Genomic DNA, 115,343 nt, shown 5'->3' on the forward strand with positions numbered 1-115,343 from the left:
GGCGAGAAGATTTTTAGTTGATTTATTCTCGAATTATACCGTTTTGTTCGTTGGATATAGCCATAATGATCCAGTAATGAAATATTTAGCAACTGGTTTACCACCAAGTACAAGGCGTTATGCATTTGTCGCACAAGGAGAAAATACATATCATTGGGAGCATTTAGGAATACGGCCGATTGTATATCCGAATAAAGGTAATAATCATCAGTCGCTCGTTAAAGCAGTAAAACGATGGGCGGAGTTAATGGGTGATAATTATATTACAAAACGAATGCGCATTCGTGACATAGTAACAGTTCCACCTTCTGTAGAGCAGGAACAATTATCATACATAAAACAATCTATTAAAAAAATTGAAACAGTCCGCTACTTCGTTGAATTTGCTCATGATTATGAGTGGGTGGAATGGCTTGAAGCGGAAGGGAAATTACAAAATTTATTTTTAATTACATCAAATTATAACGAGGTAGATGAATTACTTGCAAAATGGTTAGTGGAACAATTTCTTTTTAGTCACCAAAAAGAATTATTTCAATTAATTTTTAAAAATCAATCTAAACTATCTCCGTTATTATGGAGAACAATTTGTAGTTACTTAAGTGAGACGAAAATCGAGATGGACCCATTGTTGTTTGCACGGTGGACACTGCTTTTATTAGAAACAGCTGAAAAAGATAGTAAATCGATCGAAACAATTTCTTACTTACTGCAAAAATGTTCTTTTCCTGAGCATAAAGAAATCGCTTTATTGTTATTAACGTTTATTTTGGACGGAAAACTTAAATTGAAGCGTGAAAGAAAGTGGGGAAATGATAATACGCAAGAATCAATAGAACTTGAGGAGTCGAGTCGTTTACCCGTGTCTACATTTTCTTATGTGGAGAAAATTTGGAATGAAAAGATGAAACCGCATATTTCTTATTACGCCGTTCCAATTATGATGATGGGAATAGAGAAGTTGCGGATGTTATCACTAAGGCAAACGGCACTGAAAAAAAGGGATAAGGAAAATGTGGAAAAAGAGTTTCAGCAAAATGATCTTGCGTTTTTAATTCAAATTGTAAAAGAGTGTTTAGCCTATTTATGTGAAAACAATGAGAAAAAAGCAAATTATTATATTACTGAAATGATAGAAGCAAGCAGCATACTTCAAAATCGAATTGCCATTGATGCGATGAATAAAAATATATTTGTAAGCGCCGATGAGAAGATGAAATGGTTGTTACAGGAAGAAATTCTTTTAGATGTCACGTATAAACAAGAAGTTTTTCAACTTATAAAAAATCATTACGCACTCTCTTTAGAAAAAACAAAGGAAGAAGTCATTCAAATTGTATTAAAGAACCTTGCAGAGGAGAGGGCATTTGATGTTTGTTTACTGTTAGATTTATTATTCACGTGTGATTCGAATAGCCCATCTACAGCAAAAGGTTATGAGTTAATGAAGCAAAAACATCCACACTTTCATTCTGATCGATACAGTGTAAAAAAGAGAGAGACGACAGAACAAAGTATTACTTGTAATGTAACTGCTGATGGATTATTACAGCTGAAAGATGAAGAAATTATGAAACAAGTTCGCCAATTCTCTCAAGATGGTGTGTTTGAACAACGTCATTTTTTAGAGATGTTATCGAAAGCATGTAAATTGAATACAGAATGGAGTATTTCATTTGCTTATCAATTAGTAGGTATGCACGAAATAAGTAATGAAGTTTGGTTTGTTTGTATTAGAGAGTGGCGAAATAACCGAGGACTGACAAATGAACAAATACAAAAAGTTATTCCTCTGTTGCAGAAATTCGTTAGAAATACTGCATTTCATTGGTTAATTAGTAGCTTTCTATATGAAATTAGCAATCGGTTAGAAGAGTTAGAGGAAAATAGTATACGCAATGTAAAACGGTTTGCTTTTTCAGTATTCCCTCAAGTAATGAAAAGTGACACGGATTTTAAGCTTGGAAAACAAGATTTTTACAATGAATCGATTCAGCATCCTGTTGGGAAAATGACAGCTGTATTATTAAAACTGTTATCATATGATCATTTATACGATCGTAATGTGTATGAATATTTATTTTTATTTGAAGAACAAGTAAGAATTAGTACAGAACGGACAAATTTTATGTTAGCGCGTTTAGTAGCGGATATTACATTTCTTTATCATATTGAGAAACAATGGTGCCGAAAATATTTGTTACCGTACTTAGAGTTAAAGAAGGAAAATGAGATTACGAAATATGCATGGGCCGGCTTATGTTACACGCAAATAAATTTACCTTTATTTACAGAAATGAAGCGATTTATTAAGTATGCAGTAGAACATTTAGAAGTATTACATCCGCATACGAGGGAAGCTTTCTTAAAATGGCTCAGTTTTGTATTTATTAAATGTGTACTGTATTGGGAACAAAAAACAGACTGGTTATACCCTTTACTTATACGAGAAAATGAAGAAAATAAAATTAAGTTTATGCAGTTTTTATGCTATTACGTCAAAACGTTAAGCGCAAAAGAGCAACAAAAATTTTGGGCAGCTTGGCTCAGTATATTTTTGCGAGAACGACCGAAAATGGGTGAAATCACAGCTAGAGAATATGTAATGCTTTTACGTATTATTTTATTTATGGATGAAATAGTAGAAAGAGGGTTATCGATAATTTGTAAATCATTTTCGGACGTAGGTGGAAAGGGAAATCAAACGGAGTTAAAACAGTTATTCAATGAAATACTTGAGAAGACAGAGAGTATAAAAATGTATAAAGAGTTGTATGCAAACGTATTTTTTACTTTACTGCAAACGCTTCAGGAAGCGGATTTACTTGAAACGGAAATCATTCAAATAAAAGAATTATTAATCGGGTATAAAGTAGAAAAATGTGTAATAAATGCAATAGATAATGAGATAATTCGCATCGGAATTGTTATGGAGAATTTACAAGAAGAAATGTAGGGCGAAAGTGGAATTTTAAAAAATATATAAAAAGTTGTTGACAGTGTTTTGAAAAGCGTTCTATAATACGAATCATACTTATTCAATTTCAAAAAACATTTGAATAAACAAAGTGCAATGAAGAGATCACAGTAGTGGTTAGTCTTACTGTAACAGAGAGCTGGTGGTTGGTGTGAACCAGTACAGGGATAATCATGAATTACAGTCTTGGAGCATCTTTTTCGTAGTAAAGATAGTATTGTCTTTATGAAGAAAAAGCGGTCAATTGATCGTTAACAGTGAAGAGAGGTAGACGGAAAGATAGTCTACAACTAGGGTGGTACCGCGATAAATATCGTCCCTACTGATTTATTCAGTAGGGACTTTTTGTATTTTAGTGGCCCAACTTGAAAATTAAATATGTATGCGTTGAAAGGAAAAGCAGTAGTTGTTGTTTCCCTGTAACAGAGAGCTGGTGGTTGGTGTGAACCAGTACAAAAACAAGAGCGAATTACAGTCCTAGAGCATCTTTTTCGTAGTAAAGATAGCATTGTCTTTATGAAGGGAAAGACGGTCAGATGATCGTTAACAATGAAGAGAGGTAGACGAAAGAAGTCTACAACTAGGGTGGTACCGCGATAAATATCGTCCCTACTGATTGAATCAGTAGGGATTTTTTGTACAAAAAAGTGGGTTTTTAATTAGTAGATAGTGTCTTTGTACTAATTATTAGTTTAAAATAAGAAGAGGGATCGATTCCACTTTAAATTTGTATAATTGACCAGTTCAGAAAATAGAGAATTTTTCATTCTCTCACTATAACTTTTAAAACATTAGAGGAGGATTTCCAAATGGCAAATCATGAATTAGATCAATTACGTAAACAGGTAGATGAAATTAACTTACAACTATTACACCTTTTAAACAAACGTGGTGAAATCGTTCAAAAAATTGGGGAGCAAAAGCAAGTACAAGGTACGAAACGTTTTGATCCAGTACGTGAGCGTGAAGTACTTGATATGATCGCAGAGAATAACGAAGGACCATTCGAAACATCAACGGTTCAACATATTTTCAAAACAATCTTCAAAGCTAGCTTAGAATTACAAGAAGATGATAACCGTAAAGCATTACTAGTATCACGTAAAAAGAAACAAGAAAACACAATTGTTGACGTAAAAGGTGAATTGATTGGTAACGGAACACAAACGTTCATTATGGGACCTTGTGCGGTAGAAAGCTTAGAGCAAGTTCGCCAAGTAGGGCAAGCGATGAAAGACCAAGGCTTAAAATTAATGCGCGGTGGTGCTTTCAAACCGAGAACATCTCCATACGATTTCCAAGGTTTAGGAGTAGAAGGATTACAAATCTTACGCCAAGTAGCAGATGAGTTCGACTTAGCGATTATTAGTGAAATTTTAAATCCGAACGATGTTGAAATGGCATTAGACTACGTTGATGTAATTCAAGTTGGTGCACGTAACATGCAAAACTTCGATTTACTACGAGCTGTAGGTAAAGTTAACAAGCCAGTATTATTAAAACGTGGATTAGCAGCAACAATTGATGAGTTCATTAATGCAGCGGAATACATCATTGCACAAGGTAACGACCAAATTATTCTTTGTGAGCGCGGTATCCGCACATACGAAAGAGCGACACGTAACACATTAGACATTTCAGCAGTACCGATTTTAAAGAAAGAAACACATTTACCAGTTGTTGTTGACGTAACGCATTCAACTGGACGTAGAGATTTATTATTACCAACAGCAAAAGCAGCACTTGCAATTGGCGCAGATGCAGTAATGGCTGAAGTACACCCAGACCCAGCAGTTGCATTATCAGATTCTGCACAACAAATGGATATTCCAGAATTCCATAAATTCATGGAAGAGTTAAAAGGATTCAAAAATAAATTATCTTAATTCCATATCATATATGCGCTGAAGAGGAAACAGTAGTGCTTATCTCCCTGTTAAAGAGAGCTGATGGTCGGTGTGAATCAGTACAAAGGTAAGCATGAATTACAGCCTTGGAGCATCTTTTTCGCCAAATTTTGGAGGAAAAGACGGTCTTACGATCGTTAAAGAAGAGAGGTAGACGAAAGAAGTCTATAACTAGGGTGGTACCGCGATAAACATCGTCCCTACTGAGCGCTCAGTAGGGACTTTTTTGTACAAAAAAATAGTAAAGGGGCAAGAGAAATGAGATACATTACAGCTGGAGAATCACATGGACCGCAGTTAACAGTTATTTTAGAAGGTGTACCAGCAGGTTTAACGCTGGCGGCGGAACATATAAATAAAGAATTATTAAGAAGGCAAAAAGGGCACGGACGCGGAAGACGTATGCAAATTGAAACGGATACAGTTGAAATTGTAAGTGGTGTTCGTCATGGGATGACACTTGGCTCACCAATTACGTTAATCGTAAAAAATGATGATTTCAAACATTGGACGAAAGTAATGGGGGCAGAGCCAATTTCGGAAAAAGAAAGTAAAGACATGAAACGTACAATTACGAAGCCACGTCCAGGACATGCGGATTTAAATGGAGCAATTAAATACGGTCACCGTGATATAAGAAACGTACTAGAGCGCTCGTCTGCAAGAGAAACGACAGTAAGGGTTGCAGCTGGAGCAGTTGCGAAACAAATTTTAAAAGAATTAGGCGTAGAAATTGCAGGGCATGTACTTGAAATCGGTGGAGTAAAAGCAAAACATATTTCTAACTTGTCAATTGAAGAAATTCAAACGATTACTGAAAACTCACCAGTTCGATGTTTAGATAAAGAAGTAGAACAAGAGATGATGAATGCAATTGATCATGCAAAAAGTAGCGGAGATTCAATAGGAGGCATTGTAGAAGTCATTGCAGAAGGAATGCCGATTGGCGTTGGTAGTTACGTTCATTACGATCGTAAATTAGATGCAAAACTTGCTGGTGCAATTATGAGCATTAATGCATTTAAAGGTGCTGAAATTGGCGTTGGTTTTGAAGCAGCAAGACATCCAGGAAGTAAAGTGCACGATGAAATTTTATGGGATGAAGAACAAGGATACACGAGAAAAACGAATAATGCCGGTGGTTTAGAAGGCGGTATGACAACGGGAATGCCAATTGTCGTAAGAGGTGTAATGAAACCAATACCTACATTATACAAACCGTTAGCAAGTGTTGATATTGATACGAAAGAAGCATTTCAAGCGAGTATTGAAAGGTCTGATAGCTGTGCAGTACCAGCAGCAGGTGTAGTAGCTGAATCCGTTGTAGCATGGGAACTTGCACATGCTCTAGTCGAACAATTCGGAAAAGATCGTATGGAGTTAATTCAACAAAACATTACGCAACATAATAAATACGCAAAAGAATTTTAATAAAAAGGTGGTTTTAACATGCAAGTAAAAGATCAACTATCATCATTACAACCATATAAACCAGGTAAATCACCTGAACAAATGAAAGAAGTGTACGGAGATCATGCATTTGTGAAATTAGCATCGAATGAAAATCCATTCGGCTGTTCACCACGTGTTTTAGATGAGTTGCAAAAATCGTGGTTGGATCATGCTTTATATCCTGACGGAGGTGCGACAACGCTCCGTCAAACAATTGCAAATAAATTACAAGTACAAATGGAACAAGTACTTTGCGGTAGTGGTTTAGATGAAGTCATTCAAATCATAAGTCGTGCAGCACTTAAAGCAGGAGATAACATCGTAACGGCAGGTGCAACATTCCCGCAGTACCGTCATCATGCGATTATTGAAGGCTGTGAAGTGAAAGAAGTTCCACTAAATAACGGTGTATACGATTTAGACGAAATTTCGTCAGCGGTAAATAATAATACGAAAATCGTATGGATTTGTAATCCAAATAATCCGACAGGCACATATGTGAATGACCGAAAATTGACTCAATTCATTGAAGGGATTAGTGAAAATACGTTAATTGTCATTGATGAAGCGTACTATGAATACGTAACAGCAAAAGATTTCCCAGAGACATTACCGCTTTTAGAAAAGCATAAAAATATTCTTGTGCTTAGAACATTTTCCAAAGCGTACGGATTAGCTTCTTTCCGCGTAGGATATGCGATTGGACAGGAAGAGTTAATTGAGAAATTAAATGTCGTACGTTTGCCATTTAACGTATCTTCATTAGCGCAAAAAGCAGCGACGATTGCTTTTGGTGATGACGAGTTTATTGAAGAAATAGTTCGTGTAAATACAGAAGGATTACAACAATACGAGAGCTTTTGTAAGGAAAATGATATTCCATTTTATCCATCGCAAACAAATTTCATCTTCTTACCAGTTGAGAATACTGGAGAGATTTATGAAGCTTGTGCACATGCAGGATTTATTATTCGGCCGTTCCCAAATGGTGTCCGTATTACAGTCGGAACAAGGGAGCAAAATGAAGGAGTGATTTCAGTGTTAAAACAACACTTTGAAAATAAAAAAAGAAAGTCTCGAGATGAGGCAAATGCGTAAGAAGGTAGTATTAATTGGAACTGGTTTAATCGGAGGCTCTCTCGCATTAGCAATTAAGAAAGAGCACGATGTAACGATAACAGGTTATGATATATTTCAAGAACAAGTAGAGCGTGCAAAAGAATTACACGTAGTAGATGAAATAGCAGTAAATTTACAACATGCATGTGAAGAGGCACATCTAATTATTTTTGCTTCTCCAGTTGAAGAAACGAAGAAGTTATTACACAAATTAGCGTCATTTCGTTTACGAGAAGATGTTATCGTAACCGATGTTGGTAGTACAAAAGGAACAATTATGAATGAAGCGGAAGCTTTGTTTTCAAAGGAAATTTCTTTCATTGGTGGACATCCGATGGCAGGTTCTCATAAAACGGGCGTTGAAAGTGCAAAAGCGCATTTATTTGAAAATGCATTTTACATTTTAACACCGATGCATCACGTGCCAAATGAAGATGTGGAAGAGTTGAAAGATTGGTTAAAAGGAACAGGGTCACATTTCCTTGTTTTAAACACAGAAGAACACGATTATGTAACAGGAATTGTAAGTCATTTCCCGCATCTTATTGCAGCTGGATTAGTAAAGCAAGTGGAGAAACATGCAGGAGATAATCCGCTCATTCATCAGCTAGCTGCTGGAGGTTTCAAAGACATTACACGTATCGCATCTAGTAGTCCGAAAATGTGGAGTGATATTGTTAAGCAAAATCGAGAGCATTTAATGGTATTATTAAAAGAGTGGATCTCTGAAATGGAAGATTTATATGATACAGTTTCTAGCGGAGATGCAGGCGAGATTCAAAGCTATTTTGCAGACGCGAAAGAATACCGTGACTCTTTACCGGTAAGAAAGAGAGGGGCGATTCCTGCCTATCACGACTTATACGTCGATGTTTTAGATAAAGTAGGGGCATTGGCTCACATTACAAGTATTTTAGCGCGCGAAGAAATTAGTATTACGAACTTGCAAATATTAGAAGCGCGTGAAGGATTACTTGGAGTATTACGTATTAGCTTCCAAAGAGAAGAAGATCGTATGCAAGCGAAACTCGCACTTGGAGAAGAAAAATACCAAACTTATGAAACAATTTAAATGAGAAGGTGAAAACGTGAAGGAAAGAACAATTCAACCTGTTACTAACGGATTAAATGGCAACATTACAATTCCAGGAGATAAATCAATTTCTCACCGTGCTGTCATGTTCGGTGCGATTGCAGAAGGAAAAACAACAATTAAAGGTTTCTTGCCCGGTGCAGATTGTTTAAGTACAATTTCTTGTTTTAAAGAAATGGGAGTAGACATCGTGCAAAACGGTGATGAAGTCACTGTAGTTGGTAAAGGATTAGAAGGTTTACAAGAACCGAAAGCTGTATTAGATGTTGGTAATTCGGGTACAACTATACGTTTAATGTCAGGAATTTTGGCAAATACACCATTTTTCTCTTGCGTACAAGGTGATGCATCTATTGCAAAAAGACCGATGAAACGTGTAACAAATCCATTAAAACAAATGGGTGCGAACATTGATGGGCGCGAAGAAGGAACGTTTACACCGCTAACAATACGTGGTGGAGATTTAAAAGCAATTGAATACACTTCGCCGGTAGCAAGCGCACAAGTAAAGTCAGCTATTTTACTTGCAGGACTTCGTGCAGAAGGTGTAACAGCTGTTACAGAACCACATATTTCACGCGATCATACGGAAAGAATGCTCGAAGCATTTGGCGTTAAAGTAACTCGCGAAGGAAAGACAGTGAAACTAGCAGGTGGACAAAAGTTAACAGCGACAGATGTTCAAGTACCAGGTGACGTATCATCAGCTGCATTTTTCTTAGTAGCAGGTGCAATTATTCCAAATAGTAAACTAGTATTACAAAATGTAGGAATGAATCCAACTCGTACAGGTATTATTGATGTTTTAGAGAAAATGGGTGCTACGTTCACTGTAGAGCCAATTAACGAAGGAGCATCAGAACCAGCTGCAAACATTACAATTGAAACATCTTCATTAAAAGGAATCGAAATCGGCGGAGATATTATCCCTAGATTAATTGATGAAATTCCTGTTATCGCTTTAGCGGCAACGCAAGCAGAAGGAATTACAGTAATTAAAGATGCACACGAATTAAAAGTAAAAGAAACGAACCGTATTGATACAGTCGTAGCGGAATTAACAAAACTTGGTGCTCGCATAGAGGCAACTGACGACGGGATGATTATTTACGGGAAATCAGCTCTAAAAGGTAATACAGTTAATAGCTATGGTGATCACCGCATCGGAATGATGCTTGCGATTGCGGGATGTATTGCAAAAGGAAAAACAACAATTGAAGATGCAGAAGCAGTTGGTGTATCATACCCTACATTCTTCGAAGAACTTCAAAAGTTAGCTAAATAAAGTGATGAGAAGCAGATACGAGATGTATCTGCTTTTTCATATTGGATGTTTGTTAATAAGCTAGTATAATTTCATTCACCGAACTGTAACGTTTAGAATTATGGTACAATTCAAATAAAGGAGGGAGGAGAAATATATGAATGTTATACGATTAACAGAAGATAAATTTAGAGAAGCATTACGCTTATCAGAATACGCTTTTCAATATAAAGTTGAAGAGGATCGATTGCAGCAGCAACTTACAAGAATGAAGGAAAGTCATGAAGTGTACGGTATTATGGAAGGTAATGACTTAGCGGCAAAACTACACCTTATTCCGTTTCATATATACATAGGAAAAGAAAAATTTAAAATGGGTGGCGTTGCAGGGGTAGCAACGTATCCAGAGTATAGAAGAAGCGGATATGTGAAAGAATTACTTCAACATTCACTTCAAACGATGAAAAAAGACGGATATACAGTATCGATGTTACATCCATTTGCTGTTGCATTTTACCGTAAATATGGCTGGGAACTTTGTGCGAATCTTCTTGTATGTCATATGACAAAGAGTGATTTAGTTATGAAAAAACAAGTGAATGGTACTGTGAAACGTTTCAATAAAGAAAATCACTCAGAAGAAGTCGAGAAGCTTTATGAAACATTTGCAGAACGTTTTTCTGGTATGCTAGTTCGCAATGAAAAATGGTGGTTACAAGCAGTTTATGATGATTTAACATTAGCAATTTACTACGATGAAAATAAAACTGCAGCAGGTTACATGTTATATAAAATAGAAAAATCTAAAATGACTGTAGAAGAATTCGTACCACTGCATAATGAAGCACGAAATGGTCTATGGAACTTTATTTGCCAACATGATTCTATGATTAAAGAACTTGAAATGACAGTAAGTGAAAACGAACAGTTGTTATATACATTGCAAGAACCACGTGTGAAAACAGAAATAAAACCATATTTTATGGGAAGAATTGTAGATGTAGAGCAGTTCTTAAAACAGTATGAGTTAAACTGGAACAATATACAACAAGAAATAATTTTACATATTACAGATTCATTTGCACCGTGGAATAATGTATCGGTGAGACTTGCAAATTATGAAATAACAATTATAGAAGAACCAATGGATAAAGGGATCAAGCTAGATATAAATGCACTATCTACAATATTGCTTGGATACAAACGCCCATTAGAACTAAATGAACTTGAATTAATTAACGGAAGCGAAGAGGAAATACGAGCGTTTGAGAAAATAGTTCCGGTACGAGAAGCCTTTATTTATGATTTCTTTTAAAAAATAGGGCTGTCCAAAATCAAATTTTGGGACAGCTTTCTCTTTGGGTGTTGGTTTTTGTCGGTAAGTTGATATATCCTGAAAATCGCTGATATAATTTTATTCACAAATAAGGGAATAAAATTACAACTATACGTAGTCACACACTTGACTTTTATTTTCTGTAATTTATAATTAAAAACGGAATGAATTTTCATTCCTGAAAATAGAGGTGGAAAAAATGGCTAAAAACAAACAAGAGGATATTTTTGATGCTGCCATGCAACTTTTTGCGGAGCGTGGTTACGATGGTACGACAATTCCAATGATCGCTGAAAAGGCAAAAGTCGGTGCGGGTACTATTTATCGCTATTTTGAAAATAAAGAGGCGCTTGTTAACTCATTATTTTCAAAAAGTATGTTACAGCTTTCTGAAATGATAAAAACGGATTTTCCTGTTGAAGCAAATATTCGTGAACAGTTTAGTCATACGTATAACCGTTTATTTGAATTTGCGAGAAATAATGTGGATGCTTTTCTGTTTACAAATTCTCACTGTGATAGTTATTTTCTTGATGAACAAAGCAAGAAAATATTTGATGATTTTATAGGCTTCTTTATGAATATTATAGAAGATGGGATTGTAAAAGGCTTACTCCGTCCGTTACCTCCAGTTGCTTTAATTATTATTGTATATCAACCGTTAGAAAAATTAATTAAAGTAATTGCAACAGGGCAATTAGAGTACTCAAAAGAATTAGTAAAAGAATTGGAAGAAAGCTCTTGGAACGCTATAAGAATCATTTGATTCTATAGCTTTATAAGGACAGGAATGAATATTCATTCCTGAATAGAATTAAAAAATGAGAGTAGGAGAGGGTATTTGTGTAACTAAAGGAATGAACATTCATTCCGAAAAAGTAGTTTAATAGAGTTTATAAAACAATGTAATAGAGTAATAGGAATGAACGTTCATTCCGAAATGGCATTTTAAAATGGCAGGAATGAATATTCATTCCGCAACTAACATGAAATTTTAATCGCGGGAGATGATGCAAATGAGCAAGCTGAAAAATTGGAGAAGTTTATCTTTTCTATTGTGGATAGTTATTACTATTACAATGATCGTTACGATGCCTAATATGGATAAATTAGTGAAAGAAAAAGGGCACATTACGATTCCTAATACAGAACAAAGTAGTATTGCTGACAAAATGATAAAAGAAATGAATAAAGACGGGACAGAAAAGTATGAGATTATAGCAGTTTTTAATAGTGGTAGTAACACAGCTTTAACGACTGAACAAAAAGAGGAAATAACAAAAACAATCAACGTTTTGCAAAATGAAAAAGAACAATTAGGAATTAAAGAAATTGTTTCACATTTAGATAATAAAGACTTAGAGAAACAATTAGTTTCTAAAGATAAAACGACTATTTTAACGCAAATATCGATAGATAAAAAGCATGGTGAAATATCGAAAGTTACAAATAATCTTCATAATAAAGTGAAAACGAAAGAGGTAACAACGTACTTAACAGGAAGTGACTTAATCGCGGGTGATTTTCTTACATCCTCTCAAGAGGGAGTGAAAAAGACTGAAGTTATTTCAATTATTTTCATTCTTGTAATATTAATCATTGTATTCCGTTCACCTATTGTTCCAATCGTTTCTCTTCTTACTGTTGGGGTATCATATTTAGTTTCAATGGGGATTATTGCCCATTTAGTAGATCAATTTAATTTTCCGTTTTCTAACTTTACGCAAGTGTTTGTCGTTGTTGTCCTGTTTGGGGTTGGAACAGACTATAATATTTTATTATTTACAAGATTTAAAGAAGAATTAAGTAAACAAGAAAACGCATTTTTGGCTACGAAAGAAACATTTAAATCGGCAGGGAAAACCGTTTTATATAGCGGGATAGCAGTGCTAATTGGTTTTGCATCTCTTGCTTTAGCGAGTTTTAAATTATATCAATCTACTTCAGCGGTAGCAATCGGTGTCGCAGTTTTATTACTAGTATTAACTACGTTAAATCCGTTTTTCATGGTGCTTTTAGGAAAAGGGATGTTTTATCCCGTTAAAACATTTAAAGGTCATGAAGACAGTCGTCTATGGGGATTCTTTGCGAAAAACTCAGTAGTAAGACCATTTGTAGCTTTAATTATTGTATTTGTGATATCGATTCCTTTCATATTAAAGTATTCTAATACACTTAATTACAATGATTTATTTGAAGTAGACAATAAATATGAGTCGAAAATGGGGATTAACGTAATAGAAGAACATTTTCCACCTGGTTTTTCTTCACCAAGTACGTTAGTCATTCAATCGAATAACAAGTTAGATGAGGCGAGTTCACTTCAAACTTTAGATGAACTAACTGATAAGATTTTGAAAGTGAAAGGTGTTTCAGAAGTATATGCACCGACACGTCCAACTGGTGATAGGATTAAAGAACTATATATAAATAAACAAGCTGGTGAACTAAATACAGGTTTAGGAGATGCCAATGGTGGTATAAAGGAAATTAATGATGGATTAACTACTGCGAAAGATAAGATGGGTAATAAGGACTCAAATAGTCTTGCAAACGTTCAAAAGTTAATTGATGGAACAAATGAAGCGAAGAATGGTGTATCGGCATTAGGAACAGCTTTAAATCAACTATCTAATGGCATAAATGATGGAGCAAAAGGTGCGCAGCAAATTGAGAGTGGGTTAACTTCAGTAAATGAAAATATAAGTATATTATCTCATGCAGCTTCACAACTTCATGCTGGCTATACGCAGTTAGAAAAAGGTTTAAGTTCTTACGATCAATATTTCGGAAGTATTTCTCAAGCGATTGACGGTGCGAAGAAAGGTTATGAACAAATTGAAATGTTAATGACCAATTTCATTCAAACGAAACCAGAATTAGCAAATGACTCTAACATTCTGCAGACGATAGGAATTGCTAAAGAGGCTCAAAAGCAATTAGGTGGGCTTTCAAATGAATTAAATCAATTAGCAACGCAACACAATGCGGCGATGGGATCATTTAAAGAAGCGAATCAATCGTTATTGAAAGTGGATAATGGCTTAAAAGAAATGAGCAACGGAGTTACTAAGTTACAAAAAGGAGCAGCTGATCTTAAAAATGGATTAAATGAAGGTGCTTCAGGTTCAAAACAAATTGTGAACAAGTCATCTGAATTACAAACCGGATTAACGAAAATAAACGATGGGCAAGGCCAGCTATTAACCGGACTGAAAGACTTGCAAGAACAGATGGGGCAATTACAATCAGGACTATCTAAAAGTACAGAAGGCCTTGAAAAGGTAAGTAACGGCCTAGGGGATGCTCAGAAATATTTAGGAGAACTAAATGAATCAAAAAGCTCTGAGAAATTCTATATTCCAAAAGAAGTTTTGGAGGGAGAAGATTTCCAAAAAGCTTTGAATACGTACATGTCACATGATAGAAAGACTGCTAAAATGACAATCATTTTAGACGTAAATCCGTATTCAAAAGAAGCGATGCCAGTTATTCAAGAAATCAATAAAACGATAGATGGTACTTTGAAGGGGACGGAATTAAATCATGCGAAAACAGCAATTGGAGGAACGACAGCTAGAAACGTTGATTTAAAAGAAGTAACAGGGCAAGACTTCTTACGTACAGCTACAATTATGTTAATTGGAATCGCGATTGTATTAATGATGATTACACGTTCATTATTAAATACCATCTTTATTATTGGATCGTTACTATTAGCGTACTTTGCATCATTAGGGATAAGTGAACAAATTAGTACGCATGTTTTACATGTAGATTCATTAAGCTGGAATGTTCCGTTCTTTAGTTTCATAATGATAGTCGCTTTAGGAGTGGATTATAGTATTTTTGTAATGATGAGATACAATGAGTTAGAAGGGGACCCAGCGACGAAAATTGTAACTGCTTCTCGTCATATTGGAGGAGTCGTATTATCAGCAGCACTTATTTTAGGAGGTACATTTGCTGCATTAATCCCTTCAGGTGTATTAACGCTTATACAAGTAGCATCCGTTGTTGGTGTTGCACTGTTACTATTAGCTATTATTGTGATGCCAATATTGTTACCTGCTTTAATAGGATTAACGAGTAAAATGAAGAATTATGCAAAGAAATTAAGTGAAAGGAAATAAAAGAATCCACTTTTAAAAGTAACTGGTTCCGTTATAGGAGAGAAAATATAAAATAACACACAAATTAGGGATGCTAAATCACATATGATTTAGCATCCTTTTTTATATAGTTCACTCAAATAATGGTGTACTATCTTTTTTAAAAGGTAAATGGAAAATTTATGTTAAAATAATGATAGAGATTGTGAAAAAATGTTCTTAAGTTAACGGTCAGGTTACTTTAAGAAGGATTTTTCAAAGGAAATGTTGAATATCGTATTTTGAAGGAGTGATTGCAGTGGAGTAAGTAATTTTTTAAATCTTGGTTAAATACTTTGAAGGAAGGGATTTATAAATATGAATACAAAACTAATAATAGTAGAAGGTTTACCTGGATTCGGAAAATCGACCACTGCAAAGCTAATAAATGAAATTCTAAACCAAAATAAAATTGAAGTTGAACTATTTTTAGAGGGGAATTTGAACCACCCAGCCGACTATGATGGTGTATCTTGTTTTAATAAATTTGAATTCGATAGATTAGTATCTAACAGTGGAGATTTTAAAGAAGTTCTTCTTAAAAGAGTTTTAAAAAAAGGAAGCAATTATTTATTACCATACAGAAAGATAAAAAATGAGTTTGGTGACCAGTTTTCGGACGAATTATGTAACGATATTTCAAGAAACGATATATATGAATTACCATTCGATAAAAATATCGAATTAATTGCTGACAAATGGAATGACTTTGCTGAAATTGCTCTAGAAGATAATAAGGTTTATATTTTTGAATGTTGTTTCATACAAAATCCATTAACAATTGGGATGATTAAATACGGTGAACAAAAAGAAAAAATAATAAATTATGTAATGAAAATTGCAAAAATCATAGAGAATTTAAATCCAATGTTATTCTATGTAGAACAAGATGATCTTGAATTTTCATTTAGGAAGGCATTAAAAGAAAGAAATCCAGAATGGTCCAAAGGAATTGTCGACTATTACACGAACCAAGGCTATGGGAAAGAACATAATCATTCAGGTGTAGAAGGAACGATAAAAGTTCTTGAGGCTAGAAGGGATTTAGAGTTAGAAATATTCGATATGTTAAAAATGAAAAAAGAAAAAATCAATAATACAAAATATGAAATTGACTCATATAGTTCAATGCTAAAAGATAAGTTAACAATCCAAATGGTGAAATAGCTTTTTACACTAACGGGTGCTTTAATTGAAGAAGGAAATAAAAACGCTCAGAATATTTTCTGAGCGTTTTAACTTGCTAGTTATAATGCGAAATGCATTCAAATGATTATATTATTTCTAATGGTTATTAGTATTTTTTCTCTCTAAACTGAATCCGTTATTTCAAGTGGGGATTTTTCTTATTTAATAAACCTGTCCATCACATCTTTATATTTTGCAAACTCTTCATCTTTCATATCGCCATTCATTTGTAGAAGAAAATTTCCTTTTGCATGTGTATGAGAGAATAACATAGGAGCAGAATTTCCTAATTCATCGTAATATTTTTTTACTTTTTCTAGGTCTTCTTTCTTTGTAATTTCGAATAATCGACCGCCTTTATCTTCACCAAGAGCAGGTACGACAATACGTTTTCCTTCTTTTCGAAGGTTACCAAATTCTTTTTGCGGAAGGTCGGTTGGATTTTCTGCTTGGAGACCAGCGTTTTTAAATTCAGTGATAATTGAATCGACAGTTATTTTTGTTTCTTTTTTCTCTTGTTTTGATTCAGTAGGTGTTTTTGTATTGTTACTACTACATGCGGTTAAGGAAGCAATTGATAAACATAATGCTCCAATTATAAATATTTTTTTCAAAATGAATCCTCCTTAAAGTGTGTATGTAACTTTAATATAATTAAAAACAAAGGTTTTATTCAAGTTTGTAAAGAAAGGAATAGCAATCAACCGTTGCTATTCATCCAGCTTCTACTATATAATAGCTATAGTCTACAATAATTGAGTCGTAATATGCGATTTTTTAAGACAATCGGTGAGAAAACGCTGAAATAAGCGGTATTAGTAGGAGGACACAAATGATTACAGTAAGTAACGTTAGTTTGCGTTTCGCGGATCGCAAATTGTTTGAAGATGTTAACATAAAATTCACGCCAGGTAACTGCTACGGCTTAATCGGAGCAAACGGTGCTGGTAAATCAACGTTTCTAAAGATTTTATCTGGAGAAATCGAACCATCAACAGGTGACATACATATTACGCCAGGCGAGCGTCTAGCAGTATTAAAACAGAACCACTTTGAATATGAAGAGTTTCCAGTATTAGAAACTGTAATTATGGGTCATACTCGTCTTTACAAAGTAATGCAAGAGAAAAATGCCATTTACATGAAAGAAGACTTTAGTGATGAAGATGGAATGCGTGCTGCAGAACTTGAAGGTGAGTTTGCTGAGCTTAACGGTTGGGAAGCTGAGTCAGAAGCTGCAATCCTTCTTAAAGGTTTAGGTATTGGTGAAGACCTTCATGATAAGAAAATGTCTGAGTTAACTGGTGCAGAGAAAGTAAAAGTATTACTTGCTCAAGCTTTATTCGGTCAGCCTGATATTCTATTACTAGATGAGCCTACGAACCACTTGGACTTAAAAGCGATCCAATGGTTAGAAAACTTCTTAATGAACTTTGAAAATACAGTAATCGTTGTATCCCATGACCGTCACTTCTTAAATAAAGTATGTACACACATGGCTGATCTTGATTTCGGTAAAATTCAACTTTATGTTGGTAACTATGACTTCTGGTATGAGTCAAGCCAATTAGCTTTAAAATTAACGCAAGATGCTAATAAGAAAAAAGAAGAGAAAGTAAAAGAGTTACAAAACTTCATTGCACGTTTTAGCTCAAACGCATCTAAAGCGAAACAAGCAACTTCTCGTAAAAAATTATTAGATAAAATTACATTAGATGATATTAAGCCATCATCTCGTCGTTATCCATTTGTTGGCTTCACACCAGAGCGTGAAGTAGGAAATGACTTATTAACTGTTGAAGGTCTTTCTAAAACGATTGATGGTGAAAAAGTGTTAGATAATGTGTACTTCACTTTAAATAAAGGTGATAAAGTTGCATTTATCGGTCGTAACGATATTGCAATGACGACATTATTTAAAATCCTTATGGGTGAAATGGAGCCAGATAGTGGTTCATTTAAATGGGGCGTTACAACATCTCAATCGTACTTCCCAAGAGATAACTCTAAGTACTTTGAGAACAGTGACTACAACTTAGTTGAATGGTTACGTCAATTCTCTCCACAAGATGAGTCAGAAAGCTTCTTACGTGGTTTCTTAGGCCGTATGTTATTCTCAGGCGAAGAAGTTAAGAAGAACGTTTCTGTATTATCTGGAGGCGAAAAAGTTCGTTGTATGTTATCTAAAATGATGTTAAGTGGTGCAAACGTAATTACACTTGACGATCCAACGAACCACTTAGACCTTGAGTCTATCACTGCATTAAACAATGGTTTAATCGCATTTAAAGGTACAATTTTATTCACATCTCATGACCATCAGTTCGTACAAACAATTGCAAACCGCATTATCGAAGTAACGCCAAACGGTGTAATCGATAAAGAGGCTACTTACGATGAGTTCTTAGAAAATGAAGAACTTCAAAAACAAGTAGATGCAATGTACAAAGGTCAATAATAAATGATGAAAACCCTCGCTTTCGTTTTGAGAGCGAGGGTTTTTATAATCATTATTTTTATGGATTGTGAATAATTATTCAAGAATAATTTTATTAGAGGAAAGAGATTTGGATTTTGCACATAGAAGAATGGCTGAAGCATAAATAACTGAATGAAGAAATAATATATATCGAAAAATTAAATGCTATCTATTGTGAATTTCATTATATTACATTAATGTTCCAGAACTGGAGACATATTTATTTGCGAAGTAGTGAATAAAGGTTTATAGTATGTGATGTCATAATTAGTGGATGAATCTTGGGAGAAAACAGGAAATGTTACAAATTTATTTTGTTAAATAGAAACCAAGGTCAAAATGTCTAAAAAGAAATAGTTGAATAAATACTAGCTTCAAATTATAATTACTAGTATTCTTCATATAGTTAAATATATAAAATCTATTTGAAGATAAAAAATTGAATAGAGAGACAGACTTATAAAAAAATAAGCCTTGGATGATCAAAAGAGGTGGAGAAATGAAACAATTCTTATTAAAGAGCAAAAGTGTGTTAAGCAATCATTTTGGATTCTTTCTGTTTGCCGTTATTTTATTTTGGCTCAAAACATATGCAGCTTATGTAACGGAATTTAATTTAGGAATTTCAAACACAATCCAAAAATTCTTGCTGTTTTTCAACCCACTTAGTTCAGCAGTTCTATTTTTAGGACTTGCATTATTTGCAAAAGGGAAACGATCTTATATTTGGTTAATTGTTATCAACTTGTTATTGTCGATTCTTTTATACGCAAACGTCGTATACTATCGCTTTTTCAGTGACTTTATTACGTTCCCGACATTAACACAAACGAATAACTTTGGAGATTTAGGTGGTAGTATTGTTGCGTTGTTACATCTTTATGATCCGCTATACTTCTTAGATACAATTATTTTAATTGTGTTAGTAGCAACGAAATTTGCAAATCCAAAACCAATTCGTGTTGCGAAACATAAATTATCTTTAGTATTTGTAGCAGGTATTTTATTATTCAGTGTTAACTTAGGACTTGCAGAATCTGACCGTCCTGAATTATTAACAAGAACATTCGATCGTAATTATATTGTGAAATATTTAGGGGCATATAACTATACAATTTATGATGGAATTCAAAGTGCGAAAGCATCAACAGAACGAGCATTAGCTGATGGAGATAATATGACAGAAGTAAGAAATTATTTGACATCAACTTACGCTAGTCCAAACCCTGAGTATTTCGGTAAAGGAAAGGGAATGAACGTAATCTATATTCATTTAGAGTCATTCCAAAACTTCTTAATTGACTATAAATTAAATGGTCAAGAAGTAACGCCGTTCTTAAACTCATTTACAAAAGATGCGAATACGCTTTACTTTGATAACTTCTTCCATCAAACAGGGCAAGGGAAAACGTCTGATGCGGAGTTTATGTTAGAGAATTCTATGTTTGGTTTACCACAAGGATCTGTATTTACAACGAAATCTCATAATACGTATCAATCAGCACCAGCTATTTTAGGGCAACAAGGATACACATCAGCAGTATTCCACGGTAACTATAAAACATTCTGGAACCGTGACGATATTTATAAATCATTTGGTTTTAATAAATTCTTTGATGCTTCATACTATGATATGAACGAAAAAGATGTAGTAAACTATGGATTAAAAGATAAACCATTCTTTAATGAATCCATTCCGTTATTAGAAACATTGAAACAACCGTTCTATACGAAGTTTATTACGTTATCGAATCACTTCCCGTATCCAATTGATAAAGAGGAAGCGACAATTGAACCAGCGAACACAGGTGACTCGTCTGTAGATACGTATTTCCAAACAGCACGTTATTTAGACGAATCTGTAAAAGGTTTCATCGATTACTTGAAACAATCTGGTTTATACGATAATTCTATTATCGTTATGTACGGAGACCATTACGGTATTTCAGATAATCATAACGCAGCAATGTCAAAAGTAATGGGTAAAGAAATTAACTCGTTTGAAAATGCACAGTTACAGCGTGTACCTTTAATCGTTCGTGTACCAGGTGTGAAAGGTGGCGTACAACATCAATACGGTGGTGAAATTGATGTTCTTCCAACTCTTTTACACTTACTTGGAACAGATACAAAAGATTATGTTCAATTTGGTTCAGATTTATTATCACCAGATCATAAACAAGTCGTTGCGTTCCGTAATGGTAACTACGTAAGTCCAACAGTTACTGCATTAAACGGCAAATACTATGATACAACGACTGGAAAACCAGTAGAATTTACAGATGAAATAAAACAAAATGAACAAATGGTTCAAAAATCGTTAAAATACTCTGACCAAGTCGTGAATGGTGACTTATTACGATTCTACACACCGGAAGGATTTACACCGGTTGATCGTTCAAAGTACAACTATAACCATCGTGATAAAAATAAAACGAAGGTAAAGACGACTGAAGATGGGGAAACGAAATAAATATTAAAAAGCGCTACTCATATGAGTGGCGCTTTTGTTTATAAATAGAACGTTGTTATTATATAGAAACATCTTTAGTCTTTTGTTTCATCTTTCCAAAGAACACTACACCAGCAATGACAATAATGATGAATGCCCATTTAATGAAAGGGTTACTTTCGAAAAATGCAGTGAACCACTTTTCATCCACAATCATTTTCGCGGCAGTATAAGCTAAAACAGCTGCTCCAATTGTAATAATGATAGGATAACGGTCGACCCATTTTAAAATTAATGTACTGCCCCAAACTACTACTGGAATTGAAACCAATAGCCCAATGATTACTAAAGAAAAGTTGCCATGCGCAGCTCCAGCAACAGCGAGGACATTATCAATGCCCATTAATGCATCAGCAATGATAATGGTTTTAATAGCAGACCAAAAACCTTCTTCTGCTTTAATATCATGATCTTTGCCTTCAGCAATTAATTTGTAAGCGATCCATATAAGAAGTACACCACCAATTAGAAGTAACCCTGGTATTTTTAACAACCAAACGACAACTAAAGTAGCGAGAGCTCTAATCGCGATTGCCCCGATAGTTCCCCATATAATTACTTTCTTTTGTTGATCTTTCGGTAATCGTCTTGCTGCTAATCCAATTACAATGGCATTATCACCCGCTAAAACTAAATCAATTACAATAATGGCAAGCAAGGCTGACAAATATTCAGCTGAAAGAAAATCCATATACATATCACTCCTTAAGAGTAATATGTGCTAAGCTACTATACAGTATTAAAAATTCTGAGGGGTAATATTCATGTTTTGTTGAAAAGGAACAGAAAGGGGAATAATAGCATTAAACACAGGCATAAGAAATTTTCAAAGCACAATCTTTGCACTGCAGAAAAACAAAAATTTGGACTTATATTTAGAAGCAATAATAGATATTATATTAATAGAAAGCGATTTCAAAAAATCTAATTTTGCAAAGTTAGTATCTATACTTGCAAGTCAATTAGTGAACAAGTATAGAAAGGGTGTACACCAAATATGATATTAGATACTCGAAGTATAAATATTTTGCAACAAATTATTCAAGCAGAAGGTTATGTGCCTATAAATCAACTAATTGATGTAATTCAAGTTTCTAAACGAACGCTTTATTATGATATTAAGAAGATTGACGATTGGTTACAAGAGGAAGGATTACATTCTATTGAATATATACGACACTTAGGTTATTGCTTAAATAAAGAAACGAAACAAATGATAGTAAAAAAATTAAATGAGTGTGTGATTAATCAATATGAATATTCTCCGAAAGAAAGAAAAATATGGTTAATATTATATTTGCTAATACAGGAAAAAAGAATTTTATTGGAAGACTTAATAAACCTTTTGCAGGTAAGTCGTAATACTGTACTTGCAGATTTGAAAAAGCTAAAAGTAGAGTTAAATAAGTATAACTTATCTTTACATTTTGGTCGTAAGGAAGGATATCAAATCGTTGGAAATGAACAGAGTAAACGAAATTTATTAATTTTAAGCCTCTCTCAAATTATTTGCCAACATAGCTGGGAGTATTTAATATCACAAGTAAATTATATTATGTGTGATATGGGAAGTGAAACAGATACTCTTGCACGAGAAACATTATACACTATAAAAAAAATTCTTGCGAATTGTGAAGAGTTTTTAGGTGTCCAATATACAGATGAGGTACTAGAAAATTTAAGCGTTTACATGTATTTGTTCCATAGACGTATTCTAAAAGGTAAGTGCGTCGAGATGGAAGAAGCTGAAAAAAATGTTCTGCAAGATTCAAAGCAATTTGAAGCTGCAAAATATATAGCAAAGCAGTTTGAACGAGCGTTTATTGTTAAATTTCCAATAGATGAAATCTATTATATTACGACTCATTTGTTAGGTGCAAAAGTAAATTATCAGGAAAATATTTATGAGAAAAATAATATGGATGAAATACATTCAATTGTTGACCGCATGATTAAAGATTTTCAACACTATGCTTGTGTTTTATTTCAAGACTTTAATGGGTTGTTTACTGATCTATACTTGCATATGAAACCTGCATTTTATCGTGTGAAGTATGGAATAGAAATTGAAAACCCATTACGAAATACAATTCAAGAAAACTATGAAGAGGTATATTTTCTTACGAAAAAGGTAATTCATCATTTTGAAGAATATGTGAAAAAATCTGTTTCCGATGATGAAATTGTGTATGTTACTATGCATTTTGGAGCTTGGATGAGGAAAGAGGGAATCGTTCCCAATCCACGAAAAACGGCATTACTTGTTTGTCCAAATGGTATTGGTACATCACGTATGTTGCAGTATCAATTAGAGAAGTTATTTTCAAATATAGATATATTAAATGCAATTTCAAAACGGGAATATGAATCAAATATATTTGATGTAGATTGTATAATTACGACTACTGAAATTGAAAAAGGGAATGTGCCGGTTTTTAAGGTTAACCCAATTTTATCGGATTCTGAAAAAGCAGCTCTATTAAGAAAAGTGAATGGAGTATTGTATGGAGAAAACCAAAAAGATTCTGTGGATTTAGTGATGGGAATAATTCAAAAATATGCTGACGTAGTGGATGAGAAATCTTTAAAAAGAGAACTGATTGAATTTATGAGTGGTCCTGCGTATTTTGAGAAGGAGGAGAAATATAAACCAATGTTAAACGAACTTTTAACTAGAGAATTTATTCATCTTGAAGATCGTGTTGATAATTGGAAAGATGCGATCAGGCTAGCGGCTGATCCGTTATTACAAAACCAATACATCTTTGAAGAATATATCAATGAAATGATTGTAAATGTAGAAAAATTAGGTCCTTATATTGTTATTGCACCTAAAATTGCAATACCTCATGCTCGCCCAGAAGCGGGGGTCAAAAAGTTAGGGATGAGTTTATTACAACTAAAAGAAAGTGTTCTATTTTCAGAAAAACAAGAGCATGCCGCAAATTTAATTATTGTATTGGCAGCGATTGATAATGAGACACACTTGAAAGCATTAGCACAATTAAGTGAGATGTTATCGGATCCGAAAAATGTGGAAATGTTAATTCATTCAAATTCAATAGACGAAATGCTAAAAATGATAGCTAAATATTCTAATTAAAGGGGAGATTGAAATGAAAAAAGTATTAGTTGTATGTGGAAATGGATTAGGGAGTAGTTTTATTGTAGAAATGAATGTGAAGAAAATTTTAAATGAATTAGGATTACAAGCAGAAGTATCACACACAGATTTAGCATCAAGTAAATCAGAACAAGCAGATTTATATTTAGGTGCGAAAGATATTATTTGTAACCTTGAAGATGGTAATCGAACAGTTGCTGGATTAACGAATATTTTAGATTTAAATGAAATTAAAGAAGCATTACAAAAACACCTAATGTAGTAACAATGAAGGGGGAGTAGTGCTATGTTTGATATAATTATGAAGGATATTTTAGGACAACCCGCAATATTAGTCGGATTATTTGCTATGTGTGGTTTACTACTGCAAAAGAAAAATTTTGCAGATACGGTTTCAGGAACCTTAAAAACAATTATGGGCTTCGTCGTTTTAGGAGGTGGAGCCACTATATTAATTGGAGCTTTAGATGTTTTTGGTAAAATATTTGATAAAGCATTCCATATTAAAGGGATTATACCAAATAATGAAGCTGTAGTTGCAATAGCACAGCAAACATTAGGAAAAGAAACAGCGTTAATTATGGTATTTGGTATGATTGCGAATTTACTAATTGCACGTTTTACAAAATTTAAATATGTGTTTTTAACTGGTCATCATACCTTATTCATGGCATGTTTAATTTCAGCGGTATTTTCAACTACCGGGATGAAAGGTGCTACATTAGTGATTGTTGGATCAATCATTTTAGGGGCACTCATGGTGATTTTTCCAGCATTATTACAACCATACGTTAGAAAAATTACAGGAATGGATGATATCGCAATCGGCCATTTTGGATCAGTTGGATACTTAGCGGCAGGGTTTGTTGGGAGTAAATTTGGAAATAAGGATAAATCAACAGAACAAATTAAAGTGCCTAAGTCACTAGGTTTTTTACGTGATACATCAGTTTCTATGTCATTAACGATGGCTGTATTATTCTTTATTGTTGCACCATTTGCGGGTAAGGAGTTTATCGAAACGGAATTAAGTAACGGACAAAATTACCTTGTGTATTCTTTCATGCAAGCAATTACATTTGCAGCAGGAGTATATATTATTTTAGCGGGTGTCCGCATGTTAATTGCAGAAATAATACCTGCATTTAAAGGGATTGCAGATAAACTTGTACCAAATGCAAAACCAGCGTTAGATTGCCCAACAATCTTCCCGTTTGCACCAAATGCAGTTATTATTGGCTTCTTAACAAGTTTTATTGCCGGATTACTATCCATGTTTATACTTTCATTTATTGGTTTGAGTGTAATAGTGCCAGGGTTAATTCCTCACTTCTTCACAGGAGCAACAGCAGCCGTATTCGGTAATGCAACAGGAGGAAGACGAGGCGCAATACTAGGAGCTTTTGTAAATGGATTACTAATTTCATTCCTACCAGCAATATTATTACCGATATTAGGCGGATTAGGATTTGAGAATACAACATTTGGTGATTCTGATTTTGCAGTTGTAGGTATTTTAATTAGTGAAATTGTGAAGTTAGTAGGATATATTTTTTAATAGATAAGATGAAAAAGACTTGGATTCTTGTAATGAATGCAAGTCTTTTTTATTATTTCATTAATGCATTTAAAAATTATGATAAAATAATTTAAAAAGCATTATTAAATATTAATTGGATAGTCTCTATACTTGAAGATAAAGCTACTTGAATAATAAGGAGGTAATTTATGATTTTTCAAAATGAAATTGTATCATTACATTTTGAAGCTGTAAAATACGAGTTTAACAATGCATTTGATACATTTGATCGTAATTGGCTAATAATAAAAGTGAAACTTTCAGAGGGAAATAAAGTTTTTGAAACGATGGATCCTTTTTTACAAACTAGCGAATTACAACACATGAAAGAATGGTTTCAAACATTACCAAATCCTACATATACCCGACTAGACTTCATAGAACCTAATCTGTCGTTTGAATTTATAGGAGAAAAAGAAGAGACATTTCAAATTATAGTTCGTTTATCTATAGAACTAAATCCTTCATGGTGTAAAGAAGAAGAGTACGAATTTTGTATTACTATTACGCAAGAAGATAGAAAAAATATTATTCGTTTCATTGAAGAACAACATATAAAATTTCCAAAACGATAAAAAAGACTTGATATCCTAAAGGAAATCAAGTCTTTTTCATTACATACGATTATCATGCCAGAAGTTTAATGGGAAGTGTTCGTTCTCACTATAGGCTTCTAATTCATATCCTTTTTCTTTCAGTCCTTTAATAATACCAGGTACTGCTTTTACGGATTGTGGGTGAATATCGTGCATAAGGATAACTTCTGTTGGCTTGTTAGCGCCATTTAGAACGTTTTCTACAATTTTAGCTGATGCAGCATCAACCTGCATTTTGTTATACTTCCAGTCTAAAGAATCGATTGTCCAATCCCAAACTTTTAAGCCATTCTCAACAACTTTGTTGCGAAGAGCCTCATTTAATCCTGGCATTGATCCGTAAGACGGACGAGTTAATACTGGTGATTTGCCTAAAACGCCAGCGATTAAGCCTTGATCTTCCTTCATCTCATCTACATAATGACCTTCTGTGTAAAGTTTCTTGTAGTTATGAGTCATACTGTGCATCCCAACGTAGTGGCCTTCAGCATCTTCACGTTTTACAAGATCAGGGAAAGCTTTTACATTTGAACCAATAAGGAAGAATGTTGCTTTTGCATTTTCTCTCTTTAACATATCTAAAAGCTCAGCTGTGTATTTTCCAGGACCATCATCAAATGTTAAGTAAGCTACTTTTCTAACTTGCCCATTATATTGTTTTGGAGCTTCTTTCGGTGCAAGAGATGATTGAATTTCACTTACAAGTTGAACAGATTTTGCTTCATCCTCTGTACTCGCTAGAGCAGTATGTGCTGATCCTAAGGCCGCTTCGTATGTAAATAATACCCCCGCGCAAATCAACATAGCCCTTTTCACTAAAGTTGTCATTCGAATTCCATTGTGCATAATTTTCCTTCTCTCTATAAAAGTTCTACTCTACTATATTAGCAATTATAGGGAGGTAATTGCAAAAAAACTTTTTTACAAGAGCAAAAAAGTTTGTCCAAAAGTATGCAAGATTTCAATATTTTGCTGGTTTACTAAAATGAAACAAGGATGGAATGAAAATGCATGTAGTTTGTTGCTATATATAATAAACCCAATGAGTGAGTTATACAGAGAATGCTGACGAAGAGTGTGCCTGTTGCATTAAAACGCATCTACAAAATTTCACATACCGTATTTTGAAAAATAAATATAGGAAAACCAAAAAATAATGTAGAATATATCGTACATACATATATGAAGTCAACAGAAAAGATAAAGAGGTGGGCATATGTTACTTGAAGAAGTAATGCAGCAACTAGAGGAATACGGAACAGAACAGAATCGTAAAACGTATAAAAACCACGGAGCGAAAGAGCCACTATTCGGAGTTAGTTTTGCTAATTTAAAATTGTTAAAAAAGAAAATAAAAAAAGATCATGATTTAGCAATTTTATTATGGGAAACAAAAAATACGGATGCAATGACATTAGCAACAATGATTTTAGATCCAAAGAAAGTTACGACAGAACTGCTAAATAAATGGGTACAGGAAGTTGATTATTATTGTTTAATGGATGTTTTAATGACGGCTATTTGTACGTCGCCAATCGCGATAGAAAAAATGGAAGAATGGACAAAGTGTGATGATGAATGGATTGGAAGAGCAGGCTGGTCTTTATTAGCAAATATAGCGATGAAAAATAAAACGTTACAAGACGATTTCTTCTCTCCGTATTTAGAAGAAATTAAAGTAAATATACATAATGAAAAAAATAGAAAAAAAGAAGCGATGAATCGTGCTTTAATCGCGATAGGAATTCGTAATGAAGACTTAGAGCAAGCAGCGATTGAAATTGCACGTGAAATTGGAAAAGTACACGTTGATCACGGGGCAACGTCATGCAAAACACCAGACGCAGAGCCGTATATAAAAAAAGCGAGAGAAAGAGCTGAAAAAAAGAAAGTGAAATAAGAAAAGGGGAACGGTTATGAAAGCAATGGAAGCGGCACAAAGCATCATTACATCACAATTTCCGAATTGTGATGTAGCTTTACTTGGAGGAAGTGTTGCAAGAGGAGAAGCGACAAAAACATCTGATTTGGACATTGTAATAGTTGATCAAAGTTTAACGTCTTGTTATCGAGAATCTTTCTATAGTAATGGGTGGCCAGTTGAGGTATTTGTACATAATTTTGAAACGTTAAAAACCTTCTTTAAAATAGATTGTGACCGCGGAAGACCTTCGTTACCACAATTAGTTGCAGAAGGTATTGTATTAAAAGGGGAAAATGAAATTGTTGAGAAATTAAAAAGCGAAGCGAATGAGTTACTAAATAAAGGGCCAGCTAAATGGACGGAAGAAATGATGGAGCAGAAGCGTTATTTTATTACAGATACTTTGGATGATTTTATTGGTGCATCAAAAAGAGAAGAAGAGTTGTTTATCGCGAATTTATTAGCTGATTTATTACATGAATATGTATTAAGAGTAAATGGTAAATGGCTTGGAAGTTCAAAATGGTTTATAAGGGTACTTAGAAGATATGATGAACAATACGCAGATCAATTTGTAACAGCATTCGATCATTTTTATAAAACAGGAGAGAAAAGAAAATTAATTACTTTTGTAGAAAAAACGTTAGAACAGTATGGAGGAAGAATGTTCGAAGGGTTTTCTATAGGAAAGTAAAAGGGGGATCATACAATGAATATACCATTCGTTCAATTAAGAGAACTGACACTAGATGATGTAGAAGACCGATATCAATGGTCATTAGATACAAAAGTAACAAAACATTTAGTTGTACCAGATCAATATCCACCGTTCACTCGTGAAGATACAAAAAAATGGATTGAAGCATGTATAAATCGAAAAAATGGTTATGAACAAAGAGCAATCACTACAGAGAACGGCATACATATTGGATGGGTAGATCTTAAAAACTTTGATAAAACAAATGAAAATGCAGAACTGGGAATCGCGATTGGTAATAAAGAATACTGGGGTAAAGGGTATGGAATAGCAGCCTTATATAGTATGTTACATGTAGCATTCTTTGAATTTGAATTAGAAAAAGTATGGCTACGTGTAGATGAAGATAATTTTCAAGCTAGAAAGAGCTATGAAAAGGCTGGTTTTGTATGCGAAGGATTAATGAGAAATGATCGATTACGTAGAGGTCAGTTCATTCATCGCTATCGTTATAGTATGTTAAGAGAAGAATATCAATCTTTAATTAGTAGTTTATAAAAATATTATGTTAATTAAAAGGGGATAGAGAAATATGATTCGATTACTTACGAAAGAAGATGCAAAAAAATATTGGGACTTACGTTTACAAGCATTACAAGTAAACCCTGAGGCATTTGTAACAACTTATGAAGAGGCGATTCGTCAGGAAAATCCTATTAAGCGAGTGGAAAGTAATTTATCAGCTGCTACTAGTTGTACATTTGGTGCTTTTAATGAAGAGAATCAATTAGTTGGAGTTGTCACTTTACTAACAGAAGAGAAAGAGGCGTATAAACATAAAGGGCATATCGTTGCGATGTATGTAGATGCAAGCAATCGAAGAAGTGGCCTTGCACGTGAGTTAATACGTAAGGCAATTGAAAGAGCAAGAGAAATGGACTTGGAACAATTGACATTAGGTGTTGTTTCCACAAATGAGCCAGCAAAAAAGTTGTATGAATCTATGGGCTTTAAAACGTATGGGATTGAAAAGAGAGCTATAAAGATGAATGGTGTGTATAGTGATGATGAACATATGGTGTTGTTCTTGTAAGGGGGGAGTTTCATATGAAAGATCTACTATTGCAAAGAAATATGAACCCGCAAGTTGCGATTTTGTATGCGACGGTTACGGATACATTTAAACGACTGCAAAAGTTAGTAGAAGGTACTGATGAGAAAGAACTGTCATTTAAAGGGACAGAAAATAATGAAAATAGTATTGGACAACTACTTCAACATTTAGCAGTTGTCGATTTACATTGGGTGTACCGATTAAAAGGAGAAGCAATTCCGCTCGTACTTGAAAATATATATGGACCTATGTTAAATGAAGCAGGAGAGCTGCCAAGTTTAAGAAAACAGACGTTGCAACAATTAATGCAAAATTATGAAGTTGTGCAACATATGTTTTATGAGGAATGTATGAAACTAACAGAAAATGATTTAATACGAGAAGTTCTTTATGAAAAGGGAGAAAATGCGACTATAAGGTGGGGGATATGGCACATAGCTGATCATAATCGGTACCATCAAGCTCATATTAGTCAGTTAAGAAAACTATATAGAGCTAGATACACGCGAGATGAAAAATTCGAATTTTAATTATATTTAAATTGTTGTATAGTAGTAAGAAGAAACTGAACAAGGGGTTTTATAATGAAAGCTATAGCAGTAGGGATATTGGCATCATTTTTCTTTGCCTTTACCTTCGTTTTAAACCGGGCGATGGACTTAGAAGGTGGAAGCTGGATTTGGAGTGCATCATTACGGTACTACTTTATGGTTCCGATGCTTTTACTTATTGTCATGTATAGAGGAAACTTAAAGCAACTCTTTCAATATATGAAAAACAATCCGAAAGAATGGTTAGTTTGGAGTATCGTTGGATTTGGTCTCTTCTATGCACCACTTAGTTTTGCCGGAGCTTTTGGACCTGGTTGGCTCGTTGCATCAACATGGCAAATTACAATCGTCGCAGGGATTTTATTAACACCATTTTTTGCGGTAGATCCATTACATAAAAAACTCCCAATGAAGGAATTAGTTATGTCGGGTATTATTTTATGCGGTGTTGTACTCATGCAAGTAGAACATGCTTCTTCATTAGGAATTCGTGAAACTGTTTTATGTGTCGTTCCTGTACTTATTGCAGCGTTTGCGTATCCTCTTGGAAATCGAAAAATGATGCAAGTTTGTAAAGGGGAGTTAGATGTATTCCAGCGAGTTCTCGGTATGACTTTAGCCAGTTTACCATTTTGGTTTTTACTATCTGGTTATGAAGTATCAACAGGCGGACTACCGTCAAGTAGTCAAGTTTTTCAATGTTTTATTGTAGCAGTTAGTTCTGGCTTAATCGCAACGGTATTATTCTTCTTTGCGACAGATCTTGTAAAAGATGATCCACAAAAACTAGCAACAGTGGAAGCGACTCAGTCCGGTGAGGTTTTATTTGCGCTAGTAGGAGAACTTATCTTGTTATCTGCACCAATTCCGTCATCTTTATCTTGGATTGGTATGAGCCTCGTTATTATCGGAATGATACTACATAGTTATGTAGCGGTCGTTGTGAAGAAAGAAGAAAAAATAACTGCGTGATGAGATTAGCTCTTTATATAAAGAGCTAATCTTTTTTCATAGAAAGGAATGATGATATGAATTTGCAATGTGTTAAACAAATTGAGAAAGATCCCATATTAAATGTACTACTGTATGCAGTCGGCCCAAGTGAATCTAGCAAAAAGAAAGCAGTTTTATTTTATGAAAGCAATAAAGGGACTTTGCATAGATATGAAGAAAAGGCTTGCATAGGTATTGAAATAACCGGAGCAAATAAAGCGAGAATATGCCACATAGCAGTGGTACCGCAATATCGTCATAAAGGAATAGCGGTGCAAATGATAAAGGAAATAGTAAGAATGTATCAATTGACGTATCTAGAGGCAGAGACAGACGCTGAGGCAGTAAAATTTTATAAGAAAATGGGTTTTCAGATTCAAAGTTTAGGAGAAAAATATCCGGGGATTGAAAGGTTTCATTGTTATTTGGAAAAATAGTACGAAAATATGCAAATATATATTGTGTTTAGTTTGAAAAAAGTAACATTTACATTATATAATAAAGGTATCTGGAAAAATATAGATAATGGAAATTAGGTGTATAACACATGAGAATGGATAAAAGTAAATTTATAAAAATTGCTACTTCAATAGGGGTATCATCTTTTTTATTAACTGGATGTGGTGATTATGAAGAAGATACTGCTCAACAAGAAAGTACTGCTGTTAAAACAGATGGTGCAAAACAGGGAAATGAACAAGAAACATTAAATTGCGATGATAAAACGCCTACTAATGAAAATGTAGAAAATGATGAGTTATGTAAGGAAATGAATCCATCATTTTCATCGTATCATGAAAATTCACATTTACCGATACTTCCATTCGTAGCAGGATATTTATTAGCAAGCAGAACTTCAAATATGAATTATACAGCAAAACCAAATATAATGAAGAAACCGTATGCAAATAATATTATTCCATATCGTGAGAAAGACCAAAGTAGAACTGGTGGCAGCGGTGGAGGAGGATACTACGGTGGAACTAACAGCAACAACAATAATTCTTCTAATAAAGTGGATTTAAATAAACAACAGCCAAATTCCTCAAATAAAGCGACGCCAGATACAAATACGCCAAAATCATCTACGACACAAACGCCAAAAGTGAATTCAGGTTCAAGTGGAATTGGGAACGCAAAAGCGCCAGCCGGATCATAACACGAAAGGATAATAGAATCATGTATACAGAACAAGAGCAGAAAGAGTATATGAAAGTATGGTTTTCACTAGCGGAAGAGGCTGGTCGGAATGGATTTACTTGGCCGAGTCTACTAGAAAATGAAGAATGGAATCAATATATGGCAACAGGTATGTATCGTATGCCTGTAAACACATATACTGCTATTTCGAAAGCAACAGAAGAAATTATGTACGTGTTATATAGAACGTATCAATATATTCTCAATACGGCAGAAGATTTTCAAACACTAGGATTTCCTGCTGAAACATGGGAAATTGCGAGAATGAAACACACTGGTTTGTTTTCATATTTTACGAGATTTGACTTTATCGTAAATGGTGAAGATATAAAGTTAATAGAAGTAAATTGTGATACACCAACAGGTTATTTAGAGCCATCTGTTGCAAATGAAGTGTTGTGCCGTTATCACGATGTAAATCACCCAAATCATATAGAAGAGCATATTGTGCAGGCGTGGGAACAAATTAAACATGACTATAGTATAGATCCTAGAGAAACGATTTATTTTACGAGTTATGATTGGCATGATGAAGACCATCAAACGGTTCAATTTTTAAGAAGTTATTGTTTAGATCAATCAACGGATTATATAGGTATACAAGATATTGTCGTTGCAGATGATGGTATATATACGCAAAATGGTGAACGAATTCATTATTTATATAGACTATATCCAATTGAATATTTAGTTTCAGATGCTGATAAAAACGGGAAAAGAATTGGACTCCAGTTTTTAGATCATATTGCGCAAGGTAGAGTGAAAATCATTAATCCACCAGCTGCTTTTCTTATGCAAAATAAAAGTGTACTCGCATTAATATGGCAACTTTACGAAGAGGAAGTTTTCTTTGAGGAAGAGGAGCGAGGAATCATTCAGAACTACTTTTTACCGACATATTTTACAAATAAACCGTTTATAGAACGAAATGAATCATATGTATCTAAACCTTTATACGGCCGTGAAGGCGGAGGAGTATCTATATACGAAAATAATGAACTATTAGCTGAAGATAAAACAGAGTATTACTTTGAACAGCGGAAAATATATCAGCAATACATAGAAATGCCTGACTATACAATTGACACATGGGACGGTCCGTATACTGGTAAACTATTAATTGGTTCACACTGTATTAGCGGGAGAGCTGCTGGTTTATTTTTACGTGTAGGTGAGAAAATAACGGGAAACTTATCGATGTTTACTGGAGTTACAATTGAAGGATAAATGGAACAAAGAGCTCATCATTTTTGATGGGCTCTTTCGTTTAAATATATTGTTTTTATTGCTGTGATGTAACGACTTCAGGTTGCTTCTTTTGTTATATAAAACTAATTTATTACCATTTTTTGTGTAGATAAAAATGATTAAGTTAAAAATTAAGAAAAATATGATAATATATGTATGTAGTAGTTTAAAACAAAATGGGGGAACAATCGTGAAAATGAATGAAATAGTGGCAAGTACGCCATTGCCAAATACAATTAAAACAATTACAAATGATTTAAGAAAATTAGGATTAGAAAAAGGAATGACAGTTATTGTACATTCTTCGTTAAGTTCCATAGGCTGGGTATCTGGAGGCGCAGTTGCAGTAGTAGAGGCGTTAATGAATGTTATTACAGAAGAGGGAACGATCATTATGCCAACTCAATCTTCGGATTTATCTGATCCGAAACATTGGTCAAGACCACCTGTACCTGAAGAATGGTGGCAAATTATTCGGGATAACGTCCCAGCATTTGAGCCACATATAACGCCAACAAGGGCAATGGGAAAAGTAGTTGAATGTTTTCGTACATATCCGAATGTAGTACGTAGTAACCATCCATTAGGAAGTTTTGCTGCATGGGGAAGACATGCAGAAGAAATAACGATGAATCAGTCACTATCAATGAGTTTAGGAGAAGAATCTCCATTAAGAAAAATATACGATTTAGACGGATACATATTATTAATTGGTGTTGGATATGATTCCAATACTTCTGTACATTTATCAGAAGTACGTTCTGGTGCGTGTGAGTTAATAAAAGTAGGGGCACCCATTATAGAAAATGGTGAAAGAGTGTGGAAAGAATTTGTTGATATGGATTACGATTCTGACAAATTTGTAGAAATTGGTGTGGAATTTGAGCAAAAGGGAACTGTGAAAATAGGGAAAATAGGAAACGCAAAGTGCCGTCTTATGAAACAACGTGATATAGTTGATTTTGGAACAGAATGGTTTCGTAAGAAAAATTAGTAAGGGATGGTTACAATGAAGGGGAAAAAGGTATTAATTACAAGCGGTGGTTGTTTAGAAAAATGGGATCAAGTTCGTGGTCATACGAATATGGCAAAAGGAACAATTGGAAGAATAATCGCCGAAGAACTTATAAGTAAAGGGGCCTATGTTATATATTTACATGGTTATTTTGCGGAGAAACCGAATGATATAAACAATCAATTAGAATTACACCCATTTGAAGGAATTGTTGATTTACAAGATAAAATGAAGAGTATCATTACGCACGAAAAGGTCGATGCAGTCATTATGGCAGCGGCTGGATCTGATTGGATTGTGGACAAGATTTGTGATCAAGAGGGCAATGTTCTTGATATGAATGGAAAAATCTCAAGTGATATAGCGCCAATTATACATTTTCAAAAGGCACCGAAAGTATTAAAACAAATAAAAGAGTGGGATCCAGAAACTGTACTCGTTGGCTTTAAACTTGAAAGTGACGTAAATAAAGAAGAACTGTTTGAAAGAGCGAAAAATAGAATGGAAGAAGCGAAGGCGAGTGTAATGATTGCAAATTCACCACATTCTTTATATTCGCGCGGAGCAATGCACTACGTAATTGGACAAGACAGTAAAGGGCAGTTATGTAATGGAAAAGATGAAACAGCGAAAGAAATTGTCAAAAGGTTAGAAGTACTATGTAATCGCGTTACTGCTTCATAATTTTAAGTATTTGGATAAGAGTGAGTCCGCATAGTATATATTGGTAAGCGAAACTTTAATTTATGGGAATTTTACTTTTGCACAAACGTTAACCATTCAATATGGATACATAGAATAATTGGTGAGGAGTGAATTCTATGGAACATTTATTAAAGCAAGCTATTAAACTCCGGAAAGAAAAGAAATATGCGCAGTCTAAAGAGATACTCATCGGATTAACAAACTTTACGAGGGATGCAGAAGTACTTTATCAATGTGCCTGGATACATGATGTAATGGGTCTTGAAACAGAAGCTATGCCGTATTATGAACAGGCAATTGCAAACGGTCTTGAAGGGGAGTCACTTTGCGGCGCATATATCGGTCTTGGTAGTACATATCGTTGTATAGGCGAGTATGATAAAGCAATTACTGTTTTAGAAACAGGTTTGCAGCAGTTTCCAGATAATGATGTGATGAAAGTATTTTTGTCATTAGCGAAATATAACGTAAACGATCATGAATCCGCGATGAAATTATTACTTGAAACAGTCGTAAAAGTAGAAGAAGTTAAAGAGTTTGAACGGGCTATTTCATTTTATAAAGACCATTTAAACGAGGTTTTTAAATAGAGGAGTGAAAGTATGAGTGTCACACTTTCGCGAAGGCGAAAAGGTATATGGATTGGACTCGTATCTTTAATCTTATTATCAAACTATTTATTGTATGCTCTTCCGATTGTACCAGCTACTCCGAAAGAAGTTGTTCTTGGGTCATTATTAGATTGTATGTTTGTAATTCCGGTCATTACGTATTTCTTTATTATTCGAAAAAGATACTCGTTAACGTATATATTCCCTGTCGTAATAGCTGGTTATATATTTGCAAGATTTATTATTCCAAGCGACTATTTACAAGCTTTTTCATACGTTTCTTATAGTATAGTTGCAGGAGAAATTGCTTTTGTATGTGTAGAGTTATTCCTTCTATATAAAATTGTTAGAAAGCTTCCTAACATAATAAAAAAATATAAAGAATATAAAAGTGAGTATTCTTCATTTTCTTATGCAATTGATGCTGCGTTTGACGCTGCTATGAAAAGAAATAAATTAGTAGATATTATTGTAACAGAGTGTAAGTTAATCTATTATGCATTTTTATCGTGGCGTGAAAAAGTACCAGAAGGTGAATACGTATACTCATATCACAAAAAGACTGGCGCAATAGGTGTATATATTATGATCATCCATGCGACCTTAATAGAAAGTATCGGCTTTCATTATTTGTTTCATCAATGGAATCCAGTTGTAGCATGGGTGTTACTTACTTTAAACGTATATGCAATGTTTTATTTTTTAGCTGAAATACAAGCAATGCGTAAAAATCCAATTATTGTTACGGAAAAAAAGATAATCATTCAAATCGGATTAGGAAAGAAAATTATTATACCTTTTACACAAATTGATAAGATTACGTTCTATAAAGGAGAACTTTTAAAGAAAGAGAAAGAGGTTCTTGACGCAACGGTGATGGAATTTATAAAGGAACCTCCAACATTTGAAATTATACTTAAAGAGCCGGCGAAAGTACAATTGTTATATGGATTTTCTAAAACAGTAAGTCGTGTTCACTTAAATGTTGATGAGGAACGGAATTTTTATGATGTGATGACGGAGAAATTGAACCATGAATAATGCTACTAATTTTCATCGTACGTTTGGTGTGTATGGCATTTGTATCGAAAACAATAACATATTAGTAATAGATAAAACTAAAGGTCCATATAAGAACAGATATGATCTACCTGGTGGGAGCTTAAATGAAGAAGAGTCGTTGTTATCGGCACTCCATAGGGAATGTAAAGAAGAAACTGGATTAGAAGTAAAGGTTATAAAGCAAGTAGGTACGGTTGATTTTCAATACCCTTCAAAGTTTAAAGATTATACACATGTACACCATATTGCAGTTTTGTATGATGTTGAAAAGAGTGCAGGGAAAATCATAGTACCAAAACAATTTGAAGGTCAAGATTCTTTAGGAGCGAGATGGGTTTCTATAGAAAGCATTACAGAAGACAATTCATCTCCACTTGTATGTAGTGCAGTAGAATGGCTGAAAACAAATGAGCTTCCATTAGAAGTGAAAAAATATGAAGCATGGACAGTGAAAAACTCCTTCTAAAATAAGAAGGAGTTTTATTGTGTACTTGGAGACCAAATACTTCTTTATGACTATATAAACCGATATAATAAAGCTAGAAATAGCATAAGGGGAAACAAAGAATGAATAAATTACTAACATCCAAAAGTGAAATTATAGAAAGAAAAATACGATATGACTCGACAACAGTAGAACACACTTGTTTATTACTTGAAAAGCAGTTGCGAAGTATCGTGTTATTTCATGAGGTTCAGTATTCATTTACGATGAATACACGTGATTCAAGTTTAACAATCCCGAAAGGCAGTTACACCATTGCATACTACTGGGAGGATCGTCCGTACAATTTATACATATGGAGAGATAAGGATGGAATGTATGTAGGCTCTTATTTTAATGTTGTAAAAAATACGCAAATAACAGATGAACTAGTGTCATTTGAAGACTTAATTATTGATATTTTGGTACTTCCAAGTGGAGAATATTTTATTTTAGATGAGGATGAGTTGCCTGAGTCTTTAGAGGAGTTTGAGGATGGTTATGTGAATGAAGCTCTTAATGTATTAGAGGAAATAATTCAAAAGACCCTTCCTCAAATGATTGTAGAAACAGAAAGAGTGAGGTTAAACTAAATTGTAATCGATTTGAAAATAGAATACGTGTTTAATGAAATTGAGTAGTATCAAGTTATATAATCTAACTTTTTTGATAAGTCTAAGGTTAGATGTATATTTCTTGGGATTACTCTTTTTTGTGGAAATTAATATTGACTGAATATAGTTCAGTCATTTATGATTGAATCAGATTCAGTCGAGGACAAACTTAGTAGGAGATGACCTATGAAAAGAATATCAAAAGAACCAGATATAAGACGACAAGAGTTAATGGATATTGGCTTTGAACTATATATGAAAAATGGTATGAAAGGATTTGGCATAAAAGATGTTGTGAATCATGCAGGTGTAGCAACAGGCTTATTTTATTATTACTTCAAGTCTAAAGATAACTTTGTTGATGAAGTTTTAAATGATTTTATTGTGAAAAATATGGAGTTAATCGAAGAAGTACTAATTTCAAATGAACGGTCTGTCATGCAAAAGATGGAAGATTCTCTAAATATATTTTGGACATTTATTGAAAAATTAGCGCCTTATAAAAATGTGAGTTCTTTTCAGACAGAACAACATTTTCAACTGGAACAGAAATTATTCACGCGAATTCAGCCGTTAATTCGACAAGTGATTGAAGAAGGGATGAAAACGGGGATTTTTAATACTGATAACTCATTACTAGCTTCAGGTTTTATTTTATACGGTCTTAGCAGTGTTGCTCATTCAGAGGTGAATTTGAATTTAGATACGAAGCAAGAAATGGTTAATTTAGTATTAAATACACTACGATATGATCAAAGAGAAGGAGAATGTATATGAAGATTATGATAGATGGAAACAATATTTCGAATGAACAACTTACAAAATGGAAAAGAGAACGTATTAAAAAAGTTTTAAATACATTAGGACATAAAGAGCAAGAATTAAATGATACAGACGTTATGATAAAAAAACTAACGGAACTAAAATTAAATTATTCATACGATGAAATGTATGATAAGTTGAAGTCTAAACTTAAATTAAGTGAAATGGGTATGCGTATCGCTACAGTTTTATCTGGTAATAGACGAAAATTTTCAAAAACAAGTATCTATTTAGATGGGATTACAGCAGAAGAAGCGATAAATGGGATTGACAGTTTTATGCTTGAACAATCACGTGAAAATAATCAGGTGAACTTGTCAGCTTGTCCTGATCACTATGTACTAAGACCGTTTGGAGAAAATGAATTAGAAGTTATCGAAACTACTGGTAATTCTCCATTTCCAGTTCAATTTTTTATTGTTTTTGGTGACGAAACGGGATTGAAGACACCTAGAGATAAGTCTTATCAATACCAATCAACAGGTGTTGCACGTATGAAAGACGGTACTACTATTGGTGGAGTTCGACATCAATTCAAAGATACAGATACTGGTATAGAAGTAAGTCTAGTTGTAGAGTTTCCAGCACTTTGTCCTAATAGCCTTATTAAATCGCACCAAATGCATTTGGCATGTGAGTTTTCTTATTGGTTACAGTGGATTAAGAACCGTAAAAAATAAATAACAATAAGGATGTTCAAACGAACCATATGTATTTTTTAACAAAACCCAGTTGACTTATCGGAAATATTTGTATAATATGTACTTAATTCTATTACGTATTGCTGATTGGAGAAACCAAAGGCATTTTATCTATTGATAAAATGCCTTTGGTTTTTTTATTGCATAAATACTGAATCTGTTCATTTAGATGAATCATTTCAAGGAGGCGAAGAAGTGACTGTTTCAATTGATGGAGTATCAAAATATTTTTCGAAACAAACTCGTACCGTTCAAGTATTAGAGAATATTAATTTTCAATTAGAGAAAGGGGATTTTGTTACAGTAATTGGTCCGAGTGGTTGCGGAAAAAGTACACTATTAAAAATTATTGCAGGCTTAGACGGCGAGTTTGAAGGAGAAATCATTATTGACGGGGAGCGTATAACAAAACCGAGTAAGAAGCAAGGATTTATATTTCAAGAGCATCGATTGTTTCCGTGGCTTACAGTGGAAGAAAATATTGCGGCGGATTTATCATTAAAAGATAAGTATGTGAAGGATAAGGTAAAGGAATGGGTTGAAATTGTTCGGTTAGATGGTTTTGAAAAATCATATCCGAAAGAAATATCAGGCGGGATGTCACAACGTGTTGCGATTGCAAGAGCGTTGCTAAGAGATCCAAATGTATTGTTACTTGATGAGCCATTTGGAGCATTGGATGCATTTACCCGAAGTCATTTGCAAGAAGTACTGCTCAACATTTGGGAACAAAAAAAGACGACAATGATATTCGTTACACATGATATAGACGAAGCAATATATCTTTCAAACAGAATTGTCATCATGAGTGCAAAGCCTGGAAAAATACATAAAGTGATTGAAAATAATTTACCTTATCCGCGTAGTAAAACTTCGGAGTCATTCCAAGAAATTCGAAAGAAAGTATTACAGCAGTTTGAACGCGGGGGACTAATTCAAACAAGTATATAGGGAAAGGGTGAGTATATGTATAAAAAAATCAAAATTCTTTCTTTTGCATTAGCTATTTCTTTATTTTTATTCGGATGTGAAAAAAGCACAGCAAGTAGTAAGAAGGAAGATGTAACAGTACAAATTGGTATTCAACAAGGATTAAGTCCACTATTACTCGCACAGAAAAAAGGATGGTTTGAAGAGGAGTTTAAAAAAGAAGGAGTTAAGGTGAAGTGGACAGAGTTTCAAAGCGGTCCTCCTTATTTTGAAGCAATTGCATCAAATCGATTAGACTTTGGTGAAGTTGGCAACTCTCCAGTTATTTCCGCGCAAGCAGCAGGTATTGAATTTACTGAAATTGCTAATACGAGTTATGCGAGAAAAGGAACAGGCATTCTTGTACAAAAAGATAGCAAGATTACGAGTGTAAAAGATTTAAAAGGTAAAAAAATCGCAGTAGCAAAAGGAAGTAGCGCATTTAATTTATTGTATCGAGCGCTTGATAAAGAAGGTATCAATGCGAAAGATGTAAATGTCATTCAGTTACAACCAGATGAAGCGCAGCCAGCATTTGAATCAGGATCAGTAGATGCATGGGCAATTTGGGATCCTTTCATATCGTTACATACGGTAAATAAAGGAGCGAAGGTGATTACAGATGGTGAACAATTAAATGTATCTTCTCCAGAGTTTTTAATTGCGAGAACAAAATTTGCGAAAGAGCATCCAGAATTAGTGGAGAAATTCCTTAAAGTATATGAAAAAGCACGTGTATGGCAAGATGAAAACTTGGATGAAGCAATAAAAATATACACTTCTGCAAAGAAAATAGATGCAGATATTGTAAAAGAAGTGTTTAATCACGACAAACCCATCTTAGTTCCGGTAACGAAAGAAATAGTTGCAGAACAGCAACAGACAGCAGATTTTCAATATAAGCTCGGTTCTATAAAGAAAGAAATCAAAACTGATAAAGTTGTAGATAATTCTTTCGTAGAAAAAGCAATAAAGGCGAAATGAAAAGAGGTTTTGTAAATTGGAAAATACAAAGGCTGTTGTGAAAAGGGCAAGTTTAACGATTGGCAAAAGTAATGTCAATGTAAAAAAAGTGCGAAAGACAAATGTAAAAGTGTTAGTAAGAGCGATTACGATACCAATTGTCGTATTAATTATTTGGCAGTTAGCTGGCGTATTCGATTTAGTCTCTAAAACAGTATTACCAACGCCATTACATATATTTCTAGCTTTCCAAGAACTTATAAAAACAGGAGAGTTATACGGTCATCTAAGTATCAGTGTATTCAGGGCTGCGGCTGGTTTCTTTATTGGTGGGAGTCTAGGAATTATATTAGGAACGATTGTTGGGTTTTCAACGAGAAGCGAGCAATATTTAGATCCGTCAGTACAAATGTTAAGAACTGTGCCTCACTTAGCTGTTGCACCGCTTTTCGTATTATGGTTCGGTTTTGGTGAAACATCGAAAGTGTTATTAATTGCAGATGGTGCATTTTTTCCTTTATACGTAAACGCGTTTCTAGGAATACGAGGTGTAGATTCAAAGTTATTCGATGTTGTGAGAGTGTTAGAGTTTAGTAAAAGAAAATTAATTACAAAATTAATTTTACCTGCCGCATTACCTAACCTTTTACTAGGAGCAAGATTATCATTAGGAGTTGCATGGGTGAGTTTAGTAGTAGCAGAACTTATGGGATCTACAGAAGGTATTGGCTATATGATAATGGATGCAAGGCAATTTTCAAATACAGATATTGTATTTGTCGGTATTATTATCTTTGCATTCGTTGGGAAGTTTTCTGATTCACTTGTTCGTTTACTAGAAGTGAAGTTTTTAAGATGGAGAGATAATTTTAAAGGAGAGATAGGAAATTAACATATAAATTATTAGGGGTAATTTATATAGAGTATTTTAGTGTATGTTTCAACATAAATAAGGGGTGTGTAAAGGTATGGAATTATTATGGTTTATTCCGGCGTATGGAGATGGTCGATATTTAGGCACGACAAAACGAGGAAGAGCAGCTGAGTATGGTTATTATAAACAAGTTGCACAGGCAGCCGATTATTTAGGATATACAGGTGTGTTACTTCCAACTGGTCAAGGTTGTGAAGATCCATGGGTACTTGCATCGGCACTTGCAGCTGAGACAGAGAAATTAAAGTTTTTAGTAGCAGTTCGACCAGGACTAATGTCACCGACAGTTGCAGCGAGGATGGCTTCTACATTTGATAGAATTTCAGACGGGAGGTTACTTATTAATGTAGTAGCTGGAGGAGATCCAGTTGAATTACAAGGAGATGGATTATATCTTGAACATGATGAAAGGTATGAAGCAGCTGATGAATTCTTAAAAGTTTGGAAATCGACTTTGCAAGGTGAGACCATTTCATTAGAAGGAAAACATATTAAAGTTATGGATAGTAAAGTTGTGTTCCCACCAGTTCAAACGCCATATCCTCCTATATATTTTGGAGGATCATCCGCTGCTGGAAAGGAAGTTGCAGCAGAACATAGTGATGTATATTTAACGTGGGGAGAGCCGCCAGAGCAAGTGAAGGAGAAAATAGAGGAAGTAAGAAAACTGGCAGAAGAGAAGGGGCGTTCAGTACGATTTGGCATCAGGTTACACGTAATTGTAAGAGAAACAGAAGAAGAAGCGTGGGAAGAGGCAGAACGTTTAATTCAATATGTAGATAATGAGACAATTGAGCTTGCTCAAAAGACATTTGCAAGATATGATTCAGTTGGTCAAAAACGAATGACCCATTTAAATAAAGGTACACGAGAGTCGTTAGAGATAAGTCCTAATTTATGGGCTGGCATCGGGCTTGTAAGAGGTGGTGCAGGTACTGCGCTTGTTGGAGATCCGCATACAGTAGCAAATAGAATAAAAGAATATGAAGCGTTAGGAATTGATACATTTGTTTTATCAGGATATCCACATTTAGAAGAGGCATATGAAGTGGCAGAACTTTTATTTCCTTTATTGAAAGAAGAAAAGAAACAAGAAAATAAAATTGTTGGTGAAATGGTAGCTGATGCATATGCATTAAAAAAATAGTGAGAAATAAAGTGAAGCTTTAATCCTTTGGTTGAATTGTCCCAAAGGATTATTAGCCTTCACCAATTGGGTATTTAGAGGCAGTTTCACCTATGTTTTGCTTCATTTTGTTTACTGCCTGTTAATACGGGGGAAAAAACTCGCAAGTAAATCACTTGCGAGTTTTCATCGTAAACTATTAGAAAATATGATAAAATTAAATAGTAACTTAAGGTACGGTTGGTTGTTCAATTATCACTTCTCTAAGTAGGAGGGGGGTGATAATAAGTGAGTGAAATAGCGTTGTTACTGCAAGGTGGACTGTTTCTCGTTGCATTGTTAACATTCGTCGTCGTTTTAATAGACAAGCTCAAAAAATAACAACCCACCTATGCCAATAGAATGTGGGTTGTTTTGTTTGTAAGAAACAAATAGGATAAATGAACAATCCAATCTGCTAAGTTACGTGGACTAGTGTGTAGCCGCACACTAGTCTTTTTTATTTATATACAATTTATAATTGGTTTATGTGATTGTATTGTTCTTTTCATACTTATTATAACACAGTGTCTTTTCATCAAGAAAGGAGACCGTATGTTCTGTTTCTAATTAAATAGAAGGTGATTTTTCTTTAAAGAGCCCGTCCATATACTGTTTTAAAGTTTGAACGTAAAATTCTTGCTTATTTACATCATTAACGCCGACAATTGGTGAAGGAAGTTCATATCTCTTTTCTGATAAATGAACGACAACATCAAAAATATCAAATAGACGAATGAAACAGAACAGGCCATCTTTATCACTTAATAAAATAAAGTAGTGGTTTTCGCTATTTGTATTTAATGTATTCCATAAAGAACTTTTGCTTAAATCACGAACAATGCTCTTTTCTTTTAATTCCATGAAGTCGGCATTTGATAGGATGCTAGAAATATCAATCGCATCTGGATCTTCAAAATAGCCATCGACTGCTTGTACAGCGAAAGTATAAGCCATTTTTAATACACTCATTTTATACTTACGGTTATCTAAAAGTAATTCACGTTGAATAGAGCTAGCTACTTTCGTTACACGTTCTTCTTTCCAAATTTCATTATGTAGTGAAATATCGTGCTTTTTACATAGTTTCATAATTAATGCATTGGAATAAAGTATTTCGTCACTTACTTCAACAACATCCGTCTCAGCCGCTGCAAGTTCCTCACCATGCTCATTTGTATAGAGGGGGGAGTCAATCTGTTTTTTCATTTGCTCAATCTTAAATTGACTTAATTTATGCCGAATTAAGGGGCGATCAATATTTGTTGTCATTTGTTCATAACAAGTATCACAAATTGAGTTTGTGAAATAATATCCACATAATATTTCTGGGATGACATATTGTTCACTAAGTTCTTTCGTATCTTTTCTGCAAATGATGCATTGTGTCATTTTTATCACCTTTACCTGCAAATTTGTATGTAATCTCATTGTAGTGTATTTATTGGTATTTTGGAATATTGTAAAGGAAAATATTATGTGAAATTGTTACTTATTTTGGTACAATGAAGTGAAGTGCTAGTTTAAAGGAGGACGTTTTTTTGAAATCGAAAGTGCACTTTTGGACATTAGAAGTGCTAATGGTTGTAGCGATCATATTTATTTGCACAAAAATATCGTTTCTATTTCAACCGATTGGTATCTTCATATCAACGCTGTTTTTCCCAATCTTAATCGCGTTATTTTTATACTTCATATTTAATCCGGTGTTAGTCTTTTTAGAGGAGAAAAAAGTACCTAGAAATTTAGCGATTTTACTGTTATATCTTTTTATCATAACATTAACTGCGGTTGGAGTTGGGGTAGTTGTTCCAACGATCTCACAACAGCTAATGGATTTAGTGAAAAATATGCCAGGCTATATAAAAGAGGGAAAACTATACATACAAGATTTATCCCATCATAGATTGTTTGAATGGTTATCTACGCAAAACTATGTTTCCATTGAAACAATTGAAAAAAATGCAATTGAATACTTAAAGGATATACCAAACACAATTACGTCGAGTGCAACGGCTTTATTTGGTATCATAACGAACGTCGCATTAGTTATTTTTACAGTACCGTTCATTTTATTTTATATGTTTAAAGATGGACATGCGTTTCCAGGAAAAGCAGTAAGTTTATTACCAGAGTCATACCGTGAAGAAGGGCTTCGTATCATTAAGGAAACGAACGAAACATTATCTGCATATATTCAAGGGCAAGCGCTCGTTTGTATATTTGTAGGTGCTTTTACTTTTATCGGTTATTTAATTATCGATTTACCGTACGCTTTTGTTTTAGGAATTATAGCTGCATTTACAAATATCATTCCTAACTTAGGTCCATTTATCGGTGCAGCACCAGCTGTTATTGTAGGTTTGTTCGTATCTCCGATGCAAGCGTTGTACGTAATTATTATCGTAACAATTGTACAACAATTTGAAAGTAACATCATTTCACCGCGTATTATGAGTTCAAAATTAAATATCCATCCGTTAACAATTATTATTTTAATTTTAGGGGTAGGTAACTTTGCGGGAATTATCGGAATGATCTTGGCGGTGCCAGTGTATGCAGTAACGAAAACAGTTGTATCGAACTTAGTGAGATTGTTTAAGACGAAGAGAAGTAATCGAAAGTAAAGTAATGAATTAAGAGGTATAGAACTGTTATTGAGTTCTATACCTTTTTATTTAATAATATGGCAGGAATATGTGTCTTTGTATCGTATATATTCAATAAATAAATATTTATATCAAAAGGAGTTTAGCCACATGGCAGAAATTATAGATACGGAAATGATTATAAATGAATTACAACATAAAGGTATTATTCATTTGACAAAAGAAAACATTGATAGAAAAAAGGGAACGACTGAAGGACAAGTGTATATTTTATATGGAGAGTCTAATAAGAAATATGTATTAAAGATCGATAAACCTGAAAATATTTCGTATACAGAAAGATTTCTTCATATGTATGAAGAGATTTATTTACTTCCTAAAATTATATTTACAGATTCAAACAAAAAATTTATTTTATATACATTTATTGAAGGTGAGACGCATTTTAAAAGAGGGAGTAAAATTCAATGGATGACGTGTTTAGCAAGAGATTTCATTAATAATTATAAGAAATGTAGTGAGGAAGAAGAGTGGGGAAGATTAGGTTTACCAAGAAAGTCTTGGCATGAATTTAATACATACAGTGTTAAAGGAGCTTATAAAAACTTAAACGGTATTTTATTAAAAGATGATTATATGAATGTTATGCAAATTGTAAATGAACTATCAAAAGGGGAGAAGGAAGAAGAAAAACATTTTCTGCACGGTGATACAGGTATACATAACTTTGTCTTTCGAAACGAGATATTAAGAGGTGTTATTGATCCATCGCCAATAGTTGGCCCAGTATTATATGACTTTACATATGCTTTTTGTTCATCACCTGATGATTTAGAAACAGAGACATTATTTGAAGCTTTTTCGCATTTAAATAATGTAGACATTGAGAATTCAAGAATAGTAATGGAAGTTATAGTACAACTGTACACTCGTATTGGAGTTTGTGCAAAAGTGCACCCACAAGATTTAGAAGAGTACTTAGTAGCTTGGCGATATTGGAAAGATAAGATACAAAAATGCCTATTCTAATATTGGATAATAGGCATTTTTGTTGTGATGTTTTTACACATTAAATACGATGAAAAATAAAATTAAAACAGCCTATAACTATGTGGAATCCCTCTGAACTATCCAAATCATTTCCTTACAACGTGCTATCAACATCATAATCGACTCCTTTCAAGTTTTATATTTTAAAGGATTATATGTGAGTATAGTATTTGCTTCTACGATCTCGAATTTCGTCCATAATCTTTTTGTATTGTTGCTCTTGTTTTAATTCATCTTCAGAAAAGATTTCTTTTTGGATTGTAATTGTTAAGAAGAAAAGATGAAACTTCATGATACATTCCTCCTTTCGAAAGGAATTATAGATGGCTACAGTAGTGACTTTGACGTTCTTTTACATCTTCCATAGCTTTATTAATTTGATGGTCATACAATATCTCACTGTCCGAGAACTTAGTTTTTTGAATTGTGATAGTTAAAAAGAATACTTTAAATTTCATTAGATAAAACCCCTTTATAAGTTTATTAGAAAAGACGGCTGTAATAAGAAGCTTGACGTTCTTTTACTTCGTCCATAATAGTTTGAATGTGTTGCTCACGCAAAATCTCTTTCTGTGAAAGTTTACGTTTTTGAATTGTGATAGTTAAAAAGAATGCTTTAAATTTCATTAGATAAAACCCCTTTATAAGTTTATTAGAAAAGACGGCTGTAATAAGAAGCTTGACGCTCTTTTACTTCGTCCATAATGGATTGAATGTGTTGCTCGCGTAAAATTTCGTTGTGAGAAAGTTTACGTTTTTGAATGGTGATAGTTAAAAAGAATGCTTTAAATTTCATGAAGGTAGTTCTCCTTAAAAATATATTTTTAATACATATGCGTATAATATGAACTTTTAATGTCAGTCATTTTATCAGTCAGTTGTTTTATTTGTTGTTTACGATGGATCTCAGCTTCAGTTAAAGTGTTTTTCTGAAGTACAGTCGTAAAAAAGAAAATATGAAAAGTCATAAATGAATTCCTCCTTTCGAAAAGGAATTACATGTGATCACAATAAAGTGCTTGGCGCTCCTTAACATCATTCATAGCTTTTTCTATTTGCTCATTATGAAACATTTTATCTTTAGAAATTTTATTTCTTTGAATCGTAATACTTAAAAACAATACGCTAATAGTCATCGAATGTTGCTCCTTTCTTTAAAAAATAATGTAAGAGACTAAAAAATCGCACAAAAAAGCCACAGGAAGATATAGTTCTCCTATGGCTAGGCGTGAAAAAGCCACAGGAAAGTATACGACCTCCTGTGGCGAATTTATGAATTAATCGAAATAATGTACGATTTTCAATTCTCCATTAGGGTGGTCGAATTCATATTGAATTGTCCAGAAAACACAGGTGCAGTTAACGCTAAAGTTAAAGCATGTAATTGTAATTTCATCATTTCCTTCGACCTCCTTTTAGAATATTTTTCTTACGTTAGTAAGTATATACAATTAATGGATAATTGTAAACATAAAAAATGAAAATTTTTAATTTTGATTAAAATGCGTATATTTTAAAGGGTTTTGAGAAGGTGTATTGTAATTAACGAAATATCGATAAAAATGGGGGATGCTAAATGAAATATATGCATCGTAATGTAGTTGTTATGCTAACAATTTTTTTATGTATTACTTCTTGTTCTAGAGGAGAAAGAATAAAAGAAATATCCGATGTTGAACCTGGTGATTTTAATAAATATGCAGGGACATACGTTGGGAATAACTCAGATGTAGTTGCAATTGTTAATCATTTACCTGGTGGTGAAACATTTCAAAGTGTAAGTTTAGAGAATGAAAGTATAAAGGTGAACTATGGTGCAAAAGGGAATGGCCCCCTTACAGAAGACATGGTTGAGACGTATTGGTTTGATGGTAAGGATACAATAAAGAAGAATTTTCTCTTTAATGCTATTTATCTAGCGATTTTAGTACCAAATGCAAAAGCTTTTGATTTCCAAGTAGAAAATAAAAAGTTTAAGATAAAAAGAGAAGAAATACTACCAATCTTGTATGAAAATTTTAATGATTTTCCAAAAGAAGATAATATATGGGATAAAAAGAAAGTAGTAAAGTTCCTTAATGATAATAAAGAAAAAATGAATAAGCTTGTGAATGATAAAGATTTCCGAAAATCTTTATTTATTAAATATCCAGTGGAATAATTGGAGGGACAAAGATGGAGTTAGTATACAAAATTACTTATCATAGAATGCAGGCTCATTATTTACCTAAGTTAGTACAGGCAATTCAGTTTGTTAGTGAAGAGAATTTATGGAAACAAGGGGAGTCTGTTAATTCAATTGGTGGAATCGTACTGCATATTTGTGAACATATGCAGAGAAATACTAGTCGTTATAAAAATCCAAATATAGTTTTTGAAAAGGGAATCGAGGAGTATTTTCCAACAAAACGACAACATACTGAAGTTTTGCTACAGTACGTTGAAAAGGTATTTGATGAATGGGGAAAAGCATATATACAAGCATGGGAAGAAAAAAGACATATTGAACTTCATAGTTTATTACATTTAGTGGAGCATACAAGTTATCATTTAGGGCAAATAGTAGATCGTACAAAGTTAATAAAAGGACAACAATTTAACTTTTGTCAAAATGGTATAAATGAAAAGAATTTAAGAACAAGAGTTGAAACTTCAAAATTTTAGAAAGAGAGTCATTCTTAAACGAATGACTCTCTTTTTTGTAAAAGAAATTTATGGAAATGAATATGTTTATGTGGTATGGTTAATTACATAAGTAATGAACCTATGAACCGAACTAAGGTGGTGAAATTGTGAAACCTACTCTGGAGCAAAATAAATTAATATACTTACAAATTGCAGAAACCATTGAATCTGATATTTTAAAAGACATATTGCTTGAAGAAGAACAAGTTCCATCAACAAATCAATTTGCGAAGATGTTACAAATAAATCCAGCTACTGCAGCTAAAGGGGTAAATGTATTAGTTGACGAAGGGATTCTATATAAAAAGAGAGGGATCGGGATGTTTGTTGCAAAAGGAGCAAAAGAAGTCGTACTTAAAAAAAGACAAAATACTTTTATGACCGAATATTTACCGAAAGTGTGGGAAGAAGCAAAAGTATTAGAAATATCAAAAGATGAATTGATGGATATGATTCAAAAAATTACGAAGGAGGGGAAAGAGGGATGATTGCACTTGAAACGAAAGATATAACGAAAAAATATAAAAAGAAAGTAGCAGTAAATGAAGTAACGATTTCATTGGAAGAGCATAAAATATATGGTTTGCTCGGTAGAAACGGAGCGGGAAAAACGACACTATTAAATTTACTTGCAGGCCAAATTACTTCAAGTAGTGGAAGTGTATCAATATTTGGTGAACATGTTTTTGAGAATAGTAAAGCGATGCAAAATATTTGTTTTGTTAGAGTGAAAGAAGAAGCACATTTCAGTTATAAAGTAAAAGATATTTTTAAGATGTGTAGCATGTTTTATAAAAACTGGGATGGAAAGTATGCTGAAGAACTCGCTAATAAATTTCAGCTTAATATGAAAGTGAAATATCATAAGCTATCACACGGTATGCAAACAGTTGTTGGAATTATTCAAGGATTAGCAAGCAGGGCACCAATTACAATTTTTGATGAACCAACTACAGGTTTAGACGCAGCACATCGTGAATTATTTTATAGTCTACTCCTAGAAGATTACGGTGAGTATCCACGAACTATTATATTATCCACACATTTAGTAGAAGAAGTAACTCATGTGATTGAAGATGTAATTATTATAAAAGAAGGAAGGATAGTTGTTCAATCATCAGTGGAAGAGTTATTACAACAAGCTTATATTATTTCAGGGAAAAAAGATAAAGTGGATGAGTTCACAATTAATAAAAGAGTAATAAATCGAGAAATCTATGGAAATAAGGGAATTACTGTTATATGGGAAGAACTTTCTAATGAAGATTATTACTCTCTTGAAAAAGAAGATTTAGCAATTGATAGAATTACATTACAAAAACTATTTATTCATATAACTGGTGGTGAAGTGAAATGACGATGTTAATGAAGCAGTTGAAGTTACATATAAAGTATCATTATAAAGCCATTCTTATCTTTTGGACTGTAGCATTACTTATAAAAGGGACCATGACTGCAACCGATTTAAAGGGAATAAATGTGGCATTTTTACATGATATATTCAATAATTCATCAATTGCAATTGTAATGTTTATTGTGATAAGCGTGTTTTTTATTCAAATTGATATTTTTCCTACGGTCGTATTGTTTGGGGTCACTAGGTTTCAATTCTTGATTGGTTCAATATGTTATAATTTATTGCAATCAGCATTGTTTTCATGTCTTCAAGCTTTATTTTTACAGGATACATTTTATAAAACTGAATATGTAAATTGGGGGTCATATGCAATTGAACAATTCTTTGTACAGTTCATATTTTATAGTACATTAGCTTGTTTATTCCAATCAACTATCATTGTTCAGAATAGGTTTAATTGGTTCGGGTTTGCTTTTAGTATAGTATTTTTATTCGGATTGGCGAGTACAATGTATGCAGGAATAGGAATAAAAGAATTGGTGTTTATTAATAGTAAAATGTTGCTAGAAATACCTAATTTCATATCAGTTTCGATTGTTCTTATTTATATATATATTGTAATTAGCGCTCTATTTATTCGTAAGGTTTCGTTTGAAGATACAATTTAAATACAATTATTTTTAGGGAAGAAGGAAGAGGAAATGGGGGATACTTCTTCATTAATAACCGTTTTTTTATGCATTGCACTACTAATATTTTGGCGTCGTTATCGCTCCATGCATAAGCCAATAAAGGGATCAGGAAAACGTATTTTATGGCCATTATTATTTTTAACACCAGGTGTTGTATGGTTTTTTGGTCCCGTACATCCAGCTATATTACAAGTAGTTATAGCGGTATTCATTGGGGGACTTTTCGCTGTGCCGCTTATAGTATTAACAAATTATGAACGAAGAGATGATGGGAATATTTATACGAAAAAAAGTGCTGCTTTTTTAATCACTTTTATTGCACTTGTCGTTTTAAGGTATGGTTCAAGGCAATATATTGCTGGTTTAGATCAACAAACGATAGGTTTATTATTTTACGTCGTTGCAGTATCGTATATTATTCCGTGGAGAATTGCTTGTTTTATAAAGTTTAGGAAAGTTTTGCGGGGGAATAGTAATCATACAGTGTAAAAACAAAGACTTTTCAATAGAGAAGTCTTTGTTTTTTATGAAATCATTATATGCTATGTAACTAATTTTCCCTCTCAAAATCACCACTATATGGTAAAATTTATAGTGAATGAAAGAAATGTATGGTAATGGGGGTAAATCAAATACATGAAATGAAAATAGTTCTTTTTGAGAGGAGGTAATGAGTCGATATGAGCTACTTTATTGCGTTAGTACTTGCTGTTTTATTAGCTTTTTCATATAAAATTGTTGATGTTACAGTTGGTATTATTATTGGAAAAACGTTGTACCGCAAGATAGAAAATGAGATTATTTATATATGGGGGACAATACTGACGATAATTAGTTATTTTTATGTAGATAATTATGTATTCCGTTTACCAATTCACTATGAATCAATTGTTGTATTAATCTTGATTGCCTTGATAACGAATATTGTCATTTCACGATACTCAGGATATAATCCAATTGGGAAAAAGAATATCTTAAACTTTGTAATTATGTATCCTATTTTTGAAGAAGTAATTTTTAGAGGGATGATTATACCAATACTTAACAACGCATTCCCAATCCTCTCTAATTTTGAAATAGCTTACATACCAGTTACGCTACCAATTCTAATATCTTCCTTTCTATTTGCTGTATCTCACTTACAATATTACAAATTTAATCAGACTACTATAAAATTTATGCTGTTCGCATTTTTAGGGGGAATAATATATGGTATGATTACGGATTCCACACTATCAATTGTTTTCCCAATATTATTACATATAGAATTTAACTTCCTTTCTGTATATTACGCAAAAAAGCTGTAGTAAATTGATAATTGAGTTAGTGTATTTATAAATGAATTATTGAAATCTTATTAAAAAAAGGTAAGAAAATAGTTTTTTTCTACAGCTAACGAATTTTACGTCAACAGTCACCTCTAGCTGGGGAACTAGTTGATTTTTACAGTAACAAAGATAAAATCTCACATGTAGAGACTGTTTTAGCGTATAAAATCCGCATTTCAAAAAGCTGACAAAAGTCAGCTTTTTTTATTCGCAACATGAAGTAAAGCACCAATCGCACCGCTATTACCACCATCTTGTAAAAAAATAGGTATTTTATTTTGATATTTTGTGTAGCTACTAATAATATTTTGAAGATGTATGTTATTACATAGAGTCGAACCAATATAAATAATATGGTCAATGTTTTTTGTTTCGGCAAATTGAAGGCTTAATGCAGTAACGACTTCACCGACGAGTCCTTGTACAGTAGCAAGTATATCTGAGCTATTATAATTTGATTCTATAGTAGCGGCTTTACCAAAATTGCTTGCAGTTAAACTATTATCAATAGGGGAGAGAATACCGCCATAAATATCACCAACTGTAATATCTAATTCTTTTCTAGAACCTACTTTTGTTAAAGGGATCACATCTTCAAAATGCTCTAGATTTGTTAACAATTTTGAAAGTCCCATAATAGTACCACCGCCAACACCAGTTCCGCCAGCTCGAATATATTGGTCATTATAAACGTAATGAATAGAAGTACCTGTGCCGATATTTGTTAAAATAAAGTTGTTTATATCATACTTCTCTTCTTTTAAAATGTATCGGACACCTATAAGAGTAGCTTCAAATTCATTTAGTTCTACTATTTTATATGAGTTTGAAAGTAGTTGCTGTAATTGTTTTGCTTTACCACCTGTAATACATATTTGTTTTTTACCAGTGTTTTGCTTAAGCCAATCTATTATTTTATTTTGTTCATTTGAATAAAACTTTTCAAAAGCTAATTGCATTTTTTCGTTCAAATAAGCAATTTTCGTTAATGTTCCTCCAGCATCGATACCGATCGTACTTTCCATTTACCTGCTCCTAACTACGTAATATGCTTTCGTGTTAAATCATACTCTCAACTAATGTAAGGAACACTCTAATCAGCTTGATATATTAATAGCTTTTCTATCGTTACAATCGGCTGATTATTAACAGTTGCGGTGCCTTTACCTAGAATAAAACCTCGGCGATTGCGAGTTAGCTCATAATGTAAATCAAGTTTATCACCAGGATATGCTTTTCCGTGGAATACAACTCCATCTAAAGAGGAGAGAAAGCCTAGTCCTTCAGAGTCACTCGTATGTACAAATGCACTAAGCTGAGCAAGTGCCTCTACAATTAACATATGAGGCATATGTTTTTGACTATCATTTATAAACCATTCGTTATTTGTAATGAGTTTATATCCTGTAACGGATTCGCGTTGTTTTACATTTGTTACTTTATCAATCATTAAAAATGGATAACGATGAGGAAGAGTGTCCTTAATATGCATATGAAAGTACCTCCAATAAATAATACCCCTGCTACAGTTAAGCAGGGGAGTTATTCATTAATTTTTAACTAATTCATTAATTTTTTCAAGAGAAAAAATACCGCTATTCCTAATGTTTTCAACAACTTGTTGTAACACTTCTTTATCTTGAACGAGTGCAATACGTACAAAGCCTTCTCCGTGAGGTCCAAATGCATGACCTGGCGTAACAACGACATTCGCACGATCCATTAATGCATATGCGAAATCTATAGAAGTCCAGCCGTTCGGAATTTCAGCCCAAACGAACATACTACCAGCTGGTTTATCGACATTCCAGCCAAATGTTTTGAACCCATCGATTAAAGTATCTCTACGTTCTTGATAAATACCGCGGTTTTTCTCACAAAAAGCAGCGCCATTTTTTAGTGCAACACATGCCGCTTTTTGAATTGGTAAAAACACTCCGTAATCTGTATTGGATTTAAACTGGGTAAGCGCACGAACAATTTCTTCATTTCCAATCATATATCCAATACGACTACCTGCTAAACTATAACTTTTTGACAAAGAGTTGATTTCTACGCCAACTTCTTTAGCGCCAGGTACAGAGAGGAAGCTAATTGGTTTATTACCATCAAAATAAAATTCAGCATAAGCAAAATCATGGACAACAATAATATTATGCTTTTTCGCGAATACAATTACCTCTTTAAAGAAATCTGCATGAGCCATTGCTGGAACCGGATTCCCTGGGAAGTTTAAAATCATCATCTTCGCTTTATCTGCAATTTCTTCAGGAATTAGCTCTAAGTTAGGTAAGAAACCATTATCTTTCTTTAAAGGCATGTAGTAAGATGTTGCTCCAGCCATTTGAATTCCTGTTTCATAAGCTGTATATCCTGGATCAGGAACTAATATAATATCTCCCGGATTCGCATAAACCATAGGTAAATGAACGAGTCCGTCCTGTGACCCCATTAATAATAAAACTTCTTTATCGGCATTTAATATAACATTATGAGTGTTGTTGTAATATTCAGTTACAGCTTCGTGAAATTCTTGAATACCACTTAATGTGTATCCATAGCTTTCTTTTTGATTTGCTGTATGTACCATTTCTTCTCTTACGAAATCAGCAGGTGGCATATCAGGATTCCCGATACTTAAATCAATCATTTTGTGGCCTGCTGCAATCTTTTCTTTTTTATAGGCCCCTAATTCACTAAATATAGAAGATTGGAATGCTTTCATTCTAGTTGCTAACGTGTAAGTCATCAAAACCCCTCCTAAAAACAGTGTTTTCTTTCTGCGTTTTTAATTATTCTGAAAACACATGAGTACATTTTATCATTTTTTTATGAAAATTAAAACGATTGACAAATTTAGAGGGAGGATAAAAATAACGCAGAAAACATTTTCTGCGTTTTAAATGAAGAGTAATCATTTCTTTTTATATGTACATAATTTTTCCACTGCATAAAAGTATACGTTTAATTTGCCATCGACAACTTTTAAAGTTTGATCTGATGTAAATGAGTTACCATAATCAATGTGATATACATTAGAATCCTTAACAAATGAACCTTTGTATAAATCTTCTTTTTTCTTCGTTGTTTGCATCTCTACTAAATATTGAATGATTTTTTCTTTCTTTTCTTCTTTTACAACTGTTTCAAATTTATACGATACAGGACAAAGACCGTTTTTGTTATCAATGACTTCCCAAGTACCGTATATGTCATTATTGCTACATCCACTGAGTAGTATAATGAATAACGGAATAATGAATAGAACCTTTTTCATTTTGTACTCCTTTCTTTTCATTTTCGATAAACGTGCGAATGCGATACGAATATTGTAATAAATAAAGTTTAAATTTTTATAAAGAATTAGTTAATTTCATATAAAGTGAAACTTTAATCAGTAGGGGTTTTCTTCATCTCCCACTGGATATTAGTTGAACCAATCGGAATTTAATGGGCAGCCCGATCCCCACACAACTTCTTTGCTTTCGCTGAATTTTGAGGTGGGGGTCTTACTGTCCATTAAAGTGGGATAAAAATTGGGGAAGGTAGAGTTTTTAAAATAAAAAGGCATGAATCAAATGTAATCCAGATTCATACCTAATGTGCTATCTTATATTTTGTTTTTTGAGGATAAATGAAGCGGAAAGAAGAATGACAATGCCGTTTAAAATGTATACATTTACAATAAAAGAGGTTAGGTTAATTGCTCCCAAACCAGCGTTATCCAATATAGAAGTGAGTGCCGTAATTGTCAAAAAAATAATAGGCATTAGTAGTAAAAATATGAAGCCTGCCAAAACCCTTCTTTTAAAGCTATGTTGAGATAGGGAAATTGCTAAAAAGTTTATGATGCTAAATATAATGAATACAACAAAAAGGATAATAAATAACTGGATGCCATCAGACATTTTGCGCCTCCTATATACCTTATTTATATATTATATTCGAAAGTAAAATAGGTACTCCTTTAAATAATTTCAATAAGTGTATTAGATAAAATTATATATAACAAAAAGCATGAATTAATCTAATACTAATAAATCCATGCTTTTTGTTTATGTTATAAATTCGCAGATTGCGAAGGTTGTTTTTCATACTGTTTCTGTTTAGATAGCGATATGAAAATAATTAATAATGAAATAACTCCGAAGATTAGAACCATATATTGCAATCCAATCGTATCTAAGAAGAAGCCTGTGCCAAGTAAGACAATTTGGAACATAACTCTCTCAAACATATTACGGAATGAGAATAGACGGCCGTGATAGCTTTTTTCCACTTTCGTTTGGAAAATTGTCGACATAATAGGGAAGAAGCAACCGACACTAAAACCAAATAAACCAAATGATGTAAGAGACATCCATTTTATATCGCTAAAGAACAATGATAGATGTGCAAAAGCGGTACAAGCTGCGAAGAAATATAGTAACTTTTCAGGTTTGAAATGGTCCGATAAACGTTTAATAACGAAGGCACCCAACATAAATGCGATACCTTCAATTGTATATATAAATCCTTTAATCGTTGGATCATGTTGCATTTCGCTAATATTAATTACCATTAAATTAAATCCTGCTATAAATAATAGAGGGATAATACTTAATATAAGTGCTGTGAAAGCAATCGGAATTCCTTTTAAAATACGAAATACTTCCATAAAGCTATTATCTTTTGCCGCTTGTTTACTTGGTGTTGTTGATTTCTTATCTTCGAATTGTAGGAAGAAAGTTGAGAGGAATAATAAAGCGTACGCTGCCATTGAGAAGGCATACATATACTGTAAACTCATTACAACTAAAAGAATTCCACCTAGTGAAGTACCTGCAATACGAGCGATTGTACCTACATTCATATGTACACCGTTCATTTGTAATAACTCATGCTCACGTACGATGAGCGGGATTACAGATTGTAATGCAGGGAAATAAAATGCTGCTGAAATTTGAAGAGCAACCATAAATGCAATCATAAAGGCGATACTTTCAAATTGGATAGCGAAAAACATAAAAATAACACTTATAACACGACCGAATCCGGCGTAAAGAAGAACTTTTTTCTTTTCATATTGATCAATTATGCGACCTGCCATAGGACCAACTAGAACACCAGCTAATAGTCCGATAAATAATATAACTGATTTCATGAAATCAGAAGGGACATATTTTTGCATAAACTCAAGGTTACCAAGAATACCAAGCCATAACCCTAGACCAGCAATAAACTCCCCGATTAAAACAATCCAAACATTTTTATTACGCCACATAATATAAAACCTCTCCGTCTTTTAAAATGAAAAACTCGTATATAAAACCTCCTTATTTTATGTATTATTAGTAACGAACTTTTTAGAGTCAGAGTCTATATTACGTGTTTCATCAGCGGATTTCAATCTTTTTGATTTATCAAAAAAATAAAAAGCAAGAACATATAACTATGTCTCGCTTTTCTCAATTGCAAAATTAAACATTAGATTCACTTAGCAGCATTTACGCTCTTGTCCAATAGCTAAAGCGCTAAAAGATAGAGGACCAACAACTTCTGCGCTTGCACCACTAGTAAGGTTTTCGACAGTTAATGAATATTGGTGTGTGCCACTGCTAACATTTTGATCTATAGCTTGAAATGTTTGAGTGTAGAATTGCTCAGAATCTGTAGATTCAATACCTGCTTGTGCATTAAAAATTTCAAAGTTATCACGGAAAATTCGGAATAAAACTTGTGAAGTCCCAGATATACCTTCTACACCAATTGTAGCGATTAATTCTACACGATTATTACGTGAATCTCTACTTGAAATTCTTACTTTCAAATTTGCTAGAATTGCTTTATTTGGAGAAGCTGGAATTGCAAAAGTGGTTTCACCCGTTTTACTTATAGGTTGAGTAGCTTGGTAATCAATGATATGAGTCATATTCGTCACCTCCTCTTATACTAAAATATGAAAATAGCAATGAAATAGCTTGGACAAATAATAGAATATTTTAATAGAGTCGACATTAATTGTTGAAAAGGAGTAATTCACAAAAAAGCATCAAGAAAATATCACAATACAGTGATGGTTTTCTTGGTGCTTTTGTACTTAGGCCGAATATTCTTCTTTACGTACTTCGAAAAATTCATTACGACGTAAGTAATTATAAACTTTCTCGGATACCTCTTCTTCTTCAGACATTAAGAAACGATGATCAAAAGCATAGAAGGATTGACCTTTGATTAATTTTACGTAGTAAATTTTACACGCCTCCTCTAGCGAAATTAGTATTTACTTAATATTATGATGACCTATAAGTATGTGAATCATACTTGAAGTTTCAAAGGATTGAAGCTAAACAAAATAAAAAAGCTTACAAAATTGTAATGTTGTTGTCACGTTTTCCGATAGTTAAAAATAACCAATCTTTTCTATACTACAAATAAGTTACATAAAATAAGGGGGTAAAAAGATGGATGAAGTGATTGGAGAAGTGGTAGCAGGTATTTGTGAATTTGTGGTGGGAGTAACAGTAGATGCTATTGGGCATTTAGTTTCCGGAAATGATGAGGAAAAAGAAACATTATAATAGTTTGTAAAAGTATACAGATGATCAAACTAAAAAGGTTGATTTCTAAAGAGAAGTCAGCCTTTTTAGTTTTTACATTATATTAATATTATTTGAATATTCATTTGTTATTATGTTTGTGGAACGCATAAAGGAGGTGAATAAATAAAGATGTCAAATTTAGGAACTGATTTATCTGATTCTCGTTTGATTGTGGCGAATGTGGAGGAAAAGGAATATCACTTTATTGTTCGTGAACATCCGATTGTAGGGGAGATTATATCGCTATTGGAAAATGGAAAAGAATATGGTTTAATAAATAAACAAATCGCTAATAAAGATAAATTTATTAAATCGGAGCTTGCTAAATTAGATTATTTTAACATAGATGTTCTATATCATACACCTGGATGGATATGGATTGGCATGGATCAATTTGGTTTACATGCTCGTGAGGCTACTTATAACGAAATAGAAATTATTATGAAGTTGAATGAGGATTATATTATATAGATGAAAAAGTAAAAATGTAATTGATATTTAGTTAGGTTAGGGGACTAGTTTCCGTAACCTTTTTTGTTTAATATTGAAACGGAAAATAGATATGATGTAGGACAGTATGATAAGAAGTGAGCTGAAAAGAGGATTTGAAAATACATAAAGAGAACTTTAATTATTATATGAATTCTATATGTCAATAACAATAGAAAGAAGATGATAAAATGAGTAAAGAAGAGCTTGTGAAACAACAGTTTGGTAATAATGCAGAGAAGTATGTAAAAAGTAAAATTCATGCTAAAGGATCGGATTTACAATATGTAGTTCAACAAGTTGAGTCTCGTCATAATAATCGTCTTCTTGATATTGCTACTGGCGGAGGACATGTTGCGAATGTATTAGCTCCATTGTTTCAAGAAGTAGTTGCCTTAGATTTAACAGAAAAAATGTTAGAGAATGCGAAAAACTTTATTATAAGTAATGGACATGAAAATGTATCTTTTGTCGCTGGAAATGCTGAAAGTTTGCCGTTTTCTGACCGTTCTTTTGATGTGATAACATGCCGAATTGCAGCACATCATTTTACGAATCCAGCTCAGTTTGTTTATGAAGTAAATCGGACGTTAGAAGATAATGGATTGTTTATTTTAATAGATAATGTTTCACCGGAAAATAATGAATACGATACATTTTATAATTTTATAGAAAAAAAGCGGGATCCGAGTCATGAACGAGCATTGAAAAAAACAGAATGGATTACCTTGTTAGAAAAAAATAGTTTGCAAATGCTGTCATGTCTTACTTTTGACAAGAAATTTGAATTTGACTGGTGGTGCGATATGATGGATGTACCTTTGCAAAAACGAGCGAAGTTAACAGAATGTATGATGAAAACATCACTTGAAATGCAAGAATTCTTTAACATTCAATATGAAAATAATAAAATTATATCGTTTTATACTGAAATGGCATTGTTTATATGTAAAAAAAGTGCGACATTAAAAAGATAAATTCCTTGCAGTCTTTTCAAAGTACGTTATACTTAGTACAGAGAAAATGAGAATTGAGGAAAAGTAATAATGATTCGCGTACGTATTGAAGGAACTGAAGAAGAAATGCTTGAATTTATGGAGAAAATGCCAGATATTCCTGGATTTGAAAAAACACATATGAGAGAAACGAGAAAAGGAAATAATCCAAAATACGATTCAAGTAAGAATGTATTAGCATATTTATCTTATAAAAAGATCGAAGTCGCCAATAAATAGGCGGCTTTTTTAGTTTGCACTGTTTCACAGCCTTGTCTTTTTTACATAATAATAATAGTAGATTATGCTGAAGAGGGGTGAGGATAGTTAATAAGAAAATCATCTTTTTTGGAGACTTTGGTATTGACGATGCTGTGGCGTTAATTTATGCAAATAAAACATGTAAATTAGATATTATAGGTATTGTTGCTGAATATGGAAATGTATCGCGAGAAATCGTAACGGAAAATGTGTATTTTTTAGAAAGATACTATGCTACAGAAGTAAAGATCATTGAGGGTGCAGCAAGACCGATGACAGCTGAAGAACCTTTGTTTTTTCCTGAAATTCATGGAGAACACGGCCTAGGCCCCATTATTCCACCTGAAATGAGGATTTGTAAACGGGAAAATTTTTGTGAATTAATTAAATTAATTGAGCCTTGTCCAGAAGATATTATTATCGTAGCGACAGGACGATTAACAACATTGGCAACATTATTTTTATTATATCCAAATGTAATGGATAAAATATGTTCGTATTATATTATGGGCGGTGCGTTTTTATTTCCTGGGAACGTTACTCCTGTATCGGAAGCAAATTTTTATGGAGATCCAATTGCTGCAAATATTGTAATGAAGTACGCAAAGAATGCGACTATTTATCCATTAAATGTAACGCAACAGGCCCTAATTACGCCTGAAATGGTGGATATTATTAATAAAGAAGGAACAGGGCAGGCAAAGCTTATTAAACCAATGATTGATTTTTATTATGAGAATTTTTATAAGAAAGAATACCCTGGTATTGCTGGAAGCCCGATTCACGATTTACTTCCGTTCATTTCATTTATAAATGATGATATTTTTGAATATAAAAAATCTGCAGTTTGGATTAGTACGACAAATGACGTAACAAGAGGACAAAGTGTGGCTGACTTTAGAAAAATAGCTGAGCCAACAAGGTTTGATGATCGGCCAATACAAAGAATTGCGGTTGGTTTTAACTATCCTGCATTTAAAGAAGAGTTTATGCGTACAATATTGAAGCCTGATTGCCCATAATATGAGAAATATGAAGGGTTTCCACCACTAATCCAAAAACTAGTTGTTCATTATTTTGAAATAATCTAATAGTTGAGCTGTATGAATAACTTATGAAAAATGTAGCATAACTAATGGTAAGCAATTGTTTCTAATTATATTTTGATTGGTGAAATATAAAGGAGGTTATCATATGATTTGGTCTTTAATCGTTGGTGGTATATTAGGATGGTTAGCTAGTTTAATTACTGGCAGGGATGTACCTGGTGGTGTAATTGGTAATATTATTGCTGGTATTATTGGTTCTTGGATTGGTGGGAAATTACTTGGTAGTTTCGGCCCAGTAATCGGCGGATATGCAATTATTCCAGCTTTAATCGGTGCGATTATTTTAATCTTCATCGTAAGCTTCTTATTGCGAGCAATGCGAAAATGAATGTAAGGACTGTTTACATTTGTAAGCAGTCCTTTTTATATGTTATGCTAGTATTATACAATCAGGAGGTGTCAGCATTGAAAACATTTACAGTAAATTTCCATCAAGAAGATAATGCAAAAGCGACAACAGTACATAAATTAAGTGAAGAGGACTTCAACAAAGCAACAGAAAAAGGTACTCGTCATCTATTTGATTTAGATACAAACGTTGGATTCTTCGTATTCTTTGACGCAGAAGATGCAGAAGGAAATGATCAATACTTAATGCTACAATATGAAGGAGATCATGAAGAACCCACTGCGTGCTACGGATTTGATTTAAAACTATACTATCAATTTTTAGCATTATACTTAAACGATCTTGAATTCCAAGGTGAAACAGATGAAGAAGAGGAAGAGTATGGTCCAATTCATCATTTAGCTCACTTACTTTATCATATTGTTGAAGATGGAAAGTCAATCGAAGTGTAAAAATACATATGTAAAGCTGTCCTTTTGGGGCAGCTTTTTTCTATTTAAGGAAGGATTGCAGTGTAAATGGCGAGAAGGGATATATAAGGAGATGGAAAAATGATAAACAATACAATTCCAAGTTTTTTTAAATTATGGGAAAGCACCGACATAGAATTAGCGGTCCTCAATCAATACTTCACTTCGCATCCAGAGATATTTGAAGAATACTTTAAGTATCATTGTCCTAAAACGAAAGAACGTCTTTCTAATGCCATTAACCTATATCCCGCAAAAATAGAAGATATTCGTATCATTGCAGAAACATTACCGACTATTATTCAAGAGATAACGAATAAATATCGTAATAAATATAGCTTTGATGTAAATATGAAATTCCACATATTTGTTGGAGCTTTTGGATCTAATGCATTCGTAGAGAGGGAGATCATGGGAGATATATTTTTTGCGGTAGAAAAATTATCTCCAGATTTGAATCATCTTCGTGTTATGGTTGCTCACGAAATAGGGCATATATATCATAATGTTATGTTACAAAATAATGGAATGGATTGGGAGAAAGCTGAGTGGACCGATGCGGCAGTTAATTTGTATCGTGAAGGTGTTGCAACATATGTATCAAAGCAAATTGTGAAAGGTTTAAATGAATCAGTGTATTACTCATATGACGATGATGGTGAACGTTGGTTACAATATTGTATAGAAAATGAAGAACAAATAAAGAAACGTTTTTTGGAAGATTATATAGAAGGATGGACGTTTGAAAAAGAGAAAGAGTGGTTTCGGTTATCTGGCGGACAATATTTTGGGTACAACCGACTCGGTTATTTTTTAGGAACAGCTTTTGTAGAATATGTTGCACAAGCATTGGGCGAGAGTGAAGTATTTACTTTTTGGAACAAACACAATTTGAAAAGATCTGTAATGGATTGGTTATCGAAATGAATCAGATTATGATAGGGGGCTGAAATGTATGAGAGTGTATGTGAAGATAGGTATGTTATTTCTCGCTTTTACATGCATTTTTGCATTAGTAGCATGTAAAGGAACGGACGAAAAAAAGGAAACAGATCCAACAACGGAAAATAGTAAAAATGAACAGAATAATACTTCTGAAGAAAAGAAAGAGCCTGATGAAAAATCAAATAATGAAGGATCAACAATACCAAAGCCAGATCCAAGTACGAAAGATACAGTAATCAATCAAAAATCAATTAACCACGTTAAAGAATTGTTTGAATTAGCGAAAGAAGGAAAAGTACCTAACGTTCCGTTTGCAGCGCATACAGGAGATATTGAAGAAATAGAAAAAGCGTGGGGGAAAGCAGATAAAACGGAACAAGCAGGAAATGGAATGTACGCTATCTATACAAATAAAAATGTTTCCTTCGGTTTTAATAAAGGATCACAAGTTTTTGATGTACGCTCCTATCATGCAGAACTAAAATCAATTACATTACAAGAAATAGAAAAAGCATTAGGAAAACCAACTTCAGTTAAAGGAAATGGTGAAGATAAAATATATGTATATAAAGTAAACAATCAGTTTGAGTTAAAATTCATTATTCCAAAATCGACTGGTAAGGTAAATCATATTTCGGTATTTTCACCTGAGGATAGTATTAATAAAATGGCAGGGTAGGATAATAAAAAAGATGTCACAAAAGTCGAAATCGATGACCATGTGACATCTTTTTTTGGTGTAAATAAGAAACTTCCTTTTATAAAATATGATGAGGATGCTCTAAAACATCTTTTTGAATATCTTTTCTTTTTTTCTTACGCTCTAAATTTTGAACAAAAAGAACTTGAATAATGCCTCCAATTGTTAAGAAACAAGCACAAATATAAAATAGCATACTGCCGTTTAGTTTACTTAATAAAACCGCACCGATAACAGGACCGCACGTTCGAGATACATCCCAATGTAACCCGTAAATTGAAAAATACAATCCACGTTTATCTGTAGGAGCGATTTCTGAAACGAATCGAAGCAAATGGTTGAACGCAACACTTTCTCCAATGACTAAAAAGAGTAATGTGAAAAATAATGACAAGATTGTTGCTGAAAATCCATAGCCAATTGCAGCTATCGTAAAGCAGGTGTAAGCAATAAGTATGATTTTCGCCATAGAAAATTGTTCAGACCATTTTACAAGGAAAACTTGTAGAGTGATTTCCATAAGAGCTTTGCATGTTGTAATAAAAACGAGTATGCGATCGAAATCCGGAAGTGTATGTTTCACGAAAATAAGATAATTTGTTTCAGTTTGTGCATAAAAAAAGCTAATAGGAATTGTAGTGATCATTAGTCCAAATACGGCGTAATGTTTGTGTACAAATTGCTTTGGAGATGATACTTCAAGTTTTGGCTTTGGCATTGTAATTACCGGTGCAGTTTCCGGAAGCTGCGTCCAAACAACTATTGCATATATCATAAGTGTAGTGCTTTGCATCATAAATAAATATTCAGGATGAGTGTTATAAAAGATCGCGCCAATTAAAGGACCAATCATGGTACCAATTGCTCCCATCGTTTGCAGGAGGGCAAAAATTTCCGCTTGCTGTCCCTGTTTTGTTAAATCAGCAATTTGTGCCCGTTGAGCGGGAATATATAAGGAGCGGCCAACCCCATTTATGACGTATAATAATGCAAATATAAAAACAGATTGAGCAAAGACGAAGCTGCCAATTGCAATACCTTGTAGTAATAAGCCGAGTAACATAATTTTTTTTCGTCCATATTTATCAGTAACTCCCCCAGCAATAAGTGTAAATACAATGTCTGAAAGTGGTTGTAATCCGAAAATTAGCATAGTTATTATGATATTACCGTTTAACATTTTATCAACGTAAATAATCATAATGATGGCTAACATGGATTCTGTTGTTCGGGTTAATAATTCGCCGCACATTCTTATAATAATTGGTTTGTTATAACGTAGTAAGAGATTGGTCAATATTAATTCCTCCTTTCTATATTGAAATGATAAGATGAAAGGAGAAAGAGAAAAAGGGTAGAAATAAAAGGGGTTATTTTTCACCTTTTAGGGGGAGTATGATGTTTATTTTAGATCAATATATTGAACTATGGTGTGTCTACGGTAAAGGGAGACGAGAAGGAGAACGATTAGAAGTAACCGTACAAATGATAGCAGAAACATTATTTTGTACAGAGCGTAATAGTAAATTAATTATAAAAAAATTAGAAGAGTTACATTGGATCACTTGGTTTCCAGGTCGCGGGAGAGGGAATCGTTCTAAATTAATATTTCAAAAGCAACCAATTCCACTAATTTTAGAAAGAGGAAAAGAATTAACGAAAAAAGGAGATGTGAAAAGTGGAATCTCATTTGTAGAACGCTACAGCTCACAATTTCCATCAATAAAGAAAGAGTATGAAGCTTGGGTAGATTCTATATTTGGTCATCAAATAGAACGGACATCTGAAGGAAGAAAAGATGTACTTCGTTTGCAAGTACAAATGAACCTGGACATCGCTTTAGATCCGGTTTACGCTACGATGCGCTCAGAATGTCATATGGTTAAACATCTTTTTGATACACTCGTATATGTAAATGAAGAAACAAATTCTATAGAACCAAGGCTTGCTTTTCAATGGGAATATAATGATGCTGAAAAGGTATGGACTTTTTATTTACGAAAAGGCGTTCGTCTTCATAATGGAAAACGACTCACTGCACATCATGTTATACATTCATTGAATCGATTTATGAAAGCTGAAAACAACCCACACGCATGGATGTTACAACATGTTGAAAGTTTCCGTGCAGTGGATGAATTTGTTGTTGAAATTCAATTACATACGGTAAATAGGATGTTTTTACATATGCTAAGCGCAGAACAGTGTTCTATCGTAATTGAAGATGAAGCAGGAAACTTCATAGGTACAGGTCCTTTTATATTACGAGAGAAGAATACACATTTATTTGCATTAGAAGTACATGATTTATATTATCGTGAAAGACCTTTTCTTGACCGAATTGAACTATTGAATGTGGAGCAAAATGTAAATACTTATGACGTGTTAGTAAAGGCGCAGTATAAAGATAAAGAAAATCTCAATAAAGAACTTTCACGGCTTGAATCGAACGTGACATATGTAACATGTAATCTTATAAAAGAAGGGCCAATGCAAGATGAACTGTTTCGGAAAGCGCTATATAAAATTATTCATGGCGATAAAATCGTTCAAGAACTCGGCGGAGAACGTGGAGAAGTGGCAAAGAAACTAATATTAGCAAATGAAAGCATAGTAGAAATTGAGGAAGATATCGAAAGTTTAATTAAGAGAAGTACGTATCATAATGAAGTGCTACAACTTTATACATTTACAGGACGAGATCACGTTGAAGATGCACAATGGATACAAAAAGAGTGTGCGAAGTACGGGGTTCGTGTAGAAAATAATTTTCTTAAAATAGAAGAGCTGTTAGAAATAAATACGATACAAAAGGCGGATATGATGCATGATAGCGCAACAATTAGCGAACGAATAGAAGATAGTTTACTATATATGTTTCTTACAAAAAACAGTTTTATTCATGGGCAAAGCAGCGTAGATTTTCATAAATCATTGTCCCCTTATTTTAAACAAGAACAAGTAGAGAAAAGAGTTACACTGTTACGCGAAATTGAAGACACTTTGTTACGTCACATTCATATAATTCCTTTATACCGTAACAAACAACAAGTAACTTCTCATGAAAAAGTACAAAATATAATGATTAATTCACAAGGGTGGATTGATTTTTATGAAATATGGTTTACATGTTGATATATAAGGGTTTTTACGCATTTTATAAGATGCGTGAGAACCCTGTTTTTTTTTGTGAAACAGGGTTGTTTTACACATTGTTACGCTACTTGTGATAAAAGTCTATTTACAGCGTAACAGTGTTATGTTACATTGTTATCAGGAAGGAGTGTTATACAGTTGAGTACAGATTTAATTTCAAAAAAAGATTTATTAGAACTTACTGGTATTTCATACGGACAATTATATAGGTGGAAAAGAAAAAATTTAATACCGGAAGATTGGTTTGTACGAAAGTCTACATTCACGGGTCAGGAAACATTTTTTCCGAAAGAAAAGATATTAGAGCGTATTGATAAAATTCAAACGATGAAAGAGGATCTATCACTTGATGAACTAGCAAATATGTTTTCGCCGAGTGTGAGGGAAATTCTTTTAACGGAGGAAGACATTTTACGTAAGGGGATTGCATCAGAACCAGTTTTACAATTTTTCATAGAACAAACGAATAAAACAGCGGAGTTTCAATTTGTAGATATTCTTTATGTGTACATGTTAGAAAAATTACTACAATCGGGAGAAATTAGTTTAGAAGAAGGAAAAATGGTCTTGCAAGTTTTACGTGAAAATTATGAAGCAATGAAACATAAAACGTGTGACTTAATCATTATTCGAAAGTTAGGGATTTCTACATGTTTATTAGTTTCAAACGTGGACGACTTAATTTTTGAAAAAGGCACCAAAATCGTTTTACGCGAAGCGATTATGAAATATACCGAAGCATTAAAAACTAAATTGTTGTAATGGAGGAGTAAGTATGCGTACAGATAATTTGATTATAAATGGTTACGGTTCATCGAATGGCGGTGAGTTTCATAAAGTGCAATTAAACGGAAAAGGAACTGTGAATGGAAATGTCGAATGTGAGCAATTTGAATGTAACGGTTACGGAGCAGTTACTGGCGATTTGAAAAGTAACAGTGCACGAATTAGCGGATCTGGTAAAGTCGATGGCACAGTTCATGCTGAAACGATGCGAATTGATGGAAAAGCTACAATTACGCAAAATGTAAAGGCAAACAGTTTGAAAATTGCAGGAAAAGGTACGATAGGCGGAAATGTCACAGGTGAAGAATTTAAAGTCAATGGTCAAGCAACAATTGACGGTAATTGTGAAGTGGATACTTTTTCTTCAGAAGGACAATTTACAATTGGCGGATTATTAAGCGCTGATGAAATAAATATTAATATTCACGGTACATGTCGCGCGAAAGAAATTGGTGGTCAAACGATTAAAGTAAGACATAGATCAGGTACATTAAGTAGGCTATTTAAAACAGTATTTGGCTTGCAATTAGAAGCTGAACTATTAGAAGGTGACAATATTGATATTGATTATGCTCACATAAGAACGGTAAGAGGAAACAATATTACAGTAGGACCGAACTGTGAGATTGAACTCATTGAATATACAGGTGTTCTAACTGTTGATAAAAGCGCAAATGTAAAAGAAATTAAGCAGGTTTAATGGGAGGGAGAAAGCAATATGGAACATCCACATAGTCTCACAGTAAATGGTTCCGGCAATTCAGCAGGCGGAGATTATAATAAAGTGAAGATTCGCGGTGAAGGAACGATTTCTAATGATATGAGCTGTAATGAATTTAAAACGTACGGCACGAGTGATGTACGGGGTAATATGAAAGTGAAAAATTATGTTGTGTATGGAGATAGTGAAGTACAAGGAAATGTAGATGCAGAATATGTAAAAGTATACGGTAATACACAAATTCATGGTGATGCACATATTGAAAAAACAAAAGTTAGAGGTATGATAGATATTGCGGGGAAGTTTTCAGGTGATTTTGTCGATGTAAAAGGTGCTTTAAATGTTAGGGGAAATATTGAAGTAGAAGATTTATCATTAACTGGTGGTCTTGAAAGTGATGGATTACTTAATGCTGAAAATATTCAAATCTCACTTCGTTATGAAGGAAGTAAGGTAAGAGAAATTGGTGGTAAAAACATTACGATTCGTAAAAAAGCGAGATTTCTTCCTTTTATTAGTCATGTTGGAAACCTCCAAACTTCAATTGTGGAAGGAGATGATATTTATTTAGAACATACGATTGCTGAAGTAGTGAGAGGAAACAACGTTACAATTGGCCCTGGGTGTGAAATTAGTGTTGTAGAATATCATACTAGTTTTAATCAAAAGGGTAATGCAGTCGTTAAAGAACATAAACAAATATAAGTAGTACGAGGGAGAGCAAGGTTATGGTTGAGAAGAATAATAAGCTCGGCTTTGTTGTGGCGGGCTTATTGCTAGGTATTTTAATGGCATCAATGGATAATACCATTGTCGTAACAGCGATGGGAACGATTGTTGGTGACTTAGGAGGTCTTGAAAACTTTGTATGGGTCGTTTCTGCCTATATGGTCGCAGAAATGGCAGGCATGCCGATATTCGGTAAACTATCAGATATGTATGGTAGAAAGAGATTCTTTATTTTTGGTTTAATCGTTTTTATGATTGGTTCGGCACTTTGTGGTACTGCTGAAAATATTACACAGTTAGGTATTTATCGTGCCATTCAAGGTATTGGCGGCGGGGCATTAGTGCCGATCGCGTTTACTATCGTTTTTGATATTTTCCCTCCTGAAAAGCGCGGGAAAATGGGCGGTTTATTCGGAGCAGTATTTGGTTTATCGAGTATTTTTGGACCGTTGCTTGGCGCGTATATTACAGATTATATTAGCTGGCACTGGGTATTTTACATTAACTTACCGCTTGGCATTTTAGCACTTATTTTTATTACATTCTTTTATAAAGAGTCACGAGTTCATAGAAAGCAAAAAATTGACTGGTTTGGTGCAATTACTTTAGTTGGTGCAGTAGTTTGTTTAATGTTTGCTTTAGAGCTTGGCGGACAAAAGTATGACTGGGATTCTAGCTTTATTTTAAGTTTATTTGGTGCATTCGCTATTTTAATTGTTGCATTTATTTTTATTGAACGAAAAGTAGAAGAGCCAATCATATCATTTGAGATGTTTAAGCAGCGCTTATTCGGAATGAGTACAATTATTGCATTATGTTACGGTGCTGCGTTTATGTCAGCAACTGTGTACATACCGTTATTCATTCAAGGTGTATACGGTGGTACCGCAACAAACTCAGGATTACTACTATTACCGATGATGTTAGGATCAGTTGTAACAGCGCAATTAGGTGGATTTTTAACGACGAAGCTTAGCTACAGAAACATTATGATTATTTCTGCTGTTATTATGCTAATAGGACTATTCTTATTAAGTACATTAACGCCAGAAACAAGTCGTGCATTATTAACAGTGTATATGATTATTATCGGATTTGGGGTTGGTTTCTCATTCTCTGTACTAAGTATGGCGGCTATCCACAACTTTGGTATGGAACAGCGAGGGTCTGCGACTTCAACGAGTAACTTTATTCGTTCATTAGGCATGACGCTTGGTATTACAATCTTCGGAATGATCCAAAGAACAGGTTTCCAAGATCAATTAGAAGAAGCATTTAAGGGTATGAGCGGAGGAATGAATACAAACGCTTTAGGAGATTCAAGAGCTATTCTATCAGAAGCGGCAAGATCTCAAATCCCGCCGCAAATATTAGATAAAATTATTGATGCTCTTTCTAGCTCAATTGTCCAAACATTTATGTGGGCATTGGTACCAGCTGGTTTAGCATTCATATTTATTTTCTTTATGGGAAATGAGCGTATGGTAATGAAGAAACAACAAAAGAATAAAAAGAGCGAAACATCTAAAGCGTAATGAAAAAGCTCCCTTCCAATTGGAAAGGAGCTTTTTCGTATGTACGGTTTTAGATTAGCCTTCGATGATTTCGTATTCTTCGTCTGCTAATAATAAAATTTGTGTTTTCTTACCTTTGTTTTGAACTTCGATTACATCGTAAGCACCTAGGTCTCTTATTTTGCTTTGAGAAGCGTTAACCATAACTTCAATAGAATCAATTAAGATATCTTCTTCAATGTATGATTCAGGCAATGCCATATCTTCAGTATCTAATACACATGCGTATAGATTTTGTAAGTTTTCAGCAGTTGGATTTTGTTCTTCAACATCAATGATGTTTTTTACTGCTTCCATATTTTCTTCTTTTGCTTGGTATACTTTAATTTTAGCCATTGTTTTAATCTCCTTTATAACGTAATCGTAGAGGCTACACTTCATTATAACGTTTTTTTTATGAAAGATGAAATCGTTATATGTATTTATAGGGAAATTTATGCGTTATTACTCATTATTGGCGTAATTTCATTATTAATGAGATGAGTAGGTAGCTATATTCCTACGTTAAAGTTATATTGTCCAAGCTTATCTCATATCCCCCTCATATTATGTGTATGAGATAAAACATATAGAGAAGGGATGGGGTGTAAGTGGGTTGTGAGCCGAAAAGAAATTATCGATGTTTCCAAAAGGATACGAGTTAAGAAGAATAGATGAACATATCGTAAATAACCCTACATTACATAAAGTCTCTAAAGATTTTACAAGTCAATTTCAATCAGTAGAAGATTATATAAACCGAGGTATAGGGTATTGTATTTTGTATAAAGGAGAAGTTGTATGCGGTGCATCATCATATAGCATTTATGATAGCGGGATTGAAATTGAAGTAGCGACTAATTACAATCATAGAAGAAAAGGGTTAGCGACTATAGTTAGTGCAGCACTAATCTTGGACTGTTTAGAAAAAGAGATATACCCAAACTGGGATGCAGCGAATACTACATCTGCAAAACTAGCTGAAAAACTAGGATATGTTTTTGATAAGGCGTATGATACTTATTTTGTGGATAATAGATGAAATCGTATTTTCAAATAAAAGAGCAGTTAGCAAAAGCTAACTGCTCCTCTCCAAAGGGGGAATGGAGAGATACAATCATGTTACTTACATTATTGACGGGAGGTTGATTTTTAATCAATCTATTATAAAAGTTGAGATAAAATATTTTTAATTAACCCTGAGGATCCAATTAAGAGTACTGATAAAAAAACGATTGAGAATATACTTTTTTTAGGTTTTTTTAATTCTATGTATATGTTAATAATGGCACCAATTGCAACTACAGTAAAGATAACGAGTCTTACTACATCTATCATAAATAACGCTCCTTTTAATTACTTAATTGTATTATATAGGAATTCGCGTTTCGATTAGTTTATTTAAATACGATTTAAGGTAATTTTAAACAAACTAATCTTTTATACAAAAGTAAGGTTAAGGAAAAAGATAGCGTAAGTAGTAATAGTATATCTTGTAGAAGCTGATGTAGACCAAATAAAGTAGGGTTATTATCTATGGGCAAGTATAATTAATATATATACTCACTTTAGGTACCTTTACAACTTAAATAATAAAACATGCTTTTCATAATGATCCAAACACCAATTATATTTTTCTAGAATAATGGGATGAACAAATTCTTTCGTAGTATCGACCTCAGTATAGCCATATTTCTTATAAAAGTTTTCTAATTCCTCAAAAGGAAGGCAATATACATGTTGTACTTGTAATTTCTTCGCAGTTTCTACTAAAAATGAAACAAGTTCCCCAGCTAATTGTAGACCTCTAAATTTAGGAAGAATAAGTATCCCACCCATTTCTAAAGTATCTTCATCTATTTGGACTAACCGGCCAACACCTGCATACTCATTGTTATATGTAATGATTGCAACTTTATCTCTTTTTAAATCACTGCGTACAAATCCTATTGAGTCGTATTGATTATTAATCCATTCTAAATCATTAGATGTAGCCATTTGAATACTCATTTATATCTCCCCTTTATAAAAAATGTAATTTTCTTATTATATAGAATATAATATCAGGAAAAAAGTGATTATAATGGCATGATTTTTATTATCAGTTCAAGTTTTGAAGAATAGTGCATACAATATAAAGTGTTTTCCTTTCTTCATTTAAGTTTTACGTATATAATTTAAAAGTACTATTTTTATTTTATATTTTTTATATTTATAACAGAATAGAGGTTTAAAAATGGGTGTTAAAATCATTACGGATAGTGCAGCGGATTTACCGGTAGAATTGCTGCAAGCATATGATATTGATTTAATTCCACTCCGTGTTTATGATGAAGCAGAAACAGAGTATTTAGATGGAGTTACATTAGAGTCAGTTACATTATTGCAAAATATGAGAGAAGGCGCTGTTTATAGAACGTCATTGCCTTCACTTGAAACTTTCCAGGAAAAATTTGTTTCTTATGCAAAAGAAGGTAATCCTTGTATATATTTAGCTTTTTCATCTGAACTGTCTGGTACATATCAATCATCAGTTCTCATTAAAGAGGAAGTAAAAGAAACACATGCTAACTTGGATTTAGAAATTATTGATACGAAATGTGCTTCGCTTGGTCAAGGGCTTGTCGTATTAGAAGCTGCTAAAATGGCGAAAGACGGTGCATCAAAAGAAGATATTTTAAAACGTGTTGATTTTCTAATGAACCATATGGAACATATCTTCACTGTAGCTGACTTACAGTACTTAGTGAGAGGTGGACGTTTAAGTAAAGTCGCAGGATTTATCGGTGGTTTACTAAACATTAAGCCAATCTTAAACGTGGAAGAAGGAAAGCTTGTACCACTTGAAAAAGTCCGAGGGAAAAAGAAAGTACTTGGCCGAATTGTCGATATAATGGAAGAGCGCGGAAAGGAACTTAAAGGTCAAACAATCGCAATGACTCATGGTGATGACTTAGAAACAGCTGAAGCATTAAAAGCATTAATTACTGATAGATTTGGCTGTGAAGTATTTATCGTAAATACAATTGGTGCAGCAATCGGAGCACATACAGGACCGGGTGTTATAACGTTATTTTTCTTAAATGAAGTAGAGTAAAGGATTGATCTTTTGATCAATCCTTTTTTTGTGATGTAATTATTTCCAAATAATAAAGTGCTGTTGATGCTTGAAATGATTAGTGTTAAAATATTTGTTTCTCTATGGATAAATGGAATCTATACATATTAAATAACCTTTTAGTATGAATTATAAAATAGGGGACTAAATATTATTGAAAATAATAGAATGATGATATAGAAACTTGGAGGTTAATTATGAGTTTTTTTAGTTTAAAAGTAGCATGTGGTGTTTGTGAGAATAAGGTTGGCTTGAATCGATACAAAGTAAAAAAATCAAATGCTTGGATTTGTCCAGATTGCTTGAAAGAAGCGGGTGGTATGACTGTTATACCTGTAAATAAAATTACAATTGAAGAAATTAAAGAAATGATTGAAGAGAAGAAAGCTATAATGAATGCAAGAGCAGAAAAAATTGCTAAAAATCCGATGTCTACTGCTGAAGGAATGTATCAATACAGTGTTGAAAATAAATTCGGTTCTGGACATAATGAAAAGTGGGGCTTAAAGCATTTCGGAGTACTTGAAACAAACTTAATGCAAGACGAAGAAGTTTTAATGACATTTATCGGTTTACATAATTATGAATCTGCAACAAAACATGATCGTAATTTTGCATATGCTATTACGAATAAACGAATTATGTTTGGACAAAAATCTTTAACTGGTGAGAAATTCAAATCTGTAGCTTACGAAAAAATAAATGATATAACATTTGAAAAAGGATTATTATTTGGGGTCTTAACAATTGATACTCCTCAAGAAAAATTTAATATTTCTTTAGATAAAGAGTCAGCAACTGCTATTAATAATAATGTTCATCAAGTTTTAGATTCATTAAAAAAAGAAAAAGTTGAGGAAAGACCAGCAACAAATGCTACTATTTCTGTAGCAGATGAGCTGAAAAAATTTAAGGGATTATTAGATATGGGCGTTATTACAGAAGATGAATTTAATATGAAGAAAAAGCAGTTACTAAATATATAAATTATTTTTTTATGAAATTAGTATGAAAATGCTAAATATAAGATATAAAAAAGATGATTCTGTTGTGAACAGAGTCATCTTTTTTATATGTTGAAGTGTTTTGTTTATAAAAATCTAAATATTTCAAGATATTAAAAATTATTCATTTCATATATAATTGTGTAGGGAGAATATCTGTAACTATTTGTAAAAATAGGAGGCGGCTATAAAAATGAATGAAATTGCTACGTGGGATTTAGATAGATTGTATTCAAAGGGGGATATTCTAGTACCAATATTGGAGTTGAAAGAACAATATTTTGTAACAAAAGATATAGATATTCTTTCAAAACTTATACAAGCTATTGAAAAAGCAGAATACTATTTGTACTGTCGATTGGCTGAAGAAAGTGTTGCATCGGATAACACTAGATTGACTGTGAAAGTAAAGGAAGTAAAAAGTGAAGTGCAGCAAGTCATACAGCAAAGTGAGATGGAAATTACCGATAATACTAGGCTAATAAAAGATGAACTAAATGCGTGGGAAAATATGTACATACAATTAAGGAATAGGATAGAAATAAAGCACAATAATAAGCAATTATCATTTGGACAAGGAAATCATGTTGCAATGAATAGTGATAATGAAAAGGAAAGGCTAGAAGTATTCGAGTCATTAACATGTGCTTTACATAAGGAGAAAGAAATTTTTGCTACTGTATTAAATCAAATAGGAAGATTGCGTAATACAAAGAGTAATGAATTAGAAGACATAGATATTTTAACTCAATCTTTACATGCAAATGGCATTTCAGAAACTGTATTATTGCAAATGTGGAATGCGACAGAAGAAAATCTAGATAAATTAGTTAGTGCTTTAAATGTGTATAAGAAAGGCAGAGCTTCAATTACATGGCATGAACTTATGACAGTAAAGGCGAATGATGAGGTTATTATTCCTTTTTCAGTAGCAGTACAAAACATATACGATGCTTTAAAAAATATAGATGAAGAATTAGCAGAATTTGCACGTCATGCGATAGAAAGTGGTTGGGTAGATGCAGAACCGAGAGATAGTAAACCACCAGGTGGATTTTGTGCACCTTTTTTCAGTGAGAAAGAATCACGAATCTCTATGCGTTACGACGGAAGTATCGATAGTGTAAGAGTACTTGCCCACGAACTAGGACATGCTTGGCATTTTTATAATATGAGTTTTGAACAATCCTCTTCTTTTTTAGATGATTATTTGCCAATGAGTACAGCTGAATCAGCATCTATTTTCTTTGAAACCGTGCTTATAAATTATTTAATTCAAACAACAGATAGCATAGATATGAAAAAGTCATTGCTTAGCTGGAAAATAAGAAACTGTTTTAATTATGTAATGGCAATTCGAGCATCGTTCGAATTTGAGAAGAACTTTTATGAGAAATGTAAAGAAAGTCCTTTAAGTGCTGATGAAATCGAGAAATTATCTATAGCAGCGCAAGAAAAAGCATACGGGAATGCATTATTAGAATATCAGCCGTTTGTTTGGGTGAAATATATTCAATTTTATATAGCAGATGTTCCTTTTTATAATTATCCATACACATTTGGCTATTTAGTTAGTTTTAGTTTATTAGAAATAGCTCAAGAAAGTAAAAGTACTTTTCACTTGAAATATAAAGAGTTTTTACGAGAAACAGGAAAAGCTCCAGTGGAAGAACTTATGAAAAAACATTTTGAAACAGATATAACGAGCTATGTATTTTGGGATAAAGCTTTTAGACAAATTTCTAAAGATATTGATGAATATTTGAGGCTTATGTAGGGAGAGAGTATAGTGGATCACCAACTTATAAAGGGAATACCTTTTTCAACTTTAGAATATGAAAAGGCTATAAGTTTATTAAAAGATTGGGTGCATGAACAACGAGAGAAACCAAGGTTTGTAGTAACTGCAAATCCTGAGATTGTGATGTCTGCAAAGGAAAACACGGCTAAATCTAAACAGTTTAAAAAGATGTTACTATCTGCGGATTTAATAACAGCGGATGGAATTGGTGTCATAATTGGCTCGAAAATATTAAAAGGAACGCTGAAAGAACGCGTCACTGGGGCTGATATCACTCACGATTTAATAAAATATTGTAACGATAATCGATACCGTGTCTTTCTTTTTGGAGCTGCTCCAGAAAGTAATAAAAAGGCATTAGAAAAATTAAATGAGCAGTTCCCAGGAGCACAGTTTAAAGGACAGCATGGATTTGTAAATGGTGAGGAAATAGAAAAAGTAAAAATGAAAATAAAGAAATTCAAGCCGCACTTATTGCTAGTAGGACTAGGTTCACCAAAACAAGAAGAATTCATCTATGAAAACATACAAACATTAAACGTTCCACTATCTATTGGTATTGGTGGTATGATCGATATATTATCTGGTACTGTAAAAAGAGCACCAAAAATTATGAGGGATACTGGAACTGAATGGCTATATAGGTTACTTTCACAGCCGAAAAGATTTAAGAGACAACTTGTACTTCCAAAATTTTTAATTTCAGTTATGGTAGAGAGGATGAAAGGAACAGCAAGTTAAGAAAGGAAAAAAGATGATAGAGTCGTTATCTAATGAAAAAGCTAATATGATATTACAAGAGCTGCAAGTAGAGTGCGAATCTTTATTTGAATTTCAAATACAAAAAGTAATTCCAATTCATCGTGGTTGGTTAAACTTGAAGTGGAAACTCGAAACGAATGTAGGAACTTTGTATGAAAGCAATATAATAAAGAACGATACGCGATCTATGGGTAGATAATTTCTTATTCCATAACGATAAAGTCTCAGCAATTCTAGATTTTGATCGTATGGATTATGATTATGTAGAGTTGGACATTGGGCGTGCGGTTATATCTTGTACCTTACATGATGAGGTTTTAAGTAAGAGTCTTGTTGCATCATTCTTAGCGGGGTACCGCAATGAATTAGACTTTCCAGTAGGGAATATTGTTCGGGCAATTCAAATGCTTTGGTACATGGAGAGTACTTGGTGGATTCATGCCAATATGGAACAGCATAGTGTACCACCTTCACGTTTTGCGAATGAAATGAATTGGATAGCTGAAAATTACGGTGTATTACATAATATATTGGCAGATTTATAAGAAAAAAAGGGGACAACATACATGAACAGAATCGGCATTATCGGAGCAATGCAAATTGAAATAGACTTACTTTTAGAAAAACTAGCTATACAAGAGAAACAGACAATTGCGGGGATGCCTTTTTACGTTGGAGAATTCATGGGAATGGAAGTGATTGTTACAAGATGTGGTGTAGGGAAAGTAAATGCAGCCGCATGTACGCAAACGTTAATTCATAAATTTGATGTAGATGCTATCATTAATACGGGTGTTGCTGGCGGGCTACATCCAGATGTAAAAGTTGGAGATGTAGTCATTTCAACTAACGTAACCCATCATGATGTAAGTAAGACTCAAATGAAAAACTTATTCCCGTTCCAAGAGGAATTTCACGCAAGTAAGAAATTAATGGAGTTAGCACGTACTGCATGCAATAGTAGTAGTTTACATATTGGGGTTCATGAAGGAAGAATCGTAAGCGGTGAATGTTTTGTTGAAGATTCAAAACTAAAAGCGAAATTAATAGATGAATATGCAGCGCATTGTACAGAGATGGAAGGTGCAGCAATTGGACATGTTGCTTACATAAATGAAGTACCGTTTCTCGTAATACGATGCATTTCTGACAGTGCAGACGATGCAGCACAAATTTCTTATGATGACTTCGCGAAAACGGCCGCAAACTATTGTTCAGAAATTATCGTTGAGATGTTGAAAAATATATCGAGTAAAACTTATAGTTCAAAAGGAGGGAATGAAATGTTACAAGCATTCATTTTTGATATGGACGGAACGTTATTTCAAACAGATAAAATTTTAGAATTATCGTTAGATGATACTTTTAATCATTTACGTTCATTAAAATTATGGGATACGGTAACACCTATTGATAAGTACCGTGAAATTATGGGCGTGCCGTTACCGAAAGTTTGGGAAGTGTTACTACCGAATCATTCTATTGAAGTAAGAGAACAAACTGATGCATATTTTTTAGAAAGATTAATTGAAAACATTAAGAGTGGAAAAGGTGCTTTATATCCGAATGTAAAAGAGATTTTTACATATATAAAAGAAAATAATTGTTCAATTTATATTGCAAGTAATGGTTTAACTGAATACTTACGAGCAATCGTATCTTATTATGCTTTAGACCAATGGGTTACTGAAACATTTAGTATTGAACAAATAAACTCGCTTAATAAAAGCGACTTAGTAAAAAGTATTTTGAACAAATATGATATAAAAGAAGCAGCTATAGTTGGGGACCGATTATCTGATATAAACGCAGCCAAAGATAATGGCTTATTTGCGATTGGATGTAATTTTGATTTTGCACAAGAAGATGAACTTGTTCAGGCGGATATAGTAATAGATGATTTAATGGAGCTTAAGGGCATTTTACTTAAAGTGCAAAATACGCATGCTACGAATTGAATAAAATAATAACCATAAAAATGCTCAGAATAAAAAATTCTTGAGCATTTTTATATATTTTCATATTAAGGGGGAATTTATTTGAAAGATATACATATTCAACAAATTGAAGATTTAATGATATATGAACACGATTATCTTGTCCAAGAAAGCAAAGAAGAAGGATTTAATTTTCTAGTAAAACTAATAAGTGAATATGAAAATAAAATAAACACATTTAATAAAATTGGTGAATGTCTATATGGTATTTTTCAAGGAGAAAAGTTAATTGGAATAGGAGGGTTAAATGAAGATCCATATACAGAAAACTATAAGATTGGTAGGGTAAGGAGATTTTATATTGCAAAAGAATACCGAAGGAAAGGAGTAGGGAGGTTACTGTTATTGCGAATTTTAAGCGATGCGAAAAAATATTTTAATATTGTTGTCTTGCATACAGATACAGAACAGGGAGACAAATTTTATACTTCAAGTGGATTTGTGAAAGGGACAAAATATGTAGGAGCGAGTCATTATGTGAACATATATAAAAGGATATAGTTAATTATTATTTATCTCTTCTATCGGAACTTTTGTTCTGTTTTTTAGGTGGATGGGTGGTATAATTTATATGAATCTACTATTAGAATGGGGAATTGGATAATGGGAGAAAATAAAATTATTAATGATTTCAATGAATATTCAATTTGGATAAATACATTGAAAGGTATGAAAGAGGAATTGTGGGTGGCACCAATATCAGAAGGGAAATGGACTGTTGGTGAGATCGTATCTCATATTATGAACTGGGATGACTATCTTCTACGTGAGACATTATCATCAGTGAGAGATGGACAGGGAATGGATTTTCCTGATTTTGATACATATAATAAACTAGCATCTAATTATGCCAAATCAGGTATATCTAAAATGAAACTTCTTGAAGAAGCAGAAGCTAAAAGAGAGTTACTTGTAAAAGAACTTAGATTACTGCCTGCTGGAAATCTAGAGAAACCTTTAACGGCCAATGGGGTATCATACTGTCCTCATACTGGAACGCCGTATTCTCTTATTTATATTATTAAAGAATTTATAGAGCATGATAACCATCATAAAAGACAGATTATTCATTTTTTAAATGAAAATGCAGTTGCTAACTGATAAAGAAAGATCCCACAAATGATATTTATGGGATCTTTCTTACATTATAATTTAACATTCATTTCTTTCAATAATCCCTTCGGATCACCTTTTACATAATAGAAGTGTGGATTATTTTCATCGTCGTAAAGCATAATATAAGGTTTTTCGTTAAGTGGTAGAAGAATAAGTACTTCATCAATTGTAGTTTGTAGCCATTGATTTGTAATAGAAACTGGTTTAGATAAAGGGATTTTTATCATGTGACCATCTTTTGGAACGACATTTAAGTTTTTGAACGGGCCAGTAATAGATTTAGCATATTGAACAGCTTCTTTTTGAATAGCTGAATCTAAAGATTGTTTTTGAACGACCATTTCTTTTTTGCAATCAAATACTTCAATTTGTTGATTACTATTTGCGAACACGTTTGTCGATAATAAGAAACAAAGAAGAGTAATGACCCCGATTTTTTTAATCATAATATAACACCTCGTCTTTACTATACCCTTAAAAAGTTCAAATATTTTTCTGTCACATTTATGTAACAAAGAAGTTGTATAATACATTTGGTTTTTGTTTAAAAGTAATGGAGGATCATTCATGAAAGTATTAATTGCAGATGATGAACAAGATATGTTAAGGATTTTAAAAGCTTATTTTGAAAAAGAAGGCTTCGAAGTGTTATTAGCGAAAGATGGAGAGGAAGCACTTCAAATATTTTATGATGAGAAAATTGATTTAGCTATTTTAGATTGGATGATGCCGAAACATAGTGGTATTACTGTCTGTCAAGAAATAAAAAAGAATTCAAGCGTAAAGGTATTAATGCTTACGGCAAAAAGTGAAAGTGAAGATGAATTAGCAGCGCTTCAAAGTGGGGCAGATGAATACGTAAAAAAACCATTTCATCCAGGCGTACTCATTACGCGAGCGAAAAAGCTAATACAGCATGATGATGTCATTCAAGTTCAAGATTTGAAAATTGATTTCACTAAAAATAAAGTTTATAAAAATGACAAAGAGTTAGATATTACAAAAACAGAGCTAGAATTAATAAAGTGTTTTTTAAATCATAAAGGCATGATTTTAACTCGTAAAAAATTGTTAGATATCGTATGGGGATTTGACTACTTTGGAGAAGAGCGAACTGTTGATACACATGTAAGAAGATTACGTAAAAAAGTTGGAGAAAATATTATAAAGACGCATCGTGGGCTAGGATATAGTTTGGAGGAACAGAGTGAATAAACTTGGAAAAAAACTATTTCTCAGCATTTCTTTAACTGTTATTCTTATTTTTACGATTTCTTTATTATTAATTAACTATCTTTTACCGAAATATAATATTTACAAAACACGAGAAAGTTTAAAAGGTATTACAGCACAAATACAGTCCATACCGAGCGAACAAATAGATGAAGCAATTTCTAGCATTGAAAATAAAGGAACTGTTACGATTGCGTATACATCAATTAACAATTCGGAAGATCATATTAATGATGAGTTACGCTTGCAACTTACAAGGAAAAGAGTTGCCCTTAATAAACTTTGGATTACAAAAGGTGAAATAATAAAAGTAAAGAACTTCGGACAATTGAATAAAATATATGATCAAGAGAAAACCAAATCTAGTTTTTTTGTGAAATATATTGCGAAAAACGATATGTTGATTTTAGTAGGGGTTTCTATCGCACATTCGAATGAAATAATAAAAACGTTAAACGCATTGTATTTATTCATTTTAGGTATGACGATTTTACTTATTATTGTACTTGTATGGATATTGTCAAAAGCAATTACGACACCACTGAAAGAATTAAGTGATGTCGCAGAAGATATTTCACGTTTAAAGTTTAAAAAGACAAAAGTGAAAACGAATGATGAAATAGGAGACTTAGCCACTAGTATTAATATCATGAGTGAAAAACTACATGAAGCCCATGAAGATTTAACAGATCGAAATGAACATTTAAAACGATTTATGGGTGATGTGACGCATGAATTAAAAACACCAATAGCACTAGTAAAAGCATATTCTATGGGAATAAAAGATGGTCTAGATGATGGTACGTACATAGATACAATCATTAAACAAACAGATCAAATATCAAATTTAATTGAAGAATTATTACGATTTTCTAAATTGGAAAGAGATGTTTTGCAAAAAGAAGAATTCTCTATTAAATCACTACTCCAAAGTATTATAGATAAGCATAAGATTGAACTGGATTCAAAAGAAATTGATTTGCATGTGAATTATAATGTTGGCGATGCAATTATTTATGCAGATGTAAATAAAATGAGTATGGTATTACAAAATTTAATTTCCAATGGGATAAAATATACAACAAATCAAAATATAAAAATTACTTTAGAAGATCGAAATGAAAGTGTATATTTTCAAATTCAAAATGGTATGAATGCTGAACAAATGAAAGATATCGATAAAATTTGGGAGCCTTTTTACGTCTTAGAATCTTCTCGTAGTAAAGACCATTCAGGTACAGGACTAGGTTTAGCAATCGTGAAAAGTATTTTAGAAAGGCATGGTTTTGACTATGGTGTATCTACTATAGAGGGAGAAATACGGTTTTATATAACTATGAAGAATGAATAATTTAATACGATTAGAAGCATCGTCTATTAATAGGCGATGCTTCTAATTGATTATATGTGAGTAGTAAACGAGAATAAATAACTTCAAAAAATCGTTGGAAGAGTGTTCTGCAAATTTCTCAAGTGGTTGTATGAGATATTAACTGAATTTTCAGTGATTTTGTTGTATAGTAAAAGGAGAAATATATGGGGAGGAAAGAGTATGGGGAAAAAGAAAATAGCTACACTATCAGCAATATTATCTTTATCAATTGCATCAGGTGTTTCTAGTATGACTGCGTATGCGGACAATAAAGACACAAACTACATAAATAAGAATGACGTTAAATTAAATGGAAAAATCTCAGAAGCGTTACGTTCAAACACGAAGATTGAATTAGAGAATGGGATGACAAAACCGATTTACTCGCTTGATGAAGCGATTGTTGAAAATTTATTTGTAGAAACGGAAGTAGATAGTGATCGAGATGGAAAAAAAGATCGAGTATCAGTAAAAGTTATGCGTCCAAAAACTGATCCAAATGTGAAAGTTCCTGTTATATATGAAATGAGTCCATATCGAGCGGGTTTAAAAGACGTTCCTGTATATAATGTAGATGAAGAATTGTATGCGTATGAAGGCAAACCGTATGGAGCTGTTAATCTTGGTTCATACGGAAATTATTATGTACCAAGAGGCTATGCAGTCATTTTAGGTGAAAGTATTGGAACTGGAAAATCAGATGGATGTCCGACTACTGGGGACGAACAAGAAATATTAGGGACGAAATCTGTCATTGATTGGGTAAATGGACGTGCGAAAGCATATACAGAAAATGGTGAGGAAGTTAAAGCCGATTGGTCAACAGGAAATGTAGGTATGACTGGAGTCTCTTATAATGGTACGTTACCGAATGCTGTTGCAACGACAGGCGTTGAAGGGTTAAAAACAATTATACCAATTGCAGCGATTAGTAGTTGGTATGATTATTATCGTGCAAATGGTGCAGTCATTGCGCCAGGTGGATACCAAGGAGAAGATACAGATAATATGGCAGAAGCAGTACTAACAAGAGAAAATCCTGAAGTTTGTGGACAAGTAATAAAAGAGTTAACAGCAGGACAGGACCGGAAAACTGGTAATTATAATAATTTTTGGGACAAACGTAATTATGTAAAAGATGCTAAAAACGTAAAAGCGAGTGTATTTGTTGTTCATGGTTTAAATGATTGGAATGTAAAGACGAAGCAGTTTGCGCAATGGTGGGAAGCACTTGGAGAGAATGATGTCCCTCGTAAAATGTGGTTACATCAAGGTGGACACGGTGGAACATCAACGAATGACTGGCAAAGAACACAAAATAAATGGTTCGATTACTGGCTGTATGGAATTGAAAATGGGATTATGAATGAACCAATGGTTGATGTACAACGTGAAAATAAAACTTGGGAAAAATTAAAAAACTGGCCAGATCCATCAGCGGTGCCGTCCAAAGTTCGTATGTATTTAAGTAACAAAGCAGTTAATTTACCATTAAGTATGGGCTCTGCAAATAAAGTTTTCTCATTCGCAGATGATGCAAAAATGAAATCAAATCAATTAATAGCAAGCCCAGAATTAGAAGTAGCCAATCGATTAGTGTATACAATGCCTGTACTGCAAAAAGATATGCGCATAAGTGGCACACCAAAGATTTCAATTACAGGAAATATTGATCGATCTGTATCAAATTTAACAGCATTACTTGTTGACTATGGAGGAACGAAGCCGGAAATCGTAACACGAGGCTGGATGGATCCACAAAACTTAAAGAGTATAGAAACTTCAACAGCGATTCAACCGGGCAAAGATTATACATTTACATGGGACATGCAGCCAGATGATTATGTCTTTAAAGCTGGGCATCAAATAGGGGTCGTTTTAATTGCTAGCGACTATGATTATACAATTAGACCGAAAGCGGGAACAAAGTTAACAGTAAAATTAAGTGAAGTGACATTACCAATTGTGAAATAAGATCACATGAAATTGAAAAGGCAGAAACGTTATAAAATCAACGTTTCTGCCTTTCACTTTTTATTGGTAGATACAAAAAGGCTTACAATAAATAAAAAAATTGCATTTATGATCAATAGGCCACTAAATGTAAGCCCAGCAAAACCTCCAGCGAATCCATCTCCTACTTTTTCACCAATTACATGCAAAGTGGCAAAGAAAACGATGGGGGAAGAAAGAATGAAAATGCCACTTGTAATTTTCCATATTCGTCTATACTTCTTTGCAATAAAGAAAATTACGGCATTAAAAGCAATAAGAAGTAAAAAAATATAATGAATGAATTCATCATAGGCTCCTCTTGGTAAAATTCTGAATTTTCATTCGCAAGGAAATGTTATATAATATGATTATATTGTATGGAAAGCGAGTGATATATTATGACAGTCAGCTCTTTCGAATTTTCATTAAAAGTAAAGGTACAGGAAGATTAATTGAAAGAAAATCTTCCGTACGTAAAAAACGGAGGAGAAAATAAATGTTTAGTTTTTATAGTACACTTTGCACGGAACTTTATGATTTCACAAAGCCTGTCGGTTATTCTTTAAATGGTGATATTGAGTATTACGAAGAACGTTTAAAAAATTGCACCGGAAGAATTCTCGAAGCGGCAGTAGGATCAGGGCGTGTCATTATCCCACTTCTTGAAGCTGGTTTTACAGTAGATGGGATAGATTATTCACCTGAAATGCTAGATTCTTGCCATATACGGTGTAAAGAGAGAGGATTACATCCTAATTTATATGAAGGAAGTTTACAACAATTTTCACTGCCACATAAATATGAGGCAATTATCATTCCTACTGGATCTTTTTGTTTAATTGAAAATCGTACAGATTCTATAAATGCATTAAAATGTTTTTATGAACATCTTAATCCAGGCGGGCGATTAATCGTAGATATTATGCTTCCACATGATTGGAAGACTGGGGAGATTCATACATCGACTTTTTCTTTACCGAGCGGAGACGGAATTACATTAGAAAATAAATCAATTGAAATAGATTGGCTGAACCAAGTTACTCTATCATATTTAAAATATGAAAAATGGAGTAAAGGACAGTTAGTACAAACAGAACTACAACGCTTTGCGATGCGCTGGTATGGAATAGAAGAGTTTAAACTTCTGTTAGAAAGTATAGGTTTCTCTAACATTGCTTGTTCTGCTGATTATGTTTATGAAAATGAACCGTCAAATGCTAATCAAATGTTTACTTTTGAAGCCGTACGAAAAGAAAAATGAAGAACTACCTAAGAAAACAAGGCGATCGACATAATATCGATTGCCTTGTTTTAATCGTATATTATTTACATGCTATTTCGTTTTTATCGTCCAAGCATCTTTCTATTAACTACATATGATATTTATATTAGAGACAGTCACTATTTTAAATAGAACTGTTATTTTTCTATAAATGTTATTTTGGAGAAGTAGGGGGATAAATTTGGAGAACGTAGAACAAGATAGAATTGAGAATCAAGTGTATTCAAATCGTGTAGTAAGATCAGAATTTGATGCGAATTGGGAAACGTGTATATCAAAAAGTGGTTATGTAATTTATGTAGCAACAAGTAACAATGCTGAAGTAACAGTACTTCTTGCAGATGGTTCAAGTAAATTATTAATTTTTGAAAAAGGCGGTAAAGTAGTAGTAGGTGGCGGTGGAACAAGTCATTACAGTAAGCCGCATATCGCAAGAAATATTTAAGGAGTTAATTGAGAAGAAACCTATAAGTAATATAGAAAAAGCATTTCCTATTTCGGGAAATGCTTTTTCTATGTTATAGTATAATAGTGTTTTAAAACAATGTTATTTTAATATATTTCAGATTTTGTTGTGTATTATTTTTATATTAAATTAGTTGTGTAAGTATTTTTTTATTTAAGGAGTAATAATTAGAGAAATGAAAAATATCGACTTTATACTAGAAAGTGATGAGGCATTAAAACCGTCTGAACGATTAGTACTATTATTATTAGAGAAGCATAGAATGTTATATACGAACGATCTATTAGCATTATCTAATTTATCATATAAAACATTAACGGATTCATTAACAGCACTAGTTTTAAAATCATATGTACTAAAGGAAACAGGCAAGGGAAGAAGACAGAATTGTTATAGATTGGTATGATAAGATCCCTCATTTTAGAGATCTTATATTAATGTTTTTTTGAATGTAAGGGTAAATTCTATTTTGGTTTTCAAATGAAAAATACAGGGCGAGGCTCGATTGCGTATTTGAATTTCATTTTTATTAATGTAATTCTATCAGTATTGAAAATAGAAAAATAAAATAAACTGCAAAAAACAGAAATAAAAAAACAATCCGTTTTTAAAATGGATTGTTTTTTATTGGAATAATATTATTTAATGAATGGAAAACAGGAATGATTATTCTACTTCACTTGTATACTTTTCAGGTAATAATTCCATTACGTTACATTTTACAAGTTCACCATTATAAGAGAGTATAACATTCGTATTTTTTCCGTAATCACTTATTAATTCTCGACACATCCCACATGGAGCAACAACCCAACATTTTTCTATATCTTCATGAGGGTGTGGGTGTGCAACTGCTACAATGGTATCAAATTCATGATCACCTTCGGAAATAGATTTTCCTATTGCCATGGCTTCACCACATACTGTTATTCTTCCAACATTTGCTTCAACATGCACTGCTGCATAAATATTACCCGTTTTAGTTCGTACAGCTGAACCGATATGATGACGACCATATTTATAGTTTTTTTCGATTACTTTTTCAGCAGCTGTAATTAAATTATAGTCTTCACTATTTAAAGGCATTACTTGTAACATAATTTCTCCTCCTTATAAAACATGATTATTGGTATTTTAACGGAATATTTTAATATTTAAAACAAAAGATAGGAATACGATAGATAATATTGTTATGTAAACTGTTATTTTAAGAGGAAAATATAATAATCAATAGAACATATAGAAGAGTGTAAGTAAATATTTTGAATGATGGGAGATTATTATGGAGATTTTACAATCAATAACACAAGCTGTTATAAGTGGTAATAAGGAAAAAGTGGTGGAGTTTATAAAGACGAATCCAAGTGCAGTTAATGAATTTAGTGAAGATGGGTGGACGCTACTTCATTTAGCGGCTTATTTTGGACAAAAAGAGATAGCGAGTTTTCTTTTAGAAAGTGGTGCAGATATACATATTAGAGCAAAGAACGAAAACGAAAATACACCTTTACAAGCGGCAATAGCGAATAAGCAAATTGAGCTTGTTGCTTTCTTAATTGAAAAAGAATCAGATGTAAATGTTATACAAAGTGGTGGTTGGACGGGTCTCCACGAAGCAGCATTATTAGGGAATGAAGAAATTATCGTATTGCTTCTTAAAAATGGAGCTAATAAGATGATTGAGAAAAATGATGGAAAAACAGCCTATGATATTGCATTAGAAAAAGGACATGAGCACCTTTTACATTATTTGCATCAGGAAGTGAACATATGATGAATAAATGGAGTATAGGTGTATTTTTATTTGATGATGTAGAAGTGTTAGACTTTGCAGGGCCATTTGAAGTTTTTTCTGTAACCGAAGCGGATGAAGAAAAACCATTTACTGTTTATACAGTTAGTCAAAATGGAGAAATGATTACAGCAAGAAACGGATTAAAGGTACAGCCGGATTATAGTATTGAAGATTTACCACCAGTTGATATTTTACTTATTCCAGGTGGTAAAGGCGTTCGGGAAAATGAAGTGCAAAATGATATTATAATCAATTGGATTCGTCAGCAAATGAAAGAAGTAAAACTAATGACTTCAGTTTGTACTGGAGCGTTATTACTTGCGAAAGCCGGTTTACTGGATGGCTTAAAAGCCACAACGCACTGGGCTAGTATTCAAACGTTCAAAAAAGATTTTCCGAATGTAGAAGTAATGGAGAATGTGAAATTTGTAGATGAAGGGCACATCATTACATCGGCAGGTATTTCAGCTGGTATTAACATGTCATTTCATATTGTGAAAAATTTGTTAGGTGTGGAGGTTGCTGAGGATACGGCAAAAAGTATGGAATATGATATTGATTTACAAAATTAAAAAAGCCCAAATTGGGCTTTTTTCTTATTTTAAGTGTATATAGGTATAATCTATGCTCTAAACTTAAGCTCTTAAATAGTCATTCAGGTTTTATCAAATATACGACAATGCATTTCTTTTCTCCTTGTAATCATGTTAAAACAAGGAGAAATTTGTATGTAAAAAAACTCTTCTACAATAGTAGAAAAAGAATAACAGAAACTACTATTTTATGCCAGTATACATAAAAAAGTGCAATATAAATATGGAAATGTCGTCGAATGCTATCTTTAATTGGTTAATTAGTGAGATATTTTTGTGAAGGAGCTTATTTTATAAGAATAGAATTAAAGTTAATAAGAAATCATGCCGATGGTAGTGAAAATATATGTGTTAGGGGGATTTCATAATGAGGAAACTCAAGCGAATAAATGTTCCTAATATACAAGAACAACTATCACAGTCTAATGAGAATCGAGCAATTAATAAGAAAAAACTAAGGCGATTTATATTCATGTTTATATTTATTGCGGCGGCTACTTTGTACGTTCAATTTATTTTAACGAAACAACAAGAAATAATTGTAGAAAAAAAAGATACAATAACGAACCAAAAAAAACAATTGCTTTCTTTAAAGAAAGATAAGGCTTCTTTAAAGACTAACATAGAAAATTTAACAGACGATGAAGAAGAAATTTTAAAGTTTGCGAGAAAAGAATATCAATTTTCTAAATCAAATGAAACTATATTTGTGTTGCCGAAGTAGTGTAATAGAACAGTTAGCAATAGCTAGCTGTTTTTTTATGTATGATGTCATGGTACAAGAAACAATTACATATTGTAAAAATGAAGAGCTCGAGCTGTTTTTGTACTTATGGAATATATACGAAAATAAATGTTGTTAAAATTCTGTCAATTGTATTATAATACAAGGTAAGCGGATACATTTTTTAATCCATGTTGAGTTTATCACTCATACGACTATTAAGAAAACCGTTATCCCGTATTAGAAAGGAAGAGAGCTGTGTACGCTTCAAATACAATTTATGTCGTAGGGGATGCGAAAGCACCTCAAAATAATCCCATTACCGAAAAGTTTAAAAGCTATTTTGTAGCGTTTGTACTTGTTAAGGAGACTGGGGAAATTGTAGATGCAGATTGCTCAGCGACAATTGCATTAACATCTCAATTCGTTAAATATTTATTTCTACATAAAAATATTAATGACCCAGAATTAGTAATGGAAATAAAAGATCGTTATTTCGGTTCGTCTCAAAAAGCACTACTTGTAGCATTAAAAGATGCACAGAAAAAATATAATCAAATCGCTGCTTTGTCTACACATTCATAGACAAAATCCAGCCGTAAGAATCTTCTTATGGCTGGATTTTTTTATTTCCCATTAACCTTCCACATGAAAAGTAGGCAAAAGAGGAGATGTATTGCTCCAAAATCATTGAGAATTAAGGTTCTATTTTGCGAGAAAACGAAAGGATGAACAAAATGAAAATTACTGATGTAAAAGTAAATCGTAGACGTGTAAATCTGCATACACCGTTTAAAACGGCGCTTCGTACTGTAACCGAAATAGAAAGTATAGACGTATATATTCATACAGATGAAGGAATTGTTGGCAAGGGTGCTGCAGCTGCAACACCAGTTATTACGGGGGATTTCGCTAGTGGGATTGAAGAAGCAATTTTAGGTCCGATGCGTTCAAGTTTAATTGGTCAAGATATTACTCAGTTTCAGCAGTTACTACAGCACATTCAAATGAGTTGTATTGGAAATCCAAGTGCAAAAGCGGCGGTAGATATGGCTTTATATGATGTGTATTGTCAATATCATAACGTTCCACTTTACGCATTATTAGGTGGAAAAAAAGAAATTCACACAGATATTACTGTAAGTGTAGATGAACCGTTCATTATGGCGAAAGAGGCAAAGCAACATGTAGAAAAAGGATTTCAAACTTTGAAAATTAAAGTGGGGAAATCTGCCCCTTTAGATTTAGAACGTATTGAAGCGATTCGAAATAGCGTACCAAAAAATACGACGTTACGATTAGATGCAAATCAAGGTTGGAATCCAAAAGAGGCAGTTTCTATCATTAAAGAGATGGAAAATCGTCATTTAAATATTGAATTTATTGAACAACCTGTTCATGCGAAAGATTTGGATGGTTTAAAGTACGTCAAAGATCATGTAAAAACGCCTATTATGGCAGATGAAAGCATATTTTCAGCGGGTGATGCATTGAAAATCGTTCAAGGAGGATATGCAGACTTGCTCAATATAAAATTAATGAAATGCGGTGGTATACGTGAAGCGTGGCGTATTGCTGATATCGCAGAAACAGCTGGTGTAAAATGTATGGTCGGAAGTATGATGGAATCCTCACTTTCTGTTAGTGCTGTAGCCCATTTAGCAGCTGCACATCCTAATATTCATTACTTCGATCTCGATGCACCGCTTTGGTTAATGGAAGAACCAGAAGGAATGACTTATTCTGGGTCAAAGGTAAACCTTCAATCGACAGTGAATAGTAAATCTTAGGAGAAAAGACTAGTAAACTATCTTTTAAGGGGGATATGTATGAAAAAAGTAGGAACTGCATTTTTAACAACTTTATTTATATTTTCATCGTTTACATCAGCACATGCTGAAGAGAAGCGAGATAGCAAAGCGTTTATCGATGTATCTGCCGCAACACTTTGGACCACACCTGATTCATTACGGCCAATTGATGTACCAAGCGCTACAAATCCAGTTGATTTGTGGAAGTGGACGAAATCGATGACACTTGATGAAAAACTTTGGTTAACAAACGCAAATAAATTAGAAACGCAAGCGCTATTAGGTCAAGAAGTAACGGTTGTTGATAAAAAAGGGGATTGGGTGAAAGTGTTAGTCCATGGTCAGCCAACACCACGAAATGAGGAAGGTTACCCAGGGTGGATGCCTGAAAAACAGTTAACTTATAATCAAGAATTTGCAGATAAAACAAATGAACCTTTCGTATTAGTAACGAAACCGACAGCAATTTTATATATAAATCCTTCTGAAAAACATAAATCGCTTGAAGTGAGCTATAATACGCGACTGCCGCTACTAAGTGAAGATACAATTTCATATCGCGTGTTGTTACCAAATGGACAGAAAGCTTGGCTACGAAAAAATGATGGAACGGTTTATCGTTCTCAAAATGATATTCCAACTCCGGCAGCCGATGATTTAATAAACACAGGGAAAATGTTTTTAGGATTACCGTATATATGGGCTGGTACAAGTGGCTTCGGATTTGATTGCTCTGGATTTACACATACAATTTATAAATCGCACGGTATTACCATTCCGCGAGATTCTGGACCGCAATCGAGAAATGGAGTTGCAGTGGATAAAGAACATTTACAAAAAGGAGATTTAATTTTCTTCGCACATGATCAAGGGAAAGGTAGTGTTCATCACGTTGCTATGTATATTGGTGACGGAAATATGATTCACTCACCAAGAGCTGAAAGATCGGTAGAGATTATACCACTAAATACACCAGGATATATAGAAGAATACGCTGGTGCGCGTCGTTACTTACCTTAAAAAATAGAGGGAGGTTTTCAAATGAAAAAAGTTGTTCGTTACTCATTAGTTAGTACTCTATTAGTTTCTTCAATTTTAGTTGGCTGCGCAAAAGAAAAAACAGCGACAAAGCCGAAAGATGAGAAAAAAGTATTACAGTTACTAGAAACGGGTGAAATTCCGTCATTACATTCAGGGAAAGTAACAGATGCAGTATCATTTAACGTTTTAAATAACGTAATGGAAGGATTATTCCGCTTATCGAAAAATGATGAAGTGATTGAAGCTGGAGCACAAAAATATGAAGTGAGCAAAGATGGAAAAACATATACATTCCACTTACGTGATGCGAAATGGTCTAACGGAGATCCAGTAACAGCGCAAGATTACGTATATGCTTGGAAGCAGCTTATTAATCCGGATACTGCTTCTCAATATGCATACATTGCGTACGATGTGAAAAATGCGGAGAAAATAAATAAGAAACAACTAGGGTTAGAGGAATTAGGAGTAAAAGCGAAGGATGATAAAACGTTCGTTGTAGAGTTGGAACATCCTGTACCGTATTTTACGAAATTACTTATTTTACCATCATTCTATCCAATTAACGAAAAATATGCGAAAGAACAAGGTGATAAATACGGATTAGAAGCAAATAAAACGGTATATAATGGGCCTTTTACACTATCTGATTGGAAGCATGAAGCGAGCTTTACAATGAAGAAAAACGATAAGTATTGGGATAAAAAAGAAGTGAAGTTAGATGAAGTAAACTATCAAATTGTTAAAGAAATTTCAACTGCGGTAAATTTATATGAAACAGATAAAGTTGATAGAGCTGTCATTTCTACAGAATTCGTAGATAAATATAAAAATAATAAAGAGCTAAAACAATATACAGATCCAGTTATGTACTTCTTCCGATTTAATGAAAATGTGCCGATTCTTAAAAATAAAAATGCACGTCTTGCACTAAGTACAGTGTTTGATAAGAAAGGACTTGCGACTTCGTTTTTAAATGATGGTTCGGTTGCTGCAAACTATTACGTGCCAAAAGGATTTTTAAAAGGTCCAGATAACAAAGATTTTAGAAGTACAGCAGGTGAGTTTAATAAAACGGATGTAAAACAGGCGAAAGAATATTGGGAAAAGGCGAAGCAAGAGACTGGTATAAATGAAGTAACGCTTGAGTTATTAAACTATGATTTAGAAAACTTTAAGAAAGTAGGAGAATACATTAAAGAACAGCTAGAGAAAAACTTACCAGGCTTAAAGGTAAATGTAAAATTACAACCACATACGCAAAAGCTAGCGCTAGAGAAGAAGAAAGAATATGAAATGTCATTATCACGTTGGCTGCCAGATTATCCAGATCCAATGACATATTTAGAAGTATTCCTTTCTGGAAGCAGTGTGAACAATACTGAATATGCAAATCCAGAATATGATGCGTTAATTAAGAAGATTAAAACAGAATTAGGTAATGATGAAAAAACTCGTTGGAAAGCATTGCAAGATGCTGAAAAGATGTTGCTGGATGATGCGGTAATTGCTCCAGTATTCCAGCGTGGATTATCTTACTTACAAAAGCCATATGTGAAAGATTTATACGTACATCAATTTGGACCAGCAACAAGTTTAAAGTGGGCAGATGTACAAAAATAAAGGATGAGAAAACAGACTCCACGTGTGTGGTAGTCTGTTTTTTAATTAAAGTCGGGTAAATAGTACATGGTATAATTTACTAGTCTGTATAAAATTTTGGAGGGGAATGAAGTTTTATGTTTGAAGAAAAGAAAGTAATACATACAAAAAGGTTATTCATGAGAAAGCCCATTATAGAAGATATTGATCAATTTTATAGCATAGTAAAAGAAGAGGCTGTTGGCAAATGGCTTGCTAAATCAAAGGGAATGTCAAAGGAAGAAGTAAAGGACTATATTATGCAACTAATATCACATTGGGAACAGTATGGTTTCGGGGTATGGTTGTTAGTTAATAGAAATACAGGAGAGCTTTTAGGACATTGTGGTTTAAGAAAAATAGATGAAACAGGTGAAATAGAAATTATGTATTTACTTGATCCGGAATATTGGGGAAATGGATATGCGTCAGAAGCAGCAAAGGCTTCCATTCAATATGCAAAAGAGATGATGAATGTAAAAAGAATAATTGCTAGAGTAAAAGTAGCAAATGAGAACTCGAAAAAACTTTTACGAAACCTAGGGTTTATATATACTCATGAAGTTGATTATAGCGGGCGCTTATTATCATATTTTGAACTCAATACATCATCCGAAGAATTCTAGACATTTCATATGTTTTTTCATTGTTAAAAAATAAAATTATTACTAAAATTTCAGTGTGAAATGTATGTAGAATCTTGTATAATTAACGTGTTTCTATGGAAACATTTTCTTGCGCTATATATAGGTCTTAATAGAACAAGGAAAGAAATACATACATGTATATAATAGATAAATAGAATGGAACATGTATAGAGAAAAAGGAGAGAAATGATGACGTGTCAAAGACAAGGGTTACAATTTAATTGCGATAGGAAGAGGAATAAAAAATGAAAATGAAGCATGCCTTTGGTCCCATAATTTTAGCGTGTGTACTTTTTTTCATTATCATACTCATTCCATCGAAAAGTTTAGTATCACTGATTAGTGATAAGAAAGTAGAAGATGCGGCAACTTCTTTACAAAAAGAAAAATTACAAAGTGTATTCTTGCAACAGAAAATGTTAGAGAATTCGCAGTATTTACCGATGTACGGTTCATCTGAATTTTTACGAATGGATGCATATCATCCGTCTAATTATTTCAAAGTAAATCCCGCTGGTTTTACGCCATATTTAATCGGAATTGGCGGTACACAAAGTTTAGCTCATATATTAAATATGACGTCTACAATAGATGAGTTAGAAGGTAAAAAAGTAGTCTTTGTTTTATCGCCACAATGGTTTACAAAGACTGGGGTTTCCCAAGGGGATTTTACGAACAATTTCTCCAAACAACAAGCATATCATTTTATTTTTAATGATAAAATAAATGTAGAAATGAAGAAGCAAATTGCGAAACGACTTTTAGATTATAAAGTTGTTCAAGAAGATGATATATTAAAAAATTCCTTAGAAGGTATTGTATATAATGATACGAAACATAACGTAAAAGCGGGCTTAGTTAAACCACTTGCTTATATGCATCGAAATATTTTAGATCATAGAGATTTATTTAACTCTATATTTAAGATTGAGCCGATGAAAGAAAAAACAAATGTGGGACTACGTTCAATTTCTTGGGTAGATGCACGTAAACATGCGGAAGAAGAAGGGAAAGCGGAATCTACTACAAACACATTCGGAATTGAAAATCCATATTACTATAAACATAATTTGAAGAAAAAGTTAAAAGGTTTAAAAAACTTTAGAGCAAATGAATCGTATGAAGAATCACCAGAATATGATGACTTACAAATTGTTTTAAATATTTTTAAAGAGAAAAATGTCAAGCCGCTCTTTATTTCTGTACCTGTAAACGGACCATGGTATGATTACGCTGGTTTCCCTAAAGAGCGCCGTGAAGTGTATTATAAAAAAGTTAGGGAACAAGTTGAGAAAGCAGGATACCCAGTAGTGGATTTCTCTGGCCATGAATATGATAAGTATTTCTTAAAAGATACAATTCATTTAGGTTGGAAAGGCTGGATTTACTTTGATGAAGCAGTGCAAAACTTTTATACAGAGAAATAAGTGTAGATAAAAAGGAACAGCTATAAGCTGTTCTTTTTTTAGTATAGAGTATTTTGATGTGGGCAATTCGGAAAGGCGTGTATATCTTGAATTTGTCTAAAATCATAATGTTTCATTGCGAACTGCGCTTGATAAAGGTATTCATATACATACAATTGACCATCATGTGCTGAACATAATACACCAGAGGTTCCTTGCCCATTAATGAAGGAAATACCGATAGGGCGTCCGATTAAGTATTGTATTTTTTGTTGCCAATGCATAGGGGAATCACTCCTTTTTGAGATAATATACGAAATGAATGAGTGAATTGTAGCTTATCCACATAATTATGGAGGCTTTTTATACAATTTCTAGAAGATATTAATATGAATGAATTATAAGTGCGAGAAAGGATTGAATAATGAAGAAAGAGAATATTTTGGAAGAAAAATTAAATTTAATAGAATGGTGTCAAACATTGAAGGGATTAAGTGATGATATGTGGCTTCGATCATTTAAAAATGGTTCGTGGGGAATTGCAGATGTGATTTCACATTTTATCGTTTGGGATACGTTTTTAATAAAGCATAGAATTCCATACTTTATAAGTGGACAATCTGTACCAAATGTTCCAATAGATGTTGAGGAAATAAATAAGGGAGCAATTAAATATGCGAGATCTGGTATTTCAAAAGAAGGACTATTAAATCAATTCAGTGTTACTCGTAAACAGTTAGTGGATGAAATTGAGCGAATTCCCACCAAATATTTTTATAATGTCTACCAATTTGGCACTAAAAAAGTGAAATTAAATCATTACTTTTCATCACTCATTCAACATGACTTAAAGCACAAAGAAGAAATAATACAATTTCTAATACAAAATCAAGCCTATAATAAAAACCGCTAACATTTGTAATAAAATGTATAGCGGTTTTTATTATATTTTTACGCAAGATTTTTACGCTTTTTTGTCCATTTTTTTATAACGAAGTATAAAACAATAAGTATGACGCCACCAATTGCGAATGATTTCACATATGGTCCAGCAACATCGTTAATATTTTCCCAATTCTCACCTAGTTTTTCACCTAAATAAATGAAAATGATAGACCAAGGGATGATTGCAAGTGCTGTTAACGTAGTGAAACGTAGGAATGACATTTTTGTAATACCAGCAGGAATTGAAATCGCATGACGCACTACTGGAATGAAGCGTGCTGTAAAAATGACGCCAGTTCCGTAACGATTAAACCAATCTTCTGCAGCATCTATATGTTTTTTATGAATGAAAATATATTTTCCGTATCGTTCTAATATAGGTCGTCCACCGTATCGTCCAAGCCAATAAATAAAAATTTGAGCAATAACGCCGCCAATTGTACCAAATACAATTGCACCTATAAATGAGATACTACCATTGAATACTAGGAATCCCGCATAAGCAAGGACAATCTCACTTGGGATAATCTCAATCATAAGTCCAAGCATAATGCCCCAATAACCTAATCCTTCAAAAAACGTTAATACTGAATGAATAAAACTACTTACCATTGTTGCACCTTCTAGTTTATGTATTTTTGAATAGGTGAACCTTATACTTAATAACATAAAAGATTCACTATGTGTAGATTATACCTTATTTGTATAGGGGATTGCTATTTCAATTCTTTTATGCCTCTTATAAGTATTATAATAAAGTATGTAAGTTCCGTTTTCATGAAGAGATAATGAAAAGATTATTAAAAATTTCTCATAAAAAAATAGAAGCATTTCTGCTCCTATTTTTTAAGGCTTCACATCTAAGTTCTGTAAAAATAAAGTTGCTGTTACGTAACGTTTCGCTAACATTTGTACATAAGCGGTATGTACAGAAAGTGTGGCGATAATTATGGCGTTACGGATTGCTTCACGTTGCTCGTTATTAACCTGATCGAACTTGCTTGCAATTTTATCAGCTCTTTCTTTTACGATGTTTTCAATTGTATGGATTGTATCTGTTGCATTTAATTGTAAGCAATTCCCTTGATTGAGTTCTTCAAATAGAGAAGAGTATGCTCCATATAAATGAACAGGATTGATTAAGTCATCACTTCGATCGGCTGGGTCATTTACGATAAGGCGTAATAGCTTACGAATGGATTCAAAATCAAGTGCTGTTTTTAAATCTTCAACAATGAATAGTAAGGCTGCTTGTTCAATTGAATATTTTTTTCCTTTTTGAGGAGAGCCAATCATTTCTTTTATATCTCGTTTCACCCAGTTTTGCATGGCAGTTACAGAGAAACTTGTGTTTTCGATCTGATTGCCAAGCGCGACTATTTCATTTAAAGAGAAACCGACGTCTGTATCGTCAATTTTTATCAGTTTTTCAAAAATAGGTGAAAGTGCGGTAGTAATAAAAGCAGTTACGCTTTGTCCGCTTTCAATATCTTTTTTATGTGACTTTGCCCAAGCTTCTTGTAAAATACCGAGAGGCTTTTTCGTATTCCATCCTCTTAACGATAGAAGAAGGGTAGCCATTTCGTTTCGTGTGAGATGAAATGTTTCCATCTTTTCACCTCCATAAATAATAAAAAGTTCTTATGAACCTATAATATGTTTTGTTTCATTTAAAGTCAATTCTGTTTTGCTTAATTTTTCCTTTGTCACCAAACTGTCGGAAGTAAATAACACTTGCATATTTCGACAAAAGTTCATATAATAAGTTCATAAGAACCTTTAAAATGTTTTTAAAAATAAATCTATCATTCTGAATTTACTAGAAAGGTAGATTTCACATATATCTATATAAAAGGAGAATGGATATAATATGTTGAAAAAACTTGTAGCAGTCATGACAGCATTCATGGTTATCTTTGGAGCTAGTAGCTTCATGTTTGTAGATCACGCAGCAGCGAAGAGTTACAAATCTGGTAAAAAGTCATTTACACCAAGCTCAGGTCAAAAGTCAAAAGTTGATTTAAACAAAAAAGACTCAAATGTAAATTCGCAAAAAACGACTCCAGATTCAAAAACAAAAGCAACAAATACAGCACCAAAAAGTAATAAAGGAAGCTTTATGAAAGGTTTATTACTAGGTGGTCTTGGTGGTTTACTAATGGGTAGCTTATTTGCAAATATGGGAGCTCTTGGTTCTGTATTAGCGTTTATGGTAAATATGTTAGTAATGGCTGGTATCGTAATGTTAGCAATTCGTGCATTTAAATACTTCAAAGATCAACGTAAGAAAAAGGAAGATGAAGTAGCATGGAAACGATAAAAATTTCTGAACAAGAACTAATCAATGCCCTTTGCGTATATATCGCTGAAAAAAGACAAGTTGGTCCAGAAGAAGTTTTAGTTGAACTTATGTACGACGATGACTATGGTTTCTCTGCTGAAGTAGAGGTAAATGGTCGCCAGCAAATTTTAATTCAAGCGAACTTAATCGAAGCACTACGCTTATTACTTGACAGAGAATATAACGTCAATTCATTTGCGGCAAGATTACAACTTGAATTGGATGATGAAGAGGGCATTTACGCGTTAGCGAAATTTAATAACTCAGATGAGTAGCGAAAAGAGCTGTTGAGAGTATTCTCAACAGCTCTTTTTAGTATGTGCAAATGCAAGGGAATAATCACGCCAAATTTCATTCATTTTCCGTCTACCGACATCAACACCTTGGTTAAATTGAATGGCAGCTTGTTGACGTACGGCATGTACATGTTGGATTGCTTGTTGCAATTGTTGTTCCACCGAAGGGGAGTTTTTATTTGCTTGTTTTACGATTGAATATCCAGCAACAGCTCCTTGTGCCATAGCAATCTTCCCGCTTTCAATGCCAGTTATATTACCGGCTACAAATAAACCAGGAAGAGGGGTTTCCATTGTTTCAGAATGGAGAGGAACGTGCCCGCCTAATTCCGGAATGTAACGGAATGGACAGCCAGCTACAGCAGCTAGCTCAGCAAGAGGATATAAGCCACCTGCAATACAAACGAAATCTGCCTCATATATTTGTTCCGATCCAGTGATGATGTTTCCTTTCGTATCAATATTAGCAATGCGTACACCTTCAACTTGATCTGTCCCGATAATTTCAAGAGCTGCTTTTCGAAGATGAAGAGGTGTACCGTTTATTTTCATACCGTTATTAGGGTAAAACTTTAATCCAGCTTGTTTCGCCCAATTATATTGCATCAATCGACTACCAATACGTAATAAAGGTGACGGGGCAAGGTGTGCAGCGTGTAAGAGAGAATTTAAAACTTCTTCTGGTTCACCAGCCTGTTGACTTAACTCACTTTTTTCAGGAAGTACGATATGTTCCACTTTAATTCCTGCCAATTGTAATTCATTCAAAATGGCAAATGACAATATGTTAGCACCAATAATGATTCCTTTTTTCCCAACTTGAACACGATGTACATTCGTCATAACTTGAGCTGCTCCAATTGACATCACCCCAGGAAGTGTCCAACCAGGAAGAGGGATAGAGTACTCAGCAGCGCCAGTAGCAAGTAAAACGAAAGGTGCTTCTAACGTACCGATATTCGTATGGACGAACCAAGAACTTTCATCTTTATCTAAATTATAGACGGAAATGCCACATCGAATATCAACTGAAAGAGATTGTGCTTCTTCGTGAAGGCGTTTGGATTCTTTTATCCCGTTCCACCATTCTCCAGTAGGTTCTTGATGTAATTGTCCTAACAATCTTCCGCCAGGCTTCATAAATTCATCAATAACAAGTACTTTTAGTCCAAAACGGGCACAAGAGATAGAGGCTGATAAACCCGCGGGGCCAGCACCGATAATAATGACATCGTTCATCGCTTTTTCACCATCTCTCTCACGATATTTGGATGTTGTTTACCACTAATAACAACCATACCGTTTTCTACAACAGTTAAGCATGCTCGTACGTTTGCTTGATTGTTTACTGTGACGCGGCATTCAGAACAATGTCCAATATTACAGTAAATACCTCGTGGCGTCCCGCTATCTTCATGCACTCTTAATGTTCTTATTCCGTTCGCAAGTAAAGCAGCTGCAATCGTTTCATGTTCATATGCTTCATATTGTTGACCGTTAAATTGAAAAGTGATGCGATTACTATTATGTAAACTCCCTAAAATAGGGTGATGTGTAATTCTACTCATTTACTTTCACCTACCGATCCAAAAGTAACTGCTCGTACCGGTGGTTGGTATTTCAATGGAATATCATTTGTAGTTACCCCTGGATTTGCATTTTCAATCATTCGATCTATCATCATTCTACATGTGCGGCCACCGCAAAACCCCATGCCAGCACGTGTTCTTAGTTTTAATTCTCTTGCCGAGCATTTATAATCAGCAATTGTCGATTGAAGTTGACCGTATGTAACTTCTTCACATCGACAAACAATTAAGTGATCTTTATTCGTCATATGTATTCCTCCTCTAGTTCGATTTGCACAAATTATATAATGCAAAAACTATGCCAATATAGAGGAGGGGAGGTTTATTGTAACCCAAGCTTTTTTAAACGATTATATAAGGTGGCTCTCGTAACACCAAGTTGTTTTGCGCATTCTAATTTATTCCCATTTAAAATGCGTAAAGCCCTCTCAATGACTTTTTTCTCATGTTCCTCCATCTCTTCTTGCAAAGAGAGGATTGTATGATTGTTGCTGAGTAATAAGGAATGAGCCGCATGATTATCTAAAGTTTCGGTTGTATGAAATGGTAAATATTCTTGCTTTATAATACCGTCAGTCGCAAATACGACAAGTCTTTCAATAACGTTACGGAGCTCGCGAATATTACCTGGCCAATTGTAATGAAGCAGTTCATGCATAATGCTTGAAGGTAAGTCGCGAATGGGTCTGTTATAGTTAATTGAAAAATTGTTTAGGAAAGAATAGGTTAATTCAATAATATCTTCGCGTCTTTCGCGCAGCGGTGGAATATGCAAACTAACTACATTTAGGCGATAGTATAAATCTTCTCGGAACGTGCCTTTTCTCATTTCTTCTTGTAAATCACGATTGGTAGCAGCGATAATACGAAAGTCAATATGAATCTCTTTTTCTCCACCAACTCGGTAATATTTTCGTTCTTGTAGTACGCGCAAAAGCTTCACTTGCATATCTAGCGGCATTTCTCCAATTTCATCAAGAAATAATGTGCCGCCTTGGGCGAGCTCTATTTTACCTTTCTTACCTTTACTATTTGCACCAGAAAACGCCCCGCGCTCATACCCGAATAATTCGCTTTCAAATAACGCCTCTGGAATGGCACCACAGTTAATTGAAATAAAAGGTGCCTTCGCTGCCTCACTAGCTTCATGAATTGCTTTCGCAAATACTTCTTTTCCAACACCACTTTCACCGAGTATTAAAACGGTTGATTTCACCGAACAAACTTTTCTAGCTAATTGTATTGTTCTTTGTATAACAGGGCTCTTTCCATTCATCGCAAGAAAAGGATCTGATTCATCTTTATACTTTGCTACTTCTTGTTCTAAACGGTGCATTTCATGTGACATATTGAATAGTTTTTCATTTAATGCGACTTGATTTGTAACGTCAGTTTCTGAAACGACTGCTCCTATAATTTCACCGTTACAATAAACTGGATTTGAATTAATTAATACGAACAAATCTGGACGAGGTTGATGGAACTGAGCGATTATACTTTTTCCGTCATGTAATGATTGCAAAATTTCCAAATCTTTATAGTCAAAAAAATGAGTGATAGGTTGCCCAATAATTTCATTATGCTTGACTGAAAAGATCTTTTCGGCGCCATCTGTCCAGGTGCAAACGCGTTCTTTATCATCGATGACTGTAACGGAAGAATCCGTTGTTTGTATTACGGTGTTATAAAAAGAATGGAGTTCATTGTATGACTTAACAAGAAACGGGATGATTTGCTGAGCGGTTATACAGCATATAGGCTCTTTATTTTCGTTCATTATGATAACCACTATTTCATTGGAAAACGCGTCAATTAAAGCGGTGAATGAGTCATCTTCATATATTACTGCGCAGTTATATTTTTCTGTAGTAGAAGGGCGGTAATAATACTTTTCGTTAATTTGCTCAATATGTTGCAAGCAGTATGTATGATCAATGGATAAAATTTTTAGAAATTCTTTTATTGTGGGAAATGAGAATGCCATATTGTCCTCCTATTATGTATAAAAATTTTGACAGTGATAAAAAAATAATACACTTATTTACGATAAATTTAAAATATTTTTACAAATAAAAATATTATTTATAAAAATTGTATATATGTACAGTTGGCACGTCAATTGCATAAAAGAAAGTGAGAGCTTTAGGGGAAGGAGGAATATTTTGTGAGGCACTGCGACGTTTTAATAATTGGAGGCGGTATTATTGGCTGCTCGATCGCTTATTACACTTCGAAATACGGAAGAGACGTAACAATCATTGAAAAAGGAGAATTTGTCAGCGGGACGTCTTCACGGTGTGACGGAAATATTTTGGCTATTGATAAAGACCCAGGATTTGATAGTCAAATGTCGTTAGTAAGTCAAAAATTAGTAACGGATTTAAGTGAAGAGTTAGAGCACTCATTTGAATATAGGGCACCAGGAAGTATTCTCGTATGTGAGTCGGATGAAGAGATGGAAGCAGCGCAGCAATGGGTAAATCGTCAAAAAGAAGCTGGTTTACCGTTTCGAATGCTTGATAGGCAAGATATAAGGGAAGAATCACCATTTTTCGCAGATGATTTATTAGGCGGGTTAGAATGCGCAACAGATTCGACTGTAAATCCGTATCTTCTTGCTTTTGCACTTCTTGCAGAATCGAAGAAATTTGGTACGAAAGCTTTTAATCATACGGAAGTAAAAGAAATGAAAAGAGATATAGACGGTTCCTTTATTGTAGAAACGACAAATGGGACGTTTACTGCGAACCAAGTAGTAAACGCAGCCGGTGTGTGGGCTCCGAAAATCGGACAAATGTTGGATGTAAATATTCCAATTGAACCGAGAAAAGGGCATATTATTGTAGCTTCAAGGCAACAGCACGTTGGTTGCCGTAAAGTAATGGAATTTGGTTATTTAATTTCTAAATTTGGCGGACAACGAAAAGTGGATGCTTTAACTGAAAAATACGGGGTAGCTCTTGTATTTGAGCCGACAGAAAGCCAAAATTTTTTAATTGGTAGTAGTAGAGAATTTGTAGGGTTTCATACGAGGATAAATAACGAGGTTATTAAATGTATTGCGAACAGAGCAATTCGCTTTTATCCAAAAATGGTGGATATGATGGTGATTCGTTCCTATGCTGGGTTACGTCCGTGGACAGAAGACCATTTGCCAATCATTTCACGTGTGGAACATATCCCGAACTACTTTATAGCAGCAGGGCATGAAGGGGATGGCATTAGTCTTGCTGCAGTTACAGGAAAAGTGATTGAAGAGTTATTAAACGAAAAAGAAACAATCATTCCTATTGAACCACTTCGTTTGAGTCGTTTTACAGAAAGGGTGTTAAACGGATGAGGTCACAAAGAGTCTTTACGACGATTGATACACATACGGGCGGGAATCCAACGAGAACAGTGATTAGCGGCTTGCCTAAGTTAATAGGAGAGACGATGGCAGAGAAGATGTTACATATGAAAAAGGAGTATGACTGGATTCGTAAATTGTTAATGAATGAACCGCGTGGTCATGATGTAATGTCAGGAGCGCTATTAATAGATCCGTGTCATCCTGAAGCAGATATTGGTGTTATTTACATAGAGACAGGTGGATATTTACCGATGTGTGGTCACGATACAATTGGTGTATGTACAGCTTTAATTGAATCAGGTTTCATTCCGGTAGTTGAACCGATTACCTCGCTAAAGTTAGACACACCAGCCGGATTAGTTGAAGTCGATATATTTGTTCAAGATGGAAAAGCGAAAGAAGTCTCCTTTTGTAACATTCCAGCTTTTTTACTAAAACACATTACTGTAGACGTCGAAGACATTGGAACTGTAGAGGCTGATATTGCGTATGGAGGGAATTTTTATGCCATTATCGATGCGAAATCAGTAGAGTTAGAGTTAGTACCAGAAAACGCATCTACAATCATAGATAAGGCAATTCATATAAGAAATATCATTAATGAGAAATTTGAAATCATTCATCCAGAGCATTCGTTTATTAGAGGATTAACCCATGTTGAATTTTATACAGATCCTACTCATGAAAGCGCTCATGTAAAAAATACAGTTGTCGTTCCGCCTGGAGGAATTGATCGTTCTCCATGTGGTACAGGAACATCAGCGAAGTTAGCGGTATTATATGCGAACCAAAAAATTGAGATTGATGAAGAGTTTGTTCATGAGAGTATCGTTGGTTCTTTATTTAAAGGGTGTGTCATAAATACGACAAATGTTAAAAATATTGAAGCGGTCGTAACGAAAATTACAGGTTCAGCTTGGCTTATGGGGATGCATAGATTTTTTTACAATGAAAAGGATCCACTGAAAGAAGGCTTTTTGCTAATTCCGCCGATGGAACATGAAACGGAGGATGTAAAATGAACATTCAAAAAATGTATACAGCAGTAGACGTACACGTAAATGGCGAGGCATTCCGTGTAATAAAAGATGTACCATGCAAGTACTACTACAATTTAGAACAATTAAACGAACAATTTTCAGGTGAATTAGCAGAAGAAATGCAGCTTTTATTAAATGAACCGCGTGGTTTTATCGGTTTAAATGGATGTATCGTCGTTCCTTCTATTCATCCGGAAATCGATGCAGCTGTATTATTTTTTAATCATGAAGGGTCAATACCTCTTCATTACGGAGGTATTGTCGCAGTCATAACGATGTTACTAGAAAGTGGGTATTTAAAAAAGAGAGAGACGAATCAATACAAAATCGAAACGTTATCTGGCATATTTTCAGTCCATGCGTATGTAGAGAATGATGAAGTTGTATCTGTTTCGTTTGAAAGTAAAGTATGTTATATGATTGAGAAAAATTTACAGGTTGGTAATATAAGTTACTCTCTTATACAGGCAGATAAAGTATACGCAGTTGTAGAAAAAGATGCGTATTCACCAGAAATTCATATTGAAAACATTTCTGAATTGAAAAAATGGGGAGAAAGTACACTACAAGCTATACAAAAACAGTCGTTAATAAAAAGGCTTATTTTAGTAGATTCTTCGCAAAAAGAAAAGAACCATATAAAGTCGATTACCTTTCATGAAGATAACTTTATCGTACGATCGCCAGGTTTTGTTTCTACTATTGTGTCTTATGTTCACGCGTTATTTAAAAACGATAATATAGCGGATAAACCTTTTATAAATGAAAGTATATGTAATAGCTTTATAACTGTTGAAAAAGTGAAGAAGGAAGAAATAGGTTACATTTTCCGTTTTGAAAGTAGAGGATTTATTACAGGGATGCAGACGTTTCTATTAGACCCTACAGATCCGTTTCCGACAGGATTTTTATTAAAATAGTAAAGGGAGAGATAAATATGAAAAATATTAAAGGGGCATTTCCAGTATTAATCACACCGATGGATGAGTTTCAAGAAATTAATTGGAACGGTGTAAAACAAAACGTAAACCACTTTATTGAGAAAAAAGTGGCTGGCATTATTATTAATGGCAGCATAGGAGAGTTTGTTAGTTTATCAAAAGAAGAGCGATTTAAAATGGTAGAAACAGTATTAAAAGAAGTTGATGGTCGTATTCCGGTTATTGTTGGAACTGCTGCGGAGACGACGAAAGAGACGATTGAATATACGAAACATGCAGAAGCGCATGGAGCGGATTGTGCATTAATTATAAATTCGTATTATTGTAAACCGAAAGAAGAGGAAATATATTTTCATTTTAAAGAAATCTCAAACGCTGTAAATATTCCAATTATGTTATACAATAACCCGTTTACATCTGGTGTTGATATGAGTACAGAACTCATGCTACGTATTGGAAAAGAGTGTGAAAATGTTACACATATTAAAGAATCTAGCGGAGATATTCGAAAAGCAAGAGATTTAGTAAGACAAGGCGAAGGTGCGTTTCAAGTATTCTGTGGATCTGAAGATTTAGTTATGGAATCTTATTTAGTTGGTGCGACGGGCTGGGTTTCAGTAGCAGGTAATATCGTACCGGGACTTGTTACGAAAATGTATGAGCATTTCCAAAATGGTGAATTAGAAAAAGCTTGGGAAATAAACGATGCGATTTTACCTCTTTGTGAGTTTCTTGAAGGGTCCGGAAAATATGTACAAATCGTTAAACGCTCAATGGAATTACACGGGCAAGCTGGGGGGCCTTCTCGCTATCCGAGACTCGGATTAACTAAAGAAGAGGATCAAAAGCTTCAAATGATTATTTCAAAAATTGCTGCTCATGCAGCTGTTTAAATAAGGAGGAGAGCATATATGTTAACGAAAAACATTGAACTAAAACCAAAAGTGAAAGCGTTTTTAAATGAAGAAATTAAAATGTTTATTAATGGTGAATTTGTTCCTTCCATTAGCGGGAAGACATTTGAGACATACAATCCAGCAACTGAAGATGTTTTAGCTGTTGTATGCGAAGCACAAGAAGAGGATATTAATGTCGCAGTAAAAGCGGCAAGATCTGCATTTGAATCAGGACCTTGGGCAGAAATGACTACTGCTGAAAGAGCACATCTTATTTATAAATTAGCAGACTTAATTGAAGAGCATGGAGAAGAATTGGCGCAGTTAGAAGCTTTAGATAACGGGAAACCATATCAAGTAGCACTGGATGATGATATTGCAGCGACTGTAGAAAATTACCGCTATTATGCGGGATGGGCTACGAAAATTATCGGGCAAACAATTCCGATTTCAAAAGATTACTTAAATTATACACGCCATGAACCTGTTGGGGTTGTAGGACAAATTATTCCTTGGAATTTTCCGCTCGTTATGTCTTCTTGGAAAATGGGAGCTGCACTAGCGACAGGTTGTACGATCGTATTAAAACCAGCAGAACAAACGCCTTTATCGTTATTATATACAGCGAAACTTTTTAAAGAAGCAGGTTTTCCAAAAGGTGTTGTAAACTTTGTGCCAGGTTTCGGCCCTGAAGCGGGAGCTGCAATTGTAAACCATCATGATATTGATAAGGTAGCCTTCACAGGTTCAACAGTTACAGGAAAATATATTATGCGTCAATCTGCAGAAACTATTAAACATGTAACGTTAGAACTTGGTGGTAAATCACCAAATATCATTTTAGAAGACGCTGATTTAGAAGAAGCGATTAACGGCGCATTCCAAGGTATTATGTATAATCACGGCCAAAATTGTAGTGCTGGATCTCGCGTGTTCGTTCACCGAAAACATTACGAAACAGTCGTAAATGAACTAGTAAAAATGGCGAATAACGTGAAACTTGGAGCAGGTATGGAGAAGGAAACAGAAATGGGTCCACTCGTATCTAAAAAGCAACAAGAGCGTGTACTACATTACATTGAACAAGGAAAAGCAGAAGGCGCTACTGTTGCTGCTGGTGGTGAACGTGCATTTGAAAAAGGTTATTTTGTACAGCCAACGGTATTCACAAATGTTACTGATGATATGACAATTGTGAAAGAAGAAATTTTTGGACCAGTTGTCGTTGTACTTCCATTTGATTCAACAGAAGAGGTAATCGAAAGAGCAAATCGCTCGTCATACGGACTCGCTGCAGGCGTATGGACACAAAATATTAAAACTGGACATCAAGTTGCCAATAAATTAAAGGCAGGAACAGTATGGATTAATGATTATAACTTAGAAAATGCAGCTGCACCATTTGGTGGGTTTAAACAATCTGGAATCGGTCGTGAGTTAGGTTCATATGCGCTTGATAATTACACAGAAGTGAAGAGTGTTTGGGTAAATATAAAGTAATAGAGAATCTAACTGTTAATAAATAGAGGAATGAAATAATGAGATAGGCGGACAACTGGAAGATTTAATAATAGTTGTCCGTTTTCTTATATATAAAATAGTTTTCAAAAGAATGATAAGGGGGATTTGGATGGAGCAATTAGTAGAGTGGTTAGTAGGGCAAGTATGGAGTATTGGATTAGTTGTTTTCGCCTTAGGAGCAGGTGTGTATTTTACAATTGCAACTCGTTTTCTACAAATTCGTTATTTTAAAGAAATGATTAAACTATTATTTGAAGGGAAGAGCTCTGAGACGGGAATTTCATCCTTTCAAGCATTTTGTTTAGCGTTATCTGGTAGGGTTGGAATAGGTAATATTGCAGGGGTTGCGACAGCTATCGCTTTTGGCGGACCTGGAGCTGTATTTTGGATGTGGGTAATGGCACTATTAGGAGCAGCTAGTGCATTTGTTGAATCAACATTATCTCAAGTATATAAAAGTAAAGTTGGAAATGAATATCGCGGTGGTACACCATATTTCATTGAAAAAGGCTTGAAAATGAAATGGTTTGCAATCATTGTAGCAGTCGTTGTAACACTTTCATATGGCGTTTTATTACCAGGTATTCAATCTAGTAGTATCGCAGTGGGATTCGAAAACTCTAACGGTATTAGTAAATATATAACGGGTATATTGTTAGTCTTATTATTAGCAGCAATCATTTTTGGTGGCGTAAAGAGAATTGCAGGCGTTTCACAAATGCTGGTTCCATTTATGGCAATTGGATATGTAATTGTTACATGTATCGTATTAATTGCGAATGTAACGGAAATTCCAAGTATGTTTGCTTTAATTTTCTCTAGTGCTTTCGGTATAAATGAAATGTTTGGTGGAATCGTCGGTGCAGCAATTGCATGGGGCGTAAAGCGCGCTGTATTTTCAAATGTAGCTGGCGTTGGAGAAGCGACGTATAGCTCTGCTGCGGCTGAAGTATCTCACCCAGCAAAACAAGGGTTAGTTCAAGCGTTTTCCGTATACATTGATACAATTGTCGTATGTACAGCGACAGCTCTTATGATTTTAATAACAGGTATGTATAATGTTATACCTGAAGGGAAAAGCGCTCTTGTAAAGAATATGGGGAATGTAGATGCTGGTCCAATCTATACACAACAAGCTGTTGAAACCGTTATGACGGGATTTGGACCATTATTCATTTCAATCGCAATTTTCTTCTTCGCATTTACAACTTTACTCGCTTACTACTATATCGCTGAAACGACACTTACTTATTTAGATCGTGAGGTTAAATATAGCTGGTTAAAACCAGTATTAAAAATTGGGTTTTTAATTATGGTTTATATCGGTAGCGTAGAATCAGCGTCGCTTTTATGGAATCTTGGAGATTTAGGAATTGGTAGTATGGCATGGTTAAACTTAATCGCGATTCTATTATTAAGTAAAATCGCATTAAAAGTGTTAAAAGATTATGAAGCGCAGAAAAAAGTAGGGAAAGATCCAGTATTTGATCCTAAAAATGTAGGGATTGAAGGTTTAACATTTTGGGAAGAGAGAAGTAAAGAGGTTCAAAGAAAAAACTCTAAAGAACAAGCGGTAGTGGATGATAGTCTGAAACTGTAGTTTAAATAAACTGAATATTCATTCTATTAAACGAGGTATATTGCCTTCTTTTCATCACATACTACAGTAGGTACAGATAATTTGAATGGGGGTAATAATAAGATGGAACACGAACAACATCATAGTTCAGTAAATGACGTTCTACATCATTATAAAGAAGGAATCGGTAGTTTTACAAACCAAATTCCTGAAATTGCTGAAACATATAATGCATTCACGCAAGCTTGTTTTCAAGAGGGTTCTTTAACAAAAAGAGAAAAACAACTTATCGCATTAGGAATTAGTCTAGCAACGCAAGACGAATATTGTACCGTTTATCATACAAAGGGTTGTCTTGATCAAGGGTGTTCAGATAAAGAGATTCTGGAAGCGTGTGGGGTATCAGCAGCATTTGCTGGCGGAGCTGCTATGAGTCAAGCAGTAACTTTAGTGCAAGAGTGTTTAACAGAACTGAAAAATCATAAGCATTGAATAGAAAAGAACGTTTTAAACTTTATGTTTAAAACGTTCTTTTACGTGAGATTAAATTTGAGTATGAAAATTAGCTTGTATGTGATGTAGCAAAGTAAGATTCTTAAATATAGTGGGAATGAGAAACAACTATTTATTTTTAAGATTTTCTAAAAAGTTTCAATTGTTTCATATAATCAATAGCTTTTGTTTTGTTTTTTTGATTACATACATATTTGAATTCATTCTTATCTCGATAATAACTATTCATTATTTCCTTTGTAAGAATTCCATCGGAAATAGCTTTTTTAATTGCGCAATGTGGTTCATTTGTATGAGAGCAGTTAGAAAATTTACAGTTCTTAGATATCGCTTCTATATCCTCATATCCAAGATCAAAGTCGTCCTTATGATGTATTAAGTCAAATCCTATTTTGCTAATGATTAATCCCTCCATCATTCATACATTCTAAAAGTATGCTCTATTTAAATATATATTTCCTTTTAGTATTCTGTTATTCCTTCTTTAAAACTTGGTACAATGAAACAAAAGGGGGATTAATAATGCAAAATTTAGTAATTGAAGAGATTAAGCAAATAAAAGATGAGGTGGAAGAGCTTTCTAACCTTTTGAAAACAGTTGTAGATGATGGGGCGTCAATTGGTTTTTTACCTCCACTGGAACAAAAAGAATCAACAAAGTATTGGCAAACTGTTTTAGCGCCAGAAGTGATATTATATGTCGCTAAAATAAACAATGAATTGGCAGGGAGTATTCAATTACATTTAGTTACAAAGCCTAACGGAATTCATAGAGCCGAGATTTGTAAGTTAATGACTCATCCCAACTTTAGACGTAATGGTATTGGACGTTTACTTATGCAAAAAGCAGAGGAACGAGCGAAGCAAGAAGATAGGTCTCTTTTAGTGTTAGATACGAGAGAAGGAGACCCTTCTAATAGATTGTATAAATCATTAGACTATCAAGAAGTTGGAAAAATACCAGAATACGCGATTTCTCCAAATGGTAATTTAGATGCCACAGTTATTTATTATAAAGTTTTATAAGTTACGATTAAAAAGCTATCATGCTCAAAATAATAAACCACCATTTTTAACACCGTCTATATTTCTCTAGCGGTGTTATTTGAATTTATTTAATGTACAAATTGAATTTGAGAAAGTTTTTAGAGGGTTCTGTTTGTATGGTCTCTCGACTTATAATGGATGTAGAGAAGATGACTAGGCAACTATAGTTATTTTCGCTTTATTATGGGAAAGGGGATGACGAGATGAAAACGAAAGGTTTACAGAAGGTGAAGAAAGTTATATTAAGTGGTGGCATATTACTTACGGGATTGTTAACTTTCGGTTTTTCAGAAAAAGCTTCCGCTCATGGATATGTTGAATCACCAGCGAGCCGCTCTTATTTATGTAAGCAAGGGGTAAATGTA

The 115,343-nt window shown here is 33.6% G+C and carries 125 protein-coding genes, 4 pseudogenes and 3 other annotated features (2 of these 132 only partly in view); of the genes and pseudogenes, 96 read left to right on the forward strand and 33 right to left on the reverse strand.

The annotated features are described in order from the left end of the window. From LMD38_RS12315 to LMD38_RS12360, 10 genes are all read left to right on the forward strand, one after another. On the forward strand, nt 1-2,956 hold the 3' portion of the coding sequence (locus tag LMD38_RS12315; RefSeq protein ID WP_073530550.1) for a DUF4020 domain-containing protein. It extends 560 nt beyond the left edge of the window; only the last 2,956 of its 3,516 coding nucleotides appear in the window; the start codon falls outside the window, past its left edge; the stop codon is at nt 2,954-2,956. A gap of 108 nt (nt 2,957-3,064) precedes the next feature. Continuing rightward, nucleotides 3,065-3,301, forward strand: a binding site (T-box leader). A 54-nt stretch (nt 3,302-3,355) separates the two neighbouring features. Further along, nucleotides 3,356-3,591 (forward strand) — a binding site (T-box leader). A gap of 195 nt (nt 3,592-3,786) precedes the next feature. Next, nucleotides 3,787-4,863 (forward strand): bifunctional 3-deoxy-7-phosphoheptulonate synthase/chorismate mutase, encoded by a 1,077-nt coding sequence (locus LMD38_RS12320; protein ID WP_001273581.1) that lies wholly within the window; start codon nt 3,787-3,789, stop codon nt 4,861-4,863. A 9-nt stretch (nt 4,864-4,872) separates the two neighbouring features. Continuing rightward, nucleotides 4,873-5,089, forward strand: a binding site (T-box leader). 53 nt (nt 5,090-5,142) lie between these two features. Then, nucleotides 5,143-6,315, forward strand: coding sequence for a chorismate synthase (aroC, locus tag LMD38_RS12325; protein ID WP_061183029.1), 1,173 nt, complete (start codon nt 5,143-5,145; stop codon nt 6,313-6,315). 18 nt (nt 6,316-6,333) lie between these two features. Continuing rightward, a complete protein-coding gene (hisC, locus tag LMD38_RS12330) occupies nt 6,334-7,434 on the forward strand; it encodes a histidinol-phosphate transaminase (RefSeq protein WP_061183030.1) in 1,101 nt (366 codons plus the stop codon). Continuing rightward, entirely contained in the window at nt 7,427-8,527 is a 1,101-nt protein-coding gene (tyrA, locus tag LMD38_RS12335) for a prephenate dehydrogenase (RefSeq protein WP_016717784.1), read from the forward strand. Before hisC ends, tyrA begins: the two co-directional genes overlap by 8 nt. A gap of 16 nt (nt 8,528-8,543) precedes the next feature. Next, nucleotides 8,544-9,833: a 3-phosphoshikimate 1-carboxyvinyltransferase gene (aroA, locus tag LMD38_RS12340; RefSeq protein WP_061183031.1), complete on the forward strand. Its 1,290-nt coding sequence runs from the start codon at nt 8,544-8,546 to the stop codon at nt 9,831-9,833. Nucleotides 9,834-9,969: 136 nt separating this feature from the next. After that, nucleotides 9,970-11,127: a GNAT family N-acetyltransferase gene (locus tag LMD38_RS12345; protein WP_001100979.1), complete on the forward strand. Its 1,158-nt coding sequence runs from the start codon at nt 9,970-9,972 to the stop codon at nt 11,125-11,127. 220 nt (nt 11,128-11,347) lie between these two features. Beyond that, nucleotides 11,348-11,914: a TetR/AcrR family transcriptional regulator gene (locus LMD38_RS12350; RefSeq protein WP_001107304.1), complete on the forward strand. Its 567-nt coding sequence runs from the start codon at nt 11,348-11,350 to the stop codon at nt 11,912-11,914. Between the two features lie 250 nt (nt 11,915-12,164). Beyond that, on the forward strand, nt 12,165-15,281 hold the full coding sequence (locus LMD38_RS12355) for an MMPL family transporter (protein ID WP_062821765.1): 3,117 nt from the start codon (nt 12,165-12,167) through the stop codon (nt 15,279-15,281). A gap of 336 nt (nt 15,282-15,617) precedes the next feature. Then, entirely contained in the window at nt 15,618-16,466 is an 849-nt protein-coding gene (locus LMD38_RS12360) for a P-loop NTPase family protein (RefSeq protein ID WP_061183034.1), read from the forward strand. Nucleotides 16,467-16,645: 179 nt separating this feature from the next. On the opposite strand, the gene LMD38_RS12365 is transcribed toward LMD38_RS12360, so the two are convergent. After that, nucleotides 16,646-17,101: a hypothetical protein gene (locus tag LMD38_RS12365; RefSeq protein ID WP_016717781.1), complete on the reverse strand. Its 456-nt coding sequence runs from the start codon at nt 17,099-17,101 to the stop codon at nt 16,646-16,648. A 218-nt stretch (nt 17,102-17,319) separates the two neighbouring features. Here LMD38_RS12365 and LMD38_RS12370 point away from each other — a divergent pair, with 218 nt between their 5' ends. After that, entirely contained in the window at nt 17,320-18,945 is a 1,626-nt protein-coding gene (locus LMD38_RS12370) for an ABC-F family ATP-binding cassette domain-containing protein (RefSeq protein ID WP_000633868.1), read from the forward strand. Nucleotides 18,946-19,465: 520 nt separating this feature from the next. Next, nucleotides 19,466-21,439 carry a lipoteichoic acid synthase gene (locus tag LMD38_RS12375; protein WP_016717780.1) on the forward strand — a complete coding sequence of 658 codons (1,974 nt, stop codon included), beginning with the start codon at nt 19,466-19,468 and terminating at the stop codon, nt 21,437-21,439. A gap of 58 nt (nt 21,440-21,497) precedes the next feature. Here LMD38_RS12375 and LMD38_RS12380 read toward each other — a convergent pair whose 3' ends face one another. Next, entirely contained in the window at nt 21,498-22,169 is a 672-nt protein-coding gene (locus LMD38_RS12380; protein WP_000346939.1) for a TerC family protein, read from the reverse strand. A gap of 306 nt (nt 22,170-22,475) precedes the next feature. On the opposite strand from LMD38_RS12380, the gene LMD38_RS12385 reads away from it, so the two are divergent. The 4 genes from LMD38_RS12385 (at nt 22,476) to LMD38_RS12400 (ending at nt 26,756) form a co-directional block, all read left to right on the forward strand. Next, nucleotides 22,476-24,581, forward strand: a complete 2,106-nt coding sequence (locus tag LMD38_RS12385; RefSeq protein ID WP_016717779.1) for a BglG family transcription antiterminator — start codon at nt 22,476-22,478, stop codon at nt 24,579-24,581. A gap of 13 nt (nt 24,582-24,594) precedes the next feature. After that, on the forward strand, nt 24,595-24,864 hold the full coding sequence (locus tag LMD38_RS12390; RefSeq protein WP_000757315.1) for a PTS sugar transporter subunit IIB: 270 nt from the start codon (nt 24,595-24,597) through the stop codon (nt 24,862-24,864). Between the two features lie 24 nt (nt 24,865-24,888). After that, the gene (locus LMD38_RS12395) at nt 24,889-26,160 is read left to right on the forward strand and encodes a PTS ascorbate transporter subunit IIC (protein ID WP_000459662.1); all 1,272 of its coding nucleotides are present in this window, start codon (nt 24,889-24,891) and stop codon (nt 26,158-26,160) included. Nucleotides 26,161-26,330: 170 nt separating this feature from the next. Further along, on the forward strand, nt 26,331-26,756 hold the full coding sequence (locus LMD38_RS12400; RefSeq protein WP_016717778.1) for a WapI family immunity protein: 426 nt from the start codon (nt 26,331-26,333) through the stop codon (nt 26,754-26,756). 39 nt (nt 26,757-26,795) lie between these two features. Here LMD38_RS12400 and LMD38_RS12405 read toward each other — a convergent pair whose 3' ends face one another. Further along, nucleotides 26,796-27,623, reverse strand: coding sequence for a peptidoglycan-N-acetylglucosamine deacetylase (locus tag LMD38_RS12405; protein ID WP_000551433.1), 828 nt, complete (start codon nt 27,621-27,623; stop codon nt 26,796-26,798). 370 nt (nt 27,624-27,993) lie between these two features. Here LMD38_RS12405 and LMD38_RS12410 point away from each other — a divergent pair, with 370 nt between their 5' ends. The 22 genes from LMD38_RS12410 to LMD38_RS12515 all read left to right on the forward strand — a co-directional run bounded on the left by LMD38_RS12410 (nt 27,994) and on the right by LMD38_RS12515 (nt 44,891). Further along, nucleotides 27,994-28,677, forward strand: coding sequence for a DNA alkylation repair protein (locus LMD38_RS12410; protein ID WP_062821215.1), 684 nt, complete (start codon nt 27,994-27,996; stop codon nt 28,675-28,677). 16 nt (nt 28,678-28,693) lie between these two features. Beyond that, nucleotides 28,694-29,395 carry a nucleotidyltransferase domain-containing protein gene (locus LMD38_RS12415; protein WP_061183035.1) on the forward strand — a complete coding sequence of 234 codons (702 nt, stop codon included), beginning with the start codon at nt 28,694-28,696 and terminating at the stop codon, nt 29,393-29,395. 15 nt (nt 29,396-29,410) lie between these two features. Beyond that, entirely contained in the window at nt 29,411-29,956 is a 546-nt protein-coding gene (locus LMD38_RS12420; protein WP_016717776.1) for a GNAT family N-acetyltransferase, read from the forward strand. Between the two features lie 34 nt (nt 29,957-29,990). After that, complete coding sequence (locus LMD38_RS12425; RefSeq protein ID WP_000620338.1) at nt 29,991-30,491, forward strand: GNAT family N-acetyltransferase; 501 nt, start codon at nt 29,991-29,993, stop codon at nt 30,489-30,491. 14 nt (nt 30,492-30,505) lie between these two features. After that, complete coding sequence (locus tag LMD38_RS12430; RefSeq protein ID WP_000653991.1) at nt 30,506-31,042, forward strand: DinB family protein; 537 nt, start codon at nt 30,506-30,508, stop codon at nt 31,040-31,042. Between the two features lie 54 nt (nt 31,043-31,096). Further along, nucleotides 31,097-32,035 (forward strand): DMT family transporter, encoded by a 939-nt coding sequence (locus tag LMD38_RS12435; protein WP_000643664.1) that lies wholly within the window; start codon nt 31,097-31,099, stop codon nt 32,033-32,035. A gap of 56 nt (nt 32,036-32,091) precedes the next feature. Beyond that, entirely contained in the window at nt 32,092-32,493 is a 402-nt protein-coding gene (locus LMD38_RS12440; protein WP_016717774.1) for a GNAT family N-acetyltransferase, read from the forward strand. 110 nt (nt 32,494-32,603) lie between these two features. Then, a complete protein-coding gene (locus tag LMD38_RS12445) occupies nt 32,604-33,215 on the forward strand; it encodes a hypothetical protein (protein ID WP_001242159.1) in 612 nt (203 codons plus the stop codon). Between the two features lie 20 nt (nt 33,216-33,235). Next, entirely contained in the window at nt 33,236-34,483 is a 1,248-nt protein-coding gene (locus LMD38_RS12450; RefSeq protein WP_000287878.1) for a glutathionylspermidine synthase family protein, read from the forward strand. Between the two features lie 217 nt (nt 34,484-34,700). Beyond that, nucleotides 34,701-35,498, forward strand: a complete 798-nt coding sequence (gene aacC / locus LMD38_RS12455; RefSeq protein WP_129017028.1) for a BA2930 family N-acetyltransferase — start codon at nt 34,701-34,703, stop codon at nt 35,496-35,498. A gap of 15 nt (nt 35,499-35,513) precedes the next feature. Then, nucleotides 35,514-36,203, forward strand: coding sequence for a phosphopantothenoylcysteine decarboxylase domain-containing protein (locus LMD38_RS12460; RefSeq protein WP_016717772.1), 690 nt, complete (start codon nt 35,514-35,516; stop codon nt 36,201-36,203). A gap of 137 nt (nt 36,204-36,340) precedes the next feature. After that, on the forward strand, nt 36,341-36,814 hold the full coding sequence (locus tag LMD38_RS12465; protein ID WP_000400626.1) for a tetratricopeptide repeat protein: 474 nt from the start codon (nt 36,341-36,343) through the stop codon (nt 36,812-36,814). A 12-nt stretch (nt 36,815-36,826) separates the two neighbouring features. Continuing rightward, complete coding sequence (locus tag LMD38_RS12470; protein ID WP_208755524.1) at nt 36,827-37,876, forward strand: hypothetical protein; 1,050 nt, start codon at nt 36,827-36,829, stop codon at nt 37,874-37,876. Continuing rightward, a complete protein-coding gene (locus LMD38_RS12475; protein ID WP_062821214.1) occupies nt 37,869-38,363 on the forward strand; it encodes an NUDIX hydrolase in 495 nt (164 codons plus the stop codon). Before LMD38_RS12470 ends, LMD38_RS12475 begins: the two co-directional genes overlap by 8 nt. Nucleotides 38,364-38,464: 101 nt before the next feature. Then, nucleotides 38,465-38,974: a ribonuclease FAU-1 family protein gene (locus LMD38_RS12480; RefSeq protein WP_016717771.1), complete on the forward strand. Its 510-nt coding sequence runs from the start codon at nt 38,465-38,467 to the stop codon at nt 38,972-38,974. Between the two features lie 207 nt (nt 38,975-39,181). Further along, nucleotides 39,182-39,772 (forward strand): TetR/AcrR family transcriptional regulator, encoded by a 591-nt coding sequence (locus LMD38_RS12485; protein WP_000822614.1) that lies wholly within the window; start codon nt 39,182-39,184, stop codon nt 39,770-39,772. Beyond that, the gene (locus tag LMD38_RS12490; RefSeq protein WP_061182503.1) at nt 39,769-40,497 is read left to right on the forward strand and encodes a hypothetical protein; all 729 of its coding nucleotides are present in this window, start codon (nt 39,769-39,771) and stop codon (nt 40,495-40,497) included. Before LMD38_RS12485 ends, LMD38_RS12490 begins: the two co-directional genes overlap by 4 nt. Before the next feature lie 216 nt (nt 40,498-40,713). Beyond that, the gene (locus LMD38_RS12495; RefSeq protein WP_000218592.1) at nt 40,714-41,469 is read left to right on the forward strand and encodes an ABC transporter ATP-binding protein; all 756 of its coding nucleotides are present in this window, start codon (nt 40,714-40,716) and stop codon (nt 41,467-41,469) included. A gap of 15 nt (nt 41,470-41,484) precedes the next feature. Further along, nucleotides 41,485-42,471: an aliphatic sulfonate ABC transporter substrate-binding protein gene (locus LMD38_RS12500; protein WP_061182502.1), complete on the forward strand. Its 987-nt coding sequence runs from the start codon at nt 41,485-41,487 to the stop codon at nt 42,469-42,471. A gap of 16 nt (nt 42,472-42,487) precedes the next feature. Then, complete coding sequence (locus LMD38_RS12505; protein ID WP_061182501.1) at nt 42,488-43,342, forward strand: ABC transporter permease; 855 nt, start codon at nt 42,488-42,490, stop codon at nt 43,340-43,342. 76 nt (nt 43,343-43,418) lie between these two features. Then, nucleotides 43,419-44,531, forward strand: coding sequence for an FMNH2-dependent alkanesulfonate monooxygenase (gene ssuD, locus LMD38_RS12510; RefSeq protein WP_061182500.1), 1,113 nt, complete (start codon nt 43,419-43,421; stop codon nt 44,529-44,531). Between the two features lie 267 nt (nt 44,532-44,798). Then, entirely contained in the window at nt 44,799-44,891 is a 93-nt protein-coding gene (locus LMD38_RS12515; RefSeq protein WP_001289320.1) for a putative holin-like toxin, read from the forward strand. A gap of 228 nt (nt 44,892-45,119) precedes the next feature. Here the strand turns inward: LMD38_RS12515 and LMD38_RS12520 are convergent, their stop codons facing one another. Then, a complete protein-coding gene (locus LMD38_RS12520) occupies nt 45,120-45,941 on the reverse strand; it encodes an HNH endonuclease (RefSeq protein ID WP_062821212.1) in 822 nt (273 codons plus the stop codon). A 149-nt stretch (nt 45,942-46,090) separates the two neighbouring features. Between LMD38_RS12520 and LMD38_RS12525 the strand changes: the two genes are divergently transcribed. Further along, a complete protein-coding gene (locus LMD38_RS12525; protein WP_000837888.1) occupies nt 46,091-47,176 on the forward strand; it encodes an AI-2E family transporter in 1,086 nt (361 codons plus the stop codon). Between the two features lie 132 nt (nt 47,177-47,308). Beyond that, on the forward strand, nt 47,309-48,187 hold the full coding sequence (locus LMD38_RS12530; RefSeq protein WP_016717765.1) for a phosphotransferase: 879 nt from the start codon (nt 47,309-47,311) through the stop codon (nt 48,185-48,187). Between the two features lie 172 nt (nt 48,188-48,359). Here LMD38_RS12530 and LMD38_RS12535 read toward each other — a convergent pair whose 3' ends face one another. From LMD38_RS12535 to LMD38_RS12560, 6 genes are read right to left on the reverse strand one after another with little or no spacing between them, the layout of a single operon-like run. Next, a complete protein-coding gene (locus LMD38_RS12535) occupies nt 48,360-48,500 on the reverse strand; it encodes a YrzI family small protein (protein WP_016717764.1) in 141 nt (46 codons plus the stop codon). Nucleotides 48,501-48,525: 25 nt separating this feature from the next. Beyond that, complete coding sequence (locus LMD38_RS12540) at nt 48,526-48,666, reverse strand: YrzI family small protein (protein ID WP_062821211.1); 141 nt, start codon at nt 48,664-48,666, stop codon at nt 48,526-48,528. Between the two features lie 25 nt (nt 48,667-48,691). Continuing rightward, the gene (locus tag LMD38_RS12545; RefSeq protein ID WP_000668966.1) at nt 48,692-48,835 is read right to left on the reverse strand and encodes a YrzI family small protein; all 144 of its coding nucleotides are present in this window, start codon (nt 48,833-48,835) and stop codon (nt 48,692-48,694) included. Nucleotides 48,836-48,860: 25 nt separating this feature from the next. Further along, a complete protein-coding gene (locus tag LMD38_RS12550; RefSeq protein ID WP_000668957.1) occupies nt 48,861-49,004 on the reverse strand; it encodes a YrzI family small protein in 144 nt (47 codons plus the stop codon). 28 nt (nt 49,005-49,032) lie between these two features. Continuing rightward, a complete protein-coding gene (locus LMD38_RS12555) occupies nt 49,033-49,176 on the reverse strand; it encodes a YrzI family small protein (protein WP_000142732.1) in 144 nt (47 codons plus the stop codon). A 27-nt stretch (nt 49,177-49,203) separates the two neighbouring features. After that, complete coding sequence (locus tag LMD38_RS12560; RefSeq protein WP_000156180.1) at nt 49,204-49,344, reverse strand: YrzI family small protein; 141 nt, start codon at nt 49,342-49,344, stop codon at nt 49,204-49,206. A gap of 440 nt (nt 49,345-49,784) precedes the next feature. On the opposite strand from LMD38_RS12560, the gene LMD38_RS12565 reads away from it, so the two are divergent. The 7 genes from LMD38_RS12565 (at nt 49,785) to LMD38_RS12595 (ending at nt 54,249) form a co-directional block, all read left to right on the forward strand. Further along, a complete protein-coding gene (locus tag LMD38_RS12565) occupies nt 49,785-50,369 on the forward strand; it encodes a DUF4825 domain-containing protein (protein WP_061182444.1) in 585 nt (194 codons plus the stop codon). Between the two features lie 14 nt (nt 50,370-50,383). Next, nucleotides 50,384-50,872 (forward strand): DinB family protein, encoded by a 489-nt coding sequence (locus tag LMD38_RS12570; RefSeq protein ID WP_061182443.1) that lies wholly within the window; start codon nt 50,384-50,386, stop codon nt 50,870-50,872. A 128-nt stretch (nt 50,873-51,000) separates the two neighbouring features. Continuing rightward, nucleotides 51,001-51,381 carry a GntR family transcriptional regulator gene (locus LMD38_RS12575; protein WP_000805194.1) on the forward strand — a complete coding sequence of 127 codons (381 nt, stop codon included), beginning with the start codon at nt 51,001-51,003 and terminating at the stop codon, nt 51,379-51,381. Further along, nucleotides 51,378-52,250: an ABC transporter ATP-binding protein gene (locus LMD38_RS12580; protein WP_016717761.1), complete on the forward strand. Its 873-nt coding sequence runs from the start codon at nt 51,378-51,380 to the stop codon at nt 52,248-52,250. Before LMD38_RS12575 ends, LMD38_RS12580 begins: the two co-directional genes overlap by 4 nt. Beyond that, nucleotides 52,247-52,918 carry a DUF4052 family protein gene (locus tag LMD38_RS12585; RefSeq protein WP_061182441.1) on the forward strand — a complete coding sequence of 224 codons (672 nt, stop codon included), beginning with the start codon at nt 52,247-52,249 and terminating at the stop codon, nt 52,916-52,918. Before LMD38_RS12580 ends, LMD38_RS12585 begins: the two co-directional genes overlap by 4 nt. A gap of 33 nt (nt 52,919-52,951) precedes the next feature. Next, a complete protein-coding gene (locus tag LMD38_RS12590) occupies nt 52,952-53,431 on the forward strand; it encodes a CcdC family protein (protein ID WP_061182440.1) in 480 nt (159 codons plus the stop codon). A 191-nt stretch (nt 53,432-53,622) separates the two neighbouring features. Further along, nucleotides 53,623-54,249 (forward strand): CPBP family intramembrane glutamic endopeptidase, encoded by a 627-nt coding sequence (locus tag LMD38_RS12595; RefSeq protein ID WP_062822372.1) that lies wholly within the window; start codon nt 53,623-53,625, stop codon nt 54,247-54,249. Nucleotides 54,250-54,464: 215 nt separating this feature from the next. Here LMD38_RS12595 and coaW read toward each other — a convergent pair whose 3' ends face one another. From coaW to LMD38_RS28710, 8 genes are all read right to left on the reverse strand, one after another. Next, nucleotides 54,465-55,295 carry a type II pantothenate kinase gene (coaW, locus tag LMD38_RS12600; protein ID WP_000446256.1) on the reverse strand — a complete coding sequence of 277 codons (831 nt, stop codon included), beginning with the start codon at nt 55,293-55,295 and terminating at the stop codon, nt 54,465-54,467. Nucleotides 55,296-55,363: 68 nt separating this feature from the next. Then, nucleotides 55,364-55,762, reverse strand: a complete 399-nt coding sequence (locus tag LMD38_RS12605; protein WP_000547666.1) for a 3-hydroxyacyl-ACP dehydratase FabZ family protein — start codon at nt 55,760-55,762, stop codon at nt 55,364-55,366. Between the two features lie 57 nt (nt 55,763-55,819). Continuing rightward, nucleotides 55,820-57,019, reverse strand: coding sequence for an LL-diaminopimelate aminotransferase (locus LMD38_RS12610; protein WP_062822373.1), 1,200 nt, complete (start codon nt 57,017-57,019; stop codon nt 55,820-55,822). A gap of 165 nt (nt 57,020-57,184) precedes the next feature. Beyond that, nucleotides 57,185-57,547 (reverse strand): hypothetical protein, encoded by a 363-nt coding sequence (locus LMD38_RS12615; RefSeq protein WP_061182436.1) that lies wholly within the window; start codon nt 57,545-57,547, stop codon nt 57,185-57,187. A 328-nt stretch (nt 57,548-57,875) separates the two neighbouring features. Beyond that, the gene (locus tag LMD38_RS12620; RefSeq protein WP_016717753.1) at nt 57,876-58,178 is read right to left on the reverse strand and encodes a hypothetical protein; all 303 of its coding nucleotides are present in this window, start codon (nt 58,176-58,178) and stop codon (nt 57,876-57,878) included. Nucleotides 58,179-58,330: 152 nt separating this feature from the next. Then, the gene (locus LMD38_RS12625) at nt 58,331-59,533 is read right to left on the reverse strand and encodes an MFS transporter (protein ID WP_000269241.1); all 1,203 of its coding nucleotides are present in this window, start codon (nt 59,531-59,533) and stop codon (nt 58,331-58,333) included. A 213-nt stretch (nt 59,534-59,746) separates the two neighbouring features. Continuing rightward, nucleotides 59,747-60,181 carry an exosporium protein ExsC gene (gene exsC / locus LMD38_RS12630; protein ID WP_061182655.1) on the reverse strand — a complete coding sequence of 145 codons (435 nt, stop codon included), beginning with the start codon at nt 60,179-60,181 and terminating at the stop codon, nt 59,747-59,749. A 168-nt stretch (nt 60,182-60,349) separates the two neighbouring features. Beyond that, nucleotides 60,350-60,502 carry a YqbF domain-containing protein gene (locus LMD38_RS28710; RefSeq protein WP_071680000.1) on the reverse strand — a complete coding sequence of 51 codons (153 nt, stop codon included), beginning with the start codon at nt 60,500-60,502 and terminating at the stop codon, nt 60,350-60,352. Nucleotides 60,503-60,980: 478 nt separating this feature from the next. Here LMD38_RS28710 and LMD38_RS12640 point away from each other — a divergent pair. From LMD38_RS12640 to LMD38_RS12675, 8 genes and pseudogenes are all read left to right on the forward strand, one after another. Next, nucleotides 60,981-61,342, forward strand: a pseudogene (locus tag LMD38_RS12640) (hypothetical protein). Between the two features lie 189 nt (nt 61,343-61,531). After that, nucleotides 61,532-62,317: a class I SAM-dependent methyltransferase gene (locus LMD38_RS12645; protein ID WP_062822374.1), complete on the forward strand. Its 786-nt coding sequence runs from the start codon at nt 61,532-61,534 to the stop codon at nt 62,315-62,317. A 69-nt stretch (nt 62,318-62,386) separates the two neighbouring features. Beyond that, nucleotides 62,387-62,575 (forward strand): DUF3970 family protein, encoded by a 189-nt coding sequence (locus tag LMD38_RS12650; RefSeq protein ID WP_228920332.1) that lies wholly within the window; start codon nt 62,387-62,389, stop codon nt 62,573-62,575. A 77-nt stretch (nt 62,576-62,652) separates the two neighbouring features. Beyond that, complete coding sequence (locus tag LMD38_RS12655; protein ID WP_001223676.1) at nt 62,653-63,618, forward strand: nucleoside hydrolase; 966 nt, start codon at nt 62,653-62,655, stop codon at nt 63,616-63,618. Between the two features lie 172 nt (nt 63,619-63,790). Further along, nucleotides 63,791-64,033, forward strand: coding sequence for a GlsB/YeaQ/YmgE family stress response membrane protein (locus LMD38_RS12660; RefSeq protein ID WP_000638307.1), 243 nt, complete (start codon nt 63,791-63,793; stop codon nt 64,031-64,033). 77 nt (nt 64,034-64,110) lie between these two features. Continuing rightward, on the forward strand, nt 64,111-64,506 hold the full coding sequence (locus LMD38_RS12665; RefSeq protein WP_000847587.1) for a hypothetical protein: 396 nt from the start codon (nt 64,111-64,113) through the stop codon (nt 64,504-64,506). A gap of 99 nt (nt 64,507-64,605) precedes the next feature. Then, the gene (locus LMD38_RS12670) at nt 64,606-65,451 is read left to right on the forward strand and encodes a DUF5700 domain-containing putative Zn-dependent protease (protein WP_061182653.1); all 846 of its coding nucleotides are present in this window, start codon (nt 64,606-64,608) and stop codon (nt 65,449-65,451) included. Between the two features lie 28 nt (nt 65,452-65,479). Further along, nucleotides 65,480-66,148, forward strand: coding sequence for a YjgB family protein (locus LMD38_RS12675; protein WP_062822375.1), 669 nt, complete (start codon nt 65,480-65,482; stop codon nt 66,146-66,148). Between the two features lie 79 nt (nt 66,149-66,227). Here LMD38_RS12675 and LMD38_RS12680 read toward each other — a convergent pair whose 3' ends face one another. Continuing rightward, the gene (locus tag LMD38_RS12680) at nt 66,228-67,466 is read right to left on the reverse strand and encodes an MDR family MFS transporter (protein ID WP_062822376.1); all 1,239 of its coding nucleotides are present in this window, start codon (nt 67,464-67,466) and stop codon (nt 66,228-66,230) included. A gap of 101 nt (nt 67,467-67,567) precedes the next feature. On the opposite strand from LMD38_RS12680, the gene LMD38_RS12685 reads away from it, so the two are divergent. The 5 genes from LMD38_RS12685 to LMD38_RS12705 all read left to right on the forward strand — a co-directional run bounded on the left by LMD38_RS12685 (nt 67,568) and on the right by LMD38_RS12705 (nt 73,096). Next, nucleotides 67,568-69,304: an ABC transporter substrate-binding protein gene (locus LMD38_RS12685; protein ID WP_016717745.1), complete on the forward strand. Its 1,737-nt coding sequence runs from the start codon at nt 67,568-67,570 to the stop codon at nt 69,302-69,304. A gap of 159 nt (nt 69,305-69,463) precedes the next feature. Next, nucleotides 69,464-70,087 carry a YhbD family protein gene (locus LMD38_RS12690; protein WP_062822377.1) on the forward strand — a complete coding sequence of 208 codons (624 nt, stop codon included), beginning with the start codon at nt 69,464-69,466 and terminating at the stop codon, nt 70,085-70,087. 13 nt (nt 70,088-70,100) lie between these two features. Next, nucleotides 70,101-70,811, forward strand: coding sequence for a bactofilin family protein (locus LMD38_RS12695; protein ID WP_001258377.1), 711 nt, complete (start codon nt 70,101-70,103; stop codon nt 70,809-70,811). An 18-nt stretch (nt 70,812-70,829) separates the two neighbouring features. After that, nucleotides 70,830-71,537, forward strand: a complete 708-nt coding sequence (locus tag LMD38_RS12700; RefSeq protein ID WP_000400896.1) for a hypothetical protein — start codon at nt 70,830-70,832, stop codon at nt 71,535-71,537. A gap of 23 nt (nt 71,538-71,560) precedes the next feature. Then, complete coding sequence (locus tag LMD38_RS12705; RefSeq protein WP_016717743.1) at nt 71,561-73,096, forward strand: MDR family MFS transporter; 1,536 nt, start codon at nt 71,561-71,563, stop codon at nt 73,094-73,096. Between the two features lie 54 nt (nt 73,097-73,150). On the opposite strand, the gene LMD38_RS12710 is transcribed toward LMD38_RS12705, so the two are convergent. Beyond that, nucleotides 73,151-73,471, reverse strand: coding sequence for a hypothetical protein (locus LMD38_RS12710; RefSeq protein WP_001062732.1), 321 nt, complete (start codon nt 73,469-73,471; stop codon nt 73,151-73,153). 277 nt (nt 73,472-73,748) lie between these two features. Here LMD38_RS12710 and LMD38_RS12715 point away from each other — a divergent pair. Beyond that, nucleotides 73,749-74,156 (forward strand): annotated as a pseudogene (locus LMD38_RS12715) (GNAT family N-acetyltransferase); the annotation flags it as partial. A gap of 122 nt (nt 74,157-74,278) precedes the next feature. On the opposite strand, the gene LMD38_RS12720 reads toward LMD38_RS12715, so the two are convergent. Together LMD38_RS12720 and LMD38_RS12725 are read right to left on the reverse strand one after the other, a co-directional pair. Continuing rightward, nucleotides 74,279-74,452 carry a hypothetical protein gene (locus LMD38_RS12720; RefSeq protein WP_046647385.1) on the reverse strand — a complete coding sequence of 58 codons (174 nt, stop codon included), beginning with the start codon at nt 74,450-74,452 and terminating at the stop codon, nt 74,279-74,281. Between the two features lie 240 nt (nt 74,453-74,692). Then, a complete protein-coding gene (locus tag LMD38_RS12725) occupies nt 74,693-75,124 on the reverse strand; it encodes a GNAT family N-acetyltransferase (protein ID WP_061184265.1) in 432 nt (143 codons plus the stop codon). Between the two features lie 226 nt (nt 75,125-75,350). On the opposite strand from LMD38_RS12725, the gene LMD38_RS12730 reads away from it, so the two are divergent. The 8 genes and pseudogenes from LMD38_RS12730 (at nt 75,351) to LMD38_RS12765 (ending at nt 82,897) form a co-directional block, all read left to right on the forward strand. After that, complete coding sequence (locus tag LMD38_RS12730; protein WP_061184292.1) at nt 75,351-76,211, forward strand: DegV family protein; 861 nt, start codon at nt 75,351-75,353, stop codon at nt 76,209-76,211. Nucleotides 76,212-76,429: 218 nt separating this feature from the next. Then, a complete protein-coding gene (locus tag LMD38_RS12735) occupies nt 76,430-77,218 on the forward strand; it encodes a PH domain-containing protein (protein WP_062822379.1) in 789 nt (262 codons plus the stop codon). A gap of 211 nt (nt 77,219-77,429) precedes the next feature. Then, nucleotides 77,430-79,013, forward strand: coding sequence for a M3 family metallopeptidase (locus LMD38_RS12740; protein WP_062822380.1), 1,584 nt, complete (start codon nt 77,430-77,432; stop codon nt 79,011-79,013). 12 nt (nt 79,014-79,025) lie between these two features. Further along, entirely contained in the window at nt 79,026-79,778 is a 753-nt protein-coding gene (locus LMD38_RS12745) for a WecB/TagA/CpsF family glycosyltransferase (protein WP_016717736.1), read from the forward strand. A 13-nt stretch (nt 79,779-79,791) separates the two neighbouring features. Next, a pseudogene (locus tag LMD38_RS12750) lies at nt 79,792-80,344 on the forward strand (phosphotransferase). A 21-nt stretch (nt 80,345-80,365) separates the two neighbouring features. Next, complete coding sequence (locus LMD38_RS12755) at nt 80,366-81,757, forward strand: 5'-methylthioadenosine/adenosylhomocysteine nucleosidase (RefSeq protein ID WP_062822381.1); 1,392 nt, start codon at nt 80,366-80,368, stop codon at nt 81,755-81,757. A gap of 81 nt (nt 81,758-81,838) precedes the next feature. Beyond that, nucleotides 81,839-82,297, forward strand: coding sequence for a GNAT family N-acetyltransferase (locus LMD38_RS12760; protein WP_062822382.1), 459 nt, complete (start codon nt 81,839-81,841; stop codon nt 82,295-82,297). Nucleotides 82,298-82,399: 102 nt separating this feature from the next. Then, nucleotides 82,400-82,897 (forward strand): DinB family protein, encoded by a 498-nt coding sequence (locus LMD38_RS12765; protein ID WP_061182514.1) that lies wholly within the window; start codon nt 82,400-82,402, stop codon nt 82,895-82,897. A 44-nt stretch (nt 82,898-82,941) separates the two neighbouring features. On the opposite strand, the gene LMD38_RS12770 is transcribed toward LMD38_RS12765, so the two are convergent. Beyond that, nucleotides 82,942-83,358 carry a hypothetical protein gene (locus tag LMD38_RS12770; protein WP_016717733.1) on the reverse strand — a complete coding sequence of 139 codons (417 nt, stop codon included), beginning with the start codon at nt 83,356-83,358 and terminating at the stop codon, nt 82,942-82,944. Between the two features lie 121 nt (nt 83,359-83,479). Between LMD38_RS12770 and LMD38_RS12775 the strand changes: the two genes are divergently transcribed. From LMD38_RS12775 to LMD38_RS12785, 3 genes are all read left to right on the forward strand, one after another. Beyond that, nucleotides 83,480-84,127, forward strand: coding sequence for a response regulator transcription factor (locus LMD38_RS12775; protein ID WP_000865980.1), 648 nt, complete (start codon nt 83,480-83,482; stop codon nt 84,125-84,127). After that, nucleotides 84,120-85,496, forward strand: a complete 1,377-nt coding sequence (locus tag LMD38_RS12780; RefSeq protein ID WP_016717732.1) for a sensor histidine kinase — start codon at nt 84,120-84,122, stop codon at nt 85,494-85,496. The genes LMD38_RS12775 and LMD38_RS12780 overlap by 8 nt, the downstream gene beginning before the upstream one ends. A 201-nt stretch (nt 85,497-85,697) precedes the next feature. Beyond that, the gene (locus tag LMD38_RS12785) at nt 85,698-87,491 is read left to right on the forward strand and encodes a Xaa-Pro dipeptidyl-peptidase (RefSeq protein ID WP_016717731.1); all 1,794 of its coding nucleotides are present in this window, start codon (nt 85,698-85,700) and stop codon (nt 87,489-87,491) included. 53 nt (nt 87,492-87,544) lie between these two features. Here LMD38_RS12785 and LMD38_RS28715 read toward each other — a convergent pair. Beyond that, nucleotides 87,545-87,819, reverse strand: a pseudogene (locus LMD38_RS28715) (hypothetical protein). Nucleotides 87,820-88,008: 189 nt separating this feature from the next. Between LMD38_RS28715 and LMD38_RS12795 the strand changes: the two are divergent. From LMD38_RS12795 to LMD38_RS12805, 3 genes are all read left to right on the forward strand, one after another. Then, a complete protein-coding gene (locus LMD38_RS12795) occupies nt 88,009-88,773 on the forward strand; it encodes a class I SAM-dependent DNA methyltransferase (RefSeq protein ID WP_016717729.1) in 765 nt (254 codons plus the stop codon). 202 nt (nt 88,774-88,975) lie between these two features. Next, a complete protein-coding gene (locus LMD38_RS12800; protein ID WP_000432426.1) occupies nt 88,976-89,239 on the forward strand; it encodes a hypothetical protein in 264 nt (87 codons plus the stop codon). Nucleotides 89,240-89,435: 196 nt separating this feature from the next. Beyond that, nucleotides 89,436-89,666 (forward strand): hypothetical protein, encoded by a 231-nt coding sequence (locus LMD38_RS12805; protein ID WP_000789031.1) that lies wholly within the window; start codon nt 89,436-89,438, stop codon nt 89,664-89,666. A gap of 260 nt (nt 89,667-89,926) precedes the next feature. Here LMD38_RS12805 and LMD38_RS12810 read toward each other — a convergent pair whose 3' ends face one another. Next, on the reverse strand, nt 89,927-90,358 hold the full coding sequence (locus LMD38_RS12810; RefSeq protein WP_062822383.1) for a cytidine deaminase: 432 nt from the start codon (nt 90,356-90,358) through the stop codon (nt 89,927-89,929). Nucleotides 90,359-90,542: 184 nt separating this feature from the next. On the opposite strand from LMD38_RS12810, the gene LMD38_RS12815 reads away from it, so the two are divergent. From LMD38_RS12815 to dltD, 9 genes are all read left to right on the forward strand, one after another. Continuing rightward, the gene (locus LMD38_RS12815; protein WP_228920334.1) at nt 90,543-91,034 is read left to right on the forward strand and encodes an ankyrin repeat domain-containing protein; all 492 of its coding nucleotides are present in this window, start codon (nt 90,543-90,545) and stop codon (nt 91,032-91,034) included. Next, nucleotides 91,031-91,627, forward strand: coding sequence for a DJ-1/PfpI family protein (locus LMD38_RS12820; protein WP_000981414.1), 597 nt, complete (start codon nt 91,031-91,033; stop codon nt 91,625-91,627). Before LMD38_RS12815 ends, LMD38_RS12820 begins: the two co-directional genes overlap by 4 nt. Before the next feature lie 388 nt (nt 91,628-92,015). Continuing rightward, the gene (locus LMD38_RS12825) at nt 92,016-92,372 is read left to right on the forward strand and encodes an FtsB family cell division protein (protein ID WP_001228718.1); all 357 of its coding nucleotides are present in this window, start codon (nt 92,016-92,018) and stop codon (nt 92,370-92,372) included. Nucleotides 92,373-92,630: 258 nt separating this feature from the next. Next, a complete protein-coding gene (locus LMD38_RS12830; RefSeq protein WP_000271328.1) occupies nt 92,631-92,957 on the forward strand; it encodes a DUF3870 domain-containing protein in 327 nt (108 codons plus the stop codon). Between the two features lie 143 nt (nt 92,958-93,100). Beyond that, a complete protein-coding gene (locus LMD38_RS12835; protein WP_062822384.1) occupies nt 93,101-94,162 on the forward strand; it encodes a dipeptide epimerase in 1,062 nt (353 codons plus the stop codon). A 39-nt stretch (nt 94,163-94,201) separates the two neighbouring features. After that, nucleotides 94,202-95,203: a C40 family peptidase gene (locus LMD38_RS12840; RefSeq protein ID WP_062822385.1), complete on the forward strand. Its 1,002-nt coding sequence runs from the start codon at nt 94,202-94,204 to the stop codon at nt 95,201-95,203. Nucleotides 95,204-95,224: 21 nt separating this feature from the next. Then, nucleotides 95,225-96,847 (forward strand): peptide ABC transporter substrate-binding protein, encoded by a 1,623-nt coding sequence (locus LMD38_RS12845; RefSeq protein ID WP_061182923.1) that lies wholly within the window; start codon nt 95,225-95,227, stop codon nt 96,845-96,847. Nucleotides 96,848-96,963: 116 nt separating this feature from the next. After that, complete coding sequence (locus tag LMD38_RS12850) at nt 96,964-97,491, forward strand: GNAT family N-acetyltransferase (protein ID WP_062822387.1); 528 nt, start codon at nt 96,964-96,966, stop codon at nt 97,489-97,491. Nucleotides 97,492-97,757: 266 nt separating this feature from the next. Continuing rightward, nucleotides 97,758-98,939 (forward strand): D-alanyl-lipoteichoic acid biosynthesis protein DltD, encoded by a 1,182-nt coding sequence (gene dltD / locus LMD38_RS12855; protein ID WP_062822388.1) that lies wholly within the window; start codon nt 97,758-97,760, stop codon nt 98,937-98,939. Between the two features lie 38 nt (nt 98,940-98,977). Here dltD and LMD38_RS12860 read toward each other — a convergent pair whose 3' ends face one another. Continuing rightward, a complete protein-coding gene (locus LMD38_RS12860) occupies nt 98,978-99,202 on the reverse strand; it encodes a hypothetical protein (protein WP_000558704.1) in 225 nt (74 codons plus the stop codon). A 140-nt stretch (nt 99,203-99,342) separates the two neighbouring features. On the opposite strand from LMD38_RS12860, the gene LMD38_RS12865 reads away from it, so the two are divergent. After that, on the forward strand, nt 99,343-99,831 hold the full coding sequence (locus tag LMD38_RS12865; protein ID WP_016717720.1) for a DinB family protein: 489 nt from the start codon (nt 99,343-99,345) through the stop codon (nt 99,829-99,831). Nucleotides 99,832-99,869: 38 nt separating this feature from the next. On the opposite strand, the gene LMD38_RS12870 is transcribed toward LMD38_RS12865, so the two are convergent. After that, nucleotides 99,870-100,475, reverse strand: a complete 606-nt coding sequence (locus LMD38_RS12870; RefSeq protein ID WP_062822389.1) for an undecaprenyl phosphate transporter UptA — start codon at nt 100,473-100,475, stop codon at nt 99,870-99,872. 234 nt (nt 100,476-100,709) lie between these two features. Beyond that, nucleotides 100,710-101,474, reverse strand: coding sequence for a DUF1836 domain-containing protein (locus tag LMD38_RS12875; RefSeq protein ID WP_000447224.1), 765 nt, complete (start codon nt 101,472-101,474; stop codon nt 100,710-100,712). A 259-nt stretch (nt 101,475-101,733) separates the two neighbouring features. Here LMD38_RS12875 and LMD38_RS12880 point away from each other — a divergent pair, with 259 nt between their 5' ends. Further along, the gene (locus LMD38_RS12880; protein ID WP_000914477.1) at nt 101,734-102,183 is read left to right on the forward strand and encodes a hypothetical protein; all 450 of its coding nucleotides are present in this window, start codon (nt 101,734-101,736) and stop codon (nt 102,181-102,183) included. Further along, the gene (locus LMD38_RS12885) at nt 102,171-102,479 is read left to right on the forward strand and encodes a YxcD family protein (RefSeq protein ID WP_000447759.1); all 309 of its coding nucleotides are present in this window, start codon (nt 102,171-102,173) and stop codon (nt 102,477-102,479) included. The genes LMD38_RS12880 and LMD38_RS12885 overlap by 13 nt, the downstream gene beginning before the upstream one ends. 24 nt (nt 102,480-102,503) lie before the next feature. On the opposite strand, the gene LMD38_RS12890 is transcribed toward LMD38_RS12885, so the two are convergent. The 4 genes from LMD38_RS12890 to LMD38_RS12905 form a co-directional block, all read right to left on the reverse strand. Then, nucleotides 102,504-103,739 (reverse strand): NAD(P)/FAD-dependent oxidoreductase, encoded by a 1,236-nt coding sequence (locus LMD38_RS12890; protein ID WP_016717715.1) that lies wholly within the window; start codon nt 103,737-103,739, stop codon nt 102,504-102,506. Next, nucleotides 103,736-104,068 (reverse strand): (2Fe-2S)-binding protein, encoded by a 333-nt coding sequence (locus LMD38_RS12895; protein WP_000087050.1) that lies wholly within the window; start codon nt 104,066-104,068, stop codon nt 103,736-103,738. Before LMD38_RS12895 ends, LMD38_RS12890 begins: the two co-directional genes overlap by 4 nt. Further along, a complete protein-coding gene (locus LMD38_RS12900; RefSeq protein ID WP_016717714.1) occupies nt 104,065-104,337 on the reverse strand; it encodes a (2Fe-2S)-binding protein in 273 nt (90 codons plus the stop codon). The genes LMD38_RS12895 and LMD38_RS12900 overlap by 4 nt, the downstream gene beginning before the upstream one ends. A gap of 74 nt (nt 104,338-104,411) precedes the next feature. Beyond that, nucleotides 104,412-106,073, reverse strand: a complete 1,662-nt coding sequence (locus LMD38_RS12905; protein WP_062821630.1) for a sigma-54 interaction domain-containing protein — start codon at nt 106,071-106,073, stop codon at nt 104,412-104,414. Nucleotides 106,074-106,253: 180 nt separating this feature from the next. Between LMD38_RS12905 and LMD38_RS12910 the strand changes: the two genes are divergently transcribed. From LMD38_RS12910 to LMD38_RS12940, 7 genes are all read left to right on the forward strand, one after another. Then, complete coding sequence (locus tag LMD38_RS12910) at nt 106,254-107,429, forward strand: NAD(P)/FAD-dependent oxidoreductase (protein WP_062821631.1); 1,176 nt, start codon at nt 106,254-106,256, stop codon at nt 107,427-107,429. Further along, nucleotides 107,426-108,463 carry a proline racemase family protein gene (locus LMD38_RS12915; RefSeq protein WP_062821632.1) on the forward strand — a complete coding sequence of 346 codons (1,038 nt, stop codon included), beginning with the start codon at nt 107,426-107,428 and terminating at the stop codon, nt 108,461-108,463. The genes LMD38_RS12910 and LMD38_RS12915 overlap by 4 nt, the downstream gene beginning before the upstream one ends. Continuing rightward, nucleotides 108,460-109,401: a proline racemase family protein gene (locus tag LMD38_RS12920; protein ID WP_062821633.1), complete on the forward strand. Its 942-nt coding sequence runs from the start codon at nt 108,460-108,462 to the stop codon at nt 109,399-109,401. The genes LMD38_RS12915 and LMD38_RS12920 overlap by 4 nt, the downstream gene beginning before the upstream one ends. 17 nt (nt 109,402-109,418) lie before the next feature. After that, nucleotides 109,419-110,315, forward strand: coding sequence for a 4-hydroxy-tetrahydrodipicolinate synthase (dapA, locus tag LMD38_RS12925; protein ID WP_228920336.1), 897 nt, complete (start codon nt 109,419-109,421; stop codon nt 110,313-110,315). 18 nt (nt 110,316-110,333) lie between these two features. Next, nucleotides 110,334-111,818, forward strand: a complete 1,485-nt coding sequence (locus LMD38_RS12930) for an aldehyde dehydrogenase family protein (RefSeq protein WP_000956379.1) — start codon at nt 110,334-110,336, stop codon at nt 111,816-111,818. Between the two features lie 130 nt (nt 111,819-111,948). Further along, entirely contained in the window at nt 111,949-113,439 is a 1,491-nt protein-coding gene (locus tag LMD38_RS12935; protein WP_062821635.1) for an alanine/glycine:cation symporter family protein, read from the forward strand. A 102-nt stretch (nt 113,440-113,541) separates the two neighbouring features. After that, nucleotides 113,542-113,910 carry a carboxymuconolactone decarboxylase family protein gene (locus LMD38_RS12940; protein WP_000399705.1) on the forward strand — a complete coding sequence of 123 codons (369 nt, stop codon included), beginning with the start codon at nt 113,542-113,544 and terminating at the stop codon, nt 113,908-113,910. Nucleotides 113,911-114,049: 139 nt separating this feature from the next. On the opposite strand, the gene LMD38_RS12945 is transcribed toward LMD38_RS12940, so the two are convergent. After that, entirely contained in the window at nt 114,050-114,346 is a 297-nt protein-coding gene (locus LMD38_RS12945) for a P-loop NTPase family protein (protein ID WP_000398675.1), read from the reverse strand. Between the two features lie 107 nt (nt 114,347-114,453). On the opposite strand from LMD38_RS12945, the gene LMD38_RS12950 reads away from it, so the two are divergent. Together LMD38_RS12950 and LMD38_RS12955 are read left to right on the forward strand one after the other, a co-directional pair. Further along, entirely contained in the window at nt 114,454-114,957 is a 504-nt protein-coding gene (locus LMD38_RS12950; RefSeq protein WP_016717707.1) for a GNAT family N-acetyltransferase, read from the forward strand. 224 nt (nt 114,958-115,181) lie between these two features. Beyond that, nucleotides 115,182-115,343, forward strand: the 5' end (the start) of a protein-coding gene (locus LMD38_RS12955) for a lytic polysaccharide monooxygenase (RefSeq protein WP_000850067.1). 504 nt of this gene lie beyond the right edge of the window; 162 of the gene's 666 nt are visible here — the first part of the coding sequence; its start codon is at nt 115,182-115,184; its stop codon lies off the right edge, out of view.

The organism is Bacillus pacificus (assembly GCF_020861345.1).
In the GTDB taxonomy this organism is placed as follows: domain Bacteria; phylum Bacillota; class Bacilli; order Bacillales; family Bacillaceae_G; genus Bacillus_A; species Bacillus_A pacificus.

Coding starts and splice junctions, on each gene's coding strand:
- LMD38_RS12320 (WP_001273581.1), top strand. CDS start 3,787: ATGGCAAATCATGAATTAGATCAATTACGTAAACAGGTAGATGAAATT.
- aroC (WP_061183029.1), top strand. CDS start 5,143: ATGAGATACATTACAGCTGGAGAATCACATGGACCGCAGTTAACAGTT.
- hisC (WP_061183030.1), top strand. CDS start 6,334: ATGCAAGTAAAAGATCAACTATCATCATTACAACCATATAAACCAGGT.
- tyrA (WP_016717784.1), top strand. CDS start 7,427: ATGCGTAAGAAGGTAGTATTAATTGGAACTGGTTTAATCGGAGGCTCT.
- LMD38_RS12345 (WP_001100979.1), top strand. CDS start 9,970: ATGAATGTTATACGATTAACAGAAGATAAATTTAGAGAAGCATTACGC.
- LMD38_RS12350 (WP_001107304.1), top strand. CDS start 11,348: ATGGCTAAAAACAAACAAGAGGATATTTTTGATGCTGCCATGCAACTT.
- LMD38_RS12355 (WP_062821765.1), top strand. CDS start 12,165: ATGAGCAAGCTGAAAAATTGGAGAAGTTTATCTTTTCTATTGTGGATA.
- LMD38_RS12360 (WP_061183034.1), top strand. CDS start 15,618: ATGAATACAAAACTAATAATAGTAGAAGGTTTACCTGGATTCGGAAAA.
- LMD38_RS12370 (WP_000633868.1), top strand. CDS start 17,320: ATGATTACAGTAAGTAACGTTAGTTTGCGTTTCGCGGATCGCAAATTG.
- LMD38_RS12375 (WP_016717780.1), top strand. CDS start 19,466: ATGAAACAATTCTTATTAAAGAGCAAAAGTGTGTTAAGCAATCATTTT.
- LMD38_RS12380 (WP_000346939.1), bottom strand. CDS start 22,169: ATGGATTTTCTTTCAGCTGAATATTTGTCAGCCTTGCTTGCCATTATT.
- LMD38_RS12385 (WP_016717779.1), top strand. CDS start 22,476: ATGATATTAGATACTCGAAGTATAAATATTTTGCAACAAATTATTCAA.
- LMD38_RS12390 (WP_000757315.1), top strand. CDS start 24,595: ATGAAAAAAGTATTAGTTGTATGTGGAAATGGATTAGGGAGTAGTTTT.
- LMD38_RS12395 (WP_000459662.1), top strand. CDS start 24,889: ATGTTTGATATAATTATGAAGGATATTTTAGGACAACCCGCAATATTA.
- LMD38_RS12400 (WP_016717778.1), top strand. CDS start 26,331: ATGATTTTTCAAAATGAAATTGTATCATTACATTTTGAAGCTGTAAAA.
- LMD38_RS12405 (WP_000551433.1), bottom strand. CDS start 27,623: ATGCACAATGGAATTCGAATGACAACTTTAGTGAAAAGGGCTATGTTG.
- LMD38_RS12410 (WP_062821215.1), top strand. CDS start 27,994: ATGTTACTTGAAGAAGTAATGCAGCAACTAGAGGAATACGGAACAGAA.
- LMD38_RS12415 (WP_061183035.1), top strand. CDS start 28,694: ATGAAAGCAATGGAAGCGGCACAAAGCATCATTACATCACAATTTCCG.
- LMD38_RS12420 (WP_016717776.1), top strand. CDS start 29,411: ATGAATATACCATTCGTTCAATTAAGAGAACTGACACTAGATGATGTA.
- LMD38_RS12425 (WP_000620338.1), top strand. CDS start 29,991: ATGATTCGATTACTTACGAAAGAAGATGCAAAAAAATATTGGGACTTA.
- LMD38_RS12430 (WP_000653991.1), top strand. CDS start 30,506: ATGAAAGATCTACTATTGCAAAGAAATATGAACCCGCAAGTTGCGATT.
- LMD38_RS12435 (WP_000643664.1), top strand. CDS start 31,097: ATGAAAGCTATAGCAGTAGGGATATTGGCATCATTTTTCTTTGCCTTT.
- LMD38_RS12440 (WP_016717774.1), top strand. CDS start 32,092: ATGAATTTGCAATGTGTTAAACAAATTGAGAAAGATCCCATATTAAAT.
- LMD38_RS12445 (WP_001242159.1), top strand. CDS start 32,604: ATGAGAATGGATAAAAGTAAATTTATAAAAATTGCTACTTCAATAGGG.
- LMD38_RS12450 (WP_000287878.1), top strand. CDS start 33,236: ATGTATACAGAACAAGAGCAGAAAGAGTATATGAAAGTATGGTTTTCA.
- aacC (WP_129017028.1), top strand. CDS start 34,701: ATGAATGAAATAGTGGCAAGTACGCCATTGCCAAATACAATTAAAACA.
- LMD38_RS12460 (WP_016717772.1), top strand. CDS start 35,514: ATGAAGGGGAAAAAGGTATTAATTACAAGCGGTGGTTGTTTAGAAAAA.
- LMD38_RS12465 (WP_000400626.1), top strand. CDS start 36,341: ATGGAACATTTATTAAAGCAAGCTATTAAACTCCGGAAAGAAAAGAAA.
- LMD38_RS12470 (WP_208755524.1), top strand. CDS start 36,827: ATGAGTGTCACACTTTCGCGAAGGCGAAAAGGTATATGGATTGGACTC.
- LMD38_RS12475 (WP_062821214.1), top strand. CDS start 37,869: ATGAATAATGCTACTAATTTTCATCGTACGTTTGGTGTGTATGGCATT.
- LMD38_RS12480 (WP_016717771.1), top strand. CDS start 38,465: ATGAATAAATTACTAACATCCAAAAGTGAAATTATAGAAAGAAAAATA.
- LMD38_RS12485 (WP_000822614.1), top strand. CDS start 39,182: ATGAAAAGAATATCAAAAGAACCAGATATAAGACGACAAGAGTTAATG.
- LMD38_RS12490 (WP_061182503.1), top strand. CDS start 39,769: ATGAAGATTATGATAGATGGAAACAATATTTCGAATGAACAACTTACA.
- LMD38_RS12500 (WP_061182502.1), top strand. CDS start 41,485: ATGTATAAAAAAATCAAAATTCTTTCTTTTGCATTAGCTATTTCTTTA.
- ssuD (WP_061182500.1), top strand. CDS start 43,419: ATGGAATTATTATGGTTTATTCCGGCGTATGGAGATGGTCGATATTTA.
- LMD38_RS12520 (WP_062821212.1), bottom strand. CDS start 45,941: ATGACACAATGCATCATTTGCAGAAAAGATACGAAAGAACTTAGTGAA.
- LMD38_RS12530 (WP_016717765.1), top strand. CDS start 47,309: ATGGCAGAAATTATAGATACGGAAATGATTATAAATGAATTACAACAT.
- LMD38_RS12535 (WP_016717764.1), bottom strand. CDS start 48,500: ATGAAGTTTCATCTTTTCTTCTTAACAATTACAATCCAAAAAGAAATC.
- LMD38_RS12540 (WP_062821211.1), bottom strand. CDS start 48,666: ATGAAATTTAAAGTATTCTTTTTAACTATCACAATTCAAAAAACTAAG.
- LMD38_RS12545 (WP_000668966.1), bottom strand. CDS start 48,835: ATGAAATTTAAAGCATTCTTTTTAACTATCACAATTCAAAAACGTAAA.
- LMD38_RS12550 (WP_000668957.1), bottom strand. CDS start 49,004: ATGAAATTTAAAGCATTCTTTTTAACTATCACCATTCAAAAACGTAAA.
- LMD38_RS12555 (WP_000142732.1), bottom strand. CDS start 49,176: ATGACTTTTCATATTTTCTTTTTTACGACTGTACTTCAGAAAAACACT.
- LMD38_RS12560 (WP_000156180.1), bottom strand. CDS start 49,344: ATGACTATTAGCGTATTGTTTTTAAGTATTACGATTCAAAGAAATAAA.
- LMD38_RS12565 (WP_061182444.1), top strand. CDS start 49,785: ATGAAATATATGCATCGTAATGTAGTTGTTATGCTAACAATTTTTTTA.
- LMD38_RS12570 (WP_061182443.1), top strand. CDS start 50,384: ATGGAGTTAGTATACAAAATTACTTATCATAGAATGCAGGCTCATTAT.
- LMD38_RS12580 (WP_016717761.1), top strand. CDS start 51,378: ATGATTGCACTTGAAACGAAAGATATAACGAAAAAATATAAAAAGAAA.
- LMD38_RS12585 (WP_061182441.1), top strand. CDS start 52,247: ATGACGATGTTAATGAAGCAGTTGAAGTTACATATAAAGTATCATTAT.
- LMD38_RS12590 (WP_061182440.1), top strand. CDS start 52,952: ATGGGGGATACTTCTTCATTAATAACCGTTTTTTTATGCATTGCACTA.
- LMD38_RS12595 (WP_062822372.1), top strand. CDS start 53,623: ATGAGCTACTTTATTGCGTTAGTACTTGCTGTTTTATTAGCTTTTTCA.
- coaW (WP_000446256.1), bottom strand. CDS start 55,295: ATGGAAAGTACGATCGGTATCGATGCTGGAGGAACATTAACGAAAATT.
- LMD38_RS12605 (WP_000547666.1), bottom strand. CDS start 55,762: ATGCATATTAAGGACACTCTTCCTCATCGTTATCCATTTTTAATGATT.
- LMD38_RS12610 (WP_062822373.1), bottom strand. CDS start 57,019: ATGACTTACACGTTAGCAACTAGAATGAAAGCATTCCAATCTTCTATA.
- LMD38_RS12615 (WP_061182436.1), bottom strand. CDS start 57,547: ATGAAAAAGGTTCTATTCATTATTCCGTTATTCATTATACTACTCAGT.
- LMD38_RS12620 (WP_016717753.1), bottom strand. CDS start 58,178: ATGTCTGATGGCATCCAGTTATTTATTATCCTTTTTGTTGTATTCATT.
- LMD38_RS12625 (WP_000269241.1), bottom strand. CDS start 59,533: ATGTGGCGTAATAAAAATGTTTGGATTGTTTTAATCGGGGAGTTTATT.
- exsC (WP_061182655.1), bottom strand. CDS start 60,181: ATGACTCATATCATTGATTACCAAGCTACTCAACCTATAAGTAAAACG.
- LMD38_RS12645 (WP_062822374.1), top strand. CDS start 61,532: ATGAGTAAAGAAGAGCTTGTGAAACAACAGTTTGGTAATAATGCAGAG.
- LMD38_RS12650 (WP_228920332.1), top strand. CDS start 62,387: ATGATTCGCGTACGTATTGAAGGAACTGAAGAAGAAATGCTTGAATTT.
- LMD38_RS12660 (WP_000638307.1), top strand. CDS start 63,791: ATGATTTGGTCTTTAATCGTTGGTGGTATATTAGGATGGTTAGCTAGT.
- LMD38_RS12670 (WP_061182653.1), top strand. CDS start 64,606: ATGATAAACAATACAATTCCAAGTTTTTTTAAATTATGGGAAAGCACC.
- LMD38_RS12675 (WP_062822375.1), top strand. CDS start 65,480: ATGAGAGTGTATGTGAAGATAGGTATGTTATTTCTCGCTTTTACATGC.
- LMD38_RS12685 (WP_016717745.1), top strand. CDS start 67,568: ATGTTTATTTTAGATCAATATATTGAACTATGGTGTGTCTACGGTAAA.
- LMD38_RS12695 (WP_001258377.1), top strand. CDS start 70,101: ATGCGTACAGATAATTTGATTATAAATGGTTACGGTTCATCGAATGGC.
- LMD38_RS12700 (WP_000400896.1), top strand. CDS start 70,830: ATGGAACATCCACATAGTCTCACAGTAAATGGTTCCGGCAATTCAGCA.
- LMD38_RS12705 (WP_016717743.1), top strand. CDS start 71,561: ATGGTTGAGAAGAATAATAAGCTCGGCTTTGTTGTGGCGGGCTTATTG.
- LMD38_RS12710 (WP_001062732.1), bottom strand. CDS start 73,471: ATGGCTAAAATTAAAGTATACCAAGCAAAAGAAGAAAATATGGAAGCA.
- LMD38_RS12720 (WP_046647385.1), bottom strand. CDS start 74,452: ATGATAGATGTAGTAAGACTCGTTATCTTTACTGTAGTTGCAATTGGT.
- LMD38_RS12725 (WP_061184265.1), bottom strand. CDS start 75,124: ATGAGTATTCAAATGGCTACATCTAATGATTTAGAATGGATTAATAAT.
- LMD38_RS12730 (WP_061184292.1), top strand. CDS start 75,351: ATGGGTGTTAAAATCATTACGGATAGTGCAGCGGATTTACCGGTAGAA.
- LMD38_RS12735 (WP_062822379.1), top strand. CDS start 76,430: ATGAGTTTTTTTAGTTTAAAAGTAGCATGTGGTGTTTGTGAGAATAAG.
- LMD38_RS12740 (WP_062822380.1), top strand. CDS start 77,430: ATGAATGAAATTGCTACGTGGGATTTAGATAGATTGTATTCAAAGGGG.
- LMD38_RS12755 (WP_062822381.1), top strand. CDS start 80,366: ATGAACAGAATCGGCATTATCGGAGCAATGCAAATTGAAATAGACTTA.
- LMD38_RS12765 (WP_061182514.1), top strand. CDS start 82,400: ATGGGAGAAAATAAAATTATTAATGATTTCAATGAATATTCAATTTGG.
- LMD38_RS12770 (WP_016717733.1), bottom strand. CDS start 83,358: ATGATTAAAAAAATCGGGGTCATTACTCTTCTTTGTTTCTTATTATCG.
- LMD38_RS12775 (WP_000865980.1), top strand. CDS start 83,480: ATGAAAGTATTAATTGCAGATGATGAACAAGATATGTTAAGGATTTTA.
- LMD38_RS12785 (WP_016717731.1), top strand. CDS start 85,698: ATGGGGAAAAAGAAAATAGCTACACTATCAGCAATATTATCTTTATCA.
- LMD38_RS12795 (WP_016717729.1), top strand. CDS start 88,009: ATGTTTAGTTTTTATAGTACACTTTGCACGGAACTTTATGATTTCACA.
- LMD38_RS12805 (WP_000789031.1), top strand. CDS start 89,436: ATGAAAAATATCGACTTTATACTAGAAAGTGATGAGGCATTAAAACCG.
- LMD38_RS12810 (WP_062822383.1), bottom strand. CDS start 90,358: ATGTTACAAGTAATGCCTTTAAATAGTGAAGACTATAATTTAATTACA.
- LMD38_RS12815 (WP_228920334.1), top strand. CDS start 90,543: ATGGAGATTTTACAATCAATAACACAAGCTGTTATAAGTGGTAATAAG.
- LMD38_RS12820 (WP_000981414.1), top strand. CDS start 91,031: ATGATGAATAAATGGAGTATAGGTGTATTTTTATTTGATGATGTAGAA.
- LMD38_RS12825 (WP_001228718.1), top strand. CDS start 92,016: ATGAGGAAACTCAAGCGAATAAATGTTCCTAATATACAAGAACAACTA.
- LMD38_RS12835 (WP_062822384.1), top strand. CDS start 93,101: ATGAACAAAATGAAAATTACTGATGTAAAAGTAAATCGTAGACGTGTA.
- LMD38_RS12840 (WP_062822385.1), top strand. CDS start 94,202: ATGAAAAAAGTAGGAACTGCATTTTTAACAACTTTATTTATATTTTCA.
- LMD38_RS12845 (WP_061182923.1), top strand. CDS start 95,225: ATGAAAAAAGTTGTTCGTTACTCATTAGTTAGTACTCTATTAGTTTCT.
- LMD38_RS12850 (WP_062822387.1), top strand. CDS start 96,964: ATGTTTGAAGAAAAGAAAGTAATACATACAAAAAGGTTATTCATGAGA.
- dltD (WP_062822388.1), top strand. CDS start 97,758: ATGAAAATGAAGCATGCCTTTGGTCCCATAATTTTAGCGTGTGTACTT.
- LMD38_RS12860 (WP_000558704.1), bottom strand. CDS start 99,202: ATGCATTGGCAACAAAAAATACAATACTTAATCGGACGCCCTATCGGT.
- LMD38_RS12865 (WP_016717720.1), top strand. CDS start 99,343: ATGAAGAAAGAGAATATTTTGGAAGAAAAATTAAATTTAATAGAATGG.
- LMD38_RS12870 (WP_062822389.1), bottom strand. CDS start 100,475: ATGGTAAGTAGTTTTATTCATTCAGTATTAACGTTTTTTGAAGGATTA.
- LMD38_RS12875 (WP_000447224.1), bottom strand. CDS start 101,474: ATGGAAACATTTCATCTCACACGAAACGAAATGGCTACCCTTCTTCTA.
- LMD38_RS12880 (WP_000914477.1), top strand. CDS start 101,734: ATGTTGAAAAAACTTGTAGCAGTCATGACAGCATTCATGGTTATCTTT.
- LMD38_RS12885 (WP_000447759.1), top strand. CDS start 102,171: ATGGAAACGATAAAAATTTCTGAACAAGAACTAATCAATGCCCTTTGC.
- LMD38_RS12890 (WP_016717715.1), bottom strand. CDS start 103,739: ATGAACGATGTCATTATTATCGGTGCTGGCCCCGCGGGTTTATCAGCC.
- LMD38_RS12895 (WP_000087050.1), bottom strand. CDS start 104,068: ATGAGTAGAATTACACATCACCCTATTTTAGGGAGTTTACATAATAGT.
- LMD38_RS12900 (WP_016717714.1), bottom strand. CDS start 104,337: ATGACGAATAAAGATCACTTAATTGTTTGTCGATGTGAAGAAGTTACA.
- LMD38_RS12905 (WP_062821630.1), bottom strand. CDS start 106,073: ATGGCATTCTCATTTCCCACAATAAAAGAATTTCTAAAAATTTTATCC.
- LMD38_RS12915 (WP_062821632.1), top strand. CDS start 107,426: ATGAGGTCACAAAGAGTCTTTACGACGATTGATACACATACGGGCGGG.
- LMD38_RS12920 (WP_062821633.1), top strand. CDS start 108,460: ATGAACATTCAAAAAATGTATACAGCAGTAGACGTACACGTAAATGGC.
- dapA (WP_228920336.1), top strand. CDS start 109,419: ATGAAAAATATTAAAGGGGCATTTCCAGTATTAATCACACCGATGGAT.
- LMD38_RS12930 (WP_000956379.1), top strand. CDS start 110,334: ATGTTAACGAAAAACATTGAACTAAAACCAAAAGTGAAAGCGTTTTTA.
- LMD38_RS12935 (WP_062821635.1), top strand. CDS start 111,949: ATGGAGCAATTAGTAGAGTGGTTAGTAGGGCAAGTATGGAGTATTGGA.
- LMD38_RS12940 (WP_000399705.1), top strand. CDS start 113,542: ATGGAACACGAACAACATCATAGTTCAGTAAATGACGTTCTACATCAT.
- LMD38_RS12945 (WP_000398675.1), bottom strand. CDS start 114,346: ATGGAGGGATTAATCATTAGCAAAATAGGATTTGACTTAATACATCAT.
- LMD38_RS12950 (WP_016717707.1), top strand. CDS start 114,454: ATGCAAAATTTAGTAATTGAAGAGATTAAGCAAATAAAAGATGAGGTG.